This is a genomic window from Lactivibrio alcoholicus (genome assembly GCF_055390895.1).
Genome location: NZ_AP042471.1, coordinates 2,589,211 through 2,704,553, shown reverse-complemented (window position 1 = coordinate 2,704,553; position 115,343 = coordinate 2,589,211). Strand labels below are relative to the sequence as shown.

The window sequence follows — 115,343 nt, the reverse complement described above, 5'->3', positions numbered from 1 at the left end:
GGCGACGAGCCGCCACATGTTGGCGACCCGGAGCGCCTCGGGCAACACGATGAACAGGAATGACGCGATAAGCGGCCCCGTCACGCTTCCCATCCCTCCGGCGATCACGGCGGCGAGCAGCTGCGTCGACTGCACGAGCGTAAACATCACTGGCTGGATGAACGAGAGGAAGTGAGCCAGAAGCCCTCCGGAGAGGCCGCACAGAAACGCGCTCAGAACGAGCGACAGAAGCCGGGTCCGAAACAGGTCGATCCCTGCCATTTCGGCCGCGACGGGGTCTTCGCGGATCGCGATGCATGCGGCGCCGTAGCGGGAGCGGAGGAAGTTTCGCGTGATCCAGACGGAGAAGGCGAGACACGCAAGGACGATCGGCAGCGTCGTAAACTGATCGATTCCCGGCAATCCTCTCGCGCCGTTCGTGATGTCGAGGTTCTCGAGAATCACGCGAAGCGCTTCTCCGAAACCGAGGATCGCGATCGCGAAATAGTCGCTCCGGAGCTTCGCGCGCAATGTCGGAATTCCGATGACGAGGCTCACGAGCGCCGCGGCGACCGAACCGGCGGCGAGAGCCGCAAAGAACGGCACATAGTAATAGTACGTCAGGATTGCGGAGGCGTAGGCGCCGACGCCGACGAAGGCCGCATGGCCGAACGAGAAGAGTCCCGTGAACCCGGTGAAGACCGCGAGGCCGAGAACGGCAACCATATTGATGGCCGCCAGCGTGACAACCGAAAGAATGTAATCCATCTCCGCTACACCTTCTCTTCCGTATCCGAGCCGAACAGGCCGTTCGGCATCCAGACGAGGAGCGCTATCAACAGCGTGAAGCTGAAAACGTCGCGCATCACGCTCGAGACGTACGTCGAGACGAACGTCTCGACCACGCCGAGGATCAACCCGCCGAGCAACGCGCCCGGCAGACTCCCGAGGCCTCCGATGACCGCCGCGATATAGGCCTTGTTCGTGACCCAGCCCATTGTCGGATACACGAGATACTTGACGCCCAGAAAGACGCCCGCGACCCCGGCAAACGCCCCGGCGAGCAGGAAAACCACCATGATCAGACGGTCGACATCGACGCCCATGAGCGAACACATCGTCATATCGCAGACACCGGCGCGGATCGCGATGCCCGTCTTCGTGTACGTCACGAACAGATGAAGCGCCAGGATGGCAAGAAAAGCGACGACGAAAGCGGAAAGATCCAGCAGGCTGAGCGAGCTGCCCCCGAACTGAACGACCTGCCTCGAGAAAAACTCGGGGAAGGCATAAAACCGGGATCCTATCGTGGCGTATACGAGGTTTTCGAGGAACACGGAACATCCCATCGCACTGATCATGAGGTAGAGTGACGGCGCCTTGCGGCGACGGAGGACCGAATAGGCCAGACGTTCGTTCGTCACGGCCAGAATCCCGCCCCCGACGATCGCGCCGACAAGAACGAGCCCGATCCCGAGGTGGAGCTTGGTCGCGAGAGCCAGTCCAAGATAGGCGCCGAGCATGATCACCGCCCCGTGCGCGAAGTTGCTGAAGCTGAGAACGCTGAAGACCAGCGAATACCCGACGGCCATCAGCGCGTAGATGCCGCCTATTGATAACCCGGTTACGAGGGTTTGCAGAAACACCCGCCACAGTCCTTTCAAAAATGAGTCCCGGACGCGGGCTCCCCGCGGGAGAGCGGGCGCGTCGCGTCCGGGCGCCGGAAAACCCGAAAAGTTATTCCACGGACACGTATTTCTTGACGAACTGGAACGTCTTGGTTTTCACATCGACCTTCTGAATGACGGCCGGCTTGTTGAAGGGGTTATGGTCTGCGGCGCTGATGGTCAGCGGGCCGCTGGTGACCTTCAGGTCCTTGATCGTCTCCATCGCCTTCGCAATCTTTTCCCCCTCGACGGAGTTCGCGCGTTTGATCGAATCGACGATCATGAGAAGCGCGTCCTGCGCCATGACTGGATTTGGCAGGACGGGATCCTCGTTGAACGCAGCCTTGTATTCCGCGACGAAATCCTTGATATCCGGGTCCGCAAGGTCAGCGAGGTTCACGAAATATCCCCCGTCGATCGCACTGCCGCCGAGGTCTATCAGGTCCGGGCTCCCCCAGTTGTCGGTTCCGAGCAGGACCGCGGTGATACCGAGGTCCCGGGCCTGCTTGGCCGCCATCGCGGCCTCCTTCTGGCTCGTCGGGATGAAGATGACGTCGGGCTTGAGCTCCTTCATCTTTCCGAGCTGGGCGCGGTAGTCGAGCTCCTCGCTCCGAAACGCTTCCTTCGCGACGATCTTGCCGCCCTTCGCCACGAAGGCCTCCTCGAAGTACTTCGAGAGCCACTGGCCGTAGTCCGAACCGACGTCGTAGAGAATCGCCCCGGTCTTCGCCTTGAGGTCCGTGACCGCGAAGCGCGCCGCGACGGTTCCCTGGAAGGGATCGATGAAGCAGGGGCGGAACGCGAACGGACGGACCTTTCCGCTGCGCTGGTCGATCGTCACGTACGGATTCGTCGCGGTGGTCACGACCATCGGGACCTTCGCCTTTTCGAGAACGGGCGCCGTCGCGATCGAGTTGCCGCTCTGTGCCGGCCCGATCACGGCGACGACGCCGTCGCTCACGAGGCGCTTCGCGACGTTCACGGCCTCGACCGCGTCGTTGCGGTTATCGTAGCGGACGACTTCGATCTTTTTGCCGAGGACTCCCCCCGCGTCGTTGATCTTCTTCACGAGCATGTCGATCGCCCGGGCCTCCGACTGCCCCCACATGGACGCTCCGCCCGTCAGCGAAACCGTATGCCCGATGCGGACGACATCCGCGGCCACGGCCGCTCCACCGAGACACAGAACCAGAACCGCAGCAACGAGAACCCGAATCATACTCCGCACACAACAACTCCCCTTTCCGGATCCGTATGTGGTACTTTTGAATTCCCCCGCGAGACGCGGAGGAAAACCGCGCGAACCGCCGCCCGGGAATGACCTTTTTTCCGTTTTCCCCTCCGACCACCTCCGCATTCGTCAGGCATTCCGGGCGAGGTGCTCCGGAACCGATTGTCCCCGGATCAGGTCGTCGTACGTCTGCCGTCTCACGACGACCTCCGCGGTCCCGTCGCGCACGAAGACGACCGCGGGACGCGGGGTCATGTTATAGTTGTTCGCCATCGAAAAGGTGTAGGCGCCGGTGTTCAGCATCGCGAGGATGTCGCCCGGCCCCGTCTCGGGGAGATCGACGCCCTCGGCCAGAATGTCTCCGGTCTCGCAGCACTTCCCGACGATGGAGACCTTCCCCGCCGCAGGTGCGTCGGCCCGCTCCGCCAGGAGCGCCGAATACTTCGCGCCGTAGAGCGCCGGACGCGGGTTGTCGGTCATGCCGCCGTCGACGCCGACGTGCGTCACGATGCCGGGGATCCTCTTGACCGTCGTCACGCCGTACAGCGTGATGCCCGCCTCCGAGATCAGCCATCGCCCCGGTTCGATGATCACCTTCGGTCGTTTGACGCCGTATTCGGCGCACCGCGCCGTGATCCGTTCCATCAGCGGGTCGGTGAACGTCCCGATCGCGGGAGTCCGCTCGCCCGGCAGCGACGCGACACCGAAGCCCCCTCCGACGTTGAGTTCTTCCGTCTCGAAGCCGTACAGCTTCCGGAGTTCGCTCATGTGCTCGAGGAGGATGTCGACCGCGAGGAGATGCGACGTATTCTCGTAGATCTGCGACCCGACGTGGAAGTGAAAACCGTGGAGCCTGAGATCCTTCGCACCCCCGCAGAGTTCGACGCACCGTTCGAGGCTGTCTCCGATCAGCGGAACGCCGAACTTCGACCCCGTGTGTCCCGTGATCACGTACCGGTGCGTGTGCGCGTCCACTCCCGGAGCGACGCGAATCAGGATATCGGCCGAGCGTCCCTTCATCGCCGCAATATCGCGAAGCTGTTCGAGTTCCATGACGCCGTCGACGACGATCCGTCCGACCCTCGCGTCAAGCGCGTATTCAAGCTCGGCGCGGGTCTTGCTGTTTCCATGGAAGTAACCCCGTTCCATCGGGAATCCCGCCGCCGAGGCGGCGTGGATCTCGCCGCCGGAAACCATGTCGAGCCCGAGTCCCTCCGACGCGACGAGCGCGCACATGGCGAGCGGAAGGAAGGCTTTTCCCGCGTAGACCGCCTGCGTGTTGTCCCATTTCTCGAGAAATCCGCTCCGGATCCTCGATATCCGTTCCCGAACCATACCTTCGTCGATCACGTACAGGGGAGTCCCGAAACGCCTCGCGAGTTCCGCAGCATCGCAGCCGCCCCAGATCAGCCGTCCGTCCCGAATCATTCTCGTCCCTCCAGAATACAAAAAGGCCCGTCCCACAAGGGACGGGCCTGAACCCGCGGTACCACCCAACTTGAGCGCGCATGCGCCCCGCTCGGATCCTATGACGGGGATCCCGACCGTGAACGTACTCCGCGCCGCAACGCGGGCTTTCCGTTCAGGCTCCGCGGATTTTTCGCCTCCGGGCGTCGCCAGGGGATCCTTCCAGCCGGTGAGATCCCTTCTCTGATGGCGACATTGTCCGAAAGCACTCCGCTTCATCGCTTTTTCCCTGTGAAATTATGCGGATTATACAGGAGGCCGGGGGATGCGTCAACGAACCGTTCCCCGAATTTTACAACCGTCTTTCTTTCCGTCATTCGGAACGCACGCGCCCCTCACCCGCATGGTATCGTTCGAGCGCGCGCGCGAAACGACCTGCACCTTCCCATGACTGTTCCGGGGAGACCGTCGCGAACGAGAAGCGGAGGAACGTCGTTCCATCTCCGGGCCTGACGTGGAAGATCGAACCGGGAATGACGCCGACGCGCTCCTCTTCGGCCGCGAACCTCGAGAATTCGAGCGAGTCGATACCCTCGGCGCTCCCCCAGATAAAGAACCCTCCTTTCGGGAACGGAAAAGAGAAGCCGCAGTTGTCCGTGAACCTCGCGAGGGCGTCGGAGAGCGCGTTCCGCCGCTCCGAATAAACCTGGCGCAACCGTTCGAGGTGTGTGGCAAAGCTCGGTCCCGAGACGACGGAGAAAACGGCTCTCTGGAGAAATGTCGGAAGTCCGATCTCGAACGTCAGACGCAACATCGCGACCTTCGGGACGAGTCGTTCGGGGAGGATGACCCATCCGCACCGGATTCCCGGGACGACGGTCTTCGAAAAGCTCCCGAGCGAGATGATGCGGTCTCCGTCTCCGGCGACGGCGGCGTAGGGAGGGTCCGGCATCTCGTCGTACCAGAGGAAGCGATACGGATCGTCCTCGAGCAGAAGCGTGCCGTGACGACGAAGGATGTCGAGAATCTCTCGCTTCCGGCCGAGCGTCGTGCTTCGTCCGCTCGGGTTCTGGAAGGTCGGAATCGTGTAGAAGAACGATGCCCTCCGGGTCGAAAGGATGCGTTCGAGCGCCTCCGGATCGGGGCCGTCGTCGTCGAACGGAACCGTCAGGAGTTCCGCTCCTTCGCGGGAAAACGCGAGCAGGGCTTCGGGATAGGTCGGATCTTCGACGATCACGGCGTTGCCGGGAGAGATGAAGAGATCGGCGGCGATGCTGAGCCCCTCCTGCGAGCCCGTCGTGAGAACGATGTTTCGCTCTGTCACGCTCTCCGGGACAACGCACTGTGCCTTGAGCCACCACGCGAGCCATTCGCGGAGCTTTGCGTCGCCGAGGGAATCGGGGTATGCCAGGAGTTCCGGCGCGTCGTGGAGTGTCTTGTCGATCGCGCCGCGAAGCGCGTCGACGGGATAGAGATCCCCCGACGGCTGGCCGGCGGTGAAAGAGACGACTCCGGGTTTGGACGCGCGTTGCATCATCTCCTGGATAACCGACGGAAAAAGACGATGCGCCTTCGCGTTCAGGTATCCTTCCCACTCCATGAACCTCGCACTCCTCTCGTATCTTGTCCATGCTATTATACGTATATATCCGGAAAGGGGATGATTTCCGCCATGCGATCTCTTGTACAGATCGCCGCCCTCGCGGGGATCGTGTTCTTACTTATAGTGTACATCTATAACGCGCTCGTGAGGAAGTCCGAGAACGTCCGGAACGGGTGGAGTCAGATCGACGTCCAGCTCAAACGACGTCACGATCTCATTCCGAATCTCGTCGAAACGGTGCGCGGGTACGCGGATCACGAGCGCGAACTTTTCGAACGGATCGCGGCGCTGCGTTCCGAAGCGATTCGGGCGTCCACGCCGGCCGAGGCGGGCGTAGCTGAGGCGCAGCTCTCCGGCGCGCTGAAGACGCTCTTCGCAGTCAGCGAGGGCTACCCGGAACTCAGGGCGAACGCGAACTTCCTCGCGCTTCAGGAGGAGCTCGCATCGACCGAAAACAAGATCGCCTTCGCACGACAGTACTACAACGACAGCGTGAAGGAGTACAATATCGCGGTCTCGTCGTTCCCGAGCTCCATCGTCGCGGGGATCGCAGGATTCGGAAGACGCGACATGTGGACCATCGACCTTCCGGCGGAACGCGACGCCGTCTCCGTGACCTTCCCGGGCGCGGGATCGTAGCGCCGCTCGGGAGAAGGGGGGGACCGGAACCATGGCGAACTTCGACCGTCTGATCACGCACAACAGGCGCGTCAGCATCCTTCTGTTCATCGTGATGACGCTGTTCTTCATCCTCGTCGGGGGCGTCATCGGGACCTATTTCGCAGAATCGTGGCAGGGAGGGCTCGTCGTCGCCCTCGTCGTCGGCGGCCTCTACGGGCTGATCGCGTGGACGCAGGGCGACGGCATCGTCCTTTCGATGAGCGGAGCCCGCGAGATCTCCCATTCCGATTTCCCGCAACTCTGGAACGTCGTCGAAGAGCTCTCGATCGCCGGCGGAATTCCGATGCCGCGCGTCTATCTCATCGAAGACACGGCGACGAACGCGTTCGCGACCGGCAGAGATCCTTCACGGGCGAGCGTCGCGATTACGCGAGGACTTCTCGAAAAGTGTACGCGCGACGAGCTTCAGGGCGTCATGGCGCACGAAATGTCCCACGTCCGGAACTACGACATCAGATTCGCGACGCTCATGGCGGTCATGGTCGGCGCGATCGTCCTGCTCTGCGACGTCATGCGCCGAAGCGTCATCCGGGGCGGCGGGCGCCGACGCAGCTCCGGCAAGGGAAGCGGCGGCGGACAGGCGATCGTCGCTCTCGTCGCCGTCGTCCTATCCATCGTCGCGCCGATCCTCGCGGCGATCATCCAGATGGCCGTCAGCCGCCAGCGGGAGTACCTTGCGGACGCCTCGGCGGTCGAACTCACCCGGAATCCGAACGGTCTCATTTCCGCACTGAAGAAACTCTCCTACGACACGGAGCCGCTCGAAGTCGCGAACCGCGGGACGCAGCATCTCTTCATCGTGAATCCGCTCAAGGGAAAGAAGCTGGGACGCGACAGCGTCTTCAGCACGCACCCGTCGCTCGAGAGCCGCATCGCGCGGCTCGAAGCCCTTTCGATCCCCTCCTCCCTCCCGCACTGACATCCGGGAGAGTATTCCGCCTTCGCGGTTCGGCTCTTTTTCCGCAGTTTCCCCTCTGTAATCCGGCGAATTCATTGTGTAAAATTCCATCATATACGGTCGCGTCCCGCGGGAGCGGATCATGGGCTTCGGAAGCGGGAACCGGCCATGATCGAGGTGAAGTCCGATGCGTACCGGAATACGTTTCCTGCGTTCATTCGGAATGTCGCTTTCCGCGGCGGTCACCGCCGTCATCCTCGCGGCCTCCCCCGCCCCGGCGGCGTTCAACCGCGTCCATTACTACAACTCCCGCGGCGACGGACACGCCGCGATGACCATCGTCAACAAGGACGCCGACAAAGCTCCCGTTTTCGTTCCGCTCCGGCGGACGGAACTTTCGGGGTCGCTCTCCGGGCCGCTCGCGTCGATCTCCGTCACGCACACATTCGGCTTCTCGAAGGAACAGTCCGGTGCGGTCATCCAGGCGGTCTACCGCTTTCCGAATCCCGGCGACGCGGCCGTCACGAGGGTTTCCGTCGCGTTCGGCGACGTCCGGATCGAGGCCGTTCTGAAGGAGCGCGAACAGGCCGAAAAGGAACACGCCCAGGCCGTATCCGAGGGACGGCAGTCGACGCTCCTGACGCGCGAATCGCCCGACGTCTTCACGCTCTGGGTCGCCGGGATCCATCCCGGCCAAGACGTTCGCGTCACGACGGAGTACGTCCAGCTCGCCCGGACCGAGGGACCGGGGTGGACCCTCCGCGTCCCGCTGACCACGGCTCCGCGCTATGTCCGCAGCGACGAGCTGACGTCCCCCCACGCGAAGGGACAGCCCCTCCTCACGATGCGCGACCCGGGGCACCGCTTCTCCCTCGATCTCACGGTCACGGGGCCGGGAAGCATCGAGAGCCCGTCTCACGCGATCTCCGCAACCCCCGGAGAGAATGGCGCCGTCGTCCGTCTGAAGGACGGCGAGGTCATTCCCGACCGCGATTTCGTCCTCCGCTGGACGCCTCTCCGGAATCCGGACGCCCCGCGTCTCCAGATCATCCGCGACCCGAAGGAAACCGGCGAGACGTTCTTCCTCGCGACGCTCACCCCTCCGTCCCCCGGCGCAATCGCGACGCAGCAGCGCGAGGTCATCCTCCTGATCGACCACTCCGGTTCGATGGAGGGTGCGAAGTGGGAATCCTCCGACTGGACCGTGAAACGCTTCCTCGGCGGACTCACGGACCGCGACCGCGTCGCCGTCGGCGTCTTCCACAACTTCACGATGTGGTATTCCGAGAAGCCGCTCCCCGCGACGCGGGAGAACATCGCGAAGATCACGGAGTTCGTCCTGAAGAGCCGGCTCACCGGAGGCACCGAACTCGGCGTCGCTCTCGAGCAGGCCGTCGCCATCCCGCGGGAGAAGGGGCCGTTCTCGCGGAACATCGTCATCGTCACGGACGCGCAGGTCTCCGACGAGGGACGCCTCCTCCGGCTCGCCGAAGGGGAGTTCGGACATCCCGAAAGGCGGCGGATCAGCGTCCTGTGCATCGACGCCGCGCCGAACTCCTTCCTCGCGACGCAGCTTGCCGAGCGTGGGGGCGGCGTCGCGCGCTTCCTGACGAGTTCGCCCGAACAGGAAGACATCACGACCGCATTTTCCGAGGTCCTCGAGGAGTGGTCCGCGCCGGTGATTCCGGACGCCGTTCTCGAGATCGGACGGAAAAACGCCATCGCCGCGGGCAGACGCGTCATCCAGGCAGGCGCCGGACGGACGGTTCTCGATCTCGGAGACCTTCCCCCCGAACGGTCGATCGCCATCGCCGGATCATACCCCGCCGGAGACGGAACGCCGTTTTTCCGGCTCTCCTCACCGCTCCTGAAAGACCCCATCGACGCCGCCGTCATCGATGCGACGCCGGAACAGTCCCGGGCGATCCGGGCTCTCGCCGGAGCGGGACGAGTCACCGGGCTCGAATTTCTCCTGACGGCGGGACGGAGCGGCGAATCGCTCTTCACGGCGCTCCGGAACCTCGGGTACGACCCCGACAGCCTCCCGCTCTCCGGAGACGCGCCAAAGCCGAAGGTGTACGCCGAAAACACCCGCGCGGAGGCGCGAAAGCTCCTTCGCGGCCTCCTTGTCGCGGAGTCGCTGAAATACGGCGTCGCGTGCTCCGAGACGGCGTTCGTCGCGACGCGGACCGAAGCTGGAAAGAAGATCAAGGGCACGGTTCCGGTCGCGAACGCCCTTCCGGCCGGATGGTCCGACGCGTTTCTCTCTCCCGGCGCCCCGCTTCCGGCCCCCGCGGCCATGAAGATGCGAAAGGGCGCTTTCGAGATGCTCGACGGGGGCTTCGGCGCCGGAGCGCCGCAGCCTTCCGCAGCGCACGAATCGAAGGCCGGTGAAGCGGACCCCTCCGCAAAGACCTTCCAGGTGTTCGAGGGGACGCCCGTCTTCTCGGGAAATGAGGCCGTACTCGTCGACTTCGGCACGAAGCTCGGCGGACTGCCGCAAACCGCCTCCCTCTCGGGGATCGCCGCCGACTACTCGGGCGATCCGTTCGCGGACGACGTTCAGCTCCTCCTCTACCTCAGCGACGATCCGGTCACTCCCAGAGCGCGGATCCGCCTCTCGGAACTCGTCTCCGGGGGGAAACGTCCGCTCAACCTCTTCTACCGGAAGGGTCAGCTTCTCAGGATCGTTCTCGTCGACCCCTCGGAAAAGGGCGTGAAGGGGACGCTCCGAATCACGCTCTCCTGGCGTTGACAAGCATAGAAAAGCGGGTACACTTTCTAGGATGGATATGAACCTTATTTTACTGAGGAGGAGAGATTTTATGGTCAAACGTCTTTTGGGAATCGCCGCACTGCTGTGTCTCATGGTGACATCCGCCGGAGCCGCCGTTCTCGATAACGCAGTCATCCGCGTCGGAACGGAGAGCACGTATCCTCCGTACGAGTCGCGCGACGACAAGAACAACCTCGTCGGATTCGACATCGAAATGACCGAAGCGATCGCGTCGAAGCTCGGCAAAAAGGTCGAGTGGGTGGACATGCCCTTCGACAGCCTCATCCCGGCCCTGCTCTCGAAGAAGATCGATCTTATCGCCGCCGGCATGAGCGCCACCGCCGAACGCGCGAAGAAGGTCGCCTTCTCGACGCCCTACGAAATCTCCATGAGCGCCTTTCTCGTGAAGGCCGACAACGACTCGCTGAAAACCCTTGCCGATCTGAAGGGCAAGAGCGTCGCGGCGCAGCTCGGGACCGTCCAGGAGACCTTCGCGAAGACGATCGAAGGCGTGACCGTCAAGGCGTTCCAGAAGTTCGACGACTGCGCCCGGGAGGTCTCTCTCGGCCGTGTCGACGCGACGCTCATGGACATCCCCGTCGCGAAGAAGTTCGTCGAGCAGAAGGATTTCGCGGGTAAGATCAGGATCGCGTTCGAGCAGGAAATCACTGGCGCCGGTAAGGCGCTCGCGATGAATCTCGACGAGAAGGCGTTCGTCGATGCGGTCAACAAGGCGCTCGATGCGATGAAAACATCCGGCGAACTCGACAAGATGAAAGCCAAGTGGTTCAAGTAGGCGGGCGTCGATCCTGATGAGGCCGTCGTAAAATCGGAGTCCCCGGGCCGGAGGCTCAAGCCTTCGGTCCTTTTTCTGTGCCGCCGTATTGCTCTCCCGCGCGCGACCGCGGTCGGGGAGGGCTGCTTCCAAGATTTCAGGCAGCCCCCCTTCCGGTATGAAAAAAGGCCCCCGCCGTCTGACTCGCGGGGGCTTTCGTTGTTTCGTGACGGACGCGTCACACGCCCGACAGTTGCGTTCTGCTAGAACTCCGTCTGTGGCTGATACGTCTCGAGATACTTGAGGACTCCCTTTTCCTGCCGCAGGATCGCCGCGGGCTTGTTCAGCGGGTTGTGCGTCGCCTTGTCGAGCGTCAGCGTGAAGTGAAGCAGCTTCAGGTCTTTCGCGGACTCGATGGCGTCGCGGACCGCGGGTCCCTCCGCCTTCCCGGCGCGCCGGATCGCATCGGCGACCCAGTAGATCAGATCGTACGCGGCAACCGTATTGACGATCTCCGTCGGTTCCGCGTTGAAGCGCTTTGTGAACTTTTCCTTAAGCGGCGTCAGGATCGGATCATCCGGGCTCAGGTGATACACCCAGTAGCTTCCCTCCATCGCGTCGCCGCAGATTTCGTACATGTTCGGGCTGTAGCCGTCGCCGCCGATGAAATACGGCTTCCATCCCATTTCGGCCGTCTGCTTGATGATGAGCGCCATTTCCTTGTAAAGCAGAGGCAGGACGATCCCCTCCGCACCGCTCTTCTTGAGGTTCGTGATCTGCGCGCGGAAATCTACGTCGCCGCTCCGGAACGCCTCGACGCCGACGATCTCGCCGCCGAGTCCCTTGAACGTCTTGACGAAGTACTCCTTGAGCCCCTCGGAGTATTCACTGCCGATGTCGTGAATGATCGCGGCTTTGCGGACGTTCAGTTTGTTGTAGAAGTACTCGGCCATGACCTTTCCCTGATAGGGATCGGTATAACAGATCCGAAAGGAATAAGGGCGCGGTTTCTGCGTCTTCGGGTCGACAGTTACGGTCGGATTCGTCGAGAATGTGCCGATCTGCGGAACCATGCCCTTGTCGACGATAGGTCCGATCGCGATGTTGAGACCGCTGTAGTTGGTGCCGCCTATGGCGACGACCTTATCCACCTCGACGAGCCGGCGCGCCGCGTTGATGGCGTCCTCCGCCCGTCCGCGGACGTCGTAGGTCACGAGTTCGAGAGGACGTCCGAGAAGGCCGCCCGCCGCGTTGATTTCTTCGACCGCCAGAATCGCGCCGTCCCGTTCATGCGCTCCCCATGTCGCTCCTTCGCCTGTCAGCGTCGCCAGATACCCGATTTTTATCGGTTCCGCAGCCCATGCAATCCCGAAAAGAAGAGAAAACAGACACACAACGGCAAAAAATCCCACGACCTTTCTCACCAGCAACACCCCCATGTTCACAAAATAGGATAAACCTGAACGCAAGTGCAGGTTATAATAGCACAAATTTACGGACGCCATTCATAAAATGCTTTCGGCCGTCCCGGGCGTCCGTCCTGCACCACGACATCCCGCCGGATGACGATTCCGCGCTCCGCGAGGTGTTCGAGATACCTGTGCGCGGTGACGTACGCGAGACCGCACCCGGCAGCCACATCGTCGCAGACGACCGGCTCGGGCGCGGTTCTGACGAACTCCATGACCGTGCGCATCGTATCGCGGCTTACTCCCTTCTTGCGTTCTTCCCAGTTGAGCTGGTCCCTGTGCCCGAGGATACGCTCGTGAAGCCTCACGCGAGCCGCGAAATCCGCGAGCCTCACGGGCTTCGTGATGAAATCGTCCGCCCCGGCGAGGATCAGTTCGGAGGCGAGGTTCGGGTCGTCCTCGACCGTGAGCGCGATCAGAACGACGCGCGTACTGAGGGTCCGGACGCGCCTGATGACCTGGTGACCGTTCATGACCGGCATGTGGTAGTCGACGAGGAGCATGTCGATTTCGTCGTGGCGCACCCAGCCCAGGCAGGTCTCGGGCTCCGTCGTGCAGTGCATGCACCATCCGGACGTCGTCCCCATGGCTTCGAGCGTGTAGAGGATTCCCCTGTCGTCGTCGATCACGCCGATGTGGAGTGTCATTGCCGCAGTTCGCTCCTTCCCGTCGGGATTCTCAGTTCGGCGACGGCTCCGCCATCCGGGTCGTTACCCGTCGAGAGCGAACCGCCGTGGCTGTCCGCAACCATTGTAACGTACCGGAGGCCGATCCCCGTCGAATTCCACCCCGATCCCGCTCCGGATTCCTCTTCGGGAAATCCGGGCCCGTGGTCGCGGACGGAGATCACGGCATCGTCCCCCTCGACGCCGAAAATGAGTTCGATCGCTCCGTCGCTCGCACGTGCGGCATTCTCGAGGAGATTGACGATAGCGCGCGAGAGGCGCACCAGATTGATCCCGACCGGAACGGCGAGATCCTCTTTCGATCCCCTGACGACCACTCGCTGCCTCCACGAGAGGGAACTCGCCTGGCTCAGAACGTATTCGAGAAGCGCCGAGAGGGGAATGATGCGCTTCGACTCGCCGTGAAGGATCTCCGATACCATGTCGTCCATCGAACGGCACGACCTGAGGATAACGTCGGCGTGTGCCTTCGCGTCCGGGCTCCCCGTCTCGCGGATGACGTCGGCGAGCCCCGTAACGACCGTGAGCGGCCGTTTGAGATCATGCACGAGGTGTTGCTGCTCGCGGATCGTTCGGTCGCGGAGGCGTTCCTCGCGCATCCGGGCGAGCTCCCGCTCTCGCCGGCGGAGGAGCGCGAGATGGTGGAGCCGCGAGCTGTAACTCACGAGGAGTCGCGTCATGATGACGCCCGACAGGAAGATTCCGGTCCCGATCAGCGCGCCAGCGATGTCGAGCGCTTTCCCCATCCCCATGAGTCCCGCGACGGCCTTGATCGCCGTCGAAAGTTCCCCGCGCCCGGCGCCCCACGCCGTCACGCAGGGCATGACGTCGAGCCACTGGAAGGAACAGACGAACATCGCGAGCGCGATCGTGCGCCCGCCCCAGTCCCTGATGTCCGCCGTGAGGTATTTCAGGAGGACGACCGATGCGATCGAAAGCGCTGCCGGGGTTCCGAAATGAAGCAACGTCCGCTCGATGAAGAAAGGCGCGAGCGAATAACAGGCTGGAATGCCGATGACGGGAATGAGGCGTGAGGGCCGTCCGCATCCGGGGAACATCTCCGCGAGGCTGTCGCCGATCAGAAACCAGCCGACGTACAGGCACGTCGCGCGAAGGCAGTTGATGCCGACGAGAAACGAGGCGGCGGCGAGGAGATACCCGCTGTCGGAGCGTTCCACGGCCGTTCCGAGAAGTTCGAGGACATCCCGGACCGGAAGCCTGTGTCCGAAAACCCAGAGAATCAGCGCGACGATTCCCGTCAGGAACAACGTTTTCCCCTTCGGAATCGCCTTCTTCATCTCCGGTCGATCCTCCATCGCGCGTGTGTCGCGAGCGCTGCGAAGAAGACCGCGAGCCCCGCGATCGCCGGCGCCGCCCGCATCACGGCAGGTCCGGAGGACGCCCCGTCGAACGGGACTCCGAAACGCTCCGAAAGCGAACGGAAGTCGATCGCGTGAAAGACCGGGATCCGGCGCGACATGGCCCATCCGACGACGCTCCCGTCTCTGACGGGAACGCCGCTCTCAAGGAATCCGTTTCCGGCGTGTTCGTTGCCGGCGCCGAAGAAGGTACTCGATCCGCCGATCGTGATGAGGAGACGCGGAGAGAACGCCTCGAGGCGACGTATCTTCTCCGCCAGGACTTCGCCATATCCGCCTTCGGCGATAACAGGAACCCCTGCGGCCGCGGCCGCGCGCATGAGGATAATCCGTCCCTCGTCGCCGATGCCGCCGCCCGTTTCGCCGTCGCCGCCGAGCGTGTACCACGACGCGGGTGTCCGGATGAACCCCGAACGCCGGAAAAACATCTCCATCAGGGGCCACGGACACGCGGGATCGTTCGCTCCCCATTGAGACGCGCCGAGCGACGCCGCGAACAGGACATGGCATCCGAGGGACTCGGCGGCCATAAGGGCGTTGAGAACGAACCCCGGGAACGACCCCGACGCGAGAATCGCGACTCGATCCCCGGACCGGAGTCCCATTCGCCGCATCTCCCGCAACAGGACGACGGACCAGAGCGGATCCGCGGCCGTCCGCTTCGCCGCGGGATTTCCGATCGTGGTCGAAATCGGGCTCCATTCGACACCGATCACGCCGAGTCGCCGGGGATCCGCCGCGTTCTCCGCGGATCGCATGATCGAGAGAGCCGCTTCCGCAGAACGGACCCTGTCGCGGAGGGCGGCCTCGTCCGGAGTGAGCGTCGCCCTCCGCGAGAGCAGCCAGAGCCCGGCGAGGACGCACGCGAGCAGCACGAGACGGAACCGGCAAACGCGGGCGAAGCGCGCCTGGGCCGCGAGAAATTCCTCCGGAGTCACGGTGACGTCACCTCCACAGGGATGTCACCGTGGCAACGAGGGACGTTCCCCAGGACACGGCGATCGAAACGGAGGCGAGCCCCGAGAGAGTCGCAGGAATCCCCTGCCGCTCCACATCGGCGGCGATGAGTCCCGGCGCCACCCATCCGAGCCAGGGGGTCCCTTCACGGAACCATTCCCCGGGAAGGAGGAGCCGGATGACGAGCGCACAGGCCATCGCGAGCGCGACGCGCTGGCGGCCGTAGACGGGGATGACCCTGAAAAGGAGCCTGAGGGCGACGCCGAGCGCGAGGGCGACGCCGAGGGAGACGCCGATGGCCGCGGGATCGGAGAGACGCATCGCGACGAGCCCCGGGGTGATGATGCCCCCCGGACTCTCACCGGTCTGCCGGACATAGAACATACCGAAAAGGATGCCGAGGAGGATCGCGACTCCATCGGGATGATTCATCGCGAGCTCCCCCGGGCGAGGAGCGACAGGAGACGGAGCGGTGCCCCGGCGACGTTGCCGCAGCCGAATACGTGTCCCTTCCCCGAAATCGACATCAGGAGGGTCGCGTCGTCTCCTTCCCCGGCGCTTTCGCTGTCGATCCTGACGATTCCCTTCCACCGCCTTTCGGCGAACAGACTCTCGAACGCGGCATCACGTCCGGGCCGGTCGCCGCGTCCGTTATACAGGAGCGTCGTCTCTTCGGGGAGCCAGCGAAGCGACTCGAAAAGCCGCGTCGTCGACTCGACGTCGTTGGCGGAGAAGGCGTATGCGAGCTCCCCGCCCTCGAGCGGGAAGATGCGGAAGTCCGCGATGTCCGGCGGGAGCGACCGCATCGCAGCCTCGACTGCCTCTCCCCGAGCATCCGATGCGCCGCAGGCCGCGAGCGCGAGCGCGATATTCCCCTCGCGGAAGTCCGGATTCTCGGGAACCCGCACGAGACGGCATCCGAGTCTGTCCGCCGCCGCCGAGACGAGCGGGTGCGCAGCTTCTCCGGACGGGATCACGACCGGAACTCGAGGAGCGAGGCCGCGCGTCAGAACACGGGCCGCGTCGTCGGTCCCCACCCCCCAGACCTCCCGGTGATCCTCCCGGACATTCGTGAAAACGACAAGCGTCGGATCGAGCCAACGGACCGCGGCCTCCTGGAAATCCGGCGATACGGCGCTGTTCTCGAGGACGACAGCGTCCGTATCCGCCGGCAGTGAGCGGAGCCACCACCGCATCTCGGAAATGTGCGCACCCGAGGCGCGAAGGATCTGGAACTCTCCTTCCGGGCCGATCTCCCTCGGTACGACCCCCGTGATCCGTCCCCGTGCGCGACGACCGCAGGCCAGAAGTCCGACCGTAACGAGGCGCACGAGGGAACTCTTGCCGCGACACCCCGTGACGAGAATCCGGACTTCCGGCGCCGGACGCCGCTGGAACGAGAAAAACGACACTTTCCGACCCCCTCCTGTCGGTTCTATTCTACCCCGGGCGAGGTGTCTCCGGGAAAAAAAGACCGGAGCGGTTTCCCGCCCCGGTCTTTCCCGTCCGCCGGAAACGAACCGTCGGACCCGATCAGTATCCGACGGGGACTCCGAGACGGCGGCTGTCGGCGCCACCGTCCATCGTTCCGTTCTTCCAGTCGAACATGATTCCCTGCGACGTTCCGAAATAGCCGCCGAAGGGGCGAACCTCGAGATCATGCCCGCGGAGCTTCAGGAGGTCGACGACCTTCGGGTCGACGCCCGTTTCGACGAGGAGCTTGCCGGCCTTGCCGCCGCTCGTGAAATTGAAGATTCTCGGCTGTTCGATCGCCTGGTCCATTGTCATCCCGAAATCGACGACGTTCATGAGGATCTGCGCGAGCGCGCTGATGATCCGCGTCGCTCCGGCCGAGCCGAACGTGATGAACGGTCTGCCCTCGCGATCGGTGACGATCGTCGGGGACATTGAGGAGAGCGGTCGCTTGCCGGGTTCGGGCGCGTTGACGCTCTTGGGGCTGAAGGCGAAGTCGTCCATCTCGTTGTTCAGCACGAAGCCGTATTCCGGGACGATGACGCCCGATCCGAAGAAGTAGTTCACGGTGTTCGTCGATGCGACGATATTCCCCTGAGCGTCGACGACCGAGAAGTGGCTCGTGGAGATGTGTTTCTCGCCGCCACCGCGGAGATCGGCAGTCTTCTGCGCGCCTTTCTCGAACGCGGCGGGATCTCCGGCCGCGACTTCCTTCATGACCTCCATCTGTTTGATGAGCCCGGCGCGTTTGGCCGCATATCCCTTGTCGGCGAGCCCCCTGAGCGGGACCGTGACGAACGCCGTATCCGCCATGAAAGCGCCCCGGTCGGCGTACATGAGCTTCATTGCTTCGGCGAGCGTGTGGAGGTGCTGCGCCGAATTGTGCTTCCACTTTCCGACCGGGAAGGTTTCCATGATATTCAGCAGCTCGACGATATGCGTTCCGCCGCTCGATGCGGGCGGAACCGAGAAGATCGAGTATCCGCGATAGTTCCCCATGATTGGCTCGCGTACGACGAGTTCATAGTTCGCGAGGTCCTTCTTCGTCATCCTGCCGCCCGCCGCATTCACGGACGCGACAATCGCGTCGGCGATGGAGCCTTTGTAGAAGGCGTCCGGACCGTCCTTCGCGAGCATCCTGAATGTCTTCGCGAGTTCGGGCTGTTTCAGGATCGTTCCCTTCTGCGCGGGAAGTCCGTCGACGATGAAAGCGCACTTCGGGCTGTATTTTGTGAGCTTGTCGAACTCATCCGTGATGATCTGCTGCTGCATCGGATGGACTTCGAATCCTTCCTCGGCGAGGCGAAGTGCGGGTTCGGCGATCTGCGCGAACGACATGGTCCCGTACTTCCGGAGCGCTGTGAACATCCCCTTGACCGCGCCGGGGACGCCGATCGCCTTTCCTCCGAGTTCCGACTCCTTCGCCTTTTTCGATTCCTCCGAGGCGAACATATCCTTCGTCGCGGAGAGCGGAGCGATCTCCCTATAGTCGAGAACGACGACTTCGCCCGTTTTCGCAATCCGGATCGTCATAAATCCGCCGCCGCCGATTCCCGAAGCGTTGGGCTCGACGACGTTCAGCGCGAGCTGCGTCGCAACGGCCGCGTCGACCGCGTTGCCGCCCTTCTGCAGGATTTCAACCCCGGCCTTCGACGCGAGCTCGTGCGCCGACGAGACCATCCCGTTCTTCGCGCGCACGTCGACGACATCGGCGGCGCCCGCCGCTCCCGTGACAAGAAGCGCAAGAATCCCGACACAGATCAGAACACGTTTCATATCTCCACCTCCCGTTTTTTAGGAACAGGTTTCAGGAACGATTCCACACCCTGTTTCAGGATCTCCTCGTACCCGGGAATGCCTTCCAGCGTCACCCCTTTCCCGGGTCGCACCATGTCGAGGTTCTCGACGAATATCCTGACCGCCGTCACATGGCGCGCAACCCGATAGGCTATGGGCTGATTCCCCCCGTAGGGGATGAACAGACGACCGAGCGCGGCGGCTTTCGTGTATGCCTTGTCCTCGCCCGTCAGGACCAGACGTTCGTCGGTTCGTCCGCGGAGTCGCCCCTGACTCGGATTCCCCGTTTCCATGAGAATCGGCAACACATCTGTCGCGTCGCCCCATTCTCTGTGACTCAGTCCGCGAAGATTTTTCGGCGACGGTTCGAGGCGGATCGGAATGCCGAGTCCCTCGAGCTCCATCGCGACCATCGCCGCAAGCTCCATGCTCCGTTCGTGCGCGACGATCGCGTTGACGACCGGATATTCCGGCGACGCCTCGTGAAGGTCGAACGCGAGGTCCACCTTTTCCTTCCGGATAAGCTGCACGATCGCGTAGGCGAGACGCTCCGTCATCGATCCGTCGGGTACGCCGGGATAACAGCGGTTCAGGTTGCTCCGTTCCTTTCCGGAGAGCTTCTGTCCCGACGCCGGGTGGACGTAGATCTCCGGAAAGGGCCACTCATCCGTCGAGTTCGTCGCGCGCGACCCGTAGCGGAAGGTCCGGACACTTCCGTCGCGGAGCGTGAGCGCAATTCGCTGCGGATGCCCCTCCTGCGGAGAGTTGTGGGTCAGCGCCATCGCGTTCGCGTTCGGAATGACGATCAGGCGGCCGCGCGAAACGGACGCGTTTTCGAGAAAGACCGTCGCCGCGAGGATCCCGGCTGATTCCACCGGGTGCGTCCCGCCAAGGATGAGCACCGTTCCTCCCGGCTCCTTGCCTTCCCGGATGAAGACGGGCGTATCCGCGTCGGTCCCTTTCAGCGGCGGGAAGTACTCCGAAAGCATCTTCCTCGCGAACCCCTCCGTCGGGACAAATTCGTCGGGACGGCGCATCGAGCCGAAGTCCCGGGCCGCGACATACGCGACGAGGATCGCGAGACACAGAAGCACGAACGCCGTCTTCCACGAGGGCGCAGGCAGTCGCTTCATGTCCTCCCCCCTCACTTGATCATCAGGAGCCGCAGTACGAGCGGCACGACGACGAGCGCGGCCGTAGCCTGCTTCCAGAAGTCCCGCTCCCGGAACATGCAACGGATCGCGAGCGCCAGAATCACGAGGACGAGAAAACGGTACACAAGTGTCATTGTCATGCGACGCCCCTCCCTAGTTCAGCATTGCGGCAACACCGTTCGCACCGAGGATCAGAACGATGCCCCAGATCGCGGTGACAAGTCCTGGAACGATGCACCGGCGCAGGACGACGAAGTAGTTGTCCTCCCCGATGACCTGCGCCGCGAAGATCCCGGCGAGCGCCGTCGGCGGCATCAGATCTCCGAGCCCGGCGATGAGGCTGACCGCCGCCGTCACGACGATCGTATCCTTTCCGAGAAGCGCGAGGACGAACGGGACTCCGAGAATCGACGCCGCTCCGAAAGCCGATATCGCACCGAAGAGCGGGATCGTCGTCGCGATCGCGAGGTAGATGAGGACCGAAGGCAGCGCAAGCGCCGAGACGACGACGAACCCCTGGACCCCGATGAGCGTCATGATCTGAATGAACATCCCGACGCCCATGAGGATTCCCATGACCGGCAGACTGTCGCGGATCGCCTCGGTCGAGGCCTCGGGAAGATCGAAGCGCGATCCGGACAGGAGCGCCGAGAGCGCCGAGAGGACGAAATCGACCGGCAGACCGAGGGGCGGCCAGACTTCGGGAAAGAACTGCTCCCCGGCCATCAGAATCACGAGTACCCACACGGGAATCAGGAGACGCCATGAAAGCGGGACACGTTCCATCCTCTGCAGTTCGGTCTCGAGTTCCGTTCCTCCTCCGCCCGAAGCGCGGAGATACGGATATACGAGCGTCACCGCGGAGTAGGCCGCAAGCGGAAGCGTGCACGCGAGAAGGGGGCCCGCAAACCCGACGTATGGCATGTCGATGCCGCCGCCGATGATCATCGCGGGGATATTCACCGGAGGGGCGATCATCCCGTAGATCGCCGCCATCGCGATGAGGGCTCCCGCACGGTCCGCGGGGACGTTGAGACGCATCATCACCGGGGCGACGAGCGCTCCCGCCGTGAGGACAGCGGCCGTCGACGATCCCGTGATCATACCGGGAACCATGACGATCCCCACGAGTCCGAGGGACAGCGACAGCGGACTGTTGCGGAACTTCCTTATGACGAATGCCGCGAGGGATTCGAGAAGCCCCGTCTTCTGGAGCGTCTTCATGTAGATCATCGCCGACGCGATAATGAGGATCGTGTCGATGTATCCGAACGCGCCCTCAACCAGGTGACGGATCGGCACGCCTTCGCCTCCGAGAAGCGCTCCAAGCACCGCCGCGGCGGACATCGCGATCGCGATCGGGAGCCGGAAGACAAACGCCCCCGCCGCGAACGCCCCGAGCATTGCCGCCGCGTAGAAGCCTTCAGGCCAGAACCAGCTCATGGCGGCCTCCTACTTCGTCGCGACGCCCCACTCCGTCAGGATCGCCTTCAACGGCCCGGCGACTCCGCTCACGTTCGGGGCCCCGAGGACGGGAATCTTCTTCTCCTTCGCGATGTTCGCGAAAATCCCGTCAGCGTCGCCGCCGTCGACGACGATCAGTTTCGCGGCCGACGGAGCGACCGCGGTGATAAACTCGTCGGAGAGCTTTCCGCGCCTCCCTTCGCCGCCGACGTGCATCGCGAGGATTTTCGCGCCCTTTTCGGACGCGGTCTCCAGGAGCGCCGTCAGGCGGGCGATCTCCTGGTCCTTGTCGATTCCCGCTGCGCCGAGCCCCTTCGAACTTCCGCCGATGACGACGATCAGGATCTTCTGAGTGAATGCCTCGGGCTTCATCAGCGGATCGTAATCCGCCTCGACGCCGAGCTTCTTCAGAACGACGCGGACCATCATCGCGTCCGGACTCTGTCCGGCCGATGTCAGGGCTATGTCCGCCGCAAGGGAAGCACCCGCGAAACACAGGAGAACGCACGCTGCGAGTATCAGTTTTCGAATCGATGCCATTTCTACCCCTCCTCGGTCTGAACCGCGCATACATAATTTTCTGTATATTTGAAGTCTACCCGATAGCATCGGGATGTCCAGCTTTTCTGTCTTTCTTTTCCATAAATCAATATTTGACGAAATACCCACTATTGGTATTTTTATTCCATCGTGATTCCCGAACACAGAACTCGTCTCCATTCCCCCTTCCGAAGGACTTCCGGGACGATATAATGAACGCAGAAATCGACGGGGCCACGCGCCCACGGGGAGGAATGGAGAATCATGCAGGAACCGGTGAAGGCGCTTGATCTCGAATACGGCGAATGGGTGTCGCTCGTGACGGAGCGCTTCGGCCAGCCGCGCTTCCGCGCGGACCAGATCTGCGGCTGGATCTACGACAAGAAGGTCTTCCAGATCCATTCGATGACGAATCTCTCGAAAGAACTCAGGGAACGTCTCGTGTACGAGCTTCTGATCATGCCGCCCGTACTCGTCAGGGAGCAGACGTCGCAGGACGGAACCCGGAAGTTCCTCTGGCAGATGGAGGACGGGGAAAGAATCGAGGCGGTCCTCATGGATCACGGGAACTACAGCACCGCGTGCCTGTCGAGCCAGGCGGGGTGCCCGCTGAACTGTTCCTTCTGCGCAACGGGACAGTCCGGCTTCCGGCGCAACCTCACGGTCGGCGAGATCGTCGGACAGTTTCTCGCGATCGAATGGCGATCGAAAGAACCCGTCTCGAACATCGTCTTCATGGGAATGGGCGAACCCCTTCTCAACGAAGATGCTGTCCTGAAATCCATCCGAATCCTGCATCACCCGAAGATGCGGAACCTCGGCGCCCGCCACATCACGATCTCGACGTCCGGCATCGTCCCCGGTATCAGGAACCTCGCCGACTCGGGGCTCCCGATCCGCCTTTCGGTCTCCATCCACGCTCCGAACGACCAGCTCAGGACGAAGCTCATGCCCGTCAACAAACGCTACCCCCTTCCGCAGCTCATGGACGCTCTCCGGTATTACCAGGAGAAGACGGGAGAGCGCATCACGGTCGAATACGTCACGATCGACGGCGTCAACGACGATCCGAGCCTCGCTTACGAGCTCGCGGCCCTCTTCTCGGGAATGTCCGCCTACGTGAACCTCATCCCCTGCAATTCGACGGATTCCGCGTTCGCGCGTTCTCCCCTAGAGAGCCTCAAGGCGTTCGGAGCCGCCCTCGCGGAGTGCGGCCTCGAGTACGAAGTCCGCAGGGAAAAGGGATCCGACATCGACGCCGCGTGCGGTCAGCTCAGAAACAGGACGCAGTCGTAGCGCCCCGGCCCCGAAAAAGCGAAAGGGCCTTTCCGGTCGTTTTCCGGAAAGGCCCTTTTTAGCGTGCGTGTCCGTTTGCGTCAGATCCTGCCGGAAGCCACGTCCAGGGTGTTCTGCAGCAGCATCGCGATCGTCATCGGACCGACGCCGCCCGGAACCGGCGTGATCCACGACGCCTTTTCCGCGACGGTTTCGTAATCGACGTCGCCGACAAGTCCTTCGTCGAGACGGTTGATGCCGACGTCGATCACGACGGCCCCTTCCCTGACCATGTCGGCCGTGACGAAGCGCGGCCGGCCGACGGCGGCGACGATGATGTCGGCGTGCCGCAGGTGCTGCGCGATGTTCTTCGTCCTGCTGTGACACACCGTGACGGTCGCGTTCTTCGAAAGCAGCATCAGGGAGACGGGCTTTCCGACGATATTGCTCCGCCCGACGACGACCGCCTCCCTGCCTTCGAGTGAGATTCCCGTCTCGGCGATGAGGTGCATGACGCCCTTCGGCGTACAGGGTTCGATGCAGGGCAGTCCCGCAAGCAGTTTGCCGGCGTTGATCGGGTGGAATCCGTCGACGTCCTTCTCCGGACGGATCGCCGAGATCACCGTATCCGGATCGATCTGTGGCGGCAACGGCAGCTGGACGAGAATGCCGTGAACCGAAGGATCCCTGTTCAGTCCGTCGACGAGTTCGAGGAGCTCATGTTGCGACGTCGATGCCGGAAGACGATGCAGAAAAGATGCGAATCCCGCGGAGAGACAAGCCTTTTCCTTTTGCCCGACGTAGACCTTGGACGCCGGGTTCTCGCCCACGAGGACGACCGCAAGCCCGGGGACAATCCCCCGCGCCTTCAGCCGTTCGACTTCCGCCCTGACCCGTTCCCGGATCGAAGCGGATATCGCCTTCCCGTCGAGGATTTGTGCGCTCAATACAAACACCTTCCTTTTCTCATAAAGAGGCTCTCACCCCGGGGCGTCCGCTTCCCCTCGGCTCCGTCTCGGGATAGGCGACCGCCTCGGCTTCTTTGCTCGCTTCGCTCGCAGATCGCCGGGCGTCTGCCTAGAACAGTCCGCTGATCTGCCCCTTCTCGTCGATGTCGATCGAGAGGGCGGCGGGTTTTTTCGGCAGTCCGGGCATCGTCATGATCGCCCCTGTGATCGGGATAAGGAACCCGGCTCCCGCCGAGAGGCGCACTTCGCGCACCGTGATCGTGAATCCCGACGGACGGCCGAGCTTCGCCGGATCGTCGGAAAGCGAGTACTGCGTCTTCGCCATGCAGATGAGCAGGGTGTCCTTTCCAAGTTCGTGAATCATCTGAAGATCCTTTTCCGCCTGATCCGTGTACGTCACGCCGTCCGCACCGTAGATCTCCCTCGCGATCGCTTGGATCTTCTGCTTCGGCGAAAGTTCCGCGTCGTAGAGGTGCGTGAACTTCGACGGTTTTTCGCACGCTTCGATGACCTTTTTCGCGAGATCGACGCCTCCCTCGCCGCCCTTCTCCCAGACCTCGGAGAGTGCGACCGACGCACCGAGCGCGTTGCACTTCTTCTCGATGAGGTCGAGTTCCGCCTTCGTGTCCGTCGGGAAGCGGTTGATCGCGACGACTGCGGGCAGACCGAAACGGGAGATGTTCTCGATGTGTTTCTCGAGATTGGTCATCCCCTTTTCGAGCGCTGCGAGATCTTCGACCGTGAGCTCGTTCTTCTTGCGGCCTCCGTGCATCTTGAGCGCGCGAACCGTCGCGACGATGACGACTGCCGACGGGGTCAGTCCCGCGAGACGGCACTTGATGTCGAGGAACTTCTCAGCCCCGAGATCGGCGCCGAATCCCGCCTCCGTGATGAAGTAATCGGAGGTCTTGAGACCGAGCCGCGTCGCCTGAATGCTGTTGCAGCCGTGGGCTATGTTTGCGAACGGCCCGCCGTGGATGAACGAGGGAACGCCCTCCAGCGTCTGGACGAGGTTCGGCTTGATGGCGTCCTTGAGAAGCAGCGCCATGGACCCGGCGGCCCCGATGTCGCCGGCCGTGACGGGTTTCCCGTCGTAGGTGAACCCGATGACGATCTTGCGGATGCGTTCCTTGAGGTCCATGAGGTCGAGCGAGAGACACAGGATCGCCATGACCTCGGAGGCCACCGTGATGTCGAATCCGCTTTCCCTCGGAATTCCGTCGGCCTTGCCGCCGAGTCCGAGGACGATGTGCCGCAGCGCCCGCTCGTTGAGGTCCATGACTCGCCGCCACGTAATCCTCCGCGGGTCGAGATTCAGCTCGTTCCCCTGGTGCAGGTGGTTGTCGATCATCGCGGAAAGCAGGTTGTGCGCGGTCGTGATCGCGTGAAGATCGCCCGTGAAATGAAGGTTGATGTCCTCCATCGGAACGACCTGGGAATACCCGCCTCCGGCCGCTCCTCCCTTGACGCCGAAACTCGGACCGAGCGACGGTTCGCGGATCGCGAGCGACGCGCTCTTTCCGATGTGGACAAGCGCCTGCGCAAGCCCGACCGTCGTCGTCGTCTTGCCCTCTCCCGCGGGAGTTGGCGTGATGGCGGTCACGAGGACGAGCTTCCCGTCCTTTCGGTCTTTCACGCGCTCCCAAGCGGAGGGCATGACTTTCGCTTTGTATTTACCGTAGAGCTCGAGTTCCTCTTCGTCGATGCCGAGCTTTTTCGCGATGTCGACGATCGGTTCCATCTTCGAAGACTGTGCGATTTCGATGTCGCTGGGTACTGGAATCCGCTTTTCCATAAACACACTTCCTCCTCTGGCTCTGGTTTCGCACACTCCGCACATTGACGGGCGGGGTGATTGGCAAAAACTATGGCATCTATCAGTCCTATCGCGGCAGGAAACGACCACGCCCCTTTGCGCCCGTATATTCTCCGTCCTCGACGATCACTTCGCCGCGGGAGATGGTCATTCGGTTCTTCCCCCGGATCGTCCACCCCTGATACGGAGAGAAATCAGTCTTCATGTGAAGATCCTTCGCGAACAGGCGCCACTCGACGGACGGATCGAAGATCGCGAGGTCCGCGTCCGCTCCCGGAAGGATGGCCCCCTTTCTCGGATACAGGCCGTAGAGGCGCGCGGCGTTCTCGGAACAGACGCACGCCATATCGGACAACGTCAGGGTACCCCGGTCGACCCCTTCGGAATACACGAGCGACATCATGGTCTCGACGCCCGGCAGTCCGTACGGAAGGTCCGCAAACGATCCCTTCCACGTCTTCTGTTCCTTCGTGAAGGGACAATGGTCCGTGGCGACGAAGTCGATTTCCCTGTCGGCGAGCGCGTTCCAGAGGGCGTCCTGGTCTTCCTGCGTCCGGAGCGCGGGTGCCGCCGAGAAGAGATGTCCCTCGGGACGGTCGTAAGCGTCCTTCGCGAGCAGAAGGTACTGCGGACAGGTCTCGGCCGTCATGTCGGCTCCATCGTCGCGCGCCCGGCGAACTTCGTCGAGCCCCATACGGGAACTCACGTGGACGATGTGGACCCGGACTCCCGTGTACCACGCAAGCCAGGCGATCGACGATATTGCGGCCGCCTCGCAGAAATCCGGGCGGGAGAGCGGAAGTCCGGATATCTTCGCCTTGTCTCCGGCGCTCATCTCCGACTGGATCGTCCGGATCATGCTCTCGTCCTCCGCATGAACGAGAGCGACTCCGTCGAGTCCGGCGATCGTGTCGAAGGCGCGCAACAGGGCGCCGTTCTCCGAACGTCTTCCGGACGACTCGTAGGTCGTGTAGAACTTGAAGCTCCGGATGCCCGTTTCGACCGCTTCGCGAATCTGCGCGGGCCGTTTCGCGCTCCATCCGACGACTTCCGCGTGCAGCGCGTAGTCGACGACGGAAGACGACGCGTCGGACAGTCGCCTCCGGATGTCTTCCGTCAGGGAACTCCCGGCGCTTCCGACGGTGAAATCCATGATCGTTCCGATACCGCCGCAGGCGGCGGCGATCGTTCCCGACTCGAAATCGTCGCTCGAACACAAAGAGCCGACGGGCAGTGCCATGTGCGTGTGCGGGTCGATTCCGGCCGGAAAAACGAGCTTGCCCTCCGCATCGATCTCCCTCGCGCCCGCAAATCCGGACCCCAGCGCGGCGATGCGCCCGTCCGCCACGGCGATATCAGTGTCCAGAACCGCATCTCCCGTTACAACAGTTCCTCCGCGAACGACGAGATCGTACATGAAAGACCTCCTTCACATCTCATCGGGACAGGTCCCCAAACCACAAAAGGGGAGGCATCCGAGCCCCCCCTCTCAGTTATTTCGCTTCGTTATGATTGTCGCGTTCCATACGCAATATTGTACAGCATTTTCTCCAGTTTTTTTTCCCAGCGTCTTTTCCGACATTTTCGAAAGGGGCCGGCTCTCGTCCGGACGCGCTATCGCGTCACTTTCCCCCCGAGAACGGACCGTACGATCCCCAGGTACCCGTCGCAGGCTCTTTCGAGCTGTTCGATCTCGATGTATTCGTCCACAACGTGCGCGAGATGTTCTTTCGATCCTCCGAAACCGATCGTCGGAATTCCGGCCTTTCCGGCGTAGTAGCTTCCGTTCGTACAAAACGCGTAGTGCCCGACTTTCGGCTCCAGCCCCACGGAACGCAGGCCGTTCAACGCAGCCGCGACAAACCAGTGGTCTTCCTCGTACAACCACGCGGGCGCGAAGCGGGCGGCTTCGATTTTCTCCCCCGTATAGCACGTGTCGGCTCCCCTCGCGATGGAAACGGACGCCTTCAGGTCGCTCCCTTCGGCGATCAGTTCGTCGATCACATGCCGGACCTGTTCGAGGACATGCTCCTCCGTATCGGAGGTGAGGAGCCGCCGGTCGAACGTCACTCTGCACTTCTCGGGAACGACGCTGGCTCCGGGATACGGAGTCGATATGATGTCCGTGAGTTCCATGATGCCCTTTCCGAGAACGGGGTGCTCGTCCGGAACGAACCGGCGTTCCAGACGGGCAAGCAGAGGTACCATTGCCTTGACCGCATTGACGCCGACCTCGGGACTCGAGGAATGCGCGGACCTGCCGTACGTTTCAAGCACTACTTCCGCCCTCCCACGCTGTCCGCGCATCAGGTTCAGCGAGGAAGGCTCTCCGATGACGACACAGTCCGGCGCGCATCGGCTCCCGATACTTTCCGAAGCGACCCCCTCGAAACATTCTTCATGAACGCATCCCGCGACGACGACTTCTCCGCAGATACCCCGGAGATTCCTCTTCGCCAGACCGGCGGCCTGCGTCATCGCCGACAGGTTTCCCTTCATGTCGGTCGTTCCGCGGCCGTAGATCTTTCCGCCGGAGACGTCCGCGGAATACGGAGCGTGCGTCCAGAGCGACGGATCGGCGACATCGACGTGATCCATATGTCCCTCGAACAGGATCCTTTTTCCTCCGTCACCGAGACGAACGCGTCCGATGACGTTTCCGTATCCGTCCCGTTCGACGGAATCGAAACCGAGCGCCCGCATCTCCCGTTCGAGAAGATCCGCGACATCGCGCTCCCTGCCGGATAGGCTCGGTTTTTTGATCATCTCTCTGCAAAAGGCGACAAGGGCCTCTCGATCGCGTGCTTCCATGGCAAAGATCACTCCTTCACGAATTCTGCTACCGGATTGAACGACGTCACCGGGCGAAACGGACGACCTCGCCGGCCCCGGACGACGTGAACCCGGAATTTTCGATGACGATCCGACCGTTGACGATGACGTGGGTTATTCCCTTCGGGTACTGCTTCGGCGCCTCGTAGGTCGCCGTATCGATGACGGAATCGGGATCGAAGACGACGACGTCCGCGCGATAGCCTTCCCGGAGCAGGCCTCTGTCCTTTATCCTGAAGATCGACGCCGGACGCCCCGTCATTTTGTGAATGGCCGTACGCAGATCGAGAACCTTCTTTTCCCGGACATACCGCCCGAGGACACGGGGATACGTCCCGTAGACCCTTGGGTGCGGGTGAGACCCGAGGATTCCGTCCGTACAGACGTTTTGCAGCGGATGGGCGAGGATCTTCTCGATGTGTTCCTCGAGACCGTAAAAATTCACCATGCCGACCGACATATCCTCTTCGAGCAGGAGATCGAGCGTTGCGTCGATCGGATCCTTTCCACGGAGAAGGCCGATCTGGGACAGGCTCTTCCCGACCACATCGGCATTTTTCGTTGTCTTGACGAACGAGACGAAGATGTTGTCGATCCCCGCGAAATCCACGAAGTTGTCCCACCCCGGAATGCCGGCGTCGATATCCTTCTTCATCCGCGCGCGCGCTTCGGCGTCCTTCAGGCGGAGAATCGCCTTTTCCGTTCCCCCGTCGTGCGCCCAGGGCGGCATGACGACGCTCAAGGTCGTACTTCCCGCAGTGTAGGGGTACTGGTCGACGGAGACCGGCATCTCCCGCGCCGCCGCCTCGAGCTTCTCCATGACCGGTTCGAAAAGACTGGCGTGTTTCTTGCCGCACACTTTGAAGTGGGAAAAATGAATGTGGCATCCCGATTCCCTGCCGATGGCGAACACCTCGTCCATGGACTTCAGGATATCGGCGGCCTCGCTTCTCTGGTGAATCACGAACGGCAGGCCGTACTTCGCCAGCACCCGCGTCACCTCGACAAGTTCCCGATGTGATGCGTACGGACACGGGGGGTAGATCAGACCGATGGACATACCGACGGCTCCCGCCTCGATCCCAGCCTCGGTGAGGTCCGCCATCCTCCGGATCTCGGCGTCCGCCGCCTCCCTGATTCCGAGGCCGACGACGCAGAGCCGCACGTTTCCGAACGGTACGAGATACGCGATATTCGGCCCCAGTTTCTGCCGCGACAGCCGGTCGAGGTATTCGGCGGAGGAATTCCAGTCCCACTCGACCTCGTACTGCCCTTCGAGCCCCGCCATCGACTTCTTCCACGATTCCAGGTATTCCGGAACGATCGGCGCGAGCGACATGCCGTCCTGTCCGATGATGTCCGTCGTAACGCCCTGAGCGGTCTTGTTCGTGATGGCTGGGTCGAAGAGCGCGACCAGGTCGGAATGGCTGTGGGTATCGACGAATCCCGGAGCGACGGCCATCCTCTCCGCCTCGATGATCTTTTTCGCCGCGGCACCGTCCAGCCTGCCGATTGCGGCTATCGTTCCGTCCTTTATCCCGATATCGCGAATTTCGCCTTCGCTGCCGTCTCCTGTATAACACACGCCGTTCCGGACAATCAGATCATAATCCATTCATTCGCACCTCCAGTATGCTGCAAGCGACGTCCGCCCTACCGCCAGAGCCCGACGACTTCCGGTCCAAGTACGACCTCGGGGAGCCAGCAGGAGAGGAAGGGGATATACGTCGTCAGAAGGAGAACCGGAATCGCGACGAAAAGAAGGAAGGGCATCATCGTCTTTGTGAGTTCCCCGGCCGGAACGTCGGCCAGACGGGATCCCACGAAAATCGACATCGCGAAGGGAGGCGTCATGACCCCGATACCCACGTTGACGACCATCATCGAACCGAGCTGGACGAGATTGATCCCTAGTTGCGTCATGAGCGGCATGACGAGCGGCACTACGAGGACGAGGATCGGGATTCCGTCCAGGAACATTCCGAGGAAGAGGAGGAAGATGTTGAGCATGAGCAGGATGAGATACTTGTTTTCGAACAGGGAGAGCATGAAGGCGGCGAGTTCCTGGGCGACGCCCTGTCGGGTGAGGAAACGCGTCAGAACGGTCCCGCCCGCGAGAAGAAGCGTCGTCATTCCGAAAGTGCCGACGGTGCTCGAGAATGAGTTCTTCAGACGATCCCACGAAAGCTCTCGATAGACGAACCACCCGACGAAAAGACAGTAGACCGCCGCGATTCCTCCCGCCTCGTTTGGGGTAAAAATCCCGCCGTAGATTCCGACGAGAATGAGAGCGGGGCACCCCAGAGCCGGAAGCGCAACCCACGTCGATTTCCCCAGCTCGCGGAGCGATTCTCCGAATGTCGCCGGCAAGACGGGTTTCTCGACGCTCTGAATCACGAATCTGTTGACGACGCAATAGTTCATGATCCCGTAGCCAAGCGCGAGCAGCAGCCCTGGGAACACCGTCGCGAGAAACAATGCTGCGACGGACTGTCCGGCCAGAAGGCAGTAGATCATCGCGGGGACGCTCGGGGGGATCAGGTACCCGAGAAAGCTCGAGGAACACAGGATTGCGGTCGTGTAGACCCGTTTATAGCCGTATTTCTCCAGCCGAGGGACCAGAAGGGGAATCAGCGCGGCGATGCACGGCACTGAAGATCCCGTAAGGGCTCCCATGAACAGCGTCGCCACGATCCCGACCGCGGGAAGCCCTCCCTTCAGCCTGCCGACCAGAGCATAGGAGAAGCGAACGATCTTGTCGGCGAGCCCGGCATCGGAAATGAGCGCCCCGGAAAAGACGAAAAACGCGATGGCCATGATCGTCGCGGAATCAAGCGAGTGAAAAAACGTATTCGCCATAAACGTTGAAGGACTTCCGAGAACGAGCAGTCCCAAGGCCGTCGCTCCGAGGAAAAGCCACCCGATCGGGAGCCCGAAAAGAATGCCGACGAGAAATCCTGCGATCGTAACGGTCGAACCCCAGTCCATTTTCCTATTCCTTCCCTTCGCTTCGGAGCCACAGGCATTTCCGGATCTCGAAGGCCGATTGCGCCGCGTGCCAGGAATAGTGCGCAATGGCAAGAACAACCATCGCAGCCATCACATACGAAAGCCAGCTCAGGTTAAACCAGCGAACCATCGTTGCGTATTCGGGATACATCATCGAGCGCTTGAACAAAACCCATACGGAAGGGACAAACGACACTATCATGACGACAGTAACGATATATTTTATCAAAAGATATATTTCTAATTTTAATTTATTATTTTTCAAATAAGCATCCGGAAATATATCTACCGAAATATGAGTTTTTACCGCAGAACCGTATGAAATAGCGCTATAAATCGCAAATATAAATATATACAACATCAAATCTCCAAGCCACATTACTTCGTAATGAAGCCAATACCTGTTCACAACCTGGCAGAAATTCAGGATTATGGCGATTCCAAGACCTACGGCCCCGAGCAGTAATTCCGCGTTCGTCAATCTGTCGAAAAACCGTTTCATTGGTGCATCTCCTTTCCGAAGTGCGGCTGGAACTGTGCAAAAGACGGGGCGAATATGTCTCGCCCCGTCTTTGCCGAGGAGAAAGAGTTTACTTCTTTGCGGCTTTCTCGGCCAGAACCTTCTCGTGAATTGCCGTCAGGCCGTCAAGGATCTTCTTGGTCATGTTCTGTCCCGGGTAATGCTTTTCCAGCCACGGAGTGCAAATCTCTTCCCAAATCGCCAGAGAGTCCGCCTTGGCCCTGAAGGCTGCCTTCTCTTCGGGCGTCGGATAGTAGATCTGGAAGTTCGGTTGTTTCGACAGGAACTCTATGAATTGCTTGATGGCCTTTTTCTGGACATCGTACTGGTGAATCTCTGCCTCTGCGGCGGCCTTTTCCACGGCTGCCTTCAGATCCGCCGGAAGTTTCGCCCAAAGATCCTTGTTGATGATGACCTGATTCGCGTCCCACATCCAGTCGAGCGCCGTGTAATACTTCAGAACCTCATAATGCCGTTCTTCGACGAGGGACGGCCACATGGACCAGCACCCGTCGACGACCTTGCGGCTCAGCGCGTTGTACAGTTCGCCCCAGGGCACGGTTTCCGCCGTCATGCCAGTTCCCTTTCCCATGTTCAGCAGTCCCTTCGCGCTCCCGAGCGAGGAGGAAACACGCATCTTGAGTTTCGCGAGGTCTTCCGGTTTCTTGATGGGGCGGACATTGTTGCCGAGACCGTAGGATCCCTGGGAAACGGTGAAGAGAATGTGCATCCCGACTTCGTTGAACGCCTTCTCGAGTACGGAGTAAAGGACTCCGTCCGGTCTCGCGAACGCAAGCATCGATTCTTCCCACGACTCCATGGTCCATGGCATCCAGTTGAACATTCCGCCGGGGACGAGACTTACGTACGGCGCAACGCCCGCCATCTCGATTTCTCCCGTCTGTACGCCGTGGAAGATCTCGTCGTGCGTCCCCAGGAGATTGTTGGCGAAGAACTCCACCTTTATCCTGCCGTTACTGTACTTCTCGATCAGCTCGCAGAAAAGTTTGTACGACTCGGCCTGTGTCGCCCTCGTCGACGTCTGCCCGAAACGCCACTTGTACTCCGGATTCGCCGCTTCCGCATTCAACGCCATAAAAACCGAACCGCACAACACAGCCGCGCACACAAAACGCCCAAGCCACTTCCGCATTTCGTTCACAACCTCCCCTGAAACGGATTCCCGTCATTCCCGACGGGTATTCCGTCCCGGAAGATGAGGGGTGTCTCCGAATCTCGAATCTTCCGGGACAAAACCCAAGTTACCTGTCAGAGTAGCCCTTGCTTTAAAAGCCCCGTCATATCGTTGAACGCGTCGATTCGTTCGTCGATGACCTTCGCCATCCGGTGGATGGAGCCCCAGTACTCCTCGTGGTCATACCACTGGGCGTTCAGTTCTTCGGATGTCTTCCCCTGCTGCTCGACCCACGTGTAGTATTTGAGATTATGGACCCGCTTCCTGTCCTGGTAGTTCATCTCGAGCATACAGTCGGTGCCGGTTCCGAGGACGTAACGGCCGTGATCGACCGCCGCCTGCGTCTCGGAATACGCGCCAAGCTCGGCGTCCATTTCCTTGAGCCGCGACCCGTACATTTCCATGGAATCCGTAAGGACCGTGACGACGACGTCGTGTCCCGTAAGGTCGTAGTATTTCGCGGCCTTGATGGCCATCAGGATATTCGCCGCTCCCGATATGCCGATGAGCGGCAGTTTTCCGAGGAACGAATCGTCGACTCCCGCAGCCTTCAGGTACCGGATTCCTGCCGGATCGTTGAAGATCCGGATCATCGCCATCGAAGCGGCGTCGTCGACGTCGATGATGAGATCAGTATTCCGGACGTTGTGGATCCACGGTATGTGCTTGTCGCCGATGCCTTCGATCCGGTGCGCGCCGAAACCGTTCCAGAGCAGGGTCGGACACTGGAGCGCCTCGCCGACGCCAAGGAAGCTTCCGGGGAAGACCTCCTTGAGGTAGTCGCCGGAGCCCGTGGTTCCCGCCGAGCCCGACGTAACCACGACGCCCGCGCAGCGGTCCTTCGGCCCCATGACGGCCCGGAGAGCCTCCTCCATCGCGTGCCCCGTGACTTCGTAATGCCAGAGATGGTTCCCGAATTCGTCGAACTGGTTGAAAACGACGATATTGTCCCGCGTCCTCCGGAGTTCCCAGACCTTGTCGTAGATCTCCTTGACGTTGCTCTCGGTTCCCGGAGTCGCGATAATCTCGCCGGCGACCGTCCGGAGCCATGTGAACCGTTCCTGGCTCATGCCTTCCGGAAGGATCGCGATCGAATCGCACCCGAGAAGCTGCGCGTTGTACGCGCCGCCGCGACAGTAGTTTCCCGTCGAAGGCCAGACGGCCTTCTGCGATGTCGGGTCGAACTGTCCCGTAACGAGACGCGGAGCGAGGCACGCGAAGCTCGCACCGACCTTGTGGGCGCCCGTCGGGAACCACTTGCCGACGAGTGCCACGATCCGGGCGTCGACACCCGTGACGCAGGACGGGATTTCGATGTAGTTCACATCGCCGTACAGGCCTCCCTGTCTGACGGGTTCGTTCTTCCACGTAATCCGGAAGAGGTTCGCCGAATCGACGTCCCAGAGCCCCACGCGACGGAGACGTTCCTTGAGGGCGGCGGGAGTGTGCGTCTCCGGATCCTTCATCTGACGGAACGTCGGAATGACGATGTTCTTTTCCCTTGCCCGCTGGACGGCCTTTCTGAGTTTCCCTTCGTCGACTGTGAGGTCGATCATCGCCCCGCTCCTAGAGGTCCGCGTACAGCGGATGCCTGGAACACAGCTCCAGAACCTCCGCGCGGATGGTCGCAAGCGTCGCCTCGTCGTCGATATTTCTGATCGTCCTGTCGATCCACGCCGCGAGCGTCTTCATGTCGCTCTCCCGCAGGCCGCGCGTCGTCACGGCGGGCGTTCCGACCCGGATTCCGCTCGTCACCATCGGACTCTGAGTGTCGAACGGCACCGCGTTCTTGTTGACCGTGATTCCGGCCCTGTCGAGGGCGGCTTCCGCCGCCTTTCCCGTCACACCCTTGCTCGTCAGGTTGATCAGGATGAGATGGTTGTCTGTTCCTCCGGAAACGAGATGGAAGTCGCGGGAGAGAAGCGCATCCGCGAGCGCCTTCGCGTTCGAGACGATCTGCTTCTGGTACTCCCTGAATTCCGGACGGAGCGCTTCCCTGAACGCGACGGCCTTCGCCGCGATGATATGCATGAGCGGGCCGCCCTGCATTCCCGGGAAGATCGATTTGTCGAGATCCTTCGCATAGGCGGCCTTGCACATGATCATTCCGCCCCTCGGGCCGCGGAGCGTCTTGTGCGTCGTGGTCGTGACGAAATCGCAGAACGGCACCGGATCCTTGTGCAATCCGGCGGCTATCAGGCCCGCGATATGCGCGACGTCGAACATGAGCATGGCCCCGACCGAGTCGGCGATGGTCCGGAAGCGCTCCGCGTCGATCTCGCGCGGATAGGCCGACGCACCGATCACGATGAGCTTCGGACGATGCTCCTTCGCGAGTCGTTCGACCTCGGCGAAATCGATGGTTTCCGTCTCGCGGCTCACGCCGTACGGGACGATGTTGAAGAGCTTGCCGGAGAAATTCACGGGGGATCCGTGCGTGAGGTGTCCGCCGTGCGCGAGATTCATCGCGAGAATCGTGTCTCCGGGCTTGAGAACGGTGAAGTAGACGGCCATGTTCGCCTGGGAGCCGGAATGCGGCTGGACGTTGACATGGTCGCAGTGGAAAAGGGCCTTCGCCCGGTCCCGCGCGAGGTTTTCGGCTTCATCCACGACGTGGCATCCGCCGTAATACCTGTGGGCGGGATAGCCCTCCGCGTACTTGTTCGTGAGTACGGATCCAGCTGCCGCCAATACTGCCGGGGAAACGAAATTCTCTGAAGCGATGAGTTCGATTCCGTCCTGCTGGCGCTTCTTCTCCCGGCCTATGATTTCGAAGATTTCCGGGTCCGTGTTCCTCAGAATTTCCGACGCCTTACCAAACATACGACACCACTCCTCTCGCTTTGCTTCTGAAATCATCCAGATCCGGATCCGCCACGATCGGCGATCCGACCGACTTGCGGGCGCTTTCTATGTCTTTCAGACCGTTTCCGGTGACAACGATCGCAACGCTCTCATCCGCCGCCAACCGGCCTTCGGCCGCCATTTTCCTGAAACCCGCGAAAGCGGCTGCTCCGGCCGGTTCTCCGAAGACCCCGACCGAGCGCGCGAGTTCGGGAATCGCTGAAAGGATTTCGGCGTCGCTCACGGCCACGGTCGTCCCTCCCGACGTACGGACCGCCCGAAGAGCCTTCGCCCAGTTCCTCGGAGCTCCGACGGAAATGCTGTCGGCGACGGTGTCGGCAGGGCCGAATGTGACTCTTCCGGAACCGGATTCCACCGCGTCGTGGATCGGACGCGCCCCTTCGGCCTGAACGCCCGTGATCTTCGGCATCCGGTCGATGAGTCCGAGGCGCATGAGATCGAGGAAGCCCTTATGGAGTCCACCGATGCAGCATCCGTCCCCTACGGAGATGAACACTCTGTCGGGGACCTCGAAATTCAGCTGCTCGGCGATTTCCATCGCGCAGGTCTTTTTCCCCTCGACGAGGTACGGATTGATTGCGCAGTTCCGGTTGTACCAGCCGTAGGCATCGATCGCGGCCGTCGCGAGCAGAAAGGCGTCGCTGTAATCTCCCCGGACGAGGACGACCGTCGCCCCGTAGACGAGCAATTGCGTCACCTTCGCCGCCGGAGCCGTCTGCGGGACGAAGATGACGCTCGCGAGACCGCTCACTGCGGCGAATCCGGAGAGCGAACTCGCCGCGTTTCCGGTCGACGCGCACGCGACGACGGTCTGTCCCGCGTCGAGAGCCTTCGCGACGCCGATTGCGCTCGCACGGTCCTTCAGGGACGCCGTCGGGTTCCGCCCGTCGTCCTTCACGAAAACCTTTCGGATTCCGTAGGCCCGTTCCAGCGCCGGCGCCTCGTAGAGCGGCGTCCATCCGACGGAGAGCGGCGGCATGTGCGACTCGTCTTCGACGGGGAGCACCGCGCGATAGCGCCAGAGCGACCGGGTTCCGTCCGAAGCGAGCGAGTTCCTGTTCATGTGTTTGCGGACCTCGTCGTAGTCGTACAGGACATCGAGCGTCCCGTCGAGTCCACAGTCCGGACAGGTATAACGGACATCTCCCGGAGCGAATTCCCTTCCACAAAGAACGCACTGCATTTTCACCGGTTTCGTCAAACGAACACCCTCCTGTTTTCCCCCCGGATCACGCGGCAAGAACACCCGAGGCGATGCCGTAATACCCTCGGCACGCGGCCAGAAGCTCTTCGATTTCGATGAACTCGTCGACGCCGTGCACCCGATCCTGTCTCGAAGGTCCGAACAGGACCGTCGGAAGCCCGAGCGTTCCCGCATAGTGGCACCCGTTCGTCCCGAAGCCAGGGCCCGATGAGACGCAAAGCGGGAGACGCATCCGCCGCAGGCCGTCCCGGACGCGCCCGAGAAACGGGTCGTCGGACGACAGCACCCAGGCCGGAGCGAAGTGTTCTCCCGCAAGGATCGATCCGGTATAGCAGCGCTCTTCCCCTTTCGAGACGTACACGTCGACATTCAGGGTTTGGTCCGTCGCGGCGAGCCGGTCGACGGTCGTCTGTATCTGGGCGATAACCGCCTGTTTCGTTTCACCGAGAAGGAGTCTGCGGTCGAATGTGGCCGTACAGCGATCGGGAATGGCGCCTGCACTTGGAAGAGGCGACGAGCACAGACTCGTCAGGACGAGAATGCCTTTGCCGAGGAAGGAATCCATCGGCGGGAGAAACTGTTCCTTGAGCGCCGCGATGAGAGAGATCATCTTGTTCGCGGCATTGATCCCATACTCCGGGTTGGCCGAATGCGCCATGACGCCGCGGGTCTCGACGACGATCTCCGCCCTGCCCCGCTGCCCGCGGGCGATACGGAGATCCGTCGCCTCGCCGAGAATCACCCAGTCCGGGCGGACCGATTCCCCGACAACGCGCGACGAAAAACCCTCGAACCGTTCCTGCTGGACGGTACCCGCGACGAAAAGCTCCCCCGAGAGTGCGGCTCCGAAATCTTCCTTCAGAAGGGCTCCGGCGAGGATCATCGCGGCGAGACTGCCCTTCTGGTCGGCGGCACCGCGACCGTAGATCCGGCCCCGCTCCACGAACGCGCCGTATGGATAACGGCTCCAAGACGCGGGATCTCCCGTATCGACGTGATCCATCTGCGCTTCCATGAGAAGGCGCCCCCCCGGTGCGGCGAAGGCGATCCGGCCGACGACGTTTCCGCACGAATCGACGGCAACGTCGTCATATCCGAGGAAGTGCATGTACCCGGCAACGCAGCGTGCGACATCGACCTCATGCCCGGAGACGCTGGGTCTGCGGATCAGATCCTGACACAATACGATCAGGTCGGACGTACGCTTTCCGTCAAGCATGACATTCCTCCCGAAAAGGCGGCACCCATGAACGTATCCACCTCTACATCGGAGGATATACCATCCGCGATTATTTTCAATAAAGACATTATAATGAGAGTGATCGTTTTTCCTTATATCAGGGAAGTGTGGTGCGAGGAGTGAATATCGAACGCTTTCGCGTGTTTCTCATGATCGTCGAGGAGGGGTCGTTCCGCCGTGCCGCGGAGCGGCTTTTCCTCTCGCAGCCGTCCGTGAGCCAGCACATCGCGGCTCTCGAGCGCGAGTACGACGTCCGGCTCTTCGAGCGCAGGGGACGTTCCGTTTCCCTGACCCCGGAGGGAAGGGCCCTTCACGTCCTCGCGACCGATCTCCTCCGGAAGGCCGACGACATTCCGGCTAGGTTCCGGGAGATGCAGCTTCTCAAGTACGGGAAACTTGCGATATCGGCGACGTCCTATGCGCTGTACCGGCTCGTTCCCGAGGCTTTCCGCCTCTTCCGGGAACAGTTTCCCCACATTTCGCTCTCTCTTTCCACGGGAGAGAGCCGCGAAGCGACGGCAGCAGTCGCAAACGGCTCCGCGGAACTCGCGCTTCTCGGAAAGGATTCCGGATACCCCCCCGAGCCCGGTCTGACCTGCCGCGTCCTCGGCATCGATCCCCTCGTCACCGTCGCGACGGAGGGGGCTTCGGGATTGCCGCTGATCCGCTACGCTCCCGGCTGCCCACTCGCCCCCTTCGCGAATTCGCTTTTCGTCCGACCCCGTTCTGAATCCCCGGACGCGCTCACGGTCAACAGCATCGACGCCGCGAAAGCCCTTGCACTGCACGGCGCAGGTCAGGCGCTCCTCCCGGCCTCGTGCGTCGCGGAAGAGATCGGGAACGGGCGTCTCCGGAGGATCGGCGCCGGACAAACAGAGCAGTCTCCTTGGGAGATCCAGGTCTGCTATTCGACGATCCGCGGACTCTCGTACGCGGGATGGGAAATGGTCCGCATCCTCGACCGGTGCGCCGGCGACATTTTCGCGTCCCCGGCGCCGGATGTGTGAGTCTCAGCCGGTCAGTCGCCGCTCAGCAGCCTCCGGAAAAGCGCCAGTTTCCGGCTGAACGCCGCGACCGCGTCCTCGATGGGCTTCGGCGTCGTCATATCGACTCCCGCCTCGCGCAGGATATCGAGCGACCACGCCGATCCGCCCCGCGAGAGGAAGCGCATGTACCGTTCGCGCTCCCCGCGTCCTCCTTCGAGAAGCATCCGGGAGAGCGAAACCGCCGCCGAGAATCCAGTGACGTATTTGTAGACATAGAATGCGCTGTAGAAGTGCGGAATCCGCGCCCACTCCATCGCGAGCGGCCCGTCGATCGTCATCAGCGGCCCGTAGTAAGCCTCGTTCAGCTGACGCCAGGCGTCGCAGAGCATATCGGGCGTCAACGCCTCGCCCCGCTCCGCCGCGGAATGCGTGATGCGTTCGAACTCGGCGAACATCGTCTGGCGGTAGAGCGTCGTCCGCGTCTGTTCGAGATCGTGATTGAGAAGCGACAGGGTCCGTTCGCGATCGTCGCTCGTCGACAGGAGATGTTCCGAAAGCAATGCCTCGTTCGTCGTCGAGGCCACCTCGGCGAGAAAGATCGTGTAGTCTCCGTACACCCACGGCTGCGTCGCGTGCGAGAACCACGAATGAAGCGCGTGCCCCATCTCGTGCGCGATCGTGAACACGTCCCGGAGCGTGCCGTTGTAGTTCAGGAGCACGTAGGGATGCGTCCCGTAGCTTCCCCAGGAATACGCGCCCTTCCGCTTACCCTTATTCTCGTAGATGTCGATCCATCGCGACGAGAACCCCTTCCGAAGGACCGAGAGATACTCCTCGCCGAGAAGCCGCAGCCCATCGGTCACGATCTCCTCGGCGCGATCGTACGGGATCCCCTCCTTCGGCTCCTTCGCGAGAGGCGCCGCAATGTCGTACATATGGAGTTCGGGGACTCCGAGAACATTCCTGCGGAGAGCCATATACTCGTGCAGCGGCGCGAGGTTCGCCCTGACCGTATCGATCACCGTGTCGTACACTGAAGCCGGGATGTTGTCCCCGTAGAGCGAGGCATCGAGCGCCGACGGGTAGCGGCGGCACGCGCTGTAGAAGAGATCGCCCTTGACGCTTCCGGAGTACATGGCTCCGAGGGCGTTTCTGAACGCTTCGTACGTTCCGTGGATCCCCTCGAACGCGTCCTTCCGGACCCTGCGGTCCGTCGAACGGCTGAGACGGTAGTAGCGCTCCTCAGTCAGTTCGATCTCTTCGCCGAGCTCGTCGGTGATCCTCGGAAAACGCATGTCCGCTCCGGAGAAGAGCGAAAAGACGTTTTCGGGCACGCGTGCCAGATCGCCGGACCGCGCCAGGATTTCCTCCTCCCCGGTCGAGAGCGTATGGTCCTTCATTCTGAGGATGCTTTCGAAGAAGAATGCGTACGTCTTCAATTCGGGAAGCTCTTCGAGGAGCCGCCCGATTTCCTCCCTGCCGGCTTTCATCGCTTCCGGAACGAAGAAAGCGAACGCAGTCCCGAGTTTCACGACAAGAGCCGTGGCCCTGTCCGCCATCGCCTGCCTCGCCGAAAGCGACGAGTCCTCGTGGCTCCCCATGACCGCGTGGACATAGACCTTTCCCGCCAGGATCTCGATGCGCTCCCGAAACGCGAGAAACGAGGCGAGGCGCGCGGCGGAGGCGAAGACCACGCCTCTGTACGCGGCGACATCGTCGCACGCCGCCGACACCTCGGCGAAGGCGGCTTCCCAGTCTTCCTCCGACGCGAAGATATCCTCGAGGCGCCACCGCCTTTCTTCGGGGATCATCGAACGTTCCGGCAGTTCTCCGGCTTTCGTGAACCCCTGAATGTCTCCCGTCGATCCCTCGGGGGCGAGGAACGTTCCGAATCTGCTCACCATCTTCGGTCCTCCCTACCGCAACGCTGCGGCGAAGGCAGCCGCGACCGCCCGCATATTCGCGATCCAGTCCGGAGAAAGCGGATCCGCCTCGGCGATTTTCGCGTCGAGCGCTTCCGCTATCGTCGTCGCACCCCGCCTCGAGAACTGCGGCGATACGAAAAGAACCCTGACATTCGCATCCGCGGCGATTTTCATGATCCGCTGCAGATCGACGGCGCGCGGCTCCTTCCCCTCGACCTCGACGGCGAGCTGGACGAGACCGTAGTCACGCGCGAAATACCCCCACGCCGGGTGGAAGACGAGAAATCGCATCCCCATACGTCCCGAGAAGAGCGATGTCAGTTCGTCGTCGAGCGATGCGATGTCCTTGAGCATCGCTTCGTATCCCGCGCGGTATTCAGCCGCGCCCTCGGGGTCCGCCGCGACGAGCCCGCCGAGAATGTTCGACGCGATAAGCGTCGCGTTTTTCGGACTGCACCAGACGTGAGGATCGATCCCCCCCTCGTCGTGTTTTTCCTTTCCTTTCTTCGGCGCGGGAGCGACACGCATGCTTTCCGCCATCGGAATCGGAGATATTCCCTCATCCGCGCGAATCACGCGGAGAGATGGAGCGTTCTTCGCCACGCGCTCGATCAGGACGGACTCGAAGGGCAAACCGAGCGACACGTAGGCCTTCGCTTTCGAGAGAGCCACCATCTGCTTCGGCAGAGGTTCGAAAACATGGGGATCCTTTCCGGCCGGCAAGAGAACTTCCACGCTCACTCTCGAACCGCCGATCCGCTCGACAAACGAACGGAGAGGCGGAATGCCGACCACAACCGACGCAGGAGCCGCCTCCGCGACAGACATCGCCGCAAGCACCAGAAGGGCCGCCAGGACGAGCCCCTTCTTTCTTCCGATCATATTCTCCATCCTTTCGGGGTTTCGATGAACAACACCCCGCAGATTATACGCCTCTCCCTGAGGAACCAAGGTATTTCCGGGCCTCCGAATAGGCCTTCCCGACGGGCCGGCCGATTCCGTAGTACGTCCCGTATTTCGGCATGAAAACCAGCGGACGGACCTTCAGGGGATCCGGAAGCCCGTTTCCGTCCAGAACGGAAGGGTCAGCCCACGAACGAAGCACCTCCCCGACGAACTGCACATGTGAACCGAGTTCCAGGGTGTGCGTCACCCTGCACTCGATCGAGATCGGACACTCGACGACCAGTGGAGCGTCGACGAACGTTCCCCTTTCGGTCGTCAATCCCGTCTCGCGGAACTTGTCGTAGTCCCTCCCAGAAAACAAGCCGAAGAAATCGGCCTGCGCAACCTGATCTTCCGACGCGATGTTCACGGTGAACGCCCCTCTGTCACGAATGCATTCGTAGCTGTAGCGCAACTTCTGGACCGAGATGGCGATGCAGGGCGGTACGGAGCAGCATACTCCTCCCCACGACGCCGCCACGGCGTTCGCCCGCCCGTTCGCGTCATAGCACCCTATGATCAGCACCGGCACCGGATAGACGGGCGTCTGAAGCTCCAGAGACTGCTTGTTCACTCCTCGATCATCCTCTTTCGCTCGATTGGAGAAGCAATCACGAGAAATCTTAACCGAAGCGCCGCAAAATGAATATATTCCTTCGTGAGTGAGAGCAGACGTTTCTGAATGCACTTGTCTAACCAATGCTGATATATATAATGATGACAACTAAGGTCAACATACATCAATACAGGAGGTGTTTCGAAATGACACGAAGATGGCTTGCGGTCCGACCGGCGGAGAGTCTCTTCCCGACCGTTCCGTTCGGAGGCGTCGACAGGATGGTGCGAGATATGATGCGCGTTTTCGACGAATTCAATGCAGATCTCGGCTATTACGCCGATCCTTCGAGAAATATGGCCGTACCTCGCGGGGACTTTTACCGGAAGGACGGGAAGATCTACGCGGAGTTCGAACTCCCCGGGATCGATCCGGAGAGGGTCGAGCTGAACGTCTACGCCGACAGGCTGGAACTGAAGGCCGAGAAGACGGACGAAAAAAAGGTCGAGGAAAACAACGTTTTCCGGTCGGAACGCTATTACGGAACCGTTTCGCGTTCCATCCAGTTCCCGGTCGAAGTCGATCCCGACAGCGCGAAGGCATCATTCCGCAACGGGGTTCTTCAGATCGAGATCACCGAAAAGACGCAGACCGAAACCTGCAGGAAAGTCTCAATTCAGCAGACCGAATAATCGATGTCCGGCGCCGTAAGGGAAGCGGGCACAAAATGCCCGCTTCCCTTACGGCTTTGCTTCGGTACCCTTCATGGGTATAATAAGAATGGAAACCGGACCTATCACGCGAGAACGAAAGGGGCGAGAGCATGCAGTACACGGAACCCGTCGAATCACTGGACCCGAAGACCAACGACTGCGCCAGGGGGCTCAAAAGTCTCCAGGAAGAACTTGAAGCCGTCAGTTATTACCATCAGCGGGTTGCGGCGACGTCCGACCCGACAATCAGGGAAATCCTCGCGCACAACAGGGACGAGGAGATCGAGCACGCGGCGATGCTTCTCGAATGGTTGCGCAGGAACATGGATGGATGGGACGAAGCGCTCAGGACATACCTGTTCACATCGGAATCCATCGTCGCGATCGAAGGAAACGCCGCATCCGAAGGCGGAGATGGGGCGCTCGGGATCGGCAGCCTCAGGGTGTAACCGGACACCGGCCGGACACTTCTCGATAAGGGAGGAAATCGAATGAACGGAATTCTTCGCCGCTCCACCGAAATGATCGCGCAGGAAGCCTGGGAGGAACTCGATTCGCAGGCCAGGAGGGTTCTTTCCCTGGCTCTCACGGGCAGAAAATTCGTTGACGTCATCGGGCCGAAAGGCTGGAACTACGCCGGACATCCGCTCGGGCGTCTCGACATCAAGACCGAGGTTCCGAGAAAGGGAGTCGAATTCGGCGTCAACATGATCCTTCCGCTCGTCGAGGCGAGGGCCGTGTTCGAACTCGAGCAGTGGGAACTCGACAATATCTCCAGAGGCTCGAAAAACCCCGATCTGAAGCCTCTCGAGGAAGCCGCGAAGGCGATCGCGACCTTCGAGGACACGGCCATCTACTCGGGACTCGACGAAGGGTGCATCGTGGGACTGAGGAACGCCGCCGCCCACCGTCCGCTCACGACGGGCGACGGAATCGAGGGAATCCTCCGCGCGATCATGGACGCGACTCTCATGCTCCAAGACGCGTCCGTCGAGGGACCGTACGTACTCGCGGCATCCCCGGCACTCTGGAAGAAGCTCTACTCTTCCGCAGCCGATTATCCGCTGATCAAGCGAGTCGAGAAACTCGTATCGAAAGTGGTATTCGCGAATTCCCCGGACGCCTCCTTCGTCGTCTCCTCCCGCGGCGGCGACATGGAGCTCGTCATCGGGCAGGACATGTCCCTCGGCTACGAGGACAAGACGTCCGGCAGGGTTCGCTGCTTCCTGACCGAATCGTTCACGTTCCGGGTCGTGAATCCGGAAACAATCGTTCCGATCGGCGCATAGCACGCATTCTCCCCGAACGTCCCGGAGAGAGGGACCGATCCGCAGGTCCCCAATCGATATATGAGGCGGAGAAGCAGAAGGACAGGGTTTCATCACATGCCACAATCCGAAGGAGGATGACCGATGGGTCAGTCGAAAACCATGAAAGACCTTATGGATGCGTTCGCCGGGGAGTCCATGGCCAACAGGAAGTACCTCGCCTATGCCGCACAGGCGGAAAAGGAAGGCTATCCTGCAGTCGCGAAACTCCTCAAGACAATCGCAGAAGCGGAAACGCTCCACGCCCATTCGCACTTCCGCGTCGCGGGAGGCATCGGCGACACGAAGCAGAATCTGCAGGCAGCCCTCGACGGCGAGACCTACGAATTCACCGAGATGTACCCCGCTTTCATGAAAGACGCCGAAACCGATGGGAACAAGGCCGCGTTCCGGAGCTTCCAGCTCGCGAACGAAGCGGAAAAGGTCCACGCGGAACTGTACAAAAAGGCGATGGCCGGCCTCGAGAAGGGACGCGACGCAGAATACTACCTGTGTCCGTTCTGCGGATACGTCCAGGAAAACGGCGTTCCCGACGAGTGTCCGATCTGCAAGGCGAAAGGAACGACCTTCAGAAAGGTCGCGTAGCGATTTTCCCCCGTCGCGCAAAGGGGGAGATGCGGCGCAAGGGCCGTATCTCCCCCTTTTGCATATTCGACCATTTCAGAGTATTCTTTCCCATAACGTTCCGCGAGGCGATGAGAACGAAAAAAACGACTCTAACCGGAGGTGATCTGCTCCATGCGATTTCGTCGATGGGGACTCTTTGCGGCTCTCTGCGCGCTGATCCTCTGCGCAGGGGCCGTCTGGGCGGCCGCACCATCCCTGACGGACATCTACGGCGTTCTGAAGACCAGAACGTTCGTGGATCTCACGCATTCCTTCGAACCGGGGATTCCCCACTGGCCCGGATTTCCCGATGAGACCCGCGAAACCGTGTACTGGTACGACAAGGGCGTCGGCAAAGCAGGCTACGGCTTTTTCGCCCAGGTCTTCTCTCACGTCGGACAGTGGGGAACGCATTGCGACGCCCCGGCTCACTTCGCCAGAGGGAAGCGGACGATCGACCGGATCGACGTGAAGGAAATGCTCCTTCCGCTCGTCGTGCTCGATATTCACGAGCAGGCCGCAACCAACCCGGACGCGGTCGTTTCGATGGATGACGTGAGGAAGTGGGAGGCGAAGAACGGCCCGATCCCTGAGGGCGCCTTCGTCGCGCTGAGAACGGACTGGTCGAAGAAATGGCCCGACGCGAAGGCCATGCGCAATGAGGACGGAAAGGGCGTGGCGCACTATCCAGGATGGAGCATGTCCGTCCTGAAGTATCTCTACGAGGAACGGAAGATCACCGCATCGGGACACGAGACGACCGACACCGATCCGGGAGTCTCCACAAGTGCGGGAGATTATTCCTGCGAGGCCTATATCCTTGCCCAGGACCACTATCAGATCGAGCTCCTGGCAAATCTTGACAAACTTCCCGAAGCCGGGGCCCTCGTAGTCGCTGCGTTTCCGAAGCCGTTCTTCGGTTCGGGATTCCCGGCGCGGGTCTTCGCGATCCTGCCGTAACCCCCTCTCATTCCGCCGTCGCCTCGAGGGCGCACGAAGGGGAAGCCCCAGGCTTCCCCTTCCGCTTTCACGGGAGCGATCGTCCGGAGACGGGATCAGAGGGATTCGTCCGGGGGACGCTTCGCGACGGTTTCGGTGGCAGCGGAGCCCCGCGTCGAACCGATCCACCCCTTCTTCCGGAACATCCATGCCATCCCGGCCGCGGAGACGAGCATCAGCGCAAGCGCGAACAGGTACCCGTATTTCCAGTTCAGTTCGGGCATATTCAGCGGCGAGAGCTGCGTATTGAAATTCATGCCGTACAGTCCCGCGATGAACGTCAGCGGAATGAAAATCGTCGAGATGATCGTCAGGATCTTCATGATTTCGTTCATCCGGTTGCTGACCGTCGCGAGGTGGACGTCCATGAGTCCCGACGCGATATCTCTGTAGGTTTCGAGCAGATCGAGAATCTGAAGGACATGGTCGAGGCAGTCGGGAAGGTACACCCTGGTGTCTCCGGTGACAAGCGGGGTCTCTGTCCGCTGCAGCTCGCTCACGACGTCCCGGAGCGGCCATATCGCCCGACGCAGCGAGAGCAGATCCCGTTTCGCGCCCCTGATTTCCGATACGACGGCCGGTCCCGGCGCGGCGAGAATCTCGTTTTCGAGCGATTCGAGACGTTCCCCGGCACGTTCGAGGGCAACGTAGAAGAAGTCGACGACGGCATCGAGAAGCGAATACGCCAGAAAATCCGACCCGCACCCCTGGACCCTGGTCGTGAAAGCCTCCTTCCTGAGGCGCTCGCGGACCGCCAGAATCGGTGCGGGATCCCCTCCCTCCCTGAATGAGAGAATCGTTTCCCTGAGGACGAAAAGGCTCAGTTGTCCCGAGTGTCCGCCGAAGCCGTCGCTTTCGGGCAGACGGAGCGACATGAAGAGGAACTCGCCGTAGTCGTCCAGCCTGGGACGCTGGTGCGGATTCATCGTATCTTCGATCGCCAGCGGATGCAATCCGAATTCTGACATGAGACGCCCGACGACGTCCGCGTCTCCGAGGCCGTCGACGTGAATCCAGGAAAGACCGCCTCTCTTGACAGCGTCGATCGCGTCTTCGATCGGCACGTTCGCGCGCTCGAGCGTTCCCCCATCCCGCAGCAGCGTTACGGTCACGACGGAGGGCGACGCGTCCGGACGCGTCCGGACGGACCCCGGCGCCGCCCCGGGCGATATCCCCGACACGACCTCCCGGATACGCCCGGAGAGGGCGCCGTTTTTCCTTTCGGCTCTTCCGGCGTGCTTCATCTTCCCTCCTATTCCTGCCGTCGCCCGGGGCGACCCTGCCATTCCCCGCGGAACGCCGGCTCTTTTCCGTATTCCCGTCGGTTTCGCTTCTCCACCGAGATGGTATCATGCTCCTACGCAAAACGATCAAGGTTCTCTGCGAGGAGGGTTTTTATGGAACATTCGAAATTCACCATTCTCATCTGCGCGATACTGCTTTCCGTCACGCTTCTTTCCGCCAGAGGATGGGCCGCACCCCGACTCATCCCTCTCGAGGATTTCTTCCGCAATCCCGAGACGGCGATGTTCCGTCTCTCGCCCGACGGAACGCAACTCGCCTACCTCAAGCCGTGGGAACGACGGATGAACGTCTTCGTCCGCAGGATCGGTTCCGAAGAGGAGCGGCGTCTGACGGCCGCCACGGCGAGAAATATCGCGGCGTTCTTCTGGGCCAGCGACAGCCGGATCGTCTTCCTGCAGGACAACGGCGGCGACGAGAATTACCACGTCTTCGCGGTCAACACGGACGGCTCCAACCTCAAGGAACTCACGCCCTTCCCGGGCGTTCGCGCGTCGATCGTCGACGACCTCGAGGACAATCCCGACGAGATGCTTGTCGGCCTGAACAGGCGCGACAACCGCGTTTTCGACGTGTACCGCCTCAATATCCATACGGGCGAGATGTCGATGATCGCGGAAAACCCCGGGAATATCACGGGCTGGATGACCGACCACGCCGGCAGACTGCGAATCGCGATCTCCACGGACGGCGTCAATACGAGCCTCCTCTATCGCGAAAGGGAAAACGAACCGTTCACCACGATTCTGACGACAAACTTCAGGGACAGCCTGAATCCGCTTCTCTTCTCGTTCGACGACACCCGGCTCTTCGTCGCGTCGAACCTCGGACGGGACAAACTCGCCGTCTACGAGTACGACCCGAAGCTCGCGAAGCTCGGCAAGCTCGTCTTCGAGCACCCCGAGGTCGATGTCGGCGGCCTGCTCTGGTCGAAAAAACGTCATGTCCTCACCGGCGTGACGTATGTCACGGACAAGATCCACATCACCTTCTTCGACGAGGAGCGGAAAAACCTCCAGAAAGAGCTCGAATCCCGGCTTCCCGACAAGGAGGTCTCCGTCGTCGACCGGAGCAGGGACGAAACGCGCTGGCTCGTCGTAACGCACGGAGACAGGGATCTCGGGACCTACTGGTTCTACGACGCGTCCGCAAAGCGGCTCGAGAAGCTCGCCGACCTCGGCCCCTGGCTCAGGGAAGACGAAATGGCCGGAATGCGGCCGGTCGAATACACGGCGCGCGACGGCCTGAAAATTCGCGGATACCTTACGCTCCCGCTCGACACGGAACCGAAAAACCTGCCCGTCGTCATCCTGCCTCACGGGGGGCCGTGGGCCAGGGATTCATGGGGATTCGACCCGGAGGTCCAGTTTCTCGCAAACCGCGGCGCTGCCGTCCTGCAGATGAACTTCAGGGGATCGACGGGCTACGGCAAGGCGTTCTGGCAGGCGGGCTTCAAACAATGGGGGCGCGCGATGCAGGACGACATCACGGACGGAGTCCAGTGGCTCGTGAAGCAGAGGATCGCGGACCCGAAGCGGATCGCGATCTATGGCGCGTCGTACGGCGGCTACGCAGTGCTCGCGGGACTGGCCTTCACACCGGATCTCTACTGTTGCGGCGTCGACTACGTCGGCGTTTCCAACATCTTCACGCTGCTCGCGTCGATTCCCCCGTACTGGGAGCCAGTCCGGGAGATGTTCTACGAACAGGTCGGACACCCGGAGAAGGACCGCGATCTTCTCAGGAACGTATCGCCGTTGTTCTCGGCCGACCGGATCAGGGTTCCGCTGCTCGTCGCCCAGGGGGCGAACGATCCCCGCGTCAAGAAGGCCGAGTCGGATCAGATCGTTGAGGCGCTGCGTTCCCGCGGCATTCCCGTCGATTACATGGTCAAGGACAACGAAGGGCACGGCTTCTCGAACGAGGAAAATCGCTTCGACTTCTACCGCGCCATGGAGCGGTTTCTCGGCAGGCTTCTCGGAATCCGTTCCGCTCAGAAGTAACCGTTCCGTCCTCAGGGGATTTCGCCGGAAACGGGTGGAATCCCCTCCCTGTTTTCTCCTTCGCGCCGAATGTCGCGTTTTCTGAAAAACCCGCACCAGAAGCCATATTTTCCCCACTTGTATTCCTGCAGGAAAGACATATAATCCGCGAAAGAAAGGGCCTCATTCTTTCATCGCACCGGAACCGCCGGGAACCGACAGACGATCCCCCGGAAATTCAAGGTCCGCGGAACCGGTGCCCCGAGGAGGGATTGATGGATACGCGCATTCGCTTCTCAACGTATCCCGGCACAGAGGGGACAGTCGGAACCATCGCGACGAACACCGGAACGCCCCGCTCGCACGAGCGGGTACGATGCGCGATATCAGGGGGTATCCATCTCGGATGAAGGAAGAGTACGGCCAGGAGGCTGACCTCTCGTCGGCCGGTTTCACCATATCCATCGCATGCAATCTCAAGCCCGAGGACGTTCGCGAACTGCCGACGGCATCCCGCCGGGGAGCGTCCGATTCGTACGAAGAGTATGACTCCCTTGAAACCGTCGAAGCCATCGCCCGTCAGGTCAGGGATCTCGGTTTCGCGGCCGAAATTCTCGAGCAGGACGACCGTTTCCTCTCGAAGATCGAACAGAACCCTCCGGACTTCGTCCTCAACATCGCGGAGGGCCGGGGAACCTCGAGAGGACGCGAGGCACAGGTCCCGGCGATCCTCGAAAGCCTCGGAATCCCCTTCAGCGGATCCGACTCCGTTTCAATGTCGCTTTCGCTCGACAAATACCTTACGAACAGAGCGCTCGCCGGAGAGAGCGTTCCCGTTCCGAAAGCCTTTCTCTTCAGGAAAGGCGCACGTGTGTCGCTTCCGGAACAGGAGACGCGATGGGTCGTCAAACCGCGCTTCGAGGGCTCTTCGAAGGGGATCTTTCCCGATTCCCTCGTGAAAGACGAATCCGAGGCCCGCGCGCGTGTCGACCGCATCTGGTCGCTCTACGACCAGGACGCCATCGTCGAGGAGTTCCTTCCCGGGGACGAGATCACCGTCGGCATCTTCGGCAACGAGGAGCCTTGGGCAGGAGGCATGATGCGGATCGCGCCGACGGCGAAAGAGGAAGGGACGTTCCTTTATTCGCTCGAACACAAGCGCGACTGGAAAAACCGCGTCCGGTACGAAGGACCGGACATGATCCCCGCGGAAGTGCGCGAAAAGGCCGAAGCGTGCGCCCTTATGGCGTTCCGCGCGCTCGAACTGCGGGATGTCTCCCGGATTGACCTCCGCCTCGACGCGGCGGGAAATCCGCACGTCATCGACGTGAATCCCCTGCCCGGACTCTCTCCGACCTACAGCGACCTTCCGATCCTTTACAGGCTGAGCGGCGGGACGTACGCCGACATCATCAAAACGATCCTCTCCCTCGCGCTCCGGAGAAATGGCATTTCCCGATCGGTCCTTCCCCTCAAACCCGCTGAGAAACGGAGCGTGAACGAATGAGCCCCATGCAGACGCACACCGAAGACGCACCGCTCTCTTCGGAGCCTCCCGAACCTCCGGAACGCATCCGTTCCCGGGGAGTCGTCCCTGTCGCCGTCGCGGTCGAGGACGGAAGCCGTCCGGATGTTTCGGACGCTCTCCGGTGCCGTATGCACGTTTTCGACGCCCTCTCCCGCCTCGGGTTTTCCGCGGTTCCCTTCGACGTCAGGAAGGGCGATTTCGCTGACGCGCCCCTTCTCCTGCGACGCATCGGAGACGTCTCGCCGCTCGTCGTCTTCAATCTCTTCGAAGGCTTCGGCGACGACAGCTCCCTCGAAAATGTCTTCTGCCGCCATCTCGACTCTTCCGGCGTTCCGTACACGGGGAACGGGCCGGATGCGCTCGCCCTATGCCGCGACAAGGAAACTGCCCGAACGCGGCTCGAACTTTCGGGCGTTCCCGTCCCGATGGGGATCAGGGTCCGCAATCCATCCGATGTGACGAAAGTCCCCTTTCCCGCTCCGTACTTCGTCAAGCCCGCATGCGAGGACGGGAGCGTCGGGATCGACGATTCTTCGCTCGTGCGCGACGCCGGCGACCTTCCCCGCATCGTCGTCGAAGGGTTGGCCCGATACCCGGAAGGACTCCTCGTCGAAGAGTTCCTCGGAGGTCGCGAATTCTCGGCCGCATTCCTCGAGGGCGACCGTGAGCCGCTCGGAATTTCCGTCATCGACTACGCGCGATACCGGGATGTACCCCCCTACCTCAACTACTCCTCAAAGTGGGATCCGGCGTCGCCCGAATATGCGATCATTCCCGAATCCGCAGATCTTCTCGCACCCGACGTCGTACGTCGCGTGCGGGATCTCGCGGAACGTGCGGGAACGGCCCTCGGCTGCCGGGGTTACTACAGGGTCGATCTCCGCGAAAGGTCCGGCGACGGGGATGTCTGCGTCATCGACGTGAACCCGAACCCCGATATCTCGAAAGACGCCGGAATGGCGCGTCAGGCCTCCCGCAACGCCATTCCGTACGACGCGCTGATCGGCCGCATCGTCGACGCGGCGCTCGCGAACGGAAATCCGGCCGGAAGGATCCTGAAGGGAAAGGCGGTGAAACGCCGTGTCGCCTGAAGACTTCGGGCGGTATCTCGCCATGGCCCGTCGGACCAATGCCTTTTCCGAAGACGAAATCGCAGTACTCGACGAAGTCCTGCGCGCGTGTGCCGAAGCCCCGGGCCGCGACTACACGCTTCTCGACGCTGAAGAGTGCGGAATCGCGGGGGGATTTCTGATCTACGGTCCGACACCGATGACGGATTTCGCCTTCGATCTCTACTGGATCGTCGTCGATCCGTCGCAACAGCGGAAGGGCGTCGGACTCGCACTCGACGACGCGATGTGCGCCGCGCTCCTCGCCGGGGCGGAAAGAGCGGTAATCCGCGTGGAAACGGCGGGGCGATCCGACTACGACGGACAGAGACATTTCTACGAACGCGCGGCTTACAGGGAGTGCGGACGCATTCCCAACTTCTATTCGGAGGGTGACGATCTTGTCCTCTATTGCAAGGAAATCCGACGCCACATCGACTAGGAACGCCATGCTCCCCCTCCGCCCGAGGGTCGGAAGGAGCGAACCGTCCGGAGACATCCGTCGGGAGTCGACGGCCCCGGCGCTCTGGAACGACTGGCGCTGGCAGATGGAACACCGCATCACGACAGCCGACGACCTGTCGCGGATACTCACGATGTCCCGGAACGAGGCCGCGATCGTCAAAAAGAGCCTCGCGACGCTCCGGATGGCGATCACGCCCTACTACGCGAGCCTGATCGACCACGGGGATCCCAACTGTCCGATCCGGCGCCAGGCGGTGCCCACGCTCAAGGAGACTCTGATCGCGTCGACGGATCTCCTCGACCCGCTCCACGAGGACGTCGACTCTCCGGTCCCGGGTCTGACGCATCGTTACCCGGACCGGTGCATCCTCCTGGTCACGGACCAGTGCTCGATGTACTGCCGCCACTGCACGCGAAGGCGTTTCGCCGGGCAATCGGACCATGCCCGTTCCCGGGAGGAGATCGAGGCGTGCATCGCGTACGTCCGCAGGACTCCGGAGATCCGCGACGTTCTCGTCACGGGAGGGGATCCGCTCACGCTCTCCGACGAGACGCTCGAATGGATCCTCGGCGAAATCCGCGCCATTCCCCACGTCGAGATCATCCGGATCGGAACGCGCGTCCCGGTCGTCCTGCCCATGCGGATCACCGACTCCCTCTGCGGCATGCTCCGGCGCTTCCACCCGCTCTGGATCAACGTCCAGTTCAACCATCCCCGCGAAATCACGCCGGAGTCGTCGCAGGCGTGCATCCGCCTCGCAGACGCGGGAATCCCCCTCGGGAACCAGTCGGTCCTCCTCAGGGGAATCAACGACTGTCCGTACATCTTCCGGGAACTTAACCAGAAACTCCTGAAGATCCGCGTCCGCCCCTACTACATCTACCAGTGCGATCTCTCGCGCGGCATCGAACACTTCCGGACATCCATCGGCAAGGGAATCGAGATCATGGAGTTCCTGCGCGGTCACACGTCCGGGCTCGCAGTCCCGACATTCGTCGTCGACGCCCCCGGGGGGGGCGGCAAGATCCCCGTCATGCCGAACTACGTCGTCTCGAGGTCCGACCGGAAGACGATCCTGAGAAACTACGAGGGGGTCCTTACGGTCTACACGGAGCCGGACGACAACCAGAGCCGGTGTCCGGGAAACTGCAGGGAACTGTGCGAACGGCAGAAGGGGTTTTCGTCGGGCGGCATCCAGTCGCTCCTCGACGGCAGCCGGATCGCCCTCGAACCCGAGGGGCTTGCCCGGAACGCCAGAAGGCGCGCCGCGAGAGGCGAATAGCGGCGAAGGGGGCCGGTACCGGCCCCCTTCGCCATGCTCCGGTTCAGTCCATCCAGACGGAAAAACTCATGCGGCGAACCGTTCCGCCGAGGTCGAGCCGGAACACGATGTCCACATACCCCGATTCGTCCTCGTAGCGCATTTCGTTGTCCCGCTCTTCGGCGGGAGCGCCGAGTTCCCGGATGACGGCGCTCTTCGGCGACCCGACACGCACGTTCTTTCCGAAGACGAGCTTCGGCGTCGTCGCGACGAGATTGACGAGGAGCTCCTTGTCGGAATCACGGTACACCACCGCCTGCGCTCCCTTCGGCCCGAAGTCCATCGACACGAGTTCATACGTGTAGTTCGGGTCGTGCGGACTCGTGTGCTTCGTAACGCTCCGCTCTGACGGAGCTCCGAGCGCCTCCGTCAGGGACGCTTCCATGTTGCCGTATCGCTCGATCGTCCGTTCCATAAACCGCGCGACCTTCTCGAAAGACGTTTCCGAAGACGCAGGCAAAACGGAAAAAACCGCCAGCAACGCACCCATGAGCACGTACCGAACAATGCACGCCACCTTCCGACACCTCCCCGAACGAAGCGGCTTCCACGCGGATTTTTCTTCCGCACCCTCCTGCGTTCCGGTGGGGTCCCTCAGTCCGCCGAAGTCCGCCCTTTCCTTGAAAAGAATACCATGAAGGGAAGCGCGCACAAGGGGAGAGACGCGACGATGGTCATCGTCGCCTGGATCCCGAAATGGTCGGCCACAAAACCGAGCGGCCCGGTCAACAGGTTCGCGATGCCCCACGAGAGCCCCATGACGATCGAACTCGCCATGCTCCGGGATTGCGGCGCCATTTCCTGCGCGAGGGCCGCCGTCACGGGAAGGGTCGCGTTCGCGGCGGAGACGCCGACGAGATAGAGCGCGATCGAGATCGCCCCTTTCGTCATGAGCGCCGGAAAGAGCGCGACCGACGATACGGCGAGCAGCAGCGTCAGCGTCCATCGCTTCCCCAAGCGGTCGGCAAGCTTCCCGCCGATCACCATCGCTATCGTGCTCGCGAGCATCATCAGGAAGAGAATCGATCCGACGGCAGTGATATCCCCTCCGTTCGCCGAAATCTGGATGGGAAGGAAAAACCTGACGCCCTGGCTCGTCGCGTCGCGGGCCACGGAAACCGCCCAGATCGGAAAGATCGTCGCGAAGACCGATGTCAGCGCGCCGAGGATCCCCTGCCGTGCGGCAGGCGCGGACGGGGGATCGTCGCTGAACCTGGGCATGTAGCGGAAGATGCAGCAGGCGAGAATCAGAACGGGAATCGTCGCTACGAAAGGAAGCGCCGGAAGTCCGAGACTCTTCGCCATCGCCACGGCGAAGAGCGGGCTCAGCGTGACACCGACGTTTCCCGCGACGCTGAAGATCGCGAGCGAGGATGTCAGGCGCTCTCTCGAAACGACGTGACCGACGCTGCCGTTTCCCTGGGGGTGGAACGACGCGCTCCCGAGTCCCCAGAGAGCGGCGAACAGGAGAGCGAACCCGTAGGATGGAGAATTCGGCAAAAGCGTCGCCCCGAGGCACGTCAGGATCGGGCCGATCGTGATGAGCCAGCTTCGGGTCGTCCGGTCGGAAAGGTACCCCATGACGGGCTGACAGAACAGGTGGACCGTCCCCACGACGGTATTGAGAAGTCCGGCCTGCGCCATGCTGAGTCCGAGGCGTCCGATGATTCCCGGGACGAAGGTCGGCAGAAATGACGCGTACAGGTCGTTGAAAAAGTGCGCAACGGACAGGAGAGAGAGCTTGAAACCCGAGCTCCGGATACGGATCGAGCGGTTCGGCATGAAACGACCTCCAGAGAAACGAATATTCGTATTATCGCACCATCCGCGGCAACATATCACAGAAGTTTGGAATTATACAGTATTCATACCTCATTGCGACGAATTTTTCGCGAAAACCGCCAGCCATACGCAGGGTGGCTCTTCGCTCGTCCACTCGATCCGGTGACGACAACGCGCCGGAAGAAAGATCGAATCCCCGCGACGAAGCGACACTCCCGTTCCGTCGCCGAAGGAAAGCTCCGCCTCTCCGTCGAGAAGCGCGACCCACTCGTCCTCGTCCTGGTCGTACCAGAATCCCGGCGGCGACGACTGGCCGGTCGACACGATCCGCTCGACCCGGACGCTCCCGGTCCGGAGCAGGACATCGAGCCGTTCCTCCGCGTCCCTTGGCGGAAGGGGGCGCGGCAGCGCAAACAGGTTGATCGGTTCCAGGCACATGAGAAGCGACGCTCCTTTCACTGGTTTTCGGGCACTCCCTTGAGATACCGGCCGCAAGGGAGTATAAATTTCCGGGTAGAGACCCTACGCACCACATTCTGGAGGTGGACGGCATGAGACGCAAGTGGATACCTGTGATTTCCGTACTCTTCGTTCTGATCGCAACGACGGCCTTCTGCGGAACTGCGGACCTCGCTAATGCCCTTGTGGACGCACATAAGCAGGGAAAACTCCTTCCTCTCGTTTCGGCGATCGATCCGAAACTGGATGAGACCGGAGCATATGCGGTCCAGAGGGACTATGTGACGCAGCGGCTCAAGGGCGATTCCGTCGCGGGATTCAAGGCCGGACTCACGACCGCAGCCGGCCAGAAAAAATTCGGCGTTTCCGATCCCGTTGCAGGCGTCCTCTACGGTTCCGGAAAGATGACCGGCTCCCCCGTGATCTTTTCGAAGGGATACGCCGCGCTCATGGTCGAAACGGAACTCGCCTTCCAGGCGGGCCGCACGATCACGAAGCCCGTAAAGTCCGTCGCCGAGCTGAAACGCTCGTTCTCTTCGGTGATGCCGTCGATCGAGCTTCCCGATATGAACTTCAAGACGATGCAGGGTTTCCGCGGCGTGGACCTTATCGCCGCCAACGTTTCAGCCGTGAGCTTCATCGCGGGGCCGAAGACGCGCATGGGGCACAGGGTCGATCCCAACTCCTTCGCCGTCGTCCTGACGCGCGACGGCGAGAAGATCAACGCCGGAAAGGCGCCCGATGCCCTCGGAGATCAGTGGAAGGCGCTTCTCTGGCTCGTGAACCGCTCGATCGAAAGCGGCTGGAAGATCGAGGCGGGCGACATTTTCATGACCGGAGCGCTCGGAAACATGATTCCGGGCAAACCCGGGAAATACGTCGCCGACTTCGGCACGCTCGGGAAGGTCATGTTCGAGATCCGCTGACGGCGGGTATGACAGCGGCCTGAAGGGATGCTCCCTTCAGGCCGCTGTTTTTTTTCGCTCTCGACCGGACGCGTTCTGACGGCGTTATTCGGACGACGCCGCGAGGATCACTTCGTAATCGAGCTCTCCACCTTTTTCGGACACCCTGACCGTCGATCCGGGGGGCACCTCCCCCGTCACGATCAGGCGAGAGAGTTTCGTTTCGAGCGTCCGGACCATGAGCCTCTTGAGCGGACGCGCGCCGTAGACCGGGTCGTATCCCGTCCGGGCCAGGTATTCAGCCGCCCCGTCCGTCAGTTCGAGCACGATATCCCTGTCTTTCAGACGCCGTTCGAGCGTCGCGGTCAGGAGCCGAACAATCCGGAGCATTTCGTCGCGCCGCAGCGGCTTGAACAGTACCACGTCGTCCACACGGTTCAGGAACTCGGGGCGGAAGACCCTCCGCAGCTCCGACATCACCTGTTCTCTCGCACCATCTCTGATCTGTCCGTCCGGCGTGATCCCGGAGAGCAGGTATTCCGCTCCGAGGTTGCTCGTCATGATGATGACCGTGTTCTTGAAATTCACCACGCGACCGTGGCTGTCGGTGAGGCGTCCGTCGTCGAGGATCTGCAGCAGGACGTTGAAGACATCCGGATGCGCCTTCTCGATCTCGTCGAAGAGGATCACCGAATACGGATGTCGCCTGACCGCTTCGGTCAACTGCCCGCCCTCGTCGTACCCGACGTATCCCGGAGGTGCCCCGACGAGACGCGATACCGCGTGTTTTTCCATGTATTCCGACATGTCGATCCGCGTGAGGACATCCTCGCTGTCGAAGAGCGCCTCGGCGAGCGCCTTCGCGAGCTCGGTCTTTCCGACACCCGTGGGACCGAGGAAGATGAACGAACCGATCGGACGTCGCGGATCCTTGATGCCCGACCTGGCCCGGATCACCGCGTCGGCCACGAGCGTCACGGCTTCGTTCTGCCCCACGACGCGCCGGTGGAGGATCTCGTCGAGCTTGAGGAGCTTTTCCCGCTCCCCCTCGACAAGACGGGTCACCGGGACCCCGGTCCATCGGCTCACGATCTCTGCGATTTCGTCGTCCGTGACCTCTTCCCGGAGAAGGACTTGCCCTCCCTGCCGCGCCGCGAGGTCTTCTTCCTTCGCCTTCAGCTCCTCCCTCAGCTGCGGGAGCTGTCCGTGCTTGAGTTCGGCGGCCCTGTTGAGATCGTAGTCGCGTTCCGCCTTTTCGATCTGCCGGTTGATCTCCTCGATCCGGCTCCTGAGGTCGCGAACGCCTGAAATCATGTTCTTTTCGGCCTCGTACTGCGCACGGAGCGAATCGGCCTCCTCGCGGGCCTCCTGAAGCTCCTTCCGGAGCGTCTTGAGGCGTTCCAGGCTCGCGGCGTCCTTTTCCTTCGTCAGCGCAGCCTCTTCGATCTCGAGCTGCATCACGCGCCGCGACGCGGTATCCAGTTCCGTCGGCAGAGAGTCGATCTCCGTCCGGATCATCGCACACGCTTCGTCGACGAGATCGATCGCCTTGTCCGGAAGAAACCGGTCGGTGATATAGCGGTTCGACAGGACCGCCGCCGCGACGAGCGCGGTGTCGCGGATGCGCACTCCGTGATGGACCTGGAAGCGCTCCCTGAGCCCGCGCAATATGGAGATCGTGTCCTCGACGTTCGGCTGTTCGACGAGAACCGGCTGGAAGCGCCGAGCGAGCGCGGCGTCCTTCTCGATGTGCTTTCGGTATTCGTCCATCGTCGTCGCCCCGATGCAGTGAAGTTCGCCGCGCGCCAGCATGGGCTTCAGCATGTTCCCGGCGTCGATCGCGCCTTCCGCGGCACCGGCTCCGACGACGGTGTGCAATTCGTCGATGAACAGCAGAATCCTGCCTTCGCTCTGCCGGACCTCGTTGAGAACGGCCTTGAGCCGCTCCTCGAACTCGCCGCGGTACTTCGCTCCGGCGAGCAGGGATCCCATGTCGAGCGCGAACACCGTTCTATCCTTGAGACCTTCGGGAACGTCGCCCCGAACGATGCGTTCGGCGAGCCCCTCGACGATCGCCGTCTTTCCGACGCCGGGATCTCCGATCAGAACCGGATTGTTCTTTGTCTTCCGGCTCAGGATCCGGATCACCCTCCGGATCTCCTCGTCCCGCCCGATCACAGGATCGAGCTTCCCTTCTCTCGCCATCTGAACGAGGTCGCGTCCGTATTTCCGAAGCGCCTCGTACGTCTCTTCCGGAGAGTCGTTCGAGACGCGCTGCGCGCCCCTGACCTGCGCCAGCGTCGACAGGAAGCGGTCCTCGGTCACTCCCCGAGCCCCGAGAATCTTTCCCGCCGGGGTCGCCGTCCCCTCGGCGAGTATCGCGGCCATGACATGCTCGACGGATACATATTCATCCTTGAGACGTGTCGCCAGCTCACGCGCGTTCACGAGGATCTGGTTCAGGCGCTGGGACACGTAAATCCTGCCGGGCTCGGCTCCCGGTCCCGAGATCCGCGGCAAACGCGCAAGCTCTCTTTCCACATCCTGCGCGAGACCGCCGGCATCTATTTCCATGCGCGCGAGAATCCTCGGAATGAGTCCATCCTTCTGACGAAGCATCGACAAAAGAAGGTGCTCCACTTCGACGCTCATGTTCCCTGCCGTCGCGGCAAGCGTCTGAGCTTCGGAAAGAGCCTCCTGCGATTTTTTCGTGAACGTGGACAGGTCCATCGTCATCCCCCCATTTGACACAGTTTCACCATAGTCTATATACAACTAAGGTCAGTATTTGTCAATATATTGTGGAGAGAGGCGCATGATTATTGAGGACGACACGGAAAGCGTCCGCCGCATACGAAAAGGGCCGGAGCGGAGCGACGGAACATCATATGGCCCGAGCTCCAGTTCACGACGCAGACGGACACCTAAGTCGCGTCGACTTTCGCGAGTTCCGGGATATAGTCCGCGACCCGTCCTCCGGCGACCTTCCCCCGGCTCTCGCCCATGAGCCGTCCGATGCGCTTCTCCATGGATTCATCAAGCGTGCCGCGCGCCCCTGCATGACCGCCAGCGGCCCCGGAGATACCGGAAACATACGCGGAGTTCCGCCGCATCGCCGTATTATCTGCCATGAGTGTCCGCCCACCGGAGAAGATCTTCCGCGACGAACTCGCGCATCCCTCCCGGGACGACGTAGTTCGCTTCGAGCAGCCTGGAATCGAAGGGAGGTTCGGGAAATGTCGGGATGACGGCACATCGCATTCCGGCGCGTTTCGCGGCTATCACGCCGTATACGGCATCCTCGACGACCAGCGTGTTGCGCGGCGCGGAACGGATCCGCTCCGCCGCTTCGAGGAAGACGTCCGGTTCAGGCTTGCCGTTCGGGACTTCCTCCGAAGAGACCGTCGCCCCGAAGTATCGTCGCAGCCCGGTAATCCCGAGAACTTCCCGGATGACGGCAGGAGACGATCCCGACGCGACGGCCATAGGGACTCCTCTTGCGAAAAACCCCTCGATGAGAGCCCGCATCTCAGGAAAGACGCTCGTATCCGAACGAGCGATCGCGAGATACTCCCGGTTCTTCTCCTCGAGAAGCGCGTCCGGTGTGTCGGCAAGACCGAATTCCGCGATGAACCGCTCCATGATGTAGCGATTGCCGTACCCGATGAAGCGTCCCTTGTCTTCCCGCGTCAACGCGACTCCCCTTCGCGCGAGGATCCTCACGTCGGACTGGTAGTAGTTCTCCTCGCTGTCGACGATCGTCCCGTCCAGATCGAACACGACGCCCCGTATCGGGGATGATTCCGAATTCATAGACATGCACCCCATCTCTTCGCGTTTTGCGTATAATACAGTGATGAACGGATATGACATTCAGATCTGAAAAAGGGGGTCATACCATGTCCACCTGGCTGAAGCTGTTCGGAGCGATCGGACTCTCCATCGCTCTCGCGTGCGTCCCATATCCCTTGTATGCGGGTCCCGCACCGACCGGCGACTTTACTGTCGCGGCATTCTCTCCCGTCGGACTCGTCCAGGGACGTCCCACTCTGAGGGTTTCATTTTCGGCTCCGGTAGTGGACAGGTCCGTCATCAACAAACCCGTCGCGCCGGAGAAGTTTCCGCTGATCGCGACTCCGTGGCTCGCGGGCGAAGGAAAGTGGACCGACCCCGCGACGTTCGTCTTCACGCCGCTCTCAAACCTCGCGCGGGCGACGAAATACCGCGTCATGATCGACGAAAACCTGCGCGACGTGAACGGACGCCTGATCGCCGGACGGCAGATATTCGAATTCTACACCGATCCTTTGCGTTTTTTGAAAGCCCGTCAGGTGGACCTGACGCAGAACAACAACGTGGTCATCGAACTGTCGTTTTCGATGCCGGTCTCGCCCGTCAGGATCCGCGGTTTCCTGAACGTCCTGAACGACAAGGGGCAATATCTCTCCTATTCCGTACGGGGAACGGTCCCCGCTCCGACGGTCGTCGTCACGACACAAGCATATCAGGGTCCGAAGGTGGTCGTCGACATCGCTCCGGGTCTCGTCGGCGCCGCCGGTCCGATGGGCCTCGAGAAGCCCGTGAAAGAGGAGCTCTCCATCTCCCGCGAGCTCGACATCCGGGAGGCGAACCCGCAGTCCCGATACCCGGAAAAGAGCGGGATCTTCATTTCGACGTCGGTTCCGCCCGACATGCGTTCGCTGCCGCGGTTCATCGAACTCTCTCCGAAGATGGACTTCACCGTGGAACCGGAATACAACGGATTTTCGATTCAGGGCGACTTCAAACCCAGGCAGCGGGTGACCGTCACGATCCGGAAGGGTCTTCCCGCCCAGCAGGGGAAACCGCTGAAGGAGGATTTCAAAAAGGCGTTCATCTTCCCGGATATGGACCCTGCCATCAACTTTCCCGCATCGGGGACCTTCCTCTCCCCGACAGGAGAGTTGCGCATCCCGATCGAGACGGTGAATATGGAGGAGGTCACGCTGACGCTGTGGCGGCTTTACGAGAATAACATTCCGCTCGCGTTGCGCCCCCAGAATTATGACATGCTCCCGAAGGATCTGTCCCGTCTCGTCGCGAAGAAAAACGCCCGTATCGACGCCCCGTTCAACGAAACGGCGCGTCGCGCGATCAACCTGCGCGAACTCGCCGAAAACGCCAGGGGGCTATTCCTCCTGACGGCGCAGGACGCCAAGGGAGAATACTGGAGCGACGCGCAACAGGTCGTCTCCGTGACGGACATCGGAATCGCCGCGAAGGTCTACTCCGACGGAATTACGCTCTGGGCGAACTCGATCTCCGGACTGACCCCGATCGCGAACGCCTCCGTCCGCGTATACTCCTCGAGCAATCAGCTCATCTCCGAGGGGACGACCGACGCCGAGGGCGCCTTTTCGGCGTATCGCAGAGACCCGTGGGACGAACAGCTCCTTCCCTCGGTCGTGACAGTCTCCACGAAAGACGACGTCTCGTATCTGAAGCTCGACCAGAGTCTTCTCGCGGAAGCCGGGTTCGATATCGGCGGACGCCCCTATCTGAGGCGCGGGTACGAAGCGTTCTGCTTCACTCCGCGCGGCGTTTTCCGCCCCGGCGAAGCCGTCGACATCGCGGCCTTCGTCCGCGACGGGAAGAGATTGCCGCCGGCGCCCTTCCCGCTGACGTTCTCCGTCCGCACCTCCACGGGGCGTCTCCTCAGGCAGGGAACGGCGATGCTTTCCGATCAGGGTGGCGCGACGTTCAGGGTCGAACTTCCGCGCGGCGCCCCCACCGGAACCTACTCGGCGCAGGTCTCGGTTCCGGGAGACGAGCGCGGATCGATCGGCTCATGCAGTTTCCATGTCGAGGAGTTCGCGGCGCCCCGGCTCGAAGTCTCGCTCCGCTCCGATGTCGCATCCCTCGTTTCGGGCGGCGCGATCCCGGTTTCGATCGCATCGAAATATCTCTTCGGCGCCCCGGCCTCGGGGCTCGCATGGGAAGGGGAAGTCCGCTTCCTGCCGCGAACGTTCCAGGCTAAGGGATGGGAAGCGTTTGCGTTCGGCGACAGGGAACGACAGTTCGAGCCCTTCACCGATACGCTCGGACAGGGACGGCTCGACGCAGGCGGCGCCGCCGCGGCCGAATACGAGGTCAAGACGGGACTTTCGCCGCAATCCATGCTCGACATCCTGTTCATCGTCCGCGTCATGGAGGACGGGGGCCGCTGGGTGCCGCAAGCCATGAAAATTCCGTTCTATCCCTACCCGTTCTCGGTCGGAATCGAGGCGCCGAGGGGTGACATCTCGCCGCAAAAGGCGTCGTCGTTCCGGGTCGCCGCAGTGACGCCCGACGGGAAACCGGCCCAGCTCGCGGAGATCCGCGCGTCGCTCCAACGCGTCGTGACGCACTACTCGCTCGTCCGCTACGGCAACCAGACGCGCGCCCAGAAACAGGAGGAACTGGTGCCCGTCCACGACGCCCAGGTCCGTATGAGCGGCGGAATCGGAACGTACCAGGTCACCCCGGCATCCCCGGGCGAATATCTGATCCGTTTCGACGATCCTGAGTCGGGAAGCTCCGCATCCATGCGCTTCTACGCATGGTCCGGATCCGCTGGCGCCGAGTCGGCGCTCCTCGACCGCGTCGTCCTGAAACCGGACAAGGAACGCTACGCCGTCGGAGAAACGGCGGAGATCGCGATTCGTTCGCCGTTCAAAGGGTTGCTCCACTTCTCCGTCGAGACCGACAGAGAGGTCTTCCGAAAGATCGTCCGCGTGGACGATACGTCCACGACCGTGAAATTCCTCGTAACCGAGGAGATGGGGCCGAACGCCTACTGCGTCGTCTCGGCGATCCGTCCCGTCGTCGCGGACGAGGAATGGGGACCGCACCGCGCCGTCGGCGTGGTTCCGATCGCAGTCGATCAGTCGCCCGCGCGTCTCGACGTCGCCCTCGCCGCCCCCGAGACGATCGTACCCGGGGCACCCCTCGTCGTCGACGTATCGCTTCGCAGACCCGACGGTTCTCCGGTCTCGGGCGAGGTGGCCGTCGCGCTTGTCGACGAAGGGGTCCTTTCTCTGACTGATTTCGCGACGCCCGACCCGTGGGCGTTTTTCACGGCCAGGCGGGCGCTCGGAACGGGAATCTTCGACCTGTACGACCAGCTCATGCCGCTCGAATCCCGGACGACAGCCCTTCTTCACCCCGCCGGAGGAGCGGGAGAAGACGCCATGGCGGCGCTCCGTGCGAACCTCTCGCCGGTCGAGGCACGCCGCTTCAGAATCCTGTCGATCTTCGTCCCATCCCTTCGGACGGACGCGTCCGGCAAGATTTCCACAACCATCGATATCCCGGAATTCAGCGGCAAGGGACGTCTGATGGCGATCGCCGTCGCCGGAGCGCAGTCCGGATCCGCACAGCGTATGGTCCAGATCGCGCGCGACGTCGTCGTCGAACCGACGCTGCCGCGCGCCGCGGCGCCGGGAGATTCGTTCGTCATGCCCGTGAAGGTCTTCACGACGCGAAACGGCGAAACATCGGTCTCACTGAAGGTGACGACAACAGGCAGCCTGTCGGTGAAGGGCGCTTCGGAAACGACTGTCCGCCTGCAGGGCGACAGGAAGGACGATCTCGCGTTCTTTACGATCAGGGCCGGAGACGAGGCGGGGATCTCGTCCGTCACGGTCGAGGCCGCGTGGGGAACGGAGACGCACTCCGAGACGACTGAGCTCGCCGTTCGTCCCTCGTCCCCGAGAGTGACGATGTCAGGTTCCGGCATCGTGTCGGGCGATTCCGGCTCGACGATCGACCTTCCCGCCGGATGGCTCAGGGGAACGCAGCAGGGTGTCTTCGTCGTCGGAGCGTCGCCGGCCGTCGATCTCGCGCGCGCGGCGCAGTTCCTGATGTCCTACCCCTACGGCTGTCTCGAACAGACCATTTCCGGAGCATGGCCCATTCTCGCCTCACCGGCGATCGCCGCGGACATCGATCCCGACCTCGTGAACGCCGAAGAACGGAACCGCGCCATGGACCGCATTATCCGATCCGTCCAGGCGCTGCAGCTGTACGACGGATCGTTCACCGCCTGGCCGGGAGAAACCTCCACGAGCACGTGGAACAGCGTCTATGCGACCCACTTCCTGTTCGAAGCGAAAAAAGGCGGCTTCCGGTTCCCGGACGAGGTTCTTGACGCATCCCTGAACTGGCTGAAACAGCTTCTCGGCCGCGAGGAAGATCCGGAGGCCGACGAAGGCCGGAGCGTCAACACGTCGAAGGCGTACGCGTCCTACGTCCTCGCGCTCGCCGGAGAAGCGCCGCTCGGATGGATGATGCACCTCGCGGACAGTATCGATTCGCTCTATCCGTCGGGCCGGTTGCTGCTCGCGGCCGCGTACGCGACGGCGAACCAGCCGCAGGTGGCGAAGCGCATTCTCGGCGGCATAGCGCCTTCGACGATCGCCCCGCAGAGCAGCGGAACTCTCGAGTCGGGCGTCCGCAACAACGCGCTGCATCTCCTTGCGTGGACTGCGGTCGACCCGATGTCGGCAGAGGCGATGTCGGTCGCCCGGACACTGATGTCGTCGCTTTCCGGCAATCAGTGGCGTACGACGCAGGAAAACGGAATGGGAGTTCTCGCGCTCTCGCGATTCCTCGAAAAAACGGAAAACGCGAGAAAACCCGTCGAAGCGACCGTGAAAGACGCGTCCGGAAAGAACATCGCGTCCATGGCCGTCGGGGGGAAGGCCTCGGCATCCATCGGTCCGGACGCTCCTTCGTCGCTCTCCGTCGTCACGAAGGGCGCCGGAAGCGTATACTACTCATGGGCTCTTTCAGGCGTCCCGGTGAAACCCGCGAAGGAATACGATCAGGGAATCGGGATCCGGCGTTCGTTCGCCGATCAGGACGGAAAACCGCTCGCGCCGGGGGCCCTCAGGCAGGGGGCGCGGATCGTCGTCACGCTGACGATCACTCCGTCCGCACCGGTCGAGAACCTCGTCGTCGCGGACGTTTTGCCCGCCGGTTTCGAGATCGAAAACCCACGCCTTTCGAAAGACGAAGAGAGGACCGAAGCGGCCGAAAGCGGCGACAGGAACAGGGGCATCCGGGCCGAAATCCGTGACGATCGGCTTGTAGTCTTCATCGATCGCGTCGCGGAACCCATGGTCTACCGTTACGCCGTCCGCGCCGTCACCAAGGGAACGTTCTCGTTGCCGCCGGTCGCGGCGGAGTGCATGTACAACCCTGGAATCCGGAGCCTGAGCGGCGCCGGCAGGATAGAAATCCGCTAGGAAGCTTCCGTCGGAAACGAACAGGGGGATGTGTCGGTGCGCACACGGTTTCAATTGCGGCTTCTCGCGACAGTTCTCCTGTTTCTCTTTGCGTCATGCACCGCCGCGCTCGTCGCGGCGGTGCATTGCGTTCCCCTCCCCCTCGACCGGATCCTGTCATACCCCGTGTCGCCGTTCATCACCGACCGATACGAGCGGGCTCTCGCCATCCGCCTTTCGGAAGCTTCCGAGTACTGCGTTCCGGTTTCGCTCGACAAGATGGGCCGGTGGCTTCCGAGGGTCGCCGTCGGAGTGGAAGACCATAGATTCCGGAGTCACTTCGGCGTCGATCCGATAGCGCTTTTCCGGGCGATCGTCCAGAACGTCGGATCGGGGACCGTCGTCTCAGGTGCGTCCACGATTTCGAGCCAGCTCATCCGGCTTTCGATCCCCCGCCCGAGAACGATACGGACAAAAGCGCTCGAGTTTCTCCAGGCAATCTCTATGGAGCGGAACCTCGGCAAGGATACGATTCTGGAACTCTATCTCAACCGGGCGCCGTTCGGCGGAAACATCCGCGGGGTCCAAGCGGCGGCCCGCGCCTATTTCGGCAAAAACGCATCCGACATTTCGCTCTCCGAAGCGGCGCTTCTCATAGGCATGCTGAAGGGACCCTCCGTCTACCGCCCGGACAGAAATCCCGACAGCGCCCGGGCACGGCGGGCGAACGTCCTCGATCTTCTCGTACACCGGGGAATCGTAAGCGCGGAAGAAGCCTACCTCGCGGAACAGGAGGCGCTCCCCGCGAACCGCGGCAACATCCCGGACGAGGCGTTCCACTTCGTCAATCTCCTCCTGCGAAGCTCTCCCGGCCGGACGTTCTGCATCTCGTCCCTGGATCCCGCGGTGCAGCATCGTCTGGAACACGCTCTCTCCGAGACGATCATCGACCTTCCCCAATCGATCACCGCGGCCGGAGCCGTCGCGAACAACCGGACCGGCGAGATCGTCGCATACGTCGGCAACGCCCGCTTCGGCAGCGGCGCACCGGGGAGCTGGATCGACTGCGGCCAGGCTCCCAGGTCGCCCGGTTCCGCACTCAAGCCGTTCGTCTACGCGGCCGCGTTCGAATACGGACTGCTCACTCCCTCGTCGATTCTCGCAGATACGCCTCTCGCGTTTTCCGGATACGCCCCCCGGAATTTCGACCTCGTCTACCGCGGTCCCGTGAGCACCCGGACGGCGCTCGCAGATTCGCTGAACGCGCCGGCGGTCCGCGTTCTCCGGCTCGTCGGCGCGGAGGAGGCGCTTCAGCGCCTGCGGACATCGGGATTCACGTCGCTCGTCCATGGCACGGGCCATTACGGGGATTCACTGATCCTTGGTGGCTGCGAAGTCACGCTTCTCGAGATGCTCGAAGGGTACGTGACGCTCGCGACGCTCGGCATCCGGCGTCAGCCGCTTCTCTTCCGAGCGGATTCCATCCGGACGTCGTTCCGGACATCGCAGAGCCGGCGGGTCTTTTCGGAAGGCGCAACCTTCATCGTCGCGGATATTCTCCGCGATACGGGACGTCTTCTGCCGATCTTTCGGGAGGTTTTCCGACATGAAGAACGAAACATCGCCTTCAAGACGGGGACATCATACGGCCTGAGGGACGCCTGGGCGGCGGCCTACACTCCCGCCTACACGGCAGTGGTCTGGGTCGGCGACACGGCGGCCGCGTCCCACCCGAGTCTCGTCGGACTCCACGCGGCCGCCCCCGCCGCGCTGAAGATCATCCGCCACCTTTCGGAAGGACGCAGCGACTGGTACGATTCCCCGGATTCGGTTTCCCGGCGGGAAGTCTGTTCGCTTTCGGGGATGCCTCCATCCCCGCTGTGCCCCCACACGAAGAAGGATTGGTACATCGTCGGGGTTTCGCCGAACACGCCGTGCGACATCCACGTCCAGCGCGACGGAGCGACGGCGGTCGTATGGCCGGCGGAACTCGAGGAATTCGCGCGCAGAACCTCCGCGACCGTACGCGCGAAGGGCGTGACCGTAACGTCGCCTCTCTCCGAATCGATTTATTATCTCGCGCCGGGTGACGGTTCGAGACGGATCGCGTTCACGTGCGAAGGCGGCGTCCGACCCTTCTTCTGGTTCGTGGACGGGGAATTCTACGGAAAGCAGACCGATCCGGGGTCTCTCTTCTGGACGATGGCACAGGGAAAGCACCGTGTGGCGGTGACCGACTCCGCGGGGAGCAGCGCGACGACGTCGTTCGAGGTCGTCAGGATCGGAAAGACCCGGGGGAGAGGGCACGACGGCGACACCCTCTCCCTCGATTGATCGCTATTTCGCGCGCTCGACCCGTTCGGCCGGACGAGGTTCGAAAGACGATTCCGAGGCGAGCGCCTCGAAGAGTTCCCGCTCTCTGGGCGTCAGCGATTTCGGGACCGCGATCTCCACGGTGACGAGAAGATCCCCCGGAAGGGCCCCCTTTCGTCGCGGCAACCCCTTTCCCTTGAGACGGAACGTCTGCCCCCCCTGAGCCCCCTCGGGAAGACGCATCGCCACGCGTCCTCCCGGCGTCCGCACGGGAATGACCCCGCCGAGCGCCGCCTCCCACGGAGCGACCGCAACCGTCGTTTTGAGGTTGTGTCCGTCGAGCGTGAATCCGGCTCCGTCGACGTGAATCGTTATGTAGAGGTCGCCGCCCCCCGGGCCCTTCCCGGCGAGCCGGATACGCGATCCTTCCGTAACGCCCTGAGGCAGGTTCACGTTGACGGTTTTCCTTTGAGGGACGATCATTCCGTTGTGTCCTGGCTCCCGAGTTTCGTAGGCGATCGACTTCGTACCGCCGGCGATGACCTCGTCAAGCGAGAGAGTCAGCTCGAGTTCGGCGGCTGGGGACTCCTGTCTTCTTCCTCCGGAACGGAAGAGAATGTCGCCGAGATCCACTCCTCCCTGCCCCTGGCCTCCGAAGATCACCCGGAAGAAGTCGCTGAACCCGCCCCACGATTCGTCTCCGGGCTGCCCCCCCGGTCCGCGATGCGTCCATCCGGGCGGCGGCTGGAAGTCCTGCCCGGTCTGCCAGTTTTCGCCGAGCGTATCGTAACGTCCGCGTTTCCCGGGGTCCTTGAGGACTTCGTACGCTTCGTTGATCTCCCTGTATTTCGCTTCGGCACCGGGGTCCTTGTTGACATCCGGGTGATATTTCTTCGCGAGCCTCCGGTACGCTTTCCTGATCTGATCTTCGGTCGCGTCCCTTCCGACGCCGAGAATCTCATAGTAGTTCTTGTAGGCGACACCCATGCGATCACATCCTTGACCTATATTGACCTATATGAGTATAGCGTGTTTTTCCCATTCTACAAGAGACGTTTCCTATTTCTCGCCGACCGAATCCCGCAGAAGCGAACAGGCGATCCCGGAAGGATCGCCTGTCGCGTCGACGATTCGTTCCCTCATCTCGCGAATCGGAGGGGCGCTATTCCCTTTCGAACGTCCCCCGCCGAAGGAGCTTTCCGTCGAGAAAGGCGATCTCCCCGCGCGCGACGACAGCCCTGACGCTCAGGGAGTTCCGCTCGAGCACGAGGATATCGGCATCCGATCCCGCCTTCAGTTCCCCCTTTCGGGGAAGGCGCATTCGCGTAGCCGGGTTTCGCGTACACAGAGAAAGCGCGTCTCCGAGCGGAAGCCCGCATCGCAGGACGAGTTCGGCCATCGCGTCGTGCAGGCTCGCCGGGTTTCCGACGTCCATGCCCGTGAATTCCATCCGCTCGTTGAACGACGGGAGACTGCCGTTCCCATCGGTGCTCATCGAGATTCTGTCGAGCGGCGTTCCGGCTTCGAGACATCGCATGACCGCGTCGGGCGCCGACAGCGAGATTCCGGCACGTCCCCCGCCTCCACTCGTGGTGATGTCGAGGCAGCCGCCGCGAAGCGCCCATTCGATCGCCTCGTCGAGAAGGGCTCGGTTCCTGCCGCAATGCGTCGGCAACACCTGGGTCAGCGGAATGTCCGTCTCACCGATGGCATCGTAAATGGGACGGAATCCGGTCTTTTCGGACCCCATGTGGACGACCGACATGCCACCCTTGCCCGAGAGGATTCCCCCGCGACGTGTCTCCGATATCGTCCGGCGGATCGTCTCTTCTGAAGGATGGGACCCTCTGTGATCCGAAAGAGCCATCTTCGTCCCGATGACCTTATCGATAAACATGATATCGCCGAGGGCGCTTCCCGTGATCGTCGGCCCCGGAAGCTGGTACGCGCCCGTGAGGATCCACGCGCTGACGCCTTCCCGATCGAGCCCGAGGGCCTTCATGAGAAGTTCCTGCAGGCAACGCCCGACCCCGTCCGTCCCGAGCATCCCGACGACGCTCGTGATTCCGGCGCGGAAAAGGGTTCCCGCCGTCACCGGAGGCGTCCGGAATTCCGGTCCGCCTTCGCCGCCAGCGCCGTTGATGTGGTTGTGCTGGTCCACAAGTCCCGGAACGACGCAACACCCTCCGGCGTCGATCACGCGGACGTTCGCATCGACTCCACGCACGGCCTCCCCGGAGATATCCGGGGCCACGGAATGAACGGTCCCGCCGAAGACAAGGATATCAGCCAATCCAGCGGGATCGGGCGTAAACACTTCTCCACCGCATATCAGAAGACTCTTCAATCGCACGCAACCCCCAGCAGTCAAATCTCACCGGCACCCGCAACGGCGGCGCCGATGCCGTCTCCGTTTCCTACCGCAACGGAACCGACTGAAACTCCTGCAGGAAGTCGCAGAAGTACTCCGTCATGGTCGCAAACATCTCGTCGCCCCACTCTTTCGAGGCCTTCGCCGGATCATCCGGCCCGCCGAAGGCGCCGCTCGTTTCGACATCGCACACGTCCCTGACGATACGGAACGTTCCCTTGCCGAACCTGACCTGCGTCAGATGCGTGTTTCGCAGCGAGTCGCCGAGATGATTGACGCGTCCCCGGAAAAACGTCTCCATATCGACCGTTCCAGGCCGTATCGACATCATCATGGACGCTTCCTGCCCCATTCCGTGCCCGCCGACCCAGTCCGGATTCAGCTGTCCCGCGATGCTCCACCAGTCGGCGACGGCCGCGAGTCCGCCCTCCCGATAGATGAAAAGCGCTGCCGCATCGAGTGCCGGACCATTCCCGCCGTGACCGTTCAGGAAGAAGAACTTCCGGGCCCCGTGGCGCATCATTGCTTCCGCTATCCGCCGCAGGACGAGGGTGAGGGCGTCCGTTCCGATGTCAATCGTCCCGGCGAAGCCAATGTGATACGGACATACGCCGTACGGCATGGCCGGAAGGACGAGGACGTCGTCCGGCATACGTTCCTCTATCCTGCGGGCGAACGCGTCGGGAATCAGAAAATCCGTCCCGAGCGGCCCGATCGGACCGTGCTGTTCGACACTTCCGAGCGGGATCAGGACGAGCGGGCATGATCCCATGCATTCTCCGGCACGTTTCCACGTCATATTTTCCAGATACATGATACCAGCCTCCTTTGAGAGACGAAACCACCTTGAAAAAAGACGGCCCGCCCCGGGGGAATAAGGCGGGTCGTCTTTCATGAGAGGGTGTTACTCCAGTTCGAAGTGACGCCTTATTGTCGACTCGGAATTCGGAGAGGTCGCGAGGCTCACGACATAGTGAACGAGCATCGCGATGCACCAGGAAACGAGAAGGGGATTGAATCCCAGAGCCCAGGACTTGAAGTGCATCGAGATAACGATGTACACGGCCACGCCGACCACTACGGAGGCTATCGCGCCCTGTTTCGTCGCCCGTTTCCAGTACATCCCCATCAGGATCGGCGCCGCCCAGATGCCGAGACCGCCGAAGGCGAAGAGGACGAGCTTGAATATCGTCCCGGGCCGCGAGATTCCGAAAACGATCGCCACGATGCCGATGACGATGGTAACGTACCGCGAGAGGCGGAATATGTCGGCATCGGAGGCGTTTTTGTTGACGATCTTCTGGTAGATGTCACGCGTGATCGCGCCCGTCGAAACGATGAGCAGGCTGTCGATCGTCGACATTCCCGCCGCGACGATTCCCGCAATGAGAAGCGCAGAGAAGACGGGGCTGATCTGTTGCTGCAGAATGAGCGGGACGACGAAGTCGATCTGCTTCCCCTCAAGTCCGGGGATCGACACGATCGCGTTCACTCCGGCCCATTCGATGAGCGTCGCCGCGAGCCACATGCCTATCGTCCCGAGAATGACGGCCTTGAACATGACCTTGTAATCCTTCATGGCGAAAAATTTCGTGGAAAGCGACGGCTGACCGATCGAAAAGAAGCTCCACATGACGATCATCGAGACGTAGTTGCCCCAGCCATAAACGCCGCCGATGCCTGGGTGGCTCAGGTAGGCGGGATTCATTTCGAGCAGTTTCCTGTTGATCGCTTCGAACCCCCCGCCGATCCGAACCGAAATGATGAATGTCAAGATCGCCGTGAGAACCATGAGGCTTCCCTGGATGACGTCGGTCAGCATCGCCCCCCTGATGCCGCCGGACATGCAGTAGATAATGACGATGACGCCCATCAGGACGATGCCGACCCATTCAGGCTGCCCGGTGAACGTCCGCCAGATGATTCCGGCTCCGATCGTCTGCGCCCCCATGAGCGGAATCATGAAAACGACCATCATGACCGCGAGAAGGCTGCGGATTCCGTCGGACTCGTACCGATCGGCGAGATAGTCCGCCATCGTCAGGAATCCGTACCTGTGCCCGAGCCGGATGAGCTTTCTTCCGATGAGCAGCGCTGGGATGATCATGCTGAAAACGAGCCCGGGGACTGAAATCGTGAGTCCCGCATACCCGACCTTGTAACACGTCGCCGGGCATCCCATGAACGTGCTCATGCTGTACTGCGTCGCGAAATACGCAAGGCCGCTGACGACCGCACCCGCCTTGCCGTTCATGACGAAAAATTCGCCGAGCGTCGTCGTCTTCTTCGAAGCGACATACCCGATCCACGCCATAATCACGAAATACCCGCCGAGAACCGTGAAGAACACTCCCGGAACCGGCGATATCAGTTTCGAAACGGCATCCATTCCGCTTCCCTCCTACTTTTCGTCAAACTCGTGATATTCGGGCCGTTTCATCGCCTGTATGTAAAAAACGAAGATCAGGAACATCGCGACAAGCGTATGAACCGTCCAGCCGACGATAAAGAGCGGAAGTCCCCAAAGGGACGGAATATACCGTTCGACGTAGAAAAACGGCAAAGGAATCATAATGACGACAAAAAGGACCGTGAAAACCCAGAACCATTTCTTCTCGAAAGCGTTGCTGAATACATCCATGGAACCGACCCCTCCTTCGACAGATCAGGAAGCCTTCGACAGTACGCGCAAACAGCATCGGTCAAAACGAAGAATCGGTCGACGCGGCCTCACCTCTCTCAGCGGGGAAGAAACCTCACGTGATACGTCGCCCGGAGATGCTGGACGATCTGTTCGCGGGCGGCGTCGGGATCTTTTCTCTCGAGCGCGTCGATGATTCCGGCGTGCTCCAGATGACTGACGTGGTGGTCCAGGCGCCGCGTTCCCTCCACTCCGAAGGAATAGAACCACCCGAGATAGAAGGTATAGAGCTGGGAGCGCCAGTAAACCTGCGTCACGTAGCGTTCGAGATACACGTTTCTGCTCATGGAGGCGATGAGGAAATGAAACTTCCTGTTGAGCTCGGCGTATTCCTCCCGCGTGGCGGATTCGAACGTTTCACGCTCCAGGCGGTTCAGAAGCCTGAGCTCTTCGATCTCCTCCGGAAGGCCCTTGAGAGCAGCAAGCCGGGCGGCCTGCCCTTCGATCGCCTCGCGGGCCTGGAACACCTGTTCCATGTCTTCGGGAGTCAGGATCGGAACGGCATACCCCTTCTGTCCCCTGTTCTTCTCGAGGATGCCTTCTGAGAGGCATCGGCTGATCGCATGCCGGATCGGAGTCCGGCTCAACCCGAGCTCCTGCGACAGGGCGGGCTCGTAGATCCGGTCCCCGGGACGGACCCTGTGGGAAACAATGGCCGCTATGATGTGGCGAAACGCTCTTTCGTCCGCATTAAGCCTTTCCTTCAGGATCGTCGCCTCCTGTGGACACAAAAATGGATCCATTTACGGCTGTCATTTTATATCTTCCCTCCTGTGTCATGTCAAGAACATCTTCAGAACGGTCGACGAATTCCGCGTTGCATCACCAGGACCGATCGCACAGAACGATCGCGAGATCGTTGACGTTCGTTCCCGTAGGGCCCGTCTTCAGAAGGTCTCCGGCGAGATCGAGCGCATGATACGAATCGTTGTCCCGCAGAAACGCCTCCGGGTCTCCGCCGGCCGTCCGGATCCGTGCCGCCGTATTCCAGTCCGCGATTCCGCCCGCAGCGTCAGTCGGGCCGTCTGAACCGTCGGATCCGACCGAGAGCAGGACAGCCCCACGGATTCCGTCAAGCGAACAGGCCGCCGAGAGTGCGATCTCCTGGTTCCGTCCGCCTAGTCCCCTTCCGGTGACGCGAACGACGGTCTCTCCGCCCGCGATCACCGCGCACGGGCATTCGGCGGGACGGTCCGCCGAAAGTTCCTCGCGTGCGATCGACGCGAGAAAACGGGCTGCTTCACGGGCTTCGCAATTCAACGACGTCGTCAGAACGACGACGCGGTACCCCAGTTCCGCCGCCTTCTCCGCGGCGTGGTCGCAGAGCGTGCGAACGCTGCCGACCACGACGTATTCGCTTTTCGGGAGTACCTTCGGCGTTTCAATCGAAAGACGCCCGGAAAGGGACTCCGGAATGACAATTCCATACCCCGAAAGGATGCGGAACGCCTCGTCCGAGGTCGTACCGTCCGGGGCGGTTGGACCTGACGCGATCGTGTCGGTCCTGTCGCCGAGGACGTCCGAGAGGGCAAGCGTCAGAACGTGCGCGGGACGGGCGGCCAGCGCGAAACGTCCGGCCTTTACCGAAGAGAGCCGCTTCCGGATCGTGTTGATTTCGCGGATGTCGGCGCCGGATTCGAGAAGCCGCCTCGTGACGTTCTCGAGATCCGCGAGACTCACGCCGGGGAGAGGACATTCGAAGAGGGCAGAACCGCCTCCCGAGACGAGGAACAGAACCGTATCCCGTTCGTCGAGGTTTCTCACGGCTTCGAGTGACGCTTCGGCCCCTTTGAGTGAATTGCCGTCCGGAACGGGATGCCCGGCTTCGATGATGTCGAAGTCGCGGAGCGCTCCCCCGGAATGCCCGTACTTCGTGACGACGACGCCCCGCGCGATCCTGTCGCCGAGAAGTCCGAGCGCCGCGTCGGCCATTCGCCACGCGGCCTTTCCGACCGAGACGAGGACGACCCGTCCCGGGAAGGACCTGCCGTCGAGCGCGCGCCGGACAGCGGCCTCGGGGAGACATTCGTCGATCGCCGACCTGGCGATCCGTTCCGCATCGTTCCTGAGCTTCGCCGGCGAACCGGCTTCCCTGCCATCCGTCGTTTCGTCTCCGTCTGTACACGACACGCTTTCTTCATTCATTCGTTTTCCCTCCCGGCTTCGTTTCCGAGAATCCGCCTTCCCCTCCGAAAAAGGACGCCCGCAAGCGTAGCGATGGTGCGTGAAGATCCGTCCTGACGAGCGAAAATCCCGCTCATCTTCCGTTCCGGCGATCTCTTCGCCCTTCAGAGGTTCTTGATGTACTCGATAAACTTCCTGATCGCCTCTCCATTGGTCCACGAGATATTGAAACTCTCGCGGATACGGAGACCGTTTTCGGTCCATGCAAGAACCTGACAGCTGAAATCGTTGTCCGTGAACATCGGATCGAACTTGAAACGGACCTGATAGGAATCGTCCATCGCGAGGATCTTTCCATCCTCCGTCGTAAAGACGCGATACCCCTGTTCGTTCATGACGCTTTCGATGTGCCGCAGCACGATGGTGTTCACCGGCTCCATTCTCAAGACCACCTCCCTGATTATCGAAAAAGTGAAACGATCCGATTTCAAGAATGATACCACCCGAAGGAGGACGAGGGAAAAGACACCGTCCAGAAAGCGGAACGAATATCGGGGAAGGGAAGCGGCGAAGGCGAACCGGAAAGACTCCCGCCTCACGGGAAGGAGGCGCGGCGGCGCTTCCTGACGCCGGTGCGCCCGGACGCTCGTCGTTCACCTTCCGACCCAGTATTCGCTCCCGTCATTTTTTCTGTCGCGGAACCCATAGTCGATCAGAAGACGGCGCAGAGTTTCGTTGAGGGGAGTCCGGACAAGCCGGTCTCCCCTCAGTCGACTTCCGGCTCACGCCTACAACGAAAAATGCCGCACGAGTTCCTTGGCGGTCGGCGTAACCGCAAGCCCTCCCTTTGCCGTTTCCCGTAACGACTCGGGAAGTGCCCGCCCGACGTCACCCATCGCGTCGATGACCTCGTCCGCGGGAAGAAGCGAACGGACCCCCGCAAGCGCGAGATCCGAGGCGAGGATGCTTGGCGCCACAAGAAGCGCATTCCGCTTGATGCATGGAGACTCCACAAGACCACCGACGGGGTCGCAGACGAGTCCGAGGATCGACTTGAAGGTCAGCGCGACGGCGTGTGCGACGGCCTCCGGCGTTCCATCGCGCATTTCGACAAGGGCAGCGGCCCCCATCGCCGCCGCAGCGCCGCATTCGGCCTGACACCCGCCGGAAGCTCCGGCGAGCGTCGCGCGGGCGGCGACGACCTCACCGACCGCCGCCGCCGTTACGAGCCCGCGAAGCAGCGTTTCCCGCGTCGCGTCGCGAAGGTCCCGGAACGCGAAGAGGACTCCGGGCAGAATGCCGCAGCTTCCGGCCGTCGGTGCGGCGACGATCCGCCCCATCGCTGCGTTGTACGTGGCCACGGCCATCGCGATCCGGCTCGCACGAAGGATGAAATCTCCGGAAAGCGTCGTCCCCTCGACCGAAGAGAGGAGCTGCGCCTCGGCGGGAACGATATGCCCCCGCCACCGATTCGCGAGCGATTCCCTGACGGAGAGCTCCATATCGTCGAGTCGCGAAGCGAGGCGCGCCAGGATCGTTTCCTCGGGCGCTCCGGATTCCGCGGATTCAATCCGGAGAGCCTGCATCGAGAAGCGGCATCCGGATTCCGAACACGCGGACAGTATTTCCGAAATCGATCTCATCGTCAGTTCCCTCCCGACGTGCAAAGTTCGACCACCCGCAGAATCGCGGGATGCGCTGCCGCAACCGCGTCGCGAAGGGTTTCGTCCGGCGCTCCGGGGTGGTCGATTTCGGCGACGAGGGACGCGAGCCCGCCTCGTGCCTTCCTGTGGAGCGTCAACGACGCGATGTTGATCCTGCGGTCCGCCATCAGGGCGGCCACCGCCGCAACGACGCCGTGCGTGTCCCTGTGAAAGGTGACGAACGTCGGAAACTCCCCCGTGATCTGCATCCGAAAGCCGTCGATCTCCTGCAGTTCGACGGCGCCGCCTCCGACGGACGCGCCGACCGCTTCGAGCGTTCGACCGTCGCACCCCGTGAACAGGAATCGGGCGGAGTTCGGATGTACCCCCTCGATCTCGTCCCTGTCGAAACGGTACGGGAATCCCCTCTCCGCGGCTATCCCGAGCGCGTCCCTGATTCCGGGATCGTCCGGCATCATTCCGAGCAACCCCGCGACGATAGCCTTGTCCGTCCCGTGCCCCCGGCTCGTAAACGCGAAGCTGCCGCGGAGAAACACGACGACTTCCCGCAAAGGTTCGTTTCCCCAGCAGGCCGACGCCAGCCGCGCGAGTCGCGCAGCCCCGGCGGTATGGCTCGACGAGGGACCGATCATGACCGGTCCGATGATGTCCGCAAAACCCATTCGCTCATCCCCTCCCCGCGGAACGAAAGCGATGCGTTCCGCATCTTTCGGATTAAGGTACCACAGCTTTTCCTGAACGACGTCGGCATCTTCATGCCTTTTGCTCTTTCTGGTACACTCCCTTCTGATCGTCGGCGCTTCCGGATCCATGAGGCGATAACGAGTTGGCGACGATACCCTGGAAAATCGAGACATACCGACCCCTCGGGAAACGGAACGGCCGTCCATTCTCTCCGGAAAGCCGGCGTTCGGCGGCGAGAGATTTACGTACGGAGCCATTCTCGCGGCACTCGCCTCCACGAGTATCATTCCATGCATTCCCATCGCGATTCACCGCATCGCGCGGGACACCGGAATCGAATGCCGTCAGGGCTATTGCTCCGGCGCGCCCTTCGGATGACCATTATCGCTTTCCGACAAAACAAGAATTCCGTAACCGCTTGACAAGTGTCCGGAACGGGTCTATCATCCTACGCAATATGCTGAAAGCTATGTATTTAAAATTTTCGGACAGAAGGAGGGGATCATCATGAGAGCAACGATATCATCCGTTACGAGCAGCCTTCTCCTCGTCCTCGTTATTATCGGCTACGGCGGTCCCCTCGATTTCGGGTCCGGCGATTGAGCCGTATACCTGAAACCGGGAGCCGGGACCGCCGAAAGCGGTCCCGGCTCTTTTTTTTTCTGGGAGGTGATGCGTGAACTTCTGCAGCCACACAGCGCAGCAAAGATGAAGAAAACGGAGGAAAGCCCCGTCGTTCTCATACTGAAGTTCTTATACCGAAAAGGAGATGTGACACCATGGGACAGAAAGAATTCGAGAATCTGACAAATATGTATTCCTATTTCCGTCGCGACGACCGGCACCTGGAAGATATGTTCTCCGGGGCCTGGCGCGGACCTTTCGAGGGCGTCACGTTCTTCCGCCGCATCGACGCGCCCGATGTCTCCCAGCCACTGGACTCCACGTGGCGCGGCCCCTTCGAAGGTCACAGATAGCCGTATTCCGGACATTTCGGTGATCACGTTCCGCGCTTCTCCGGCCTTTTCCGCACCACTGCACGCACTGCGGAAAAAGCCGGAAGAAGCGATGGACACTGAAGCTTCCTGCCCCCCAGCAGCTTCTCATGATGTATACTGTTATCGAATATCATACATTAGGGGGGCTGACGGATAATGGACACGACACGGGAATGGGCGATACGGAAAGACCGGGACGATCCTCTTCGGCATTTCAGGGAACGGTTCTACGTCCCTGACGGGTGCATTTATATGGACGGAAATTCTCTCGGGCTTGCGTCCCGTGACGCAGAAGCGTGCATTCTCAGGGTTCTCGAAGAGTGGAAAACCCTCGGAATCGGCGGCTGGCTCGATGCGAAGCCTGCGTGGTTCACGTTTCCCGAACATGCGGGAGAACTCGTTTCTCCGCTCATCGGAGCGAAAGCGGAGGAGGTCGTCCTCGCCGGATCGACGACGGCGAATCTTCACGTTCTCGTCGCGACGTTCTACCGGCCGCAGGGAACGAGAAAAAGGATCCTCGCGGACGAACAGAACTTCCCCTCGGATCTCTACGCCCTCTCAAGCCAGATTTCGCTCCACGGAGGCTCCCCCGAAAACCTCATCCTCGCGAAAAGCCGCGACGGGCATACGCTCGACGAGGACGCAATCATCGATCTGATGGACGACTCCATCGCGCTCGTCCTGCTTCCTTCCGTCCTGTATCGCAGCGGACAGCTCCTCGACATGGAACGACTCACGCGCGCGGCGCGCGAACGCGGCATCCCGATCGGATTCGACTGCAGCCATTCCATCGGCTCCGTGCCGCACCGCTTCGACGACTGGGGGACCGACTTCGCCTTCTTCTGCTCGTACAAGCACCTCAACGGAGGACCGGGAGCGCCCGCATTCCTCTATGTGAACGAGCGACACTTCGGACGGACTCCCGGGCTCGCCGGGTGGTTCGGGTTCCGCAAGGAACGGCAGTTCGACATGGCCCTCGAGTTCGATCCGCAGCCGACGGCCGGCGCGTGGCAGCTCGGGACGCCGCACATGATGTCCGCCGCGGCCGTCGAAGGGTCTCTCAGGATGTTCGCGGAGGCCGGAATCGACGGGATCCGCAAAAAATCCATCGAACTCACAGGGTATCTCATGGACCTCATCGACGCGGAACTCTCGAAGCCGCCGTACGACTATTCGTATTCGACGCCTCGCGACGCCTCGCGACGGGGCGGGCACGTCGCCGTCGAACATCCGCGCGAGGCGCTCCGGATCTGCGAGGCTCTGAAAACGCGCGGAATCATCCCGGATTTCCGCCCGGACCGCGTCATCCGGATCGCTCCCGTCGCGATGTATTCGACCTTCGAAGAGGTCTGGCTCGTCGCCCGGGCCCTCAGGGAGATCATCGACTCTCTGGAATACGAGAGATTTCCGAAGGGACGACGGGCCGTCTCGTGAGTTCCGCGAATCGGAAGCACGAAACGATGTGGTCGTTGACCATTCCGACCGCCTGCATGTGTGAATAGCACACCGTCGGCCCGATGAACGAGAAGTCGCGTTTTCTGAGATCCCGGCTCATCGCCTCAGAGAGCGGCGTCGACGCGGGGATCTGCGAAACGGCGGCCCATTCGTTGACGATCGGATCACCGTCGACGAAGCGCCACATATACGCGGCGAACGAGCCGAACTCCTCCCGGACACGAAGGAACGCCCGCGCGTTTCCGATCGCGGAGCGGATCTTCGCCGCATTCCGGACAATCCCGGTGTCGGACAGAAGTCGGGCGACGTCCGTGTCATCATAGGACGCGACGCGTTCCGGGTCGAAATCGTCGAAAGCCCGGGCGTATGCGGCGCGTTTCCGCAGGATCGTGATCCAGCTCAGTCCCGCCTGGGCGCCTTCGAGCGTCAGGAACTCGAAGAGCTTCCGGTCGTCGTGAACGGGAACGCCCCATTCCTCATCGTGATACCGCACATAAAGCGGGTCCGTGCCCGGCCAGGGGCATCGGACCCGCTCGTCGTTCCGCTGCGTCGTCATTCTCCGCTCAATGGTGGTGATGGCTGTGTTCTTCGACAAGTTCGTCGTGGGACTTGTCGGCCCACGGCTCGAGGCCGCGCTTCCGGCGGTAGTCGTTTATCGCGGCGTGGATGCATTCCTCGGCGAGAACCGAGCAGTGCATCTTGATCGGCGGCAGACCGTCGAGCGCTTCCGCGACCGCCGTGTTCGTGAGCTTCCACGCATCTTCGAGGGTCCTCCCGAGAACGAGCTCGGTCGCCATGCTCGAGGACGCGATGGCCGAGGCGCATCCGAACGTCTTGAACTTGATATCGGAGATGACGTTATCCATCACCTTGATATAGATTTTCATGATATCCCCGCATTTGGGGTTTCCGACCTGCCCGACACCGTCCGCGTCGGCAATTTCGCCGACGTTCCGAGGGTTCGTGAAATGTTCCATAACGGTCTGGCTGTACATGATTTTCGTCTCTCCTTTATCTAGCGCTTCAGACCCGCGAGATAGTCTTCCCAGAGCGGCGACATCGCCCGTCTCCGCCCGACGATCTCCGTGAGCGTGTCGATCACGGAGTCGATGTCTTCCTGCGTCGTCGTCTCTCCGAGCGTCATCCGCAGCGACCCGTGGGCGAGTTCGTGCGACAGTCCGATGGCCATGAGGACGTGCGACGGATCGAGAGACCCCGAGGAGCACGCGCTGCCCGTCGACGCGGAGATTCCGGCCGCGTTGAGGTCCATGAGCAACGTCTCGCCCTCGACGCCGATGAGGCTGAAATTCGCGTTGTTCGGCAGTCTGCCGTCGCCGCTCGCGCCGTTCAGCTTCGAGTGCGGGATACGTTCCATGACGCCCGAGATGAGCCGGTCCCTGAGGGCGGAGACGCGCCGCGCCTCTTCGTCCATGCGCGAGGCGGCGAGTTCGATCGCCGCTCCGAGACCGACGATCCCCGCGACGTTCTCGGTCGAGGCGCGTCTGCCCTTCTCCTGTCCGCCGCCATGCATATAGGAGCCGATCTTCGTCCCCTTGCGGACGTAGAGGACGCCGACTCCCTTGGGTCCGTAGAATTTGTGGGCCGACATCGAGAGGAGGTCGATCTTCATCTTCTGAACGTCGATCGGAACGTGGGCCGTCGCCTGTACGGCGTCGGTGTGGAAGATAACGCCCAGCTCCCTGCACAGCTCGCCGATCTCCGCGATCGGCTGGATCGTCCCGATCTCGTTGTTCGCGAACATGACGGAGACGAGGATCGTTTCCTTCGTCATCGCCTGCTTCAGATCTTCGAGGCTGATCCGGCCCTCCGCGTCGACATCGAGATAGACGACGTCGAATCCACGTTCCGCGAGGAACTGCCCCGTATGCAGCACGGCGTGGTGCTCGATCTTCGTCGTGATGATCCGCTTTCCCTTCTTCTCGTTCGCCCACGCGACGCCCTGGAGCGCCCAGTTGTCCGCCTCGGTGCCGCTGCTCGTGAAGAAGATCTCATCCGGCGAGCAGTCGAGAACCCGCGCGACCTGTTCCCGCGACTTCCGGATCGCCGTCCGGTTCCGGTCGGAAAAGGAGTAGATCGAGGACGGATTCCCGAAGGATTCCGTAAAATACGGGAGCATCGCCTCGACGACTTTCGGGTGCGTGAACGTCGTCGCCGCATAATCGAGATACACGTGTTTCGTCATGCATCATCCTTCCCTTCCGAAAGCGTTTCGCATACCCCGCCCGTACACGGGGTTCCCTGGAAATGGACCAGCTCCTGATCTTCCGCAAGATCTTCGAGCGTCGTCCCCTCGAGGATCGAATCGATGTTCGTCTTGATCTTCGACCAGAGCCGTCTCGTCGGGCATTCCGGACTTTTGTCGCATCCCGTTCCTTCGAGGCACTCGGAGAATACGATGTTCCCCTCGAGCGCTTCGACGATCGAGGCTGCGGAAATCTCGCCCGGGGGCCGCCCGAGAATGTAGCCCCCCTGGGCTCCGCGAACGCTTTTCACGATGCCGCTCTTCCGGAGTTTCTGAAAGAGCTGCTCGAGATACGTCTCCGAAAGGCCCTGCCTTCGGGCGATATCGCCGATCGGAACCGCCGTTTCTCCGTCGTACCTGGAGCACAGCTCGATCAGCGCCCGAAGCCCGTATCGCGTTTTTGTGGAGAGCTTCATCGTCTCGCCTCCTCTCCTCGCACGCAGGTACGATACTATTTCTTACTAATTTTGTCAAGTATATTGCGGAGACTCGATCTTCCCCGGCGTACCGGATCGGTCCGATGCGTTCAAGATACTTCTGGGATCGACAGAATTCCGTTGAAAAAGCGCATCCGAACCGATAAAGTAATGGCGTTGACGATGCTCCCGGAAAGGGGGCTATCCGTTAGGGGAGGTGTCACCTCAATGAATCATCGTTCTGTCGGTTTCAGGGCTGCTGCAGTCCTTTCGGTTCTTTGCTGCGCATTGGTGTGCTTCGGCATTCCGGCGGAGGCGAAAACGCGGATCGCCATTCTCCAGTTCCAGGACAACGCAGGTTCCGGAGCTCCTGCCGCGGCGATCACTGACATGATGACGACCGAGATCTTCAATACGGGGCTCTTCACCGTCGTCGAACGTTCCCGGCTCGACGCGATCGGCCGCGAACAGGCGCTCGGCGCGTCCGGCCTCGTCGATACGAACACGGCGGTTCAGGTCGGCCGCCTTCTCGGCGTCGACGCCCTCATGACGGGATCCATAACGGAATACAAGTCCGAAACGGGCGGCGGCGTGGTTCCGCTTCCGTTCGGAGGTGTCGCGGTCGGGTCGCATACGGCGTACGTCACGCTCGACGTCCGCGTGATCAACGCACAGACGGGAGAGGTCACGATGGTCGCTCGCGAACGGGGGGCGGCGAACCAGACAATGGGAGGCGTCGCGTACAACTGGGCGGTCTTCGGAACCGGCAAAACCGGCGGCATTCTCGGGGCGGCGACGTACAAGGCCGTTCAGAACGTCGTTCAGAAGCTTCGGGGAATCGCGGCGGCGAGCGGGGCGGGCTCGGCTTCGTTCAACGTGATCGAGGCCGGCGCGAGGGTCCTCATCGACGTCGGCGAAACGAACGGCGGCGCGAAGCCCGGACAGTATTACGCGGTCTTCCGCGAGGGGGATGTCGTCAAGGGGCTCAAGGGAGAGATTCTCGACGTCGAAAAGATCTACACGGCGCTTCTCGTCATCCGCGAGGCAAAGCCGAAGTATTCCGTCTGCGAGATCGTGAGGGGAGCCACGGTCCGCCGCGGAGACAAGGTAGAGCCGTATTTCGGGAAACCGGACGCGCTGAAACTCGGGGAGTAACGATAACCGAAGGAGGGAGACGCCTCATGGATATCCGGATCCGACACACGTTTTTCTGTGTTCTGACGGGACTCTTTCTGCTCGTCGCAACGGGAAGCCTGTACGCGGCGGCCATTCCGACCGGCAAGACGATCGCGGTCGTCATCTACGAATCGACGCGCGACCTGTACACTCCCGGGAAGGGAATCGGAGCGGCTGAGTCGATCGTGAAACGGGAACTCCTCGCGAGCGGATACCCCGTAGTCAACGAGGCTCAGCTCGAGAAGATCAAACGAAGCAAGGCGGCCGCAATGGCTCTTCAGGGAAACGCGGAAGCCATCATGCAGCTCGGAAAATCCTACAACGTAAAGATCCTGCTCCGCGGACAGGCGTCGATGCACGAGCCGAGGCTCAACGAATTCCAGCTCTACACGGCGACGGCGAACATTTCGGTGCAGGCGTACTCGACGGCGAACGGGAAATACATTTTCTCCGACACGATCATGGCCAAAGAGGTCGGCTACACGCCCGACGAGGCCCGTGAAAAGGCGCTCGCAGCCGCGGCGCAGACGATGGCCCGGAACATCATCAGCGGCGAAGGAAGCGCGGGAGGCGTCGGTTCTGACTCCGGTCCCGTCGGCCCGGCCGGGGCGATCAGGCTCGTCGTGACCGGGATATCGTCGTTTTCGCAGGCAAACGAAATTCTCTCGGCCGTTCAGCACACATCCCGCGTCTCAGAGGCCAGGATGACGGGCTACGAGGGCGGAACGGCGACGATCGAACTCAAGAGCCTCGACTCGCCGAAGACCTTCGCGGGGCTTCTCTCGAGAACCGGACTCCAGATCCGGATACAGGGGATCTCGGCGAACACAGTCACCGCGGAGGCATACTAGGAGGGTTCGCGGAATGACCGACGCCGCCGGCAAGACCAACGAGGAGCTCCTGAAGGAACTTGAAGCTCTCCGGAAGCGCATTTTCGAACTGGAAACGCTCGAAGGGCAGCACCGGAAGCTGCACGAGCAGATCGGCGGCATCCAGGAAGATCTCTTCAGGACCGCCACAACGGACCAGCTGACAGGCGTACTCAACCGGCAGTATTTCGAGGATATCCTTGGCCGGGAGATCCTGAAGGTGCGACGCTACGATACCATTGTTTCCGTCCTGCTCCTCGATCTCGACGGGTTCGAGAAGATCAACCGGAAGTACGGCTACGCCGCGGGCGACAGCCTTCTCAAGCTCGTCGCGCGGATCATCGGCGGGTATATCCGGACGTCGGATTCCCTCGCTCGGTGGGACGGGGACAGTTTCGCGATTCTCGCGCCCGTCGATGGGGAGCATTCGATGCAGCTCGCGGAGAAGCTCAAGGATCTCATCGCGGAACACGAAGTCCCCGCGGCCTGCAATTTGCGATCGAGCGTCGGCGTGACGCAGATCGAAGCCGACGACACCGTGGAGACTGCGATGGGGCGCGTGACCGACGCGCTGATCAAGGCGAAGCTCCGCGGCAAGGACACGACGGATATTCTGTAAAAAAACGAAGGGGGCCCCGTACAATCGAGGCCCCCTTCGTTTTCCGTTTCTCCGTACTAGGCTTTTTTCGCGGAACGGGCGGCGCCCGTTCCGAGGTAGGCGGCGGTGACCTCCGGATTCACGAGGAGGTCTTTCGCGTCTCCCTCGAGAACGACGCGTCCAGTCTGGAGGACGTACCCCCGGTGCGACAGCAGCAGCGCCTGACGGGCGTTCTGCTCCACGAGAAGGATCGTGACCTTCTCATCGTTGATCCGCCGGAGCTCTCTGAAGATATCCTTGATGATGATCGGCGCGAGTCCGAGCGACGGCTCGTCGAGCAGCAGGAGACGGGGCCGCGACATGAGCGCCCGCGCGATGGCGAGCATCTGCTGTTCCCCGCCGGAGAGCGTCCCCGCGTATTGCGACGAGCGCTCCCTGAGGCGCGGGAAGAGCGTGTAGACCCACTCGAGGTCCTCTCCGATCTTCGAGCGGTCCGTGCGAGGGAACGCCCCCATCGTGAGGTTCTCGACGACCGTGAGCGGCGCGAAGATCCGCCGTCCTTCAGGAACGAGAGAAACCCCCTGCCGGACAACCTGGTAGTTGCGCCTTTCGAGTGGCGCTCCCTGTATCCTGATATCTCCGGCCTCCCGGGAAACCTGTCCGATGATCGCGTTCATGAGCGTCGACTTCCCCGCTCCGTTCGAGCCGATGACGCAGACGATTTCCCCCTCGTACACCTTCAGGGCGACACCCCGGAGCGCCGCGATGGCCCCGTAGCTCACCTTCAGGTCCGTGACCTCGAGGAGCGGTGTGCGTTCTTCCGTCATGCCGTTTCCTCCTCATCCCCGAGATAGGCCTTCAGAACCTCCGGCTGTCGCTGGATCTCTTCCGGACCGCCTTCGGCGATCTTCGCGCCGAAGTTCATGCAGACGATGTGCGGGCATATTTCCATCACGAGGTCCATGTGATGCTCGATCACGATGATCGTCAGCCCGAAGTCGCGGTGAATGCCCGTTATGAGGTCGTTGAGCGCGAAGACCTCTTCGGGATTCATTCCCGCCGCCGGTTCGTCGAGCAGCAGGAGCTTCGGGGCGAGCGAAAGCGCGCGGGCGATTTCGAGCCGTCGCTGGTAGCCGTAGGGAAGCGTTCCCGCGTCCTGAAGCGCCCGGTCCGCGAGTCCGACCCGATCGAGAAGCTCCATGCTCCGCTCGCGGATCTTCCGCTCGGTCCCGCGCCACCGGCCGAGGTGCGTGACTCCCTCCCAGAAGGCGTACGGGAAGCCGTTCTGCGCCGCCGTCATGACGTTTTCGAGGACCGTCGAGCGCTGGAAGAGACGCAGGTTCTGGAACGTCCGCGCGATGCCCCTGCGGATGACTTCGTAGGCTCTGAGCGGTGTGATGTCGACGCCGTCGAACACGATGTTCCCCTGATCGGGGTCGTAGACGCCCGTGATCAGGTTGAATACGGTCGTTTTGCCGGCGCCGTTCGGACCGATGAGTCCCATGAGTTCGCCCGGCTCCACCGAGAACGAGATCGCGTCGACCGCCCGGACGCCTCCGAATGTCTTCGTGATGTTCGCGAGTTCGATGATCGCTGCCATCAGGAATCCCTCCGTACGAGCCGCCGGAAGAACGACGGAAGTTCGCGGTTGCCGAGGATGCCCTCGGGCCTCAGGACCATGATGACGACGAGGACGGCGCCGTAGATGAGCATCCGGTACTGGGAGATCGGACGGAACAGCTCCGTGACGAGCGTGATGACGACCGTTCCGATCAGGGTTCCGCTCATGGATCCCAATCCGCCGAAGACGACGACCGCCGTCAGCTCCGTGGATTTCATCATGTCGAACATGACGGGCTGGATGAACGAGAGAAAGCCGCCGAGAAGCGCTCCGGCGACTCCGCAGTAGAACGCCGAGATCACGAGCGCGAGGACGCGGATGTTCGCCGTGTTGAAGCCGAGGAGCGACGCGGCGATGTAGTCATCGCGGCATGCCTTGCACGCGCGTCCGTACCGGCTGTTGATGAAGTTGAACATGAAGAGCGTCAGGATCAGAAAGGCTCCGACGGCCACCGGAAGCGTCGTGTACGGGTCGATCCCGGGGTAGCCGCGCGCGCCTCGCGTGACGGACTGCCAGTTCTCGAGGATCAGGCGGATCGCCTCGCCGAGTCCGAGCGACGCGATGGCGAAGTAGTCGCCCATGAGTTTGAGCGTCGGCACTCCGATGAAGTACGCGACGATCATCGCCATGACTCCCCCGGCTACGATCGCCGGGAACCAGTGGACCGAGTACTGAACGGTCAGGATCGCGGTCGTGTACGCGCCGAGGGCCATGTATGCCGCGTGTCCGAGCGAGAACACTCCCGTGAAGCCCGTGAGAAGCGAGACGCCGATTCCCGCGATCGCGTTGATGCAGAGCAGGATGATGATTCCTTCGGTATATCCGGACATGGGGATCACCCTAGACCTTTTCGCTGACGTTCTTGCCGAAGAGTCCCGACGGCTTCACGAGCAGCGTGATGACGAGGAGCGAAAAGACGACGAGATCCCTCAGCTGGCTCGAGATGAAACCGGCCGTGAGCATCTCTGCGAGTCCGAGGATGATGCTCCCCACGACCGCTCCCGGAAGGCTTCCGAGACCGCCGATGACGGCCGCGACGAACGCCTTGATCGTGATGCCTCCGAGCTGCGGATACAGCGTGTAGCGCACGGAGAGGAAGATGCCGCCGACGGCCGCCAGCGCGCCCGCGACGAAGAAGACGATCGAGACGAGAAGATTCACGTTGACTCCCATGAGTCCCGCGGTCCTGAGGTCGTATGCGGCCGCGCGGATCGCGAGGCCCCATTTCGTGCGGAGCAGGAAGATCTGGAGCGCTCCGAGGAAGACGACCGAGGCGACGAGCGACAGAAGATCGAACGCGCTGGTCGTCGCGAGGCCGAAGAGGCTGACGGGGCTCGTCGGAATGACCGGGGGCAGCGCCCGGAAACGGCCTCCGACGAAGATGACGAAGAGGTTTTCGATGACGATGCTCATGCCCATGGAGGCGATGAGGAGATAGAGCGTGACGTTCGTGCGTTCCCGTATCGGTTTGTACGCGAGGCGTTCCGTCATGACCGCGACGATTCCCGCCCCAACGAGGGACATCGCGCTCGCGATCCAGATGTTCGCTCCGAGCGCCTTCAGCGCTGCGTAACACGCATATCCTCCGACCACGAGAAATCCTCCGTGGGCGAAGTTGGAAAAGAGCAGTATCGAATAGACCAGACTGTAACCAACCGCTATCAGTGCATAGACAGACCCCAGAGACAATCCGTTGATGACCTGCTGCAGAAATGTTTCCAACCCGTGGCTCACCTCTTTCTTCATGCTGTGTTCGATTCTGAGACGTATCTCGTGGAACGGAAAAGAACGGAACAGCTCTTTCAAACGCTGCGGTCGTACAGACGGAGAAAAACACACTTCCATTGCTTCCGGAGCCGGGCGGCACACGGGAGTCGATAAAAGAGCGAGCGACGGACCGAACGGTCCGCCGCTCGGCTTGAAGACACCCGACCGGGGTGATTGTATCACTAATTCGTTCGTGACGAAGGAATCAATTCCGTTTTTTTTATTGCGGTCTGATCTTTTTGAAGAAGACGCTCTTTCCATCCCGAACCATCAGCACGACCGCGTCCTTGTCGAGCGGATTGTGCGTCTTCGGATCCATCGTCAGCGTCGCGTGATGCAGTTTCAGTTCCTTCGTCGCCTCGAGCGCGTCGCGGATCGCCTTCGGCTCCGCGGCTCCGGCGCGCGCGATCGCGTCGGCGAGCCAGTAGAGGCTGTCGTACGCGAGGACGGCGATCGCGAATTCCTGGCAGTCGTCGTTGTACTTCGCCTTGTAGGCATCGAAGAAAGACTTCATCGCCGGATCCTGCCGCGCGAGATGATACATCCAGTACGATCCGTCGAGCGCCTTGCCCGCGATCTCGACCATGAACTCGCCGTACCCGTCGCCGCCGACGTAGATGATATCCTTCATGCCGAGTTCACTCGCCTGCTTGATCGGCAACGCGAGATCCTTGCCGATGTTCGGAAGCACGAGGATCTCGGCGTCGCTCGCCTTGATCTGCGTGAGCTGCGCGCGAAAATCCATATCCTGGCCGCCGCGGAATCCGTAGTCGGCGACGACTGCGCCGCCGTACTCCGTGAAGCTCTTCGTAAAGTATTCGCGAAGGCCCTGCGAATAATCGCTGCCGACGTCGTAGAGAATCGCGGCCCTTTTCTTCCCGAGCTCCTTCGCCGCGAAGTACCCGATCAGACGGCCCTGGTACGGATCGATGAAGCAGATCCGGAACATGTAGGGACGCACGGCGCCCTTTTCGTCGACCGTCACGAGCGGGTTCGTCGACAGGGTTCCGATCTGCGGAATCCCGGCGCGGTTCACGAGGGGAGCGGTCGCGATGTTCGCTCCGCTGGACGCAGATCCGAGGATCGCGACGACCTTGTCGTGGTCGATGAGTCGTCGCACGGCGTTGACGGCGTCCTCCGGACGCGACTTGTAGTCGTAGATGACGATCTCGAGCTTTTTCCCGAGGACTCCGCCCTTCGCGTTGATTTCTTCCGCAGCGAGTTTGACCGCATTGACTTCGGGCTGGCCGTATGCGGCGAAATCCCCGGTGATTCCGGCGAGATACCCGACCTTGATGACGTCATCCGCCCATGCGCCGGAAGCGACACAGACGAACGCAACCTCGAGGAGCAACAGCAACTTTCTCATAACCCCCACCTCCGAGACGTCTGCCGGACATCGCGAATGGCGTCATTCCCGACATCCGATCCGATATAGTATCCGATATACGATATCCTAATGACAGGCGTCCTCTTTGTCAACGGCGGTATCGTCCCTGCGCTCTGAGGATCGGGAATTGCGCGCAAAAAAAGGCCGCTTTCCTTTGGGAAAGCGGCCTTCCGGTTCCTGGATCTTCTGATAGAAACCGCGATATCGCGGTCTTTCCGTCCTCTACGGCTTGATCTTCTTGCTGAAGACGGCCTTCTTCGCCTTAATGTCCGCGACGAGGATGATTCCATCCTTGTCCTTCGGATTGTGGAACTCGTCCATCGTCAGCGTCGCGTGCATGAGCTTCAGGTTCTTCGTCTTCTCGAGCGCCTCGCGGATTTTCACGGGGTCGTCGCTGCCCGCCCGCTCGATCGCGTCCTTGACCCAGTAGACGCAGTCGTAGGCCATGACCGCATTCATGAATTCCATGCATTCGGTCTTCGTCTGCTCCTCGTACTTCTTGAAGAAGCCCTGCAACGCCGGGTCGGCCTTGTCGACGTGGCTCACCCAGTAGGTGTCCTTCATGGCGTCGCCGGCGATCTCCCACATGAAGTCGCCATAGCCGTCGCCGCCGATGATCTCGACGGTGATTCCGAGTTCGCGGGCCTGCTTGACCGCGAGCGGAAGACACTTGCCCATCGTCGGAATGACGAGGACGTCGGGATTCTTCTGCTTGATAACGGTGAGCTGCGCCCGGAAATCGACGTCTTCGCCCCTGTGCCCTTCATCGGCCACAACGGTTCCGCCGTAGTCCTTGAACGACTTGATGAAGAACTCGCGAAGCCCCTGGGAGTAGTCGCTGGAGACGTCATAGAGGACTGCGGCGTTCTTCTTCTTGAGCGTCAGCGCCGCAAAGTTCGCGATCATCTTCCCCTGATAGGGATCGAGGAAGCAGATCCGGAAGTTGTACGGGCGGACCTTGCCCTTCTCGTCGACGGTCACGAGGGGGTTCGTGGGAAGCGTTCCGATATGGGGGACCTTTCCGCGGTTGAAGACGGACGACGCGGCGATACAGAGTCCGCTGCCGCTCGGTCCGATGACGGCGCAGACCTTGTCCTGTTCGACGAGGCGCCGGGCCGCGTTGACCATATCCTCCTGCCTCGTGCGGCAGTCGTACATGACGAGTTCGATCTTCTTGCCGAGGATGCCGCCCTTCGCGTTGATCTCGTCGACCGCTATCTTGACCGACTCGACCTCCGCCACGCCGTACGCCGCGAAATCGCCCGTCACCGTGGCGATCTCGCCGAGCTTGATCGTATCCGCTGCGAATGCCGGAACCGCGACGAGGAACAGAAGACACAAGAGGCCTGCTACCTTACGCATACTGCTGAAACCACCCATACGTATTACCCCCCTATCCTGTTTTTGTTCCTGGTGCCAGACTCCACTGCATTTCCTGCTTCCCTGAGGCGCGCATCGCTTCAGCATGAAAACATGCTGCAACTACAGCCACAATGAACGATTCATTGCGACCAGGAACATGATACTACAAAAACCGGGATTTCGCAGGACGGACTTTTGAGGGGTATAGAGGGGTATATCGGAACGCGAAAGGGGCGGTCTCCTTCGAAGGAGACCGCCCCTTTAACGCTGTTTCCCCTAAGGCTTGATTTTCTTGAAGTACTGCCCTTTGCCGTCCTTCGCGATCAGGACGACGCCGTCCTTGTCGAGCGGGTTGTGCGTCTTCGGATCCATCGTGATCGTCGCGTGGTGGAGCTTCAGATCCTTCGTCACCGCAAGCGCTTCGGCGATGGCCTTCGGATCGGCCTTGCCGGCGCGCGCCATGGCGTCGGCGACGAGGTAGATGGAGTCGTAGCCGAGAACGCCGTTGACGAATTCCTTGCAGTCGTCGCTCCACTTTTCCTTGTATGCCTTGAAGAACGGCTGCATCGCGGGATCTTCGGGCGCAACGTGGTTGATCCAGTAGGAGCCTTCCATCGCCTTTCCGGCGATCTCCCACATGAACTCGCCGTATCCGTCGCCGCCGACGAAGACGATCTCGTTCATTCCGAGCTCGCGGGCCTGCTTCATGATCAGGGCCATCTCCTTGCCCATGTTCGGAAGCACGAGGACATTCGCCTTTTTGTCGCGGATCTCGGTGAGCTGCGCACGGAAGTCGACATCCTGGCCGCCCCGGAATCCGAGGTCGGCGACGACCTTGCCGCCGTATTCTCCGAAGCTTTTCATGAAGAATTCCCGGAGCCCCTGCGAATAGTCGTTGCCGACGTCGTACAGGATCGCCGCATCGAGCTTTTTCAGTTCCTTCGCCGCAAAGAAGGCGATGAGCTTGCCCTGGTATGGGTCTGTAAAGCAGATCCGGAAGGAGAATGGGCGGACTGTGCCCTTTTCGTCGACGGTGACCAGCGGGTTCGTCGAAACGGTGCCGAGCTGGAGAACACCGAGCCGGTTCACGACCGGAGCCGTGGCGATATTGATTCCGCTCCCGTTCGCGCCCACGATGGCGAGGACCTTGTCCTGCTCGATCATCCGGCGGACGGCGTTGACCGCGTCTTCCGCCCGTGTCCGGAAGTCGTACACTACAAGTTCAAGCTTCTTTCCGAGGATGCCGCCCTTTGCGTTGATCTCGTCGACCGCGAGCTTCGCGGCCTTTTCCTCCGTCTGACCGTAGGCGGCCCAGTCGCCCGTCAGCGCCGCGAGATACCCGATCTTCAGCGTATCCGCCGCAAGCGCCATCCCGCAGGAAAACAGAAGCAGTGCCCCAATCAGTCCGCAGAACACGAACTTTTTCAATCCCTATCCCCTCCTGAAAATTAGTTTCCTTATAGCATATACATTGTACTACGCTTTAGTCGCGATATCAATTCGAATTACGCTCCATCCGGAGAAAAATCGGAAGAGTGTATAATGTCCGGGATGCGATACGCGGCGCAACAGCCGCCACATCGGAGGGGATTTGTATGGGTTTCGAGCTTCCCGCGTACAATGCGCCGGATTTTTCGAAGGAGCCGCTCGTATCGGCCCCGGATGTCCGGACGGCGGTCGTGGATCGGGATGGGGTCGCTCCCGAAGGGTTCCATGCGTTTTCCATCTATCCGGAATACTTCAGGATCTCCGGAGAATGGACGCTCGCGACCGAAAGCCGGATGGACTGCGTCCCGGTCGTCCGCGATTCCGGCAGCGTCGACGTCGTCGAGTTCCGCAGACTTCGCGCCGGAGACCGGGTCGTTCTCGGTCGTTCCGAGGATGGGAGCGAGGGCATCTGCGTCCATTGCACCGGATTCGAATGCACGGAGTGCGACGGGGAAATCTTCAGCTTCAGGACCGGTCGATCCCGCGAAACGGCGTATTCCAAGGACTACGACACGCTGTACGAGCTGCTCCGCTACGAGCGCGACCATGGTTCGATCGTATGGGTGCTCGGTCCGGCTGTCGTCTTCGACTACGATTCCCGCGAGGCAATGACGACCTTGATCGAACGCGGATACGTCGATGCCCTTCTCGCGGGAAACGCCCTCGCGACGCACGACCTCGAGGGAGCGATGCTCGGCACGGCCCTCGGTCAGGACATCTACACGCAGGAACAGGTCCGAGGAGGACACTACCACCATCTCGAGGTCATCAACCGGGCCCGCCGGTCGGGATCGCTCGAGGCGTTCGTCAGGGACCACGAACTCTCTTCCGGCGTCATCTGCGCGGCGCTCCGGAGAAAGCTCCCCATCGTCCTCGCCGGGTCGATCCGCGACGACGGGCCGCTTCCCGGAGTCTGCGGCAACGCCTATGAAGCGCAGGATGCGATGCGGACCCATCTGCGCCGCGCGACGACGGTCGTCGCCCTCGCGACGCAGCTCCACACGATCGCGTCCGGAAACATGACGCCGGCGTTCACGGTCGTGGACGGATGGATACGCCCCGTTTTCATCTATTCCGTGGATGTTTCCGAATTCGCGGTGAACAAACTTCGGGATCGGGGGTCGCTCGAAGTCGTCCCGATCGTCGCCAACGTCCAGGACTTTCTCGTTCATCTCAAGAACCGGCTCGACTAGAGGAAAACGACGATGGACCGCGACGGGATTCTTCTCCGCTTCGACTCCGGACACCCATTCTGGCCACGTGACCTTCTGCTCTCGGAAGGGGCCTCCGGCTCCGGAATCGATTCGCTCGTTTCCGATGGCGTCCTCGCCGGCGACGACGACGCGATGTTCCTCACCCCCGAGGGGGCTTCGTCCTTCCGGCGACTCGCGGCGGAGTGCTTCCTCGAAGCCGAACCCGGACATCCGTCAGGAGAGGCGGGGTCGCATGTCTTCCGCGTCAGGCTCGAGACCGCCTTCCGGCGAAGTTTCGTGCAGCAGGGAGGAACGAGAGAATTCCGCCCCGGCGAGCGGATGCGGTACGTTCCGGCGCCGCCCGACGACGCCGTGGTCCGACTCGCCGGCGGGCGCCCCGTATGGCTCGCCGGAAAAAACGAGTGGGTACGGGCGTTCAGACTTCGTTTCCCCAATACGGGAATGGGAGCGCGAACAGGCTTTCCGTCGCCGGACGATGTCCGTTCGTGGCTCGCCGAAACAGGCGTCCGCGCCGGAGAGCTGGATGTCGATCTCCTGATGCTGTGCGGGTACGACATCCAGCACTATATTCATTTTCCGCCGCACCCGAACGATACTGCGGGACTCCTGAACCGGGACCGGTATTTCTGCTTCCGGACTCCCGGGTCCGCGTCCGTCGAGGCGCTCCTCGCGACGACGGGCCGGATGCATCGCGTCATGGAGTATCTCAGGAGGGCCGTCATTCCGGGCTACGTCGACCGCGACTCGCAGGACCAGGACCAGATCAACTGGCTCGTGTTCGCATCGGAGGCCGAACGGGAGACGGAACGCATCGCCGCTCTGCTTTCTCCGTTCGGGGAGGACCTGACGGCGCCGGCCTTTCCGTTCGAGGTCTGGGGGATATCGGTCGAATCGCTTCTGTCCGTCCGGACTCCTTTCGACAACGTCCACGAACTGTTCGCGTCGCAGGCGCGCCCGATCCGAAGAATCGCCTGAGCCCTTCCGCCGATCAGGTCGTCGCCTCCGACGTCTCTTCGAGCGATGCGGCGCACACGGCGCCAACGATGACGCCGGCGCCGACGATCTCGTTCCACGCCGGCGCCTGTCCGAGCCAGAAGGCCGCGATCGCCATCGCCGTTACGACCTCGTTCATGCCGATGATGCTCGCCATCGACGCCCGAACCGTCCGGAGACCGAAGAAGTACAGCGTCCACCCGCCGACGCTCGCGAAAAGACCGAGATACACCATGAGCGAGATCTGACGGGAGGAAAGCGCAAGCAGATCGCCCCACCCCGAGGCGATCGTCTTGTCGAGCGACAGCCACAGGAGGCCGAAGACCTGGCTGTAGAACAGGAGCGTCCCCTGGGAGACGAAGCCCGTCTGGGCCGAGAGCCTCCCGAACAGGGAATAGCTCGCCATCGCGACGGCCGTCGCGAACGACCAGAAGAGCCCGATGCCCGATACGGCCGCGACGCCGTCCACGAACGACGGGAAGACCGCGATCAGGATTCCGGCGAGGGACAGGAACGCGAGAAGGAGCTTTCGCGCCGAGAGGGCCTCGCGGTTGATGAAGACGGCCGCGACCGCCGTCATGAGCGGGTATGTGGCGATGACGACCTCGTTCAGCGCGACGGAGAGATGCGACAGGGCCCGGAAGAAGCCTGCATACATCCCGTAGGTTCCGAAAAGGCCGAAGATCGCCAGAAAGAACCCCTGCCTCCATGAGATCCGGAAGTCCCGCGGCGAGCGGAAAATCAGCCAGAGGCCGAACCCGGACAGCATGAAGACGGCCCGCGACCACGCGACCGTTCCCATGTCCGTCCCGAGCATCGCCAGCGCCTTTCCGGCGGGCCCCATCGTTCCCCAGATGAAGCTCGCCGCAACGACGCAGAGTATCCCCCGAAACCGACCGAAGACGATCATACGCGCCTCCCCAGAGTCCGTCAGAATGGTCCCTCGGGACAGACTATACCATACCATTTTTCCGGAGAAATCCGCCCGTTGCGTCCCGGGAACGGATATTCTTCCGCTGTGGATTCCCGAAAGCACACTTTGATGCTATAGTACCCCCTGGGGGTGATTGCCATGAAACGAGCATCTCGCGCCTTCGTCTGTCCGCCCTGAATCCTTGTCGTTCTGGCCGCGGCGGTCGTCGCGGCGGTTTCCTGGGTCGTTCGGTTCTTCAGGGGGTAAATTGTTTCGTTTCCGGTATCCGCCGAAATTCCTCTTCCTCCGGAGCTCCGAATCGTAGTATTCTCTCCGTACATCTCCCGAAAGCCGAGTGAACCGAATGATCCCGGAATCCGGAAAGCCAGTCTTCTTCGATCCCGACAAACGCCGCTGGAAGCGTTCCGTCGCGTTCCTCAGGTGCGCGTTCGCACTGGGGATCGGTCTCTTTGCCATTTTCGCGTGGAGTCTCTGGAAGAACCCCGACCTCCCCGACCCCAAGCTTCCGAACCCCTTCGCGCTTTCGCGGCTTCACGCTCTCGTTTCGCCGCACGCGCGGACCGACGCGAAGGAACGCGTCAGAAAGCTTCCCCGGAACGTCCGAGCTCCCGCGACGCGGCAGGCGGCGCACCTTTCGAAGCTGTATCCGGAAACGCTCCCGCGCAGGGACCACCCGCTCGTCGTCGGCTTTTTCGTCAACTGGGACGACACGAGCCTGACATCCCTGAGCCGGAACGCGGGGAAACTCGATATCCTGATCCCCGAGTGGCTCCATCTCTCCGAAAACGACGGCGGCATATCGCTCAACGATCCGTCGCTTCAGGAGAACGTACGGCGACTCGTGGCGGAGGCAAACCCCTCTCTTCGGATCTTTCCCCTGGTCAACAATTTCAGCCCGGACACGCAGAAGTGGGAAGGAGCGAAGGTCGCCGGAATTCTCAGAGACCGGACAAAACGGACGCGTCTTCTTTCGGCGCTGTTCGACTATGTCCACGGGAGCGGCTTTGCGGGGATCAATATCGATTTCGAGTCCATTCCCCGGGAAAACCGCAAGGATTTCCTTTCGTTCGTCGAAGATCTCGCCGCGCGCTTCAGGAGCGAGGGGCTCCTCGTCTCCTGTTCCGTCCCGTTCGATGACCCTGCGTTCGACTACAGGGGACTCGCGAAGCACTGCGCCTTTCTCGTCCTGATGGCGTACGACGAACACTGGACGACCGGTAAGCCGGGCCCGCTGGCGTCGCAATCCTGGTTCGAGGAAGGACTGAAAAAGCGCTTTTCCGAACTTCCGGCATACAAATACGTCATCGCCCTGGGCAACTACGGATACGACTGGCCCGCAAAGGGACACGGCACGGAGCTTTCCTTCCAGGACGCGCTGCGCGTCGCGCGGGAATCCGAGGGCGATATCCGGCTTGACCGCGCGGCAGGCAATCCGACGTTCTCATATTACGACGAGAACGACCAGCCCCATCGCGTCTGGTTTCTGGACGCCGTCAGCTGTTTCAATCAGGTTGTCGCGGCGTCGGGATCCCGCCCCCTCGGGTTCGCGCTCTGGAGACTCGGATCGGAGGATCCCGGGATCTGGGGGTTTCTCGGAAAGCCGACTCCAACCTCCGAAGACGCGCTCCTCCTTTCGGAGATGCGCTACGGCTACGATCTCGACTACGAGGGGAAGGGCGAGGTGCTGCGCGTCACGTCGAGTCCGCGGAGAGGGCGCCGGACGATAGAATACGACCGGAAGTCCGGGCTGATCTCGGATGAGCGCGTCGTCTCGTTTCCGACACCGTACGAGATCACTCGGTGGGGCGGCGGAAAGAAACGTGAGGTCGCGCTGACGTTCGACGACGGCCCGGATCCGAAATACACGCCGGCGATTCTCGATATCCTCTCGCGAACGGGATCGAGGGCGACGTTCTTCGTCATCGGAGCCAACGGCAATACGTATCCGTCGCTGATGCGCCGCGCGCTCGAACAGGGATGCGAGATCGGAAACCACACGTTCACGCACCCGGATATCAGCCGGATCACGGCAGGAGAACTGAATCTCGAACTCAACGCGACGGAACGGCTGTTCGAGAGCAGGCTCGGGCGCAAATCGCTTCTTTTCCGCCCCCCCTACGGAGAGGACGTCGAGCCCGTCACGCCGGACCAGATCAGGCCGCTGCTCACAGCGAGCGGACTCGGATACTATACGATCGGCATGCAGATCGACCCGAAAGACTGGACGAACCCCGGAACGGAACGCATCGTCTCTTCCGTGATCGAGGGACTCGAGGCGGGACGCGGAAACGTCGTCCTCCTTCACGACGGCGGCGGAGACCGGCGCCAGACGCTCGAAGCGCTTCCGATCCTCATCGGACGGCTGAAGGAACTGGGCTACAGGACGGTGACCGTTTCCGAACTTCTCCGACTTCCGCGCGACGCGGTCATGCCTCCCGTCACGAGCAACGAGCACTTTCTCGCGTTCGGCACGGACATGGTCTTCAACACCTTCCAGTGGCTCGACCTCGGACTCCGGATACTTTTCGTGGCCGGGATCTTCCTGGGACTCTCGCGAATGCTCTTCATCGGACTTCTCGCGATCGCCCAGAAGCTCCGCGCTCCGGCGCCGGCTTCCTCCGCCATGCCGTCGGTCGTCGTGCTGATTCCGGCATACAACGAGGAAAAGGTCATCTGCCGGACCGTCGAAAAACTGCTCGAATCGGACTATGGAGATCTTTCGGTCATCGTCGCGGACGACGGATCGACCGACGAAACCTTCGCGCGCCTCGCCGGGCGCTTCGCGACAGATCCGAGGGTGACGCTGATCACGAAACCGAACGGCGGAAAGGCGGCGGCGCTCAACGAAGCGCTCCGCCACACGACGGCCGACATCGTCATCACTCTCGACGCCGACACGGTCATCGCTCCCGACGCGATCGGGGCGCTCGTACACCGCTTCAACGACCCGCGTGTCGGAGCCGTCGCGGGAAATGCGAAGGTCGGCAACAGGGTCAACCTGCTGACCCGCTGGCAGGCGCTCGAGTATATCACGAGTCAGAACCTCGACCGCCGGGCATTCGACGTCCTCAACTGCATCTCCGTCGTCCCCGGCGCCGTCGGGGCATGGCGTCGCGACGCACTGGCCGTATCGGAAGGATTTCCTGCCGACACGCTCGCCGAAGACGCGGATCTCACGCTTGCCGTTCTGAAGGCCGGGTACAGGATCGAATACGAGGAGCGAGCCGTCGCCTGGACGGAGGCCCCGCAAACCATCCGGGCCTTTCTGAAACAGCGCTTCCGATGGACTTTCGGCACGCTTCAGGTCATCTGGAAGCACAGGGATATCCTTTTCAGGCCGCGCTATGGCGCCGCGGGCTTCGTGCTCATCCCGAACGTTCTGATCTTCCAGATTTTCTTTCCGCTGATATCGCCGGTCATGGACATCATCCCCCTCTGGGTCGCCGGGACGACACTTCTGGACAAAATCCGGCACCCCTCGACATACTCGGTCGGGGCGCTTTACACGGTCATCGCGTTCTACCTGCTCTTCCAGACCGCGGAAATACTCTCGGCCTGCCTGGCCTTCGCGCTCGAACGGCGCGAGCAGTGGACTCTCATCACCTGGATGGCCCTGCAGCGCTTCTTCTACAGGCAGCTGCTCTATATCGTCGCTATAGCTTCCGGTCTCGCGGCCGTCCGCGGCGGTCTCGTCGGATGGAACAAGCTCGAGCGGCGTGCGGACGTCTCCGTTCCCCCAACCACACCTCCGGCTTCGTGACGACTTGCCGGAGACACGGACATGGGATACCATACGCACGGAACGGAGACGTTCCGTCTTTTCGCGGGGAGGTGGCGTGATGCAGCCGGAGGATGATCAGCGTACCGCAAGGGCTCTTGCATGGGTGACGACCCTGCGGCGCGAGCTGGACCGCGAGCACGTGCTCCCGTCGTGTCTCGTCCGTCTGCTTTCGGAGGGTCTGTCGGTCGTGGAATCGTTCCTCGCGCCCCAGACGCCGGCTGTAGAACGGGAACCGGAGGAGCTCTTCCTCGAGGCCGAGCGGATTCTCGCGTCCATCGGCGGACCGCTGGGCTCGAGAAGCGACGTCGAACGGGCCCTGCGTCTCCTGACGACGGCCATCGACCGGGCCAAGGCTGCGGGAAAGCCCGTGTCGGCATCGTATCAGCTGCGTTCGCACGTCTACGAGATGCTCGCGAAGATCGACAGGAACATCTCCATCATCCAGTCGGGGCTTGAAATGACGTCTTCCCGGCCGCCGCTCGCCTCGAAGGATCAGATCTCCCTCTTCAAATAGCACGGGACAGAAACTCTTCGACGCCGTACGACAGGATCCCGATCGACGCGACATAGTCGCGCAGGTCGAGACGTTCCTCCGCGGTATGGTCCAGACGGCTGTCTCCCGGACCGTATGCGATCATCGGACATCCCCATGCGGCCGCGAGATTGAAGTCCGCGGTTCCTCCCTTCGCGAGAAGGCGCGGCGTACGACCGGCCTTCCTGACGGAGACCCGGAACGCGCGGACGAGCGGGTCGCCCGGTTCCGTCATCGCCGCCTCAATCCTCGAGAGTACCGCGCCGTTCACGCCGTGTTTCGCGGCCGTCTCTCCGAGCGAAGCGAGCGGATCTCCTCCCTTATCGAGCGGAATGCGGACGTCGAGATCGATGCGGGCCCGGCGACCTCCGTTCTCGACCCCCTCCATGAGACAGACCGCTACGGACGGCCGTTCGATGACGGGACGGGAAGGATCGTCCGTCGCCCGTATCGCCGAGATCATTTCGGCGGCCGCGGTCAGGCAGGCGGTCTGCGGACCGGCGTCGCCGCTCCGGTGCGCTCCGGAATCCGCGGCCGTGAACGAGACGCGCGCCATGCCGCGATACCCGATCGTCACCCCGTCGGTCCCCGACGGTTCCCCGACGACGCATCCCGCCGGACGGTGAAGGCCGAGCCGGAAGCGCGCCCCGCGCGAATCGTCCTCTTCCCCGACGGCCGCGACGAGCGTCATCCGCCACCCTTCCGGAAGCTCCACACGCCCTCCGGCGACCGCCGCCGCGCACAGCGGGCCCTTCGCGTCCACCGAGCCGCGTCCCCAGAGGACATCGGCGTCGATCCGGACATCTGGGCCACCGGGAACCGTGTCGATATGACACAGAAAGACGAGTTCTCGTCCGCCCTTCCCGCGTTCCGCGACGACGCTGCCCGCACCGTCGCGGGAAACCCGATCCCAGCCGAAGGAAGGAAGGGCCCGTTCCAGAAAGGAACAGGCCGCATCCTCGAAACGGCTCGGACTCGGGATCGAGACGAGCGACCGGAGGAGGTCAATCTCCGGCGTCACCGAACGCCTCCAGAACCAACGCGAGCGCGTCGCGGACGAACAGGCAGTCGTCTTCCCCGGCGACGAACGGCGGCAGGAAGCGTACGACCGACGGCCCCGCCGGAAGCGCGAGAACACCCTTTTCCTGGAGACGCTTCACGATATCCGGCGCCTTCACGCTCACCTCGACTCCGACGAGAAGTCCCAGACCGCGGATATCCTTCACGAGAGGGGATCGGATCTCCGAGAGCGCGGCGCGGAAAAACGTTCCGAGCGCTGCGGCCTTCTGCGGATAGCGGTGCGCATTGAGCGCGTCCCACGCCGCGCATCCGACGGCGGCGACGAGGGGGTTGCCGCCGTATGTCGTTCCGTGGCCCTTGGCTGGAAAGTCTCCGAGGTCTCCCCTCCAGACGATCGCACCGGCGGGAAGACCACCCGCAACGCCCTTGGCGAGCGCGACGATATCCGGTTCGAGTCCGACAATCGTACTCGCGAGAAGGCCCCCGCAGCGCCCCCATCCGCTCTGGACCTCGTCGGCGACGAGAATGGCCCCGCACGCGCCACACGCTTCATTCAGGGAAGCGGCGACGGTCGGGGACATCGGGTAGACGCCGCCCTCCCCCTGCACCGGCTCGACGAACACGGCCGCGACGCTCCCGTCGACGTTCGCCGCGAGTTCTTCCGGCGCGAAATGTTCGACCGGCGGCAACAGATGGAGCCACGCCTTCCGGTATTGCGGATTGAACGTCAGCGACAGCGCTCCGAGGGTCCGTCCGTGAAAGCCCCGCCGGGCGGCGAGGATGCGCTTCTTCCCGGGGCGCAGCGCCGTCGCGAGCTTCAGCGCGGCTTCGATCGCCTCGGTCCCGCTGTTGCAGAGAAACGCCTTCCCTCCGGAACGCAACGTCCGGAGGCGATCCAGAAACGCGTCCCGTACCGGGCTATCGAGCCCGAGCCCGATCGTCCACGGATCCCCTGCCGCTTCGCGAAGCGCCGCGACGAGATCAGGGTGCGCGTGGCCGAAGAGCGCGCCCCCCTGCGCCGCGACAAAATCGACGTACTCGCGCCCGTCGGCGTCGCGGAGGCGACAGCCCGCTCCGGACGCGACGGTTACACCACGGCCGCCATAGATGTGGGACACAGTTCCGTTCCCCTTCCCGCGAGAGCCTCCGAAAGCGGCTCCTCCACGCGGCTGTCCGCGATGATCGCCCGCGGAACGCCGCCGAGGAGCGCCTCCTTCGCAGCCAGAAGCTTTCGCTTCATATTCCCCTTCGCGTACGATTCGAGCGCGTCCCAGTCGTCCAGACCTCCGCGGCAGACGAGCGAATCCGGGTCCGAACCGTCCCGAAGGAGCCCCGGCACGTTGCTCAGGATCACGAGGACGTCCGCGCCGAGAGCGCTTGCGGCCGAAGCGGCCATCCGATCCCCGTCGACGTTGAGCGCGCCGACTCCCTCGACGTCGGCCGCGAGAGGCGGAAGCAGCGGAACGGCTCCCGCATTCCACGCGCGGCGCACCGGAGCCGCGTCGAAGGAGACGATGGACCCGCTCCGGTTGCCCCGGAGAAGGCGCACCCGTCCGTTTTCCTGCGAGCGCAAGATGTCCTTCCGGGACGCGACGGCGGTTGTACCGCGTCCCGGATAGAGCGGCATCCCCCACAGGCCGCACTCGCCGAATTCCTCCGTGATCCCGAGCGAATAGGTTCCGCAGGCCGCGAGGAAGAGCGCCATCTCGCGGTCGCCGACGAATCGGCTCCGGTAGCCGCTCGGGCTCGTGACGTACACGGGTTCGATTCCGGCTGCGGTGCAGAGGTCCTCCATCTGTGAACTCGCGCCGTGGACGAGGACCCAACGTTCGCCGGAACGCACCCTGCCGGCGATATCCCGAACGAGCGAGGACACGGAATTTCCGCGCGCCCCTCCGATCTTCACGACTCCCGTCACTCTCGCGGCATTCATGCGCAGCGATTCCATTTCGATCATCCTCCTCAGGCCGGATAGACCGGGATCATCGCGAGCCCTTCCGTCTCGCCGAGTCCCAGCATGATATTGGCGCACTGGACCGCGCTTCCCGCGGCTCCCTTCATGAGATTGTCGATTGCCGAAACGAGGACGAGCCTCCGTCCGTCGCCCTCGAGCGCAAAGCCGACCATGCAGCGGTTGCTTCCGAGCACGAGCCTCGGATCCGGGAAACGGAGGTGCGCCGGGCGGGCCGGGCAGAGCGAAAGAAACGGCTGTCCCTCGAACGCCTTCCGGTATGCGGACCATATCTCGCTCTCCCTGCATTTCTTCGACAGGGTGACGTGCGCGAACATCTGGACCCCCCGTACGACGGGAACCGCCGTCACGCTCATGAGGATGCGTTCCTCCGGAATTCCCGTCTCCTGGACGACTTCCGCGAGATGCCTGTGTCTGAACGGATCGATCACTCGAAGCACATTGCTCCGGTAGGGGTGATGTCCCCCCTGCGACGGCTCGGAGCCCCCCTCGGAGGATCCGACGCGGAGCTCCATCCGGACCTCGTCGACGAGCCCGGCCCGTGCGAGCGGGAAGAGCCCGAGGATCGCGCAGGTCGCGTTGCAGCCGACACCGCTCGCGAGAGACGCCCCGGCGAGCTCGTTCCGGTAGAGCTCTGGAAGTCCGTAGACCCGATGCTCCACGAGCCCGGGATCGGGATGCGCCGATCCGTACCACCTCTCGTAGGCCGTCATCTCGGAGAGCCTGACGTCCGCCGAGAGATCGGCAACCCTCACGCCCCGGTCGAGAAAGCGCCGGATCCACGGGAAAGAAGCGCCGTGCGGCAGCGCGAGGAACACGACGTCGGGCAAAAGACCTGCCGCCTCGTCGGGCGCGATGAAAGCAAGTTCGGGAAAGGAGGCCCGAAGGTGAGGATGGACGTTCCAGAGCGGACTTCCCGCCCGGCTTCGCGAGACGACCCATTCCGCCCGGATCGATGGGTGTCCCGCGAGGAGGCGAACCACCTCGCCGCCTGCCATGCCGCCCGCCCCGAAGACGAGCGCGCGGGCGGGCGCGTTCACCGCGAGGCCTCCAGGCACGACTGCGCATGCTTCAGGATGAGTCCCGGAAGATCGACGCCCGTCGTCGTGATGGAACTCCGGAACTCGGGCTGTCCGTTGATCTCGTTGACGAGCCATCCATCGGGACCGAGGAAGAGATCCACGGCGAGGATATCCCCGCCGATCGCCGCGTGCGTCCGGCGCAGGACGGACTCCATTTCCTCCGTTATCGGAAGTCCCTCGGGGACGCCTCCGCGCGCCGTGTTCGTGATCCAGTGATCGCTCTTCCGTCTGATCGCGGTCACGGGCTTGCCGTCGATCAGCGTCACCCTGACGTCGTACCCTCCCTTCTCGACGTACTTCTGGATGAAGAACACCGAGTGGGACGGTCCGAGATGCGCCTTGTGCTCGGCGATGGCCTCCGCCGTCTCCCTGCTGTCGACCTTCGCGAGGAGCCGCCCCCAGCTTCCGACGGGCGGCTTGAAGACGACGGGGTACCCCAGACGCTCCGCGGCCTCGACGGCGCCTTCCGGAGAGAACGCGACCGAATAAAGCGGCTGCGGGACTCCGGTGCGCGTCAGGACAGCAGCGGTCGTCACCTTGTCGCCGCACAGCGAGATAACCGACGAGTGGTTGATCGTCCGGATCTCCCGGGATTCGAGAAGTTGCGCCAAAGCGATGTTATGCGTCTGGCCGATGCATCGGCAGAGCACCACGTCACCGGGGTCCGCTTCGATCCCGGGCCATATCCTGTCGGTTACATCGTCAGCGACGACAGGAATCCCGAGGCGCTGCGCCGCCTCGAAGAGCAACTTTTCCTCTACCCGAAGCCGGGTGTAGGCGATCCGGAGCTGTGCCATTCCCTTCTATTCGCCCCAGTCTTCCTGGATTTCGGGAGCCTCTTCGACTTTCAGCGGGTCGAGCGACGTTACCTCGAGATCGGAACCGCAGTCGGGACACGTCAGGATCTCACCGACAAGGACACTGTCCGGGACCACAACCTTCCCCTCGCACACGACGCACGAAACCTGAGCTGCCATCACATACGCCTCCCTAGAAACAAGAATGTAGGGGGAAGGATAAACCATAGTTTTTTATATGTCAATAGATAAACTAAAATTTATTTTTGGGAAGAGTCTCTCCTTTGATACAATTGATATGCGACGCATATCCGCAGGAGCGGAGGGGGCGACGCCGATGTCAGTCTGTGAACGTTGCGGAAAACAGGGATTGTTCGTCCGTATCTCGAAATGGAATCTCTGTTCCTCGTGCCGGAAAGAGATCGAGGCGCTTTCGGAGGAACGGGTCCGGTTGTGCGTCGCGAATCTGAAGGCCATGGAATCGTCGGCGTCGGGGGAAATGCGCGTCCGATATCTCGACCGCGCGGCGGCCGCGATTTCCGAGCTTCTGCCGTACGACGCGTTCGATCCTCCGGTGGCGACGCCGCGTCCCTCGGAGCGACTGCAGGAGATCGCGAGGATGAAGGAATCCCTCGCGTCGGAGCAGACGTCGATTGAAACACTTCTCGATCGGGCGGACGAGATCCTCTCGACACTCTCGACTCCGCTCGGGAGCGAAACCCGGATCCGCTACGCCCTTTCGCTTCTCGACGAGGCGATCCAGCACGCCAGGGGCGGAGACGCGAACACCCTGGAACGCGCCTATCGGACGCGCTCCAGGGTGTTCGAACAGCTTGCGGCGATTGACCGCAGCGCGGCGGGGATCCAGTCAGGCCTCGCCTTCACGAGGTCCGGCAGGCGGCACCCTCAGGAACGGGCGAGCGTCTCGAGCGCCGACGCGAGCACCGGAGGCAGCACGCCGAACGAATAGGGAAGATTGAGCCGTTCCGTGTCCTTGTGCGCGTCCTTTCCGATCGGGCCGATGTTGATCCCGGGGATATCCAGCCGGCACAGATCGTCGAGCGGTATGCCGTACTCCGTTCCCCAAAACGGCATGTTCGCACTCAGCGGGTCGAGTTCTTCCCTCGCCCCCTGGAAACCGAGGTAGCTCAGGTCCATGATCCCCTCGAAAATCTCCCGCACGTCGATGTCGTGTCCGCGTGCGGCGGCGGTTTTCACGGCAATCTCCGCCGCTCTCGCGCACGCGATTTCGCCTCTGCACGTCCGACGGTTCCGCCGGGGTGGATAGAACGGCGGCAGGAATCCGAGGACGACAGCCGGTCCCGTTATTCCCGATTCGCGAACGACCCTCCCGAGTTCCGCGATCGCATGGTCGCGAACATCTCCGGGAAGGTCCGTGGGATCTGATTCGCTCCCCGTCCCGTTCCGAATCAGCTCATCCACGGTGTACACCGCCGGGGCCGCCGTTCCCGGGCCGTACTGTTTCCCGAGAGCGCAGGCCGCCGAGCGCAGCTGCTCATCCGTGCGTCTCAGGGCTTCCGCAGCGACGGCCCGCATACCGGCGAGAACCGACGCCGGGGTTTCGTTCACGATGAGCCGGTTGCAGAAAACGACGGCCCGGTCGGGAAGGGTTACGGCGTAGTGTGGTCTCAGGTCGCGCATCCGAAGGCAGGATTGCGGCGGAAGGCGCCGTCCGTCGACGGTTTCCGACGTCGACGGGTCGGCCTCGCAGAGCGTCTCGAGGTGCGCTGCGACGAGCGCGGCGTTGCATCCCTCGAAATAGTCGCCGACATGCGTTTCACGACCGACGCAGTAGAACAGAGGCATGATTTTTCCGATGGTTCCGAGATGGATCATCGCCCGGCCTGAACCGCCGTCGCCCACGCACGGTTCCGTGTTCACGCACGCGAGGAACGTCTCCCCGGAATCCTGGAGCCTCGCGAGCTCCGATATCGCGGCCCTCATCCCCGCGGAGTCGCTCTCCTCGTCGGGGACGGCGAGCATCATGAGGTTCGCCCCGAGCGATCCGGGAGACGCGGCTGCGGCCTCGAGGAAGGTCATTTCGAGCGCGATCCCGAATTTCATGTCGGCCACTCCCCGTCCGAACAGATAGTCACCCGATTCGAGGTCCCGTCGCGCTTCATCCGGAATATTCCGTTCCCCGATCCGTCGCGTGCAGACATCGGGATCGAACGCGACGGATTCGAGTGAGCCGTACCCTTCCGCGCCAACGACGTCGAAATGCCCCGTGAGGACGATCGTCCTGTCGGTCTTCGGCCGCGCCCGGACACGGGCAATGACGAAAACTCTCCCGAGTGCGTCTCCCTGGATCGGAACGAGCGTCACATCCCCTTCGGGCAGCGACCGGGAGAGCGTCACGGCAATGTACCGCGCGGCTTCGTTCTCTCCGCTAGGGGAGGCGGAGAGACTTTTGATCCTCACCAGATCCGTCAGAATCTCGCGGATTCTCTCCTGTCGAGGGATCGGAATCATGCTGTTCCCCTTCTTTCCTGTGGCGTTTCGCGAGACGCACATCGACGGGAGCGGTTCCTGAGAGATGGACGTCCATCTGCGGATAGGCGATGACGATTCCTGCCTTTTCGAACATCGAGACGAGACGGAACCGGATGTCGCTCGGGACCTTCAGCGTGGAGGCGTTCGCCATGTCGATCATGAAGTACAACGTAAACTCAAGCGCGCTCGGGCCGAAATCTCCAAAGACCACGAAGGGTTCGGGGGATTTGAGCACCCGGCTATGTTCCGACGCCGCAAGAATGAGCAAGCGTTCGACTTCGCGAACGTCCGATCCGTAAGCGACGCCGACGGAAACCTTCAGCCGGACTTTCTGGTCGGTGAGGGTCCTGTTCGTAACCTTGTGGTCGAGAAAGTAGCTGTTCGGAACCAGAACATGGAAGTTGTCGTACGTTTTGATGCTTGTCGAACGCGCTCCGATCTCCTCAACCGTCGCCGTGATGCCGTCCACGTCGATGACGTCATTGATCCGGAAGGGTTTGGAGAACATCAGAATAAAGCCGCTGATCAGGTTGCTGAAGAGATTCTGCGCGCCGACGCCGATGCCGAGCGCCAAGGCGCCTCCAATGAAGGCGAAGGCCGTTATCGGGACGTTGATGATGTCGAGCGCCACCATGAGGAATACGAAAATAAGGAAGATGAAGAACACGCTTTGGATCATCACCGACTTCGTCGGATCGAGATTGAACCTGTTCAGCACGAACCGCCGGAATCCCGAGGCGATGATCCGGCTCGCTGCGTATCCGAACAGAAAGAGGACGATGGAGACGAGGAGCTTGAGAACGGTGATGTCGTAGCCGTCGTCGCTCCAGAGCCGGGCGTTCAGGAACGACATGACCTTTTCTTTTCCGAGGTCCGTGACGTGTTCGGCAAGGCGCAGCGCGTTGAGCGTCTCGTCGATCTCCGCCAGAATGCGGGTATCGAGCGTGAAGACGGTCGTCATCCGGGAGGCGAACCGGACGAGATCCTCTGCGGTCTGGTTGAGAGCATCAAGCCGCGAGCGGTAGCGAACGAGGAGGTCCCTGTCCGCCGAAACACGGTCCATATCCTTTCTCGTGGCCACGATCGCCGCGTTCGTCCGCGCCTGTTCGTTCTGGACGGAAACGAGCTGCGTCTCGAAGCCCTTGATTCTCGCCTGGGCTTCGCCCCTGATCGTCCAGACTTCTGCGCTCCTGAGGGTCCCCTTCACGACGTCGTAGCGGTTCCGCCATATCGTCTGCGCCAGTCCGAGGTAGAGGGCCTCCTGTTCCGCACGGTCGACGAGACCCTGCCAGTACGAAAACCACGCCTCGCGTTCCGCGACGAGCGCTGTCGCGAGTTCTTTTTTCCGTTCATTGCCGCCCGCACCCGCGAGGTCGTTCTGCGCCTTCGAGAGAAGGCGTTCCGCTTTCGAGCGCTCGTCGAGCATCTTCGGCAGCGCGGCCTTCACCTCGTCGACCCTGGTCTGCAGGGCCGCGATCTGCCGATCGAGATCCTCCTGACTGTAGGCATGCTGTTTCCGGATCTTATCGAGGACGGAACGCCGCTTCTCGAGTTCCGTATCGACCATCTCGAGGCGCAGTTTCGCGATGGTCCGCGTCGTATTCCTGAGGGCCATATCGAGTTTCATCGACTCGACGTTTTCCTTCGATCGCGCGATTTCCCATGCCTCGGCGGAAGTCGTCGGCGCTGAGGTCTGAAGATCGCGAAGAGCGCTTTCAGCTTTCTGCGTCTGGTCGCGGAGCGAGTCGAGCGAATTGTCGATATAGGACGCCGCCGCCAAAAGCGAGTTCCGCCTGAGCTTCAAATCGTCGTACCCATCCTGGATCGCGTCCGAGACGGAGAGGGGATAGGGTGGCTTCGCGTCCACGAGAAGCTTCGTCTCGCTTTCCGCTCGGGTCTGCTCGAGGTCCTTCTTCGTCTTTTCGAGAACGTCCATCTGGGATCCGAGACGTCCGTACATGTTCTGCAGCGTATTCAGAAGCGAAACGCGACGTGAGAACAGATCCTCGGAGATGGATTCGGCCTCGGACGTCGTCGCGTTCAGCGTGTCGAGGAGTTTCTGGATCTCCTCGGCACGCTTCCGGACCTGATCGGGCGTGAATTCATACTGCCGGGATCCGTTGTGGCCCGACGGCCTAGGTTGGGGTTGCGCCGGAAGCGCGTCGGAAGAGACCACGACGACGGCGCCCGAATCGGGCGACGCTGCCGGGGAAGGAGACGGGGTGAGAAGGAACAGAAACAGGAACAGACACTTCAGGATCGTCATGTACGCGCCTCCCTTCCTGGTTTCCGGTACGACCGGAGGCGGGTCTCCCCGCCTCCGTGAAGAGATCGTGCGTGTTCCGGCGGAGCCTTCAGTCGGGGAAGAGTTCCGCGACGATATCCCGCACGCGCTCCTGTCGCGTCACCCGCGTGACGTTGGAGCCGCAGAAGAAGAGCCCTTCCTCCCAGCGCCCTTGGAACGCGTCGACGAGCGCCTGGGCGATACAGAAGGTCTCCCGCTCGTTCCTGTAGCGACAATGGGTGAGGCAGTTCGCGATGCAGGGCTTGCTTTCCACATGCCCATTGAGGTACTGGTTGATGAACGGGTTTCTCAGGGCGCGTCCCGGCAGTCCGGCCGGACTCTGGATGATGACGACATCTTCTTCCTTCGCGTCGATGAATGCCTGCTTGAAGCGGTCCGAAGCGTCCCCCTCGACGGTGCACGCGAAGCGCGTCCCCATCTGGACGCCGCGCGCGCCGAGCGAAAACGCGTGTTCGATATCCTTCCGGTCCCAGATGCCGCCCGCCGCAACGACCGGGATGCCGAAGCCTCCGTCCGCCAGGTATGCGACGAGTTCGGGGACCACCGTCTCGAGGGAGAATTCCGGCGCATCGACCTGTTCCATTTTCGTCACGCCGAGATGCCCCCCGGCGTAGAGCGGCGTCTCGACGACGAAGCCGTCCGGGAGACGGCCGTAGAGCTTCTCCCAACGCCTCAGGATGAGACTCGCCGCCTTTGTCGTGCTGACGATCGGGACGAGTGCGACGTCGGGGAAATCCTTCGTGTATTCCGGAAGACGCAACGGCAGCCCCGCACCGGAGATGATGACATCGACGCCGCCTTCGCAGGCGGATCGGACGTGCTGATCGTAATCGGTCAGAGCGACCATGCAGTTGACCGCGATCACGCCGCCTCCGGCGATTGCGCGGGCACTCCGGATCGCGTCTCTGACGGCGACCTTGTTCGCCTCGAAGTAGTTCTTCCCGTCATACAGCGGGTGATTGCACGCGAGCCCGACGCTCGCAATCGTTCCGATCCCGCCGCAAAGAGCGACATTCCCCGCGAGCGACGGTCCGGAAATTGCGACGCCCATCCCCCCCTGGATCAGGGGATACTTCGGCTGATGCTTTCCCAGCCGTAAAACAGGTCGTTCTATGGTCACTGGTTTCCTCTCCTCGACAAAAATAGTCTTCTCTGACCAAAACTGGGTTATTTTAGCCCAAAACCCGACGGCGGTGCAAGGGAAGCAGGCTTTCTGCTACAATGATTTCATACATTCGGGGGGGTGATCCCCCCGTCAGGGGAGGGAATACGATGTTTACGATCAGGGATTTTCTGCGCTCCGAAGTCAAACCGGCGCTCGGGTGTACCGAGCCCGGGGCGGTCGCTCTGGCCGTCGCACGGGCAAAAGAGGAGATCGGCGGCTCCGACGTCAGGTCCATACACGTTACCGTCAGCGACAGCATTTATAAAAACGGTGTCGCGGTCGGAATACCCGGAACCAGCGGGCTCAAGGGAAACGCCATAGCGGCCGCGCTCGGCGCCCTTGCCGGTGTTTCATCCTACGGTCTCGAGGTGCTCCGCGACTGTACGGAAAACGACGCGATCCGCGCGAAGAAAATGGCGGCGGACGGAACGGTCCGCGTAACGGCACTCCCCGACAGACACGGCGTCTACGTCGAAACCGACGTCACCACGGAAAACGGAACCGCATCCTGCACCATCGACGGATCCCACACTTCGATCACGAAAGTCACGAAAAACGGCGTCACGACCTTCGAAACGACCAGTGCGACGGACGCTTCGAAGCCGAAGCCCCCGGCGCTCTCCGAACAGATAGCCGGCATGAAGTACACGGCACTCGTCCGAATGGTCGAAGACATGAACCAGGAGGACGTCGACTATGTCATGAACGGCGTCGACATGAACCTTGCCATCGCCGAATACGGATTTGACGACCATCACAGGTCCGGCCTCGAGATCGGCAAGACCATCCGCAACGCGGGAGGTCTCGAGACCGGCGACCTGGGAATCAAGATAAAGGCGTTCTCTGCGGCGGCGGCGGACGCGCGGATGTCCGGCGCGCCGATGCCCGTCATGAGCAGCGCCGGAAGCGGCAATCACGGCGTCACGGCGATTCTTCCGGTCGCCATTCTCGGGCGCGAGAATGGAAAGAGCCGCGAGGAGATCGCGAAGGCTGTCGCCTTCAGCCATCTGTCCACCAGCTTCATCAAGAGCCGGACGGGACGCCTGAGCCCGATCTGCGGATGCACGGTCGCCGCCGGGGCGGGAGCCGCGGCCGGTATGACCTGGCTCCTCACGGGAGACGTCCGGCGGGCGGTCAAGGCGATGTCCATCGTCCTCGCGAACCTCGTCGGAATGCTCTGCGACGGCGCGAAGGACACCTGCGCCCTCAAGGTCGGAACCGGCGCGATGGAGGCGTATCACGCGACGCTGCTCGCGATGAACGACCGGGACCTCGATCCTCAGGGAGTCGTCGACGAGACGATCGAAGCGACCGTCCAGAACGTCGCCGACATCAGCTTCAAGGCCATGAAGGATGTCGACGGAACGGTCATCGGCATGGTTTCGAGGCGCATGGAAAAGGCGCAATAAAATCCGGCGCGTCCGACGGACGCCACCGTGACGACGCAAGAGGGCTCTTCCCGACATGGGAAGAGCCCTCTTGCGTCGTCCAGTCTATTCCGGAAGAGACTCCCGATGGTGGTGAATCCGCTCCCTGAGATCTCTCAGAAGAGTTTTCGTCTCGTCGTCGCGCGGCATCCGGGCTTCGATCCATTCGATGTAGCCGCGCTCCCGAAGTATATCGAACGACGGAGAGAAGTTCAGGTCGAGCGCCCACGTCATCTGGACGAGCAGGAAATCGACCAGGGACCGCACCGACGCATAGCTCGCAGCCCCATTCTCCCGGACTTCATCGCACAGAGCGGGCGACAGCGGTCCGTCGGGCTGGACGCGCGGCAGGAGATCCCGGATTCTTCCGTCCCGGACGTACCCCTGCACGAGCTGGTAGACGTCGAGTTTGTCCCCGTCACGGACGATCCTCGCGTACGGAAGGCTCCCCGAATCGATCCCCGGCGGCAGATGTTTCTTGTTGTGATGCCTGACCGCGTCGACGATGATCCCTCTGACCGGTGCGTCGACGTCCCCCCACGGGAAGACATCCTCGAGCGTGTCCGCTCCCGTGTCGCCATGGTCGATCGAATCGCCGTCGGAATACGTTCCGTAATCACGGAACTGTCGGAAGCGCCCCACATCGTGCAGGAGGCCGGCAGCGTCCGCAAGGCGGATCCTCGAGTCGTCCCAATGCAGGGAGCGGGCGATGGTGGCGACATTCGTCTCGACGCGAAGGCTGTGTTCCTTCTTGACTCGCATGAGGGACGGCAGCTTTCCCGCCTCGTCGGCGAAGCCGTCGACGTACGTTTCGAACCACTGACGCGTCGTAATGAGCTGGGAGATCTTCATTGTAAGAGACACCTCGTTCGGGTGGAACATCCAAGTGGGTATTATACCCCACTTATCCCGAGGACTGACAAGCACTGCCGTTATGCCTATAATGGAATGCATACCATAACACACGAAGGGAGATGCATCCATTGAGGAATCTTTCGAAACTCATCGCGACGGCAGCGTTCGTCCTCCTCGTCGCTCCGTGCACGTTCGCCGTCGGCGACGCGCCGTGGAAGGGCGATCTCAAATGGAAATACGATGCGGGGTTCGGAATAACGGGGACACCCGTCGTCTCCGACGGCAAAGTCTATGTCGGAGACGGAGAGGGAACGCTCCACGTCGTGAACGCGGCCACGGGGCAGCTCGTCTGGAAATTCAAGGGGGGCACGACGATCAACGGGGCTCCCGCCCTCATGGACGGCTCGGTTTTCATCGGCGGCCGCGACGGAACGCTCTTCGCGCTGAGCGCGAAGGACGGCTCCATCCGCTGGGA

Annotated in this window: 102 protein-coding genes (2 of these 102 only partly in view); 31 read left to right on the top strand and 71 right to left on the bottom strand. The window is 61.9% G+C overall.

All coding sequences use genetic code 11. From position 1 onward, the window contains the following. From ACZ5IU_RS12365 to ACZ5IU_RS12345, 5 genes are all read right to left on the bottom strand, one after another. On the bottom strand, positions 1–747 hold the 5' portion of the coding sequence (locus ACZ5IU_RS12365) for a branched-chain amino acid ABC transporter permease (protein WP_464417758.1). The gene continues 102 nt to the left of window position 1, outside the view; the window shows 747 of its 849 coding nt (coding positions 1–747); it begins with the start codon at positions 745–747; its stop codon lies beyond the left edge, outside the window. 5 nt (positions 748–752) lie between these two features. Continuing rightward, a complete protein-coding gene (locus ACZ5IU_RS12360; RefSeq protein WP_464417756.1) occupies positions 753–1,625 on the bottom strand; it encodes a branched-chain amino acid ABC transporter permease in 873 nt (290 codons plus the stop codon). Between the two features lie 91 nt (positions 1,626–1,716). Next, positions 1,717–2,865, bottom strand: coding sequence for an ABC transporter substrate-binding protein (locus tag ACZ5IU_RS12355; RefSeq protein WP_464421919.1), 1,149 nt, complete (start codon positions 2,863–2,865; stop codon positions 1,717–1,719). 141 nt (positions 2,866–3,006) lie between these two features. Further along, on the bottom strand, positions 3,007–4,305 hold the full coding sequence (gene lysA, locus ACZ5IU_RS12350) for a diaminopimelate decarboxylase (protein WP_464417754.1): 1,299 nt from the start codon (positions 4,303–4,305) through the stop codon (positions 3,007–3,009). 352 nt (positions 4,306–4,657) lie between these two features. Further along, complete coding sequence (locus ACZ5IU_RS12345) at positions 4,658–5,884, bottom strand: aminotransferase-like domain-containing protein (protein WP_464417752.1); 1,227 nt, start codon at positions 5,882–5,884, stop codon at positions 4,658–4,660. Between the two features lie 72 nt (positions 5,885–5,956). On the opposite strand from ACZ5IU_RS12345, the gene ACZ5IU_RS12340 reads away from it, so the two are divergent. The 4 genes from ACZ5IU_RS12340 (at position 5,957) to ACZ5IU_RS12325 (ending at position 11,038) form a co-directional block, all read left to right on the top strand. Then, a complete protein-coding gene (locus ACZ5IU_RS12340; RefSeq protein ID WP_464417750.1) occupies positions 5,957–6,526 on the top strand; it encodes a LemA family protein in 570 nt (189 codons plus the stop codon). A 31-nt stretch (positions 6,527–6,557) separates the two neighbouring features. Beyond that, entirely contained in the window at positions 6,558–7,487 is a 930-nt protein-coding gene (gene htpX, locus ACZ5IU_RS12335; RefSeq protein WP_464417748.1) for a zinc metalloprotease HtpX, read from the top strand. A gap of 166 nt (positions 7,488–7,653) precedes the next feature. Further along, positions 7,654–10,221, top strand: a complete 2,568-nt coding sequence (locus ACZ5IU_RS12330; RefSeq protein ID WP_464417746.1) for a VIT and vWA domain-containing protein — start codon at positions 7,654–7,656, stop codon at positions 10,219–10,221. Between the two features lie 70 nt (positions 10,222–10,291). Then, positions 10,292–11,038: a transporter substrate-binding domain-containing protein gene (locus ACZ5IU_RS12325; protein WP_464417744.1), complete on the top strand. Its 747-nt coding sequence runs from the start codon at positions 10,292–10,294 to the stop codon at positions 11,036–11,038. Positions 11,039–11,280: 242 nt separating this feature from the next. Here the strand turns inward: ACZ5IU_RS12325 and ACZ5IU_RS12320 are convergent, their stop codons facing one another. The 11 genes from ACZ5IU_RS12320 to ACZ5IU_RS12270 form a co-directional block, all read right to left on the bottom strand. Then, complete coding sequence (locus ACZ5IU_RS12320) at positions 11,281–12,441, bottom strand: ABC transporter substrate-binding protein (protein ID WP_464417742.1); 1,161 nt, start codon at positions 12,439–12,441, stop codon at positions 11,281–11,283. Between the two features lie 68 nt (positions 12,442–12,509). Further along, entirely contained in the window at positions 12,510–13,133 is a 624-nt protein-coding gene (locus ACZ5IU_RS12315; protein ID WP_464417740.1) for a response regulator, read from the bottom strand. Next, positions 13,130–14,470, bottom strand: coding sequence for a sensor histidine kinase (locus ACZ5IU_RS12310; protein ID WP_464417738.1), 1,341 nt, complete (start codon positions 14,468–14,470; stop codon positions 13,130–13,132). The genes ACZ5IU_RS12315 and ACZ5IU_RS12310 overlap by 4 nt, the downstream gene beginning before the upstream one ends. Then, a complete protein-coding gene (gene pgsW, locus ACZ5IU_RS12305; RefSeq protein ID WP_464417736.1) occupies positions 14,467–15,489 on the bottom strand; it encodes a poly-gamma-glutamate system protein in 1,023 nt (340 codons plus the stop codon). The genes ACZ5IU_RS12310 and pgsW overlap by 4 nt, the downstream gene beginning before the upstream one ends. Before the next feature lie 7 nt (positions 15,490–15,496). Next, positions 15,497–15,940 (bottom strand): poly-gamma-glutamate biosynthesis protein PgsC/CapC, encoded by a 444-nt coding sequence (locus tag ACZ5IU_RS12300; RefSeq protein ID WP_464417734.1) that lies wholly within the window; start codon positions 15,938–15,940, stop codon positions 15,497–15,499. Then, the gene (locus ACZ5IU_RS12295; protein WP_464417732.1) at positions 15,937–16,920 is read right to left on the bottom strand and encodes a Mur ligase family protein; all 984 of its coding nucleotides are present in this window, start codon (positions 16,918–16,920) and stop codon (positions 15,937–15,939) included. Before ACZ5IU_RS12295 ends, ACZ5IU_RS12300 begins: the two co-directional genes overlap by 4 nt. A 121-nt stretch (positions 16,921–17,041) precedes the next feature. Continuing rightward, positions 17,042–18,757, bottom strand: a complete 1,716-nt coding sequence (gene ggt, locus ACZ5IU_RS12290; RefSeq protein WP_464417730.1) for a gamma-glutamyltransferase — start codon at positions 18,755–18,757, stop codon at positions 17,042–17,044. After that, positions 18,754–19,911, bottom strand: coding sequence for a succinylglutamate desuccinylase/aspartoacylase family protein (locus ACZ5IU_RS12285; RefSeq protein ID WP_464417728.1), 1,158 nt, complete (start codon positions 19,909–19,911; stop codon positions 18,754–18,756). Before ACZ5IU_RS12285 ends, ggt begins: the two co-directional genes overlap by 4 nt. A gap of 11 nt (positions 19,912–19,922) precedes the next feature. Continuing rightward, complete coding sequence (locus tag ACZ5IU_RS12280) at positions 19,923–20,072, bottom strand: hypothetical protein (RefSeq protein ID WP_464417726.1); 150 nt, start codon at positions 20,070–20,072, stop codon at positions 19,923–19,925. Positions 20,073–20,085: 13 nt separating this feature from the next. Next, the gene (locus tag ACZ5IU_RS12275; protein WP_464417724.1) at positions 20,086–21,375 is read right to left on the bottom strand and encodes a TRAP transporter large permease subunit; all 1,290 of its coding nucleotides are present in this window, start codon (positions 21,373–21,375) and stop codon (positions 20,086–20,088) included. Between the two features lie 9 nt (positions 21,376–21,384). After that, entirely contained in the window at positions 21,385–21,936 is a 552-nt protein-coding gene (locus ACZ5IU_RS12270; RefSeq protein WP_464417722.1) for a DUF6305 family protein, read from the bottom strand. A 264-nt stretch (positions 21,937–22,200) separates the two neighbouring features. Between ACZ5IU_RS12270 and rlmN the strand changes: the two genes are divergently transcribed. Next, positions 22,201–23,232, top strand: coding sequence for a dual-specificity RNA methyltransferase RlmN (gene rlmN, locus ACZ5IU_RS12265; RefSeq protein ID WP_464417720.1), 1,032 nt, complete (start codon positions 22,201–22,203; stop codon positions 23,230–23,232). 80 nt (positions 23,233–23,312) lie between these two features. On the opposite strand, the gene folD is transcribed toward rlmN, so the two are convergent. The 12 genes from folD to ACZ5IU_RS12205 all read right to left on the bottom strand — a co-directional run bounded on the left by folD (position 23,313) and on the right by ACZ5IU_RS12205 (position 38,839). Continuing rightward, positions 23,313–24,158, bottom strand: coding sequence for a bifunctional methylenetetrahydrofolate dehydrogenase/methenyltetrahydrofolate cyclohydrolase FolD (gene folD, locus ACZ5IU_RS12260; protein ID WP_464417718.1), 846 nt, complete (start codon positions 24,156–24,158; stop codon positions 23,313–23,315). Positions 24,159–24,288: 130 nt separating this feature from the next. Beyond that, entirely contained in the window at positions 24,289–25,974 is a 1,686-nt protein-coding gene (locus ACZ5IU_RS12255; RefSeq protein ID WP_464417716.1) for a formate--tetrahydrofolate ligase, read from the bottom strand. Positions 25,975–26,062: 88 nt separating this feature from the next. Further along, complete coding sequence (hydA, locus tag ACZ5IU_RS12250) at positions 26,063–27,412, bottom strand: dihydropyrimidinase (RefSeq protein ID WP_464417714.1); 1,350 nt, start codon at positions 27,410–27,412, stop codon at positions 26,063–26,065. Positions 27,413–27,609: 197 nt separating this feature from the next. Further along, the gene (locus tag ACZ5IU_RS12245) at positions 27,610–28,806 is read right to left on the bottom strand and encodes a YgeY family selenium metabolism-linked hydrolase (protein ID WP_464417712.1); all 1,197 of its coding nucleotides are present in this window, start codon (positions 28,804–28,806) and stop codon (positions 27,610–27,612) included. A gap of 46 nt (positions 28,807–28,852) precedes the next feature. Further along, the gene (locus tag ACZ5IU_RS12240) at positions 28,853–30,442 is read right to left on the bottom strand and encodes an N-acyl-D-amino-acid deacylase family protein (RefSeq protein WP_464417710.1); all 1,590 of its coding nucleotides are present in this window, start codon (positions 30,440–30,442) and stop codon (positions 28,853–28,855) included. A 38-nt stretch (positions 30,443–30,480) separates the two neighbouring features. Further along, complete coding sequence (locus tag ACZ5IU_RS12235; protein ID WP_464417708.1) at positions 30,481–31,815, bottom strand: TRAP transporter large permease; 1,335 nt, start codon at positions 31,813–31,815, stop codon at positions 30,481–30,483. A 4-nt stretch (positions 31,816–31,819) separates the two neighbouring features. Then, complete coding sequence (locus tag ACZ5IU_RS12230) at positions 31,820–32,338, bottom strand: TRAP transporter small permease (RefSeq protein ID WP_464417706.1); 519 nt, start codon at positions 32,336–32,338, stop codon at positions 31,820–31,822. 88 nt (positions 32,339–32,426) lie between these two features. Beyond that, positions 32,427–33,509, bottom strand: a complete 1,083-nt coding sequence (locus ACZ5IU_RS12225) for a TRAP transporter substrate-binding protein (protein ID WP_464417704.1) — start codon at positions 33,507–33,509, stop codon at positions 32,427–32,429. 116 nt (positions 33,510–33,625) lie between these two features. Next, entirely contained in the window at positions 33,626–35,107 is a 1,482-nt protein-coding gene (locus ACZ5IU_RS12220; RefSeq protein ID WP_464417702.1) for a pyridoxal-phosphate dependent enzyme, read from the bottom strand. A 10-nt stretch (positions 35,108–35,117) separates the two neighbouring features. Next, positions 35,118–36,374 (bottom strand): serine hydroxymethyltransferase, encoded by a 1,257-nt coding sequence (locus ACZ5IU_RS12215; RefSeq protein WP_464417700.1) that lies wholly within the window; start codon positions 36,372–36,374, stop codon positions 35,118–35,120. Beyond that, positions 36,364–37,617, bottom strand: coding sequence for a threonine synthase (locus ACZ5IU_RS12210; RefSeq protein ID WP_464417698.1), 1,254 nt, complete (start codon positions 37,615–37,617; stop codon positions 36,364–36,366). Before ACZ5IU_RS12210 ends, ACZ5IU_RS12215 begins: the two co-directional genes overlap by 11 nt. 28 nt (positions 37,618–37,645) lie before the next feature. Next, complete coding sequence (locus tag ACZ5IU_RS12205; RefSeq protein WP_464417696.1) at positions 37,646–38,839, bottom strand: YgeY family selenium metabolism-linked hydrolase; 1,194 nt, start codon at positions 38,837–38,839, stop codon at positions 37,646–37,648. A 131-nt stretch (positions 38,840–38,970) separates the two neighbouring features. On the opposite strand from ACZ5IU_RS12205, the gene ACZ5IU_RS12200 reads away from it, so the two are divergent. Continuing rightward, positions 38,971–39,867 (top strand): LysR family transcriptional regulator, encoded by an 897-nt coding sequence (locus tag ACZ5IU_RS12200; protein WP_464417694.1) that lies wholly within the window; start codon positions 38,971–38,973, stop codon positions 39,865–39,867. 11 nt (positions 39,868–39,878) lie between these two features. Here the strand turns inward: ACZ5IU_RS12200 and pepF are convergent, their stop codons facing one another. The 3 genes from pepF to ACZ5IU_RS12185 are packed head-to-tail and all read right to left on the bottom strand — an operon-like array spanning position 39,879 to position 43,290. After that, a complete protein-coding gene (gene pepF / locus ACZ5IU_RS12195; RefSeq protein ID WP_464417692.1) occupies positions 39,879–41,750 on the bottom strand; it encodes an oligoendopeptidase F in 1,872 nt (623 codons plus the stop codon). 12 nt (positions 41,751–41,762) lie between these two features. Then, positions 41,763–42,653 carry a metal ABC transporter solute-binding protein, Zn/Mn family gene (locus ACZ5IU_RS12190; RefSeq protein ID WP_464417690.1) on the bottom strand — a complete coding sequence of 297 codons (891 nt, stop codon included), beginning with the start codon at positions 42,651–42,653 and terminating at the stop codon, positions 41,763–41,765. Between the two features lie 43 nt (positions 42,654–42,696). After that, entirely contained in the window at positions 42,697–43,290 is a 594-nt protein-coding gene (locus ACZ5IU_RS12185; protein WP_464417688.1) for a flavin reductase family protein, read from the bottom strand. Between the two features lie 188 nt (positions 43,291–43,478). Between ACZ5IU_RS12185 and ACZ5IU_RS12180 the strand changes: the two genes are divergently transcribed. From ACZ5IU_RS12180 to ACZ5IU_RS12160, 5 genes are all read left to right on the top strand, one after another. After that, positions 43,479–43,964 carry an Hsp20/alpha crystallin family protein gene (locus ACZ5IU_RS12180; RefSeq protein WP_464417686.1) on the top strand — a complete coding sequence of 162 codons (486 nt, stop codon included), beginning with the start codon at positions 43,479–43,481 and terminating at the stop codon, positions 43,962–43,964. Positions 43,965–44,095: 131 nt separating this feature from the next. Continuing rightward, a complete protein-coding gene (locus tag ACZ5IU_RS12175; protein WP_464417684.1) occupies positions 44,096–44,434 on the top strand; it encodes an encapsulin-associated ferritin-like protein in 339 nt (112 codons plus the stop codon). 42 nt (positions 44,435–44,476) lie between these two features. Then, the gene (locus tag ACZ5IU_RS12170) at positions 44,477–45,274 is read left to right on the top strand and encodes a family 1 encapsulin nanocompartment shell protein (RefSeq protein ID WP_464417682.1); all 798 of its coding nucleotides are present in this window, start codon (positions 44,477–44,479) and stop codon (positions 45,272–45,274) included. A 123-nt stretch (positions 45,275–45,397) separates the two neighbouring features. Next, positions 45,398–45,898, top strand: coding sequence for a rubrerythrin family protein (locus ACZ5IU_RS12165; protein WP_464417680.1), 501 nt, complete (start codon positions 45,398–45,400; stop codon positions 45,896–45,898). A 153-nt stretch (positions 45,899–46,051) separates the two neighbouring features. Continuing rightward, positions 46,052–46,879 (top strand): cyclase family protein, encoded by an 828-nt coding sequence (locus ACZ5IU_RS12160; RefSeq protein ID WP_464417678.1) that lies wholly within the window; start codon positions 46,052–46,054, stop codon positions 46,877–46,879. Between the two features lie 95 nt (positions 46,880–46,974). On the opposite strand, the gene corA is transcribed toward ACZ5IU_RS12160, so the two are convergent. After that, on the bottom strand, positions 46,975–48,162 hold the full coding sequence (corA, locus tag ACZ5IU_RS12155; RefSeq protein WP_464417676.1) for a magnesium/cobalt transporter CorA: 1,188 nt from the start codon (positions 48,160–48,162) through the stop codon (positions 46,975–46,977). 153 nt (positions 48,163–48,315) lie between these two features. Between corA and ACZ5IU_RS12150 the strand changes: the two genes are divergently transcribed. The 5 genes from ACZ5IU_RS12150 to kamA all read left to right on the top strand — a co-directional run bounded on the left by ACZ5IU_RS12150 (position 48,316) and on the right by kamA (position 54,587). Next, on the top strand, positions 48,316–50,223 hold the full coding sequence (locus ACZ5IU_RS12150) for a S9 family peptidase (RefSeq protein WP_464417674.1): 1,908 nt from the start codon (positions 48,316–48,318) through the stop codon (positions 50,221–50,223). A 385-nt stretch (positions 50,224–50,608) separates the two neighbouring features. Next, complete coding sequence (locus ACZ5IU_RS12145) at positions 50,609–51,709, top strand: D-alanine--D-alanine ligase family protein (RefSeq protein WP_464417672.1); 1,101 nt, start codon at positions 50,609–50,611, stop codon at positions 51,707–51,709. Then, entirely contained in the window at positions 51,706–52,821 is a 1,116-nt protein-coding gene (locus ACZ5IU_RS12140) for a D-alanine--D-alanine ligase family protein (RefSeq protein WP_464417670.1), read from the top strand. The genes ACZ5IU_RS12145 and ACZ5IU_RS12140 overlap by 4 nt, the downstream gene beginning before the upstream one ends. Next, positions 52,811–53,281, top strand: a complete 471-nt coding sequence (locus ACZ5IU_RS12135; RefSeq protein WP_464417668.1) for a GNAT family N-acetyltransferase — start codon at positions 52,811–52,813, stop codon at positions 53,279–53,281. The genes ACZ5IU_RS12140 and ACZ5IU_RS12135 overlap by 11 nt, the downstream gene beginning before the upstream one ends. Further along, positions 53,241–54,587, top strand: coding sequence for a lysine 2,3-aminomutase (gene kamA / locus ACZ5IU_RS12130; protein WP_464417666.1), 1,347 nt, complete (start codon positions 53,241–53,243; stop codon positions 54,585–54,587). Before ACZ5IU_RS12135 ends, kamA begins: the two co-directional genes overlap by 41 nt. A gap of 43 nt (positions 54,588–54,630) precedes the next feature. Here kamA and ACZ5IU_RS12125 read toward each other — a convergent pair whose 3' ends face one another. The 3 genes from ACZ5IU_RS12125 to ACZ5IU_RS12115 all read right to left on the bottom strand — a co-directional run bounded on the left by ACZ5IU_RS12125 (position 54,631) and on the right by ACZ5IU_RS12115 (position 56,867). Further along, complete coding sequence (locus ACZ5IU_RS12125; RefSeq protein WP_464417664.1) at positions 54,631–55,143, bottom strand: hypothetical protein; 513 nt, start codon at positions 55,141–55,143, stop codon at positions 54,631–54,633. A gap of 77 nt (positions 55,144–55,220) precedes the next feature. Continuing rightward, the gene (locus tag ACZ5IU_RS12120) at positions 55,221–56,408 is read right to left on the bottom strand and encodes an MFS transporter (RefSeq protein ID WP_464417662.1); all 1,188 of its coding nucleotides are present in this window, start codon (positions 56,406–56,408) and stop codon (positions 55,221–55,223) included. Positions 56,409–56,498: 90 nt separating this feature from the next. Beyond that, positions 56,499–56,867, bottom strand: a complete 369-nt coding sequence (locus ACZ5IU_RS12115) for a cupin domain-containing protein (RefSeq protein WP_464417660.1) — start codon at positions 56,865–56,867, stop codon at positions 56,499–56,501. A 92-nt stretch (positions 56,868–56,959) separates the two neighbouring features. Here ACZ5IU_RS12115 and ACZ5IU_RS12110 point away from each other — a divergent pair, with 92 nt between their 5' ends. Then, positions 56,960–57,793 carry a 2-keto-4-pentenoate hydratase gene (locus tag ACZ5IU_RS12110; RefSeq protein WP_464417658.1) on the top strand — a complete coding sequence of 278 codons (834 nt, stop codon included), beginning with the start codon at positions 56,960–56,962 and terminating at the stop codon, positions 57,791–57,793. 84 nt (positions 57,794–57,877) lie between these two features. Here ACZ5IU_RS12110 and clpB read toward each other — a convergent pair whose 3' ends face one another. From clpB to ACZ5IU_RS12095, 3 genes are all read right to left on the bottom strand, one after another. Further along, the gene (gene clpB, locus ACZ5IU_RS12105) at positions 57,878–60,502 is read right to left on the bottom strand and encodes an ATP-dependent chaperone ClpB (protein ID WP_464417656.1); all 2,625 of its coding nucleotides are present in this window, start codon (positions 60,500–60,502) and stop codon (positions 57,878–57,880) included. Between the two features lie 194 nt (positions 60,503–60,696). Next, the gene (locus tag ACZ5IU_RS12100) at positions 60,697–60,903 is read right to left on the bottom strand and encodes a hypothetical protein (RefSeq protein ID WP_464417654.1); all 207 of its coding nucleotides are present in this window, start codon (positions 60,901–60,903) and stop codon (positions 60,697–60,699) included. Beyond that, positions 60,893–61,591 carry an HAD family hydrolase gene (locus ACZ5IU_RS12095; RefSeq protein WP_464417652.1) on the bottom strand — a complete coding sequence of 233 codons (699 nt, stop codon included), beginning with the start codon at positions 61,589–61,591 and terminating at the stop codon, positions 60,893–60,895. The genes ACZ5IU_RS12100 and ACZ5IU_RS12095 overlap by 11 nt, the downstream gene beginning before the upstream one ends. Positions 61,592–61,671: 80 nt before the next feature. On the opposite strand from ACZ5IU_RS12095, the gene ACZ5IU_RS12090 reads away from it, so the two are divergent. Together ACZ5IU_RS12090 and pbpC are read left to right on the top strand one after the other, a co-directional pair. Further along, on the top strand, positions 61,672–67,038 hold the full coding sequence (locus ACZ5IU_RS12090) for an alpha-2-macroglobulin family protein (protein ID WP_464417650.1): 5,367 nt from the start codon (positions 61,672–61,674) through the stop codon (positions 67,036–67,038). 36 nt (positions 67,039–67,074) lie between these two features. Then, positions 67,075–69,351: a penicillin-binding protein 1C gene (gene pbpC, locus ACZ5IU_RS12085; RefSeq protein WP_464417648.1), complete on the top strand. Its 2,277-nt coding sequence runs from the start codon at positions 67,075–67,077 to the stop codon at positions 69,349–69,351. 3 nt (positions 69,352–69,354) lie between these two features. Here the strand turns inward: pbpC and ACZ5IU_RS12080 are convergent, their stop codons facing one another. From ACZ5IU_RS12080 to sdaAB, 11 genes are all read right to left on the bottom strand, one after another. Beyond that, a complete protein-coding gene (locus ACZ5IU_RS12080) occupies positions 69,355–70,317 on the bottom strand; it encodes a DnaJ C-terminal domain-containing protein (RefSeq protein ID WP_464417646.1) in 963 nt (320 codons plus the stop codon). Positions 70,318–70,492: 175 nt separating this feature from the next. Then, positions 70,493–71,677 carry a beta-aspartyl-peptidase gene (gene iadA / locus ACZ5IU_RS12075; RefSeq protein ID WP_464417644.1) on the bottom strand — a complete coding sequence of 395 codons (1,185 nt, stop codon included), beginning with the start codon at positions 71,675–71,677 and terminating at the stop codon, positions 70,493–70,495. A gap of 70 nt (positions 71,678–71,747) precedes the next feature. Then, positions 71,748–72,515 (bottom strand): creatininase family protein, encoded by a 768-nt coding sequence (locus ACZ5IU_RS12070; RefSeq protein WP_464417642.1) that lies wholly within the window; start codon positions 72,513–72,515, stop codon positions 71,748–71,750. A 90-nt stretch (positions 72,516–72,605) separates the two neighbouring features. Continuing rightward, entirely contained in the window at positions 72,606–74,090 is a 1,485-nt protein-coding gene (locus ACZ5IU_RS12065) for a sodium:solute symporter family transporter (RefSeq protein ID WP_464417640.1), read from the bottom strand. Between the two features lie 12 nt (positions 74,091–74,102). Further along, on the bottom strand, positions 74,103–74,342 hold the full coding sequence (locus tag ACZ5IU_RS12060; RefSeq protein ID WP_464417638.1) for a hypothetical protein: 240 nt from the start codon (positions 74,340–74,342) through the stop codon (positions 74,103–74,105). Positions 74,343–74,440: 98 nt separating this feature from the next. Next, positions 74,441–75,145, bottom strand: a complete 705-nt coding sequence (locus tag ACZ5IU_RS12055) for a GntR family transcriptional regulator (RefSeq protein ID WP_464417636.1) — start codon at positions 75,143–75,145, stop codon at positions 74,441–74,443. 79 nt (positions 75,146–75,224) lie between these two features. Beyond that, entirely contained in the window at positions 75,225–76,547 is a 1,323-nt protein-coding gene (locus tag ACZ5IU_RS12050) for a glycerate kinase type-2 family protein (RefSeq protein WP_464417634.1), read from the bottom strand. A gap of 143 nt (positions 76,548–76,690) precedes the next feature. Then, positions 76,691–76,966, bottom strand: coding sequence for a hypothetical protein (locus ACZ5IU_RS12045; protein ID WP_464417632.1), 276 nt, complete (start codon positions 76,964–76,966; stop codon positions 76,691–76,693). A gap of 213 nt (positions 76,967–77,179) precedes the next feature. Beyond that, positions 77,180–77,239: a hypothetical protein gene (locus tag ACZ5IU_RS12040; protein WP_464421916.1), complete on the bottom strand. Its 60-nt coding sequence runs from the start codon at positions 77,237–77,239 to the stop codon at positions 77,180–77,182. Positions 77,240–77,314: 75 nt separating this feature from the next. Next, on the bottom strand, positions 77,315–78,169 hold the full coding sequence (gene sdaAA, locus ACZ5IU_RS12035; RefSeq protein WP_464417630.1) for an L-serine ammonia-lyase, iron-sulfur-dependent, subunit alpha: 855 nt from the start codon (positions 78,167–78,169) through the stop codon (positions 77,315–77,317). Positions 78,170–78,171: 2 nt separating this feature from the next. Then, positions 78,172–78,852, bottom strand: a complete 681-nt coding sequence (gene sdaAB, locus ACZ5IU_RS12030; RefSeq protein WP_464417628.1) for an L-serine ammonia-lyase, iron-sulfur-dependent subunit beta — start codon at positions 78,850–78,852, stop codon at positions 78,172–78,174. Between the two features lie 801 nt (positions 78,853–79,653). Here sdaAB and ACZ5IU_RS12025 point away from each other — a divergent pair. After that, positions 79,654–79,851, top strand: a complete 198-nt coding sequence (locus ACZ5IU_RS12025) for a hypothetical protein (RefSeq protein ID WP_464417626.1) — start codon at positions 79,654–79,656, stop codon at positions 79,849–79,851. Positions 79,852–80,028: 177 nt separating this feature from the next. After that, positions 80,029–81,306 carry a kynureninase gene (gene kynU, locus ACZ5IU_RS12020; RefSeq protein ID WP_464417624.1) on the top strand — a complete coding sequence of 426 codons (1,278 nt, stop codon included), beginning with the start codon at positions 80,029–80,031 and terminating at the stop codon, positions 81,304–81,306. Here the strand turns inward: kynU and ACZ5IU_RS12015 are convergent. Genes ACZ5IU_RS12015 through ACZ5IU_RS12000 form a run of 4 tightly spaced genes read right to left on the bottom strand, consistent with a single transcriptional unit; the run spans position 81,251 to position 84,006 of the window. Further along, on the bottom strand, positions 81,251–81,883 hold the full coding sequence (locus ACZ5IU_RS12015; RefSeq protein ID WP_464417622.1) for a DNA-3-methyladenine glycosylase I: 633 nt from the start codon (positions 81,881–81,883) through the stop codon (positions 81,251–81,253). The genes kynU and ACZ5IU_RS12015 overlap by 56 nt on opposite strands. Positions 81,884–81,890: 7 nt before the next feature. Next, a complete protein-coding gene (gene nifU, locus ACZ5IU_RS12010; protein WP_464417620.1) occupies positions 81,891–82,322 on the bottom strand; it encodes a Fe-S cluster assembly scaffold protein NifU in 432 nt (143 codons plus the stop codon). Positions 82,323–82,342: 20 nt separating this feature from the next. Beyond that, on the bottom strand, positions 82,343–83,530 hold the full coding sequence (gene nifS / locus ACZ5IU_RS12005) for a cysteine desulfurase NifS (RefSeq protein ID WP_464417618.1): 1,188 nt from the start codon (positions 83,528–83,530) through the stop codon (positions 82,343–82,345). Then, a complete protein-coding gene (locus ACZ5IU_RS12000) occupies positions 83,527–84,006 on the bottom strand; it encodes an RrF2 family transcriptional regulator (RefSeq protein WP_464417616.1) in 480 nt (159 codons plus the stop codon). The genes nifS and ACZ5IU_RS12000 overlap by 4 nt, the downstream gene beginning before the upstream one ends. 228 nt (positions 84,007–84,234) lie before the next feature. Here ACZ5IU_RS12000 and ACZ5IU_RS11995 point away from each other — a divergent pair, with 228 nt between their 5' ends. Genes ACZ5IU_RS11995 through ACZ5IU_RS11985 form a run of 3 tightly spaced genes read left to right on the top strand, consistent with a single transcriptional unit; the run spans position 84,235 to position 86,670 of the window. Next, a complete protein-coding gene (locus tag ACZ5IU_RS11995) occupies positions 84,235–85,161 on the top strand; it encodes a CsgG/HfaB family protein (RefSeq protein WP_464417614.1) in 927 nt (308 codons plus the stop codon). Between the two features lie 26 nt (positions 85,162–85,187). After that, positions 85,188–86,033, top strand: a complete 846-nt coding sequence (locus ACZ5IU_RS11990) for a hypothetical protein (RefSeq protein WP_464417612.1) — start codon at positions 85,188–85,190, stop codon at positions 86,031–86,033. Between the two features lie 13 nt (positions 86,034–86,046). Next, a complete protein-coding gene (locus ACZ5IU_RS11985) occupies positions 86,047–86,670 on the top strand; it encodes a GGDEF domain-containing protein (protein ID WP_464417610.1) in 624 nt (207 codons plus the stop codon). Between the two features lie 56 nt (positions 86,671–86,726). On the opposite strand, the gene ACZ5IU_RS11980 is transcribed toward ACZ5IU_RS11985, so the two are convergent. The 7 genes from ACZ5IU_RS11980 to ACZ5IU_RS11950 form a co-directional block, all read right to left on the bottom strand. Further along, complete coding sequence (locus tag ACZ5IU_RS11980) at positions 86,727–87,476, bottom strand: ABC transporter ATP-binding protein (RefSeq protein WP_464417608.1); 750 nt, start codon at positions 87,474–87,476, stop codon at positions 86,727–86,729. Further along, the gene (locus tag ACZ5IU_RS11975) at positions 87,473–88,249 is read right to left on the bottom strand and encodes an ABC transporter ATP-binding protein (RefSeq protein WP_464417606.1); all 777 of its coding nucleotides are present in this window, start codon (positions 88,247–88,249) and stop codon (positions 87,473–87,475) included. Before ACZ5IU_RS11975 ends, ACZ5IU_RS11980 begins: the two co-directional genes overlap by 4 nt. Next, positions 88,249–89,100 carry a branched-chain amino acid ABC transporter permease gene (locus ACZ5IU_RS11970; protein WP_464417604.1) on the bottom strand — a complete coding sequence of 284 codons (852 nt, stop codon included), beginning with the start codon at positions 89,098–89,100 and terminating at the stop codon, positions 88,249–88,251. Before ACZ5IU_RS11970 ends, ACZ5IU_RS11975 begins: the two co-directional genes overlap by 1 nt. 10 nt (positions 89,101–89,110) lie before the next feature. Next, positions 89,111–89,992, bottom strand: a complete 882-nt coding sequence (locus ACZ5IU_RS11965) for a branched-chain amino acid ABC transporter permease (RefSeq protein ID WP_464417602.1) — start codon at positions 89,990–89,992, stop codon at positions 89,111–89,113. A 265-nt stretch (positions 89,993–90,257) separates the two neighbouring features. Beyond that, the gene (locus ACZ5IU_RS11960; protein ID WP_464417600.1) at positions 90,258–91,406 is read right to left on the bottom strand and encodes an ABC transporter substrate-binding protein; all 1,149 of its coding nucleotides are present in this window, start codon (positions 91,404–91,406) and stop codon (positions 90,258–90,260) included. Positions 91,407–91,649: 243 nt separating this feature from the next. After that, complete coding sequence (locus tag ACZ5IU_RS11955) at positions 91,650–92,789, bottom strand: ABC transporter substrate-binding protein (RefSeq protein ID WP_464417598.1); 1,140 nt, start codon at positions 92,787–92,789, stop codon at positions 91,650–91,652. A 276-nt stretch (positions 92,790–93,065) separates the two neighbouring features. Continuing rightward, complete coding sequence (locus ACZ5IU_RS11950; RefSeq protein ID WP_464421913.1) at positions 93,066–94,160, bottom strand: ABC transporter substrate-binding protein; 1,095 nt, start codon at positions 94,158–94,160, stop codon at positions 93,066–93,068. 224 nt (positions 94,161–94,384) lie between these two features. On the opposite strand from ACZ5IU_RS11950, the gene ACZ5IU_RS11945 reads away from it, so the two are divergent. Together ACZ5IU_RS11945 and ACZ5IU_RS11940 are read left to right on the top strand one after the other, a co-directional pair. Beyond that, a complete protein-coding gene (locus tag ACZ5IU_RS11945) occupies positions 94,385–95,470 on the top strand; it encodes a putative NPN-dependent ornithine cyclodeaminase (protein ID WP_464417596.1) in 1,086 nt (361 codons plus the stop codon). A 12-nt stretch (positions 95,471–95,482) separates the two neighbouring features. After that, on the top strand, positions 95,483–96,466 hold the full coding sequence (locus ACZ5IU_RS11940) for a hypothetical protein (RefSeq protein WP_464417594.1): 984 nt from the start codon (positions 95,483–95,485) through the stop codon (positions 96,464–96,466). Positions 96,467–96,479: 13 nt separating this feature from the next. On the opposite strand, the gene ACZ5IU_RS11935 is transcribed toward ACZ5IU_RS11940, so the two are convergent. After that, positions 96,480–97,394 (bottom strand): DMT family transporter, encoded by a 915-nt coding sequence (locus ACZ5IU_RS11935; RefSeq protein ID WP_464417592.1) that lies wholly within the window; start codon positions 97,392–97,394, stop codon positions 96,480–96,482. A 367-nt stretch (positions 97,395–97,761) separates the two neighbouring features. On the opposite strand from ACZ5IU_RS11935, the gene ACZ5IU_RS11930 reads away from it, so the two are divergent. Both ACZ5IU_RS11930 and ACZ5IU_RS11925 read left to right on the top strand, forming a co-directional pair. Next, complete coding sequence (locus ACZ5IU_RS11930; protein WP_464417590.1) at positions 97,762–101,178, top strand: glycosyltransferase; 3,417 nt, start codon at positions 97,762–97,764, stop codon at positions 101,176–101,178. Between the two features lie 79 nt (positions 101,179–101,257). Beyond that, complete coding sequence (locus ACZ5IU_RS11925; RefSeq protein WP_464417588.1) at positions 101,258–101,713, top strand: hypothetical protein; 456 nt, start codon at positions 101,258–101,260, stop codon at positions 101,711–101,713. Here ACZ5IU_RS11925 and ACZ5IU_RS11920 read toward each other — a convergent pair. Genes ACZ5IU_RS11920 through lysW form a run of 6 tightly spaced genes read right to left on the bottom strand, consistent with a single transcriptional unit; the run spans position 101,706 to position 106,782 of the window. Next, the gene (locus ACZ5IU_RS11920) at positions 101,706–102,752 is read right to left on the bottom strand and encodes a M20/M25/M40 family metallo-hydrolase (RefSeq protein WP_464417586.1); all 1,047 of its coding nucleotides are present in this window, start codon (positions 102,750–102,752) and stop codon (positions 101,706–101,708) included. The two genes, ACZ5IU_RS11925 and ACZ5IU_RS11920, sit on opposite strands and share 8 nt — an antisense overlap. After that, on the bottom strand, positions 102,736–103,869 hold the full coding sequence (locus tag ACZ5IU_RS11915; RefSeq protein ID WP_464417584.1) for an aspartate aminotransferase family protein: 1,134 nt from the start codon (positions 103,867–103,869) through the stop codon (positions 102,736–102,738). Before ACZ5IU_RS11915 ends, ACZ5IU_RS11920 begins: the two co-directional genes overlap by 17 nt. Further along, on the bottom strand, positions 103,839–104,699 hold the full coding sequence (locus tag ACZ5IU_RS11910; RefSeq protein WP_464417582.1) for a [LysW]-aminoadipate kinase: 861 nt from the start codon (positions 104,697–104,699) through the stop codon (positions 103,839–103,841). The genes ACZ5IU_RS11915 and ACZ5IU_RS11910 overlap by 31 nt, the downstream gene beginning before the upstream one ends. A gap of 14 nt (positions 104,700–104,713) precedes the next feature. After that, entirely contained in the window at positions 104,714–105,763 is a 1,050-nt protein-coding gene (argC, locus tag ACZ5IU_RS11905; RefSeq protein ID WP_464417580.1) for an N-acetyl-gamma-glutamyl-phosphate reductase, read from the bottom strand. Beyond that, on the bottom strand, positions 105,760–106,602 hold the full coding sequence (locus ACZ5IU_RS11900; RefSeq protein ID WP_464417578.1) for a RimK family alpha-L-glutamate ligase: 843 nt from the start codon (positions 106,600–106,602) through the stop codon (positions 105,760–105,762). The genes argC and ACZ5IU_RS11900 overlap by 4 nt, the downstream gene beginning before the upstream one ends. Before the next feature lie 6 nt (positions 106,603–106,608). Continuing rightward, the gene (gene lysW / locus ACZ5IU_RS11895) at positions 106,609–106,782 is read right to left on the bottom strand and encodes a lysine biosynthesis protein LysW (protein ID WP_464417576.1); all 174 of its coding nucleotides are present in this window, start codon (positions 106,780–106,782) and stop codon (positions 106,609–106,611) included. Between the two features lie 157 nt (positions 106,783–106,939). Between lysW and ACZ5IU_RS11890 the strand changes: the two genes are divergently transcribed. After that, positions 106,940–107,572 carry a hypothetical protein gene (locus tag ACZ5IU_RS11890; RefSeq protein WP_464417574.1) on the top strand — a complete coding sequence of 211 codons (633 nt, stop codon included), beginning with the start codon at positions 106,940–106,942 and terminating at the stop codon, positions 107,570–107,572. On the opposite strand, the gene ACZ5IU_RS11885 is transcribed toward ACZ5IU_RS11890, so the two are convergent. The 3 genes from ACZ5IU_RS11885 to ACZ5IU_RS11875 form a co-directional block, all read right to left on the bottom strand. Beyond that, positions 107,509–109,095 (bottom strand): M20/M25/M40 family metallo-hydrolase, encoded by a 1,587-nt coding sequence (locus ACZ5IU_RS11885; protein WP_464417572.1) that lies wholly within the window; start codon positions 109,093–109,095, stop codon positions 107,509–107,511. The genes ACZ5IU_RS11890 and ACZ5IU_RS11885 overlap by 64 nt on opposite strands. After that, positions 109,013–111,382 (bottom strand): mechanosensitive ion channel family protein, encoded by a 2,370-nt coding sequence (locus ACZ5IU_RS11880; protein ID WP_464417570.1) that lies wholly within the window; start codon positions 111,380–111,382, stop codon positions 109,013–109,015. The genes ACZ5IU_RS11885 and ACZ5IU_RS11880 overlap by 83 nt, the downstream gene beginning before the upstream one ends. An 88-nt stretch (positions 111,383–111,470) precedes the next feature. Next, a complete protein-coding gene (locus tag ACZ5IU_RS11875; protein ID WP_464421910.1) occupies positions 111,471–112,472 on the bottom strand; it encodes an NAD(P)H-dependent flavin oxidoreductase in 1,002 nt (333 codons plus the stop codon). A gap of 221 nt (positions 112,473–112,693) precedes the next feature. Between ACZ5IU_RS11875 and ACZ5IU_RS11870 the strand changes: the two genes are divergently transcribed. Then, positions 112,694–113,995 carry an L-cysteine desulfidase family protein gene (locus tag ACZ5IU_RS11870; RefSeq protein WP_464417568.1) on the top strand — a complete coding sequence of 434 codons (1,302 nt, stop codon included), beginning with the start codon at positions 112,694–112,696 and terminating at the stop codon, positions 113,993–113,995. An 84-nt stretch (positions 113,996–114,079) separates the two neighbouring features. Here ACZ5IU_RS11870 and ACZ5IU_RS11865 read toward each other — a convergent pair whose 3' ends face one another. Further along, entirely contained in the window at positions 114,080–114,865 is a 786-nt protein-coding gene (locus tag ACZ5IU_RS11865; RefSeq protein ID WP_464417566.1) for an HD domain-containing protein, read from the bottom strand. A 131-nt stretch (positions 114,866–114,996) separates the two neighbouring features. Here ACZ5IU_RS11865 and ACZ5IU_RS11860 point away from each other — a divergent pair, with 131 nt between their 5' ends. After that, positions 114,997–115,343, top strand: partial view of an outer membrane protein assembly factor BamB family protein gene (locus ACZ5IU_RS11860; protein WP_464417564.1) — the 5' end (the start) only. 712 nt of this gene lie beyond the right edge of the window; only the first 347 of its 1,059 coding nucleotides appear in the window; the start codon lies at positions 114,997–114,999; the stop codon falls past the right edge of the window.

Bases quoted from the DNA above. Each gene is read 5' to 3' on its own strand.
- ACZ5IU_RS12355 (WP_464421919.1), bottom strand. From the start codon at position 2,865: ATGATTCGGGTTCTCGTTGCTGCGGTTCTGGTTCTGTGTCTCGGTGGA.
- lysA (WP_464417754.1), bottom strand. From the start codon at position 4,305: ATGATTCGGGACGGACGGCTGATCTGGGGCGGCTGCGATGCTGCGGAA.
- ACZ5IU_RS12345 (WP_464417752.1), bottom strand. From the start codon at position 5,884: ATGGAGTGGGAAGGATACCTGAACGCGAAGGCGCATCGTCTTTTTCCG.
- ACZ5IU_RS12340 (WP_464417750.1), top strand. From the start codon at position 5,957: ATGCGATCTCTTGTACAGATCGCCGCCCTCGCGGGGATCGTGTTCTTA.
- htpX (WP_464417748.1), top strand. From the start codon at position 6,558: ATGGCGAACTTCGACCGTCTGATCACGCACAACAGGCGCGTCAGCATC.
- ACZ5IU_RS12330 (WP_464417746.1), top strand. From the start codon at position 7,654: ATGCGTACCGGAATACGTTTCCTGCGTTCATTCGGAATGTCGCTTTCC.
- ACZ5IU_RS12325 (WP_464417744.1), top strand. From the start codon at position 10,292: ATGGTCAAACGTCTTTTGGGAATCGCCGCACTGCTGTGTCTCATGGTG.
- ACZ5IU_RS12315 (WP_464417740.1), bottom strand. From the start codon at position 13,133: ATGACACTCCACATCGGCGTGATCGACGACGACAGGGGAATCCTCTAC.
- ACZ5IU_RS12310 (WP_464417738.1), bottom strand. From the start codon at position 14,470: ATGAAGAAGGCGATTCCGAAGGGGAAAACGTTGTTCCTGACGGGAATC.
- ACZ5IU_RS12300 (WP_464417734.1), bottom strand. From the start codon at position 15,940: ATGAATCATCCCGATGGAGTCGCGATCCTCCTCGGCATCCTTTTCGGT.
- ggt (WP_464417730.1), bottom strand. From the start codon at position 18,757: ATGAAACGTGTTCTGATCTGTGTCGGGATTCTTGCGCTTCTTGTCACG.
- ACZ5IU_RS12285 (WP_464417728.1), bottom strand. From the start codon at position 19,911: ATGAAGCGACTGCCTGCGCCCTCGTGGAAGACGGCGTTCGTGCTTCTG.
- ACZ5IU_RS12280 (WP_464417726.1), bottom strand. From the start codon at position 20,072: ATGACAATGACACTTGTGTACCGTTTTCTCGTCCTCGTGATTCTGGCG.
- ACZ5IU_RS12275 (WP_464417724.1), bottom strand. From the start codon at position 21,375: ATGAGCTGGTTCTGGCCTGAAGGCTTCTACGCGGCGGCAATGCTCGGG.
- ACZ5IU_RS12270 (WP_464417722.1), bottom strand. From the start codon at position 21,936: ATGGCATCGATTCGAAAACTGATACTCGCAGCGTGCGTTCTCCTGTGT.
- rlmN (WP_464417720.1), top strand. From the start codon at position 22,201: ATGCAGGAACCGGTGAAGGCGCTTGATCTCGAATACGGCGAATGGGTG.
- ACZ5IU_RS12255 (WP_464417716.1), bottom strand. From the start codon at position 25,974: ATGGAAAAGCGGATTCCAGTACCCAGCGACATCGAAATCGCACAGTCT.
- hydA (WP_464417714.1), bottom strand. From the start codon at position 27,412: ATGTACGATCTCGTCGTTCGCGGAGGAACTGTTGTAACGGGAGATGCG.
- ACZ5IU_RS12245 (WP_464417712.1), bottom strand. From the start codon at position 28,806: ATGGAAGCACGCGATCGAGAGGCCCTTGTCGCCTTTTGCAGAGAGATG.
- ACZ5IU_RS12240 (WP_464417710.1), bottom strand. From the start codon at position 30,442: ATGGATTATGATCTGATTGTCCGGAACGGCGTGTGTTATACAGGAGAC.
- ACZ5IU_RS12235 (WP_464417708.1), bottom strand. From the start codon at position 31,815: ATGGACTGGGGTTCGACCGTTACGATCGCAGGATTTCTCGTCGGCATT.
- ACZ5IU_RS12230 (WP_464417706.1), bottom strand. From the start codon at position 32,338: ATGAAACGGTTTTTCGACAGATTGACGAACGCGGAATTACTGCTCGGG.
- ACZ5IU_RS12225 (WP_464417704.1), bottom strand. From the start codon at position 33,509: ATGCGGAAGTGGCTTGGGCGTTTTGTGTGCGCGGCTGTGTTGTGCGGT.
- ACZ5IU_RS12220 (WP_464417702.1), bottom strand. From the start codon at position 35,107: ATGATCGACCTCACAGTCGACGAAGGGAAACTCAGAAAGGCCGTCCAG.
- ACZ5IU_RS12215 (WP_464417700.1), bottom strand. From the start codon at position 36,374: ATGTTTGGTAAGGCGTCGGAAATTCTGAGGAACACGGACCCGGAAATC.
- ACZ5IU_RS12205 (WP_464417696.1), bottom strand. From the start codon at position 38,839: ATGCTTGACGGAAAGCGTACGTCCGACCTGATCGTATTGTGTCAGGAT.
- pepF (WP_464417692.1), bottom strand. From the start codon at position 41,750: ATGGTGAGCAGATTCGGAACGTTCCTCGCCCCCGAGGGATCGACGGGA.
- ACZ5IU_RS12190 (WP_464417690.1), bottom strand. From the start codon at position 42,653: ATGATCGGAAGAAAGAAGGGGCTCGTCCTGGCGGCCCTTCTGGTGCTT.
- ACZ5IU_RS12180 (WP_464417686.1), top strand. From the start codon at position 43,479: ATGACACGAAGATGGCTTGCGGTCCGACCGGCGGAGAGTCTCTTCCCG.
- ACZ5IU_RS12175 (WP_464417684.1), top strand. From the start codon at position 44,096: ATGCAGTACACGGAACCCGTCGAATCACTGGACCCGAAGACCAACGAC.
- ACZ5IU_RS12170 (WP_464417682.1), top strand. From the start codon at position 44,477: ATGAACGGAATTCTTCGCCGCTCCACCGAAATGATCGCGCAGGAAGCC.
- ACZ5IU_RS12165 (WP_464417680.1), top strand. From the start codon at position 45,398: ATGGGTCAGTCGAAAACCATGAAAGACCTTATGGATGCGTTCGCCGGG.
- ACZ5IU_RS12160 (WP_464417678.1), top strand. From the start codon at position 46,052: ATGCGATTTCGTCGATGGGGACTCTTTGCGGCTCTCTGCGCGCTGATC.
- corA (WP_464417676.1), bottom strand. From the start codon at position 48,162: ATGAAGCACGCCGGAAGAGCCGAAAGGAAAAACGGCGCCCTCTCCGGG.
- ACZ5IU_RS12150 (WP_464417674.1), top strand. From the start codon at position 48,316: ATGGAACATTCGAAATTCACCATTCTCATCTGCGCGATACTGCTTTCC.
- ACZ5IU_RS12145 (WP_464417672.1), top strand. From the start codon at position 50,609: ATGAAGGAAGAGTACGGCCAGGAGGCTGACCTCTCGTCGGCCGGTTTC.
- ACZ5IU_RS12140 (WP_464417670.1), top strand. From the start codon at position 51,706: ATGAGCCCCATGCAGACGCACACCGAAGACGCACCGCTCTCTTCGGAG.
- ACZ5IU_RS12120 (WP_464417662.1), bottom strand. From the start codon at position 56,408: ATGCCGAACCGCTCGATCCGTATCCGGAGCTCGGGTTTCAAGCTCTCT.
- ACZ5IU_RS12110 (WP_464417658.1), top strand. From the start codon at position 56,960: ATGAGACGCAAGTGGATACCTGTGATTTCCGTACTCTTCGTTCTGATC.
- clpB (WP_464417656.1), bottom strand. From the start codon at position 60,502: ATGGACCTGTCCACGTTCACGAAAAAATCGCAGGAGGCTCTTTCCGAA.
- ACZ5IU_RS12100 (WP_464417654.1), bottom strand. From the start codon at position 60,903: ATGGCAGATAATACGGCGATGCGGCGGAACTCCGCGTATGTTTCCGGT.
- ACZ5IU_RS12095 (WP_464417652.1), bottom strand. From the start codon at position 61,591: ATGTCTATGAATTCGGAATCATCCCCGATACGGGGCGTCGTGTTCGAT.
- ACZ5IU_RS12090 (WP_464417650.1), top strand. From the start codon at position 61,672: ATGTCCACCTGGCTGAAGCTGTTCGGAGCGATCGGACTCTCCATCGCT.
- ACZ5IU_RS12080 (WP_464417646.1), bottom strand. From the start codon at position 70,317: ATGGGTGTCGCCTACAAGAACTACTATGAGATTCTCGGCGTCGGAAGG.
- ACZ5IU_RS12070 (WP_464417642.1), bottom strand. From the start codon at position 72,515: ATGTATCTGGAAAATATGACGTGGAAACGTGCCGGAGAATGCATGGGA.
- ACZ5IU_RS12065 (WP_464417640.1), bottom strand. From the start codon at position 74,090: ATGGATGCCGTTTCGAAACTGATATCGCCGGTTCCGGGAGTGTTCTTC.
- ACZ5IU_RS12060 (WP_464417638.1), bottom strand. From the start codon at position 74,342: ATGGATGTATTCAGCAACGCTTTCGAGAAGAAATGGTTCTGGGTTTTC.
- ACZ5IU_RS12055 (WP_464417636.1), bottom strand. From the start codon at position 75,145: ATGGATCCATTTTTGTGTCCACAGGAGGCGACGATCCTGAAGGAAAGG.
- ACZ5IU_RS12050 (WP_464417634.1), bottom strand. From the start codon at position 76,547: ATGAATGAAGAAAGCGTGTCGTGTACAGACGGAGACGAAACGACGGAT.
- ACZ5IU_RS12045 (WP_464417632.1), bottom strand. From the start codon at position 76,966: ATGGAGCCGGTGAACACCATCGTGCTGCGGCACATCGAAAGCGTCATG.
- sdaAA (WP_464417630.1), bottom strand. From the start codon at position 78,169: ATGAGATCGATTTCGGAAATACTGTCCGCGTGTTCGGAATCCGGATGC.
- sdaAB (WP_464417628.1), bottom strand. From the start codon at position 78,852: ATGGGTTTTGCGGACATCATCGGACCGGTCATGATCGGTCCCTCGTCG.
- ACZ5IU_RS12025 (WP_464417626.1), top strand. From the start codon at position 79,654: ATGGGACAGAAAGAATTCGAGAATCTGACAAATATGTATTCCTATTTC.
- kynU (WP_464417624.1), top strand. From the start codon at position 80,029: ATGGACACGACACGGGAATGGGCGATACGGAAAGACCGGGACGATCCT.
- ACZ5IU_RS12015 (WP_464417622.1), bottom strand. From the start codon at position 81,883: ATGACGACGCAGCGGAACGACGAGCGGGTCCGATGCCCCTGGCCGGGC.
- nifU (WP_464417620.1), bottom strand. From the start codon at position 82,322: ATGTACAGCCAGACCGTTATGGAACATTTCACGAACCCTCGGAACGTC.
- nifS (WP_464417618.1), bottom strand. From the start codon at position 83,530: ATGACGAAACACGTGTATCTCGATTATGCGGCGACGACGTTCACGCAC.
- ACZ5IU_RS12000 (WP_464417616.1), bottom strand. From the start codon at position 84,006: ATGAAGCTCTCCACAAAAACGCGATACGGGCTTCGGGCGCTGATCGAG.
- ACZ5IU_RS11995 (WP_464417614.1), top strand. From the start codon at position 84,235: ATGAATCATCGTTCTGTCGGTTTCAGGGCTGCTGCAGTCCTTTCGGTT.
- ACZ5IU_RS11990 (WP_464417612.1), top strand. From the start codon at position 85,188: ATGGATATCCGGATCCGACACACGTTTTTCTGTGTTCTGACGGGACTC.
- ACZ5IU_RS11985 (WP_464417610.1), top strand. From the start codon at position 86,047: ATGACCGACGCCGCCGGCAAGACCAACGAGGAGCTCCTGAAGGAACTT.
- ACZ5IU_RS11980 (WP_464417608.1), bottom strand. From the start codon at position 87,476: ATGACGGAAGAACGCACACCGCTCCTCGAGGTCACGGACCTGAAGGTG.
- ACZ5IU_RS11975 (WP_464417606.1), bottom strand. From the start codon at position 88,249: ATGGCAGCGATCATCGAACTCGCGAACATCACGAAGACATTCGGAGGC.
- ACZ5IU_RS11970 (WP_464417604.1), bottom strand. From the start codon at position 89,100: ATGTCCGGATATACCGAAGGAATCATCATCCTGCTCTGCATCAACGCG.
- ACZ5IU_RS11960 (WP_464417600.1), bottom strand. From the start codon at position 91,406: ATGAGAAAGTTGCTGTTGCTCCTCGAGGTTGCGTTCGTCTGTGTCGCT.
- ACZ5IU_RS11955 (WP_464417598.1), bottom strand. From the start codon at position 92,789: ATGCGTAAGGTAGCAGGCCTCTTGTGTCTTCTGTTCCTCGTCGCGGTT.
- ACZ5IU_RS11950 (WP_464421913.1), bottom strand. From the start codon at position 94,160: ATGGCGCTTGCGGCGGATACGCTGAAGATCGGGTATCTCGCGGCGCTG.
- ACZ5IU_RS11945 (WP_464417596.1), top strand. From the start codon at position 94,385: ATGGGTTTCGAGCTTCCCGCGTACAATGCGCCGGATTTTTCGAAGGAG.
- ACZ5IU_RS11940 (WP_464417594.1), top strand. From the start codon at position 95,483: ATGGACCGCGACGGGATTCTTCTCCGCTTCGACTCCGGACACCCATTC.
- ACZ5IU_RS11935 (WP_464417592.1), bottom strand. From the start codon at position 97,394: ATGATCGTCTTCGGTCGGTTTCGGGGGATACTCTGCGTCGTTGCGGCG.
- ACZ5IU_RS11930 (WP_464417590.1), top strand. From the start codon at position 97,762: ATGATCCCGGAATCCGGAAAGCCAGTCTTCTTCGATCCCGACAAACGC.
- ACZ5IU_RS11925 (WP_464417588.1), top strand. From the start codon at position 101,258: ATGCAGCCGGAGGATGATCAGCGTACCGCAAGGGCTCTTGCATGGGTG.
- ACZ5IU_RS11910 (WP_464417582.1), bottom strand. From the start codon at position 104,699: ATGGAATCGCTGCGCATGAATGCCGCGAGAGTGACGGGAGTCGTGAAG.
- ACZ5IU_RS11900 (WP_464417578.1), bottom strand. From the start codon at position 106,602: ATGGCACAGCTCCGGATCGCCTACACCCGGCTTCGGGTAGAGGAAAAG.
- lysW (WP_464417576.1), bottom strand. From the start codon at position 106,782: ATGGCAGCTCAGGTTTCGTGCGTCGTGTGCGAGGGGAAGGTTGTGGTC.
- ACZ5IU_RS11890 (WP_464417574.1), top strand. From the start codon at position 106,940: ATGTCAGTCTGTGAACGTTGCGGAAAACAGGGATTGTTCGTCCGTATC.
- ACZ5IU_RS11885 (WP_464417572.1), bottom strand. From the start codon at position 109,095: ATGATTCCGATCCCTCGACAGGAGAGAATCCGCGAGATTCTGACGGAT.
- ACZ5IU_RS11880 (WP_464417570.1), bottom strand. From the start codon at position 111,382: ATGACGATCCTGAAGTGTCTGTTCCTGTTTCTGTTCCTTCTCACCCCG.
- ACZ5IU_RS11875 (WP_464421910.1), bottom strand. From the start codon at position 112,472: ATGGGCGTCGCAATTTCCGGACCGTCGCTCGCGGGGAATGTCGCTCTT.
- ACZ5IU_RS11870 (WP_464417568.1), top strand. From the start codon at position 112,694: ATGTTTACGATCAGGGATTTTCTGCGCTCCGAAGTCAAACCGGCGCTC.
- ACZ5IU_RS11865 (WP_464417566.1), bottom strand. From the start codon at position 114,865: ATGAAGATCTCCCAGCTCATTACGACGCGTCAGTGGTTCGAAACGTAC.